Annotated in this window: 106 protein-coding genes, 1 pseudogene and 2 riboswitches (2 of these 109 cut by a window edge); of the genes and pseudogenes, 25 read left to right on the top strand and 82 right to left on the bottom strand. The window is 43.7% G+C overall.

The window, feature by feature from the left end:
- Together MKY54_RS29735 and MKY54_RS29740 are read right to left on the bottom strand one after the other, a co-directional pair.
- Positions 1-22, bottom strand: partial view of a class III extradiol ring-cleavage dioxygenase gene (locus tag MKY54_RS29735; protein ID WP_076181911.1) — the beginning only. The gene continues 749 nt to the left of window position 1, outside the view; 22 of the gene's 771 nt are visible here — the first part of the coding sequence; it begins with the start codon at positions 20-22; its stop codon lies beyond the left edge, outside the window.
- Positions 19-672: an esterase gene (locus MKY54_RS29740; RefSeq protein ID WP_339188890.1), complete on the bottom strand. Its 654-nt coding sequence runs from the start codon at positions 670-672 to the stop codon at positions 19-21. Before MKY54_RS29740 ends, MKY54_RS29735 begins: the two co-directional genes overlap by 4 nt.
- A 143-nt stretch (positions 673-815) precedes the next feature.
- Here MKY54_RS29740 and MKY54_RS29745 point away from each other — a divergent pair, with 143 nt between their 5' ends.
- Complete coding sequence (locus MKY54_RS29745; protein WP_076191653.1) at positions 816-1,367, top strand: helix-turn-helix transcriptional regulator; 552 nt, start codon at positions 816-818, stop codon at positions 1,365-1,367.
- A 6-nt stretch (positions 1,368-1,373) separates the two neighbouring features.
- Here the strand turns inward: MKY54_RS29745 and MKY54_RS29750 are convergent, their stop codons facing one another.
- From MKY54_RS29750 to MKY54_RS29845, 20 genes are all read right to left on the bottom strand, one after another.
- Positions 1,374-2,225 carry a diguanylate cyclase gene (locus tag MKY54_RS29750; protein WP_036682174.1) on the bottom strand — a complete coding sequence of 284 codons (852 nt, stop codon included), beginning with the start codon at positions 2,223-2,225 and terminating at the stop codon, positions 1,374-1,376.
- Positions 2,215-4,311, bottom strand: a complete 2,097-nt coding sequence (locus tag MKY54_RS29755) for a cellulose biosynthesis cyclic di-GMP-binding regulatory protein BcsB (RefSeq protein ID WP_339188892.1) — start codon at positions 4,309-4,311, stop codon at positions 2,215-2,217. Before MKY54_RS29755 ends, MKY54_RS29750 begins: the two co-directional genes overlap by 11 nt.
- Before the next feature lie 52 nt (positions 4,312-4,363).
- Complete coding sequence (locus tag MKY54_RS29760; protein WP_036682179.1) at positions 4,364-5,614, bottom strand: glycosyltransferase family 2 protein; 1,251 nt, start codon at positions 5,612-5,614, stop codon at positions 4,364-4,366.
- Between the two features lie 28 nt (positions 5,615-5,642).
- Positions 5,643-7,193 (bottom strand): hypothetical protein, encoded by a 1,551-nt coding sequence (locus MKY54_RS29765; protein WP_339188895.1) that lies wholly within the window; start codon positions 7,191-7,193, stop codon positions 5,643-5,645.
- Positions 7,190-8,743: a hypothetical protein gene (locus MKY54_RS29770; RefSeq protein WP_339188898.1), complete on the bottom strand. Its 1,554-nt coding sequence runs from the start codon at positions 8,741-8,743 to the stop codon at positions 7,190-7,192. The genes MKY54_RS29765 and MKY54_RS29770 overlap by 4 nt, the downstream gene beginning before the upstream one ends.
- 31 nt (positions 8,744-8,774) lie before the next feature.
- Entirely contained in the window at positions 8,775-9,929 is a 1,155-nt protein-coding gene (locus tag MKY54_RS29775) for a glycosyl hydrolase family 8 (RefSeq protein ID WP_256720957.1), read from the bottom strand.
- Positions 9,930-10,099: 170 nt separating this feature from the next.
- Positions 10,100-12,145 (bottom strand): catalase, encoded by a 2,046-nt coding sequence (locus MKY54_RS29780; RefSeq protein WP_076218254.1) that lies wholly within the window; start codon positions 12,143-12,145, stop codon positions 10,100-10,102.
- 137 nt (positions 12,146-12,282) lie between these two features.
- Positions 12,283-13,296, bottom strand: coding sequence for a potassium channel family protein (locus MKY54_RS29785; protein ID WP_076181897.1), 1,014 nt, complete (start codon positions 13,294-13,296; stop codon positions 12,283-12,285).
- Between the two features lie 87 nt (positions 13,297-13,383).
- Complete coding sequence (locus MKY54_RS29790) at positions 13,384-13,776, bottom strand: DUF350 domain-containing protein (protein ID WP_038573772.1); 393 nt, start codon at positions 13,774-13,776, stop codon at positions 13,384-13,386.
- Positions 13,773-14,366 (bottom strand): hypothetical protein, encoded by a 594-nt coding sequence (locus tag MKY54_RS29795; RefSeq protein ID WP_232061559.1) that lies wholly within the window; start codon positions 14,364-14,366, stop codon positions 13,773-13,775. Before MKY54_RS29795 ends, MKY54_RS29790 begins: the two co-directional genes overlap by 4 nt.
- Positions 14,367-14,435: 69 nt before the next feature.
- A complete protein-coding gene (locus MKY54_RS29800) occupies positions 14,436-15,638 on the bottom strand; it encodes a glutathionylspermidine synthase family protein (RefSeq protein WP_076181895.1) in 1,203 nt (400 codons plus the stop codon).
- The gene (locus MKY54_RS29805; RefSeq protein ID WP_076124098.1) at positions 15,635-16,324 is read right to left on the bottom strand and encodes a hypothetical protein; all 690 of its coding nucleotides are present in this window, start codon (positions 16,322-16,324) and stop codon (positions 15,635-15,637) included. The genes MKY54_RS29800 and MKY54_RS29805 overlap by 4 nt, the downstream gene beginning before the upstream one ends.
- 28 nt (positions 16,325-16,352) lie before the next feature.
- The gene (locus MKY54_RS29810; RefSeq protein WP_036682196.1) at positions 16,353-16,571 is read right to left on the bottom strand and encodes a hypothetical protein; all 219 of its coding nucleotides are present in this window, start codon (positions 16,569-16,571) and stop codon (positions 16,353-16,355) included.
- 67 nt (positions 16,572-16,638) lie between these two features.
- Positions 16,639-17,994 (bottom strand): MFS transporter, encoded by a 1,356-nt coding sequence (locus MKY54_RS29815; RefSeq protein ID WP_254848694.1) that lies wholly within the window; start codon positions 17,992-17,994, stop codon positions 16,639-16,641.
- Between the two features lie 92 nt (positions 17,995-18,086).
- Positions 18,087-19,121 carry a sugar diacid recognition domain-containing protein gene (locus MKY54_RS29820; protein WP_339188902.1) on the bottom strand — a complete coding sequence of 345 codons (1,035 nt, stop codon included), beginning with the start codon at positions 19,119-19,121 and terminating at the stop codon, positions 18,087-18,089.
- Between the two features lie 108 nt (positions 19,122-19,229).
- Complete coding sequence (locus MKY54_RS29825; protein WP_076222377.1) at positions 19,230-20,381, bottom strand: glycerate kinase; 1,152 nt, start codon at positions 20,379-20,381, stop codon at positions 19,230-19,232.
- Positions 20,382-20,414: 33 nt separating this feature from the next.
- Positions 20,415-21,713, bottom strand: coding sequence for an SLC13 family permease (locus MKY54_RS29830; RefSeq protein ID WP_339188904.1), 1,299 nt, complete (start codon positions 21,711-21,713; stop codon positions 20,415-20,417).
- A 211-nt stretch (positions 21,714-21,924) separates the two neighbouring features.
- Positions 21,925-23,244, bottom strand: a complete 1,320-nt coding sequence (locus MKY54_RS29835; RefSeq protein WP_036682206.1) for a nucleobase:cation symporter-2 family protein — start codon at positions 23,242-23,244, stop codon at positions 21,925-21,927.
- Complete coding sequence (locus MKY54_RS29840; protein ID WP_076181891.1) at positions 23,238-23,852, bottom strand: xanthine phosphoribosyltransferase; 615 nt, start codon at positions 23,850-23,852, stop codon at positions 23,238-23,240. Before MKY54_RS29840 ends, MKY54_RS29835 begins: the two co-directional genes overlap by 7 nt.
- A gap of 168 nt (positions 23,853-24,020) precedes the next feature.
- Positions 24,021-24,124: riboswitch (purine riboswitch) on the bottom strand.
- A 160-nt stretch (positions 24,125-24,284) separates the two neighbouring features.
- Complete coding sequence (locus MKY54_RS29845) at positions 24,285-25,232, bottom strand: sugar-binding transcriptional regulator (RefSeq protein WP_339188907.1); 948 nt, start codon at positions 25,230-25,232, stop codon at positions 24,285-24,287.
- 196 nt (positions 25,233-25,428) lie between these two features.
- Between MKY54_RS29845 and MKY54_RS29850 the strand changes: the two genes are divergently transcribed.
- From MKY54_RS29850 to MKY54_RS29865, 4 genes are all read left to right on the top strand, one after another.
- Entirely contained in the window at positions 25,429-26,397 is a 969-nt protein-coding gene (locus tag MKY54_RS29850; protein WP_339188909.1) for a Gfo/Idh/MocA family oxidoreductase, read from the top strand.
- Between the two features lie 159 nt (positions 26,398-26,556).
- On the top strand, positions 26,557-27,069 hold the full coding sequence (locus tag MKY54_RS29855) for a hypothetical protein (protein ID WP_254847727.1): 513 nt from the start codon (positions 26,557-26,559) through the stop codon (positions 27,067-27,069).
- A gap of 210 nt (positions 27,070-27,279) precedes the next feature.
- Positions 27,280-28,488, top strand: a complete 1,209-nt coding sequence (locus tag MKY54_RS29860; RefSeq protein ID WP_076105088.1) for an MFS transporter — start codon at positions 27,280-27,282, stop codon at positions 28,486-28,488.
- Positions 28,489-28,546: 58 nt separating this feature from the next.
- Positions 28,547-29,389 (top strand): aldo/keto reductase, encoded by an 843-nt coding sequence (locus MKY54_RS29865; RefSeq protein WP_339188910.1) that lies wholly within the window; start codon positions 28,547-28,549, stop codon positions 29,387-29,389.
- A gap of 4 nt (positions 29,390-29,393) precedes the next feature.
- On the opposite strand, the gene MKY54_RS29870 is transcribed toward MKY54_RS29865, so the two are convergent.
- The 4 genes from MKY54_RS29870 to rlmN form a co-directional block, all read right to left on the bottom strand.
- On the bottom strand, positions 29,394-30,323 hold the full coding sequence (locus tag MKY54_RS29870; RefSeq protein ID WP_339188912.1) for an AEC family transporter: 930 nt from the start codon (positions 30,321-30,323) through the stop codon (positions 29,394-29,396).
- 156 nt (positions 30,324-30,479) lie between these two features.
- On the bottom strand, positions 30,480-30,959 hold the full coding sequence (gene greA, locus MKY54_RS29875) for a transcription elongation factor GreA (protein WP_036682220.1): 480 nt from the start codon (positions 30,957-30,959) through the stop codon (positions 30,480-30,482).
- Positions 30,960-31,181: 222 nt separating this feature from the next.
- Positions 31,182-31,469, bottom strand: a complete 288-nt coding sequence (locus MKY54_RS29880; protein ID WP_036682221.1) for a DUF6509 family protein — start codon at positions 31,467-31,469, stop codon at positions 31,182-31,184.
- A gap of 79 nt (positions 31,470-31,548) precedes the next feature.
- Entirely contained in the window at positions 31,549-32,619 is a 1,071-nt protein-coding gene (gene rlmN, locus MKY54_RS29885) for a 23S rRNA (adenine(2503)-C(2))-methyltransferase RlmN (RefSeq protein WP_076181880.1), read from the bottom strand.
- Between the two features lie 155 nt (positions 32,620-32,774).
- Here rlmN and MKY54_RS29890 point away from each other — a divergent pair, with 155 nt between their 5' ends.
- On the top strand, positions 32,775-33,833 hold the full coding sequence (locus tag MKY54_RS29890) for an endonuclease/exonuclease/phosphatase family protein (protein ID WP_076191625.1): 1,059 nt from the start codon (positions 32,775-32,777) through the stop codon (positions 33,831-33,833).
- 16 nt (positions 33,834-33,849) lie between these two features.
- Here MKY54_RS29890 and MKY54_RS29895 read toward each other — a convergent pair whose 3' ends face one another.
- From MKY54_RS29895 to MKY54_RS29910, 4 genes are all read right to left on the bottom strand, one after another.
- The gene (locus MKY54_RS29895; RefSeq protein ID WP_339188916.1) at positions 33,850-35,103 is read right to left on the bottom strand and encodes a polysaccharide deacetylase family protein; all 1,254 of its coding nucleotides are present in this window, start codon (positions 35,101-35,103) and stop codon (positions 33,850-33,852) included.
- 5 nt (positions 35,104-35,108) lie between these two features.
- A complete protein-coding gene (locus tag MKY54_RS29900) occupies positions 35,109-35,831 on the bottom strand; it encodes a hypothetical protein (RefSeq protein WP_076181874.1) in 723 nt (240 codons plus the stop codon).
- A 175-nt stretch (positions 35,832-36,006) separates the two neighbouring features.
- On the bottom strand, positions 36,007-36,672 hold the full coding sequence (locus tag MKY54_RS29905; RefSeq protein ID WP_339188918.1) for a glycosyltransferase: 666 nt from the start codon (positions 36,670-36,672) through the stop codon (positions 36,007-36,009).
- Between the two features lie 134 nt (positions 36,673-36,806).
- The gene (locus MKY54_RS29910; protein WP_036682230.1) at positions 36,807-37,163 is read right to left on the bottom strand and encodes a nucleotide excision repair endonuclease; all 357 of its coding nucleotides are present in this window, start codon (positions 37,161-37,163) and stop codon (positions 36,807-36,809) included.
- Positions 37,164-37,418: 255 nt separating this feature from the next.
- Here MKY54_RS29910 and MKY54_RS29915 point away from each other — a divergent pair, with 255 nt between their 5' ends.
- Positions 37,419-38,909, top strand: a complete 1,491-nt coding sequence (locus MKY54_RS29915) for a peptide MFS transporter (protein ID WP_076124120.1) — start codon at positions 37,419-37,421, stop codon at positions 38,907-38,909.
- A 67-nt stretch (positions 38,910-38,976) separates the two neighbouring features.
- Here MKY54_RS29915 and MKY54_RS29920 read toward each other — a convergent pair whose 3' ends face one another.
- Both MKY54_RS29920 and MKY54_RS29925 read right to left on the bottom strand, forming a co-directional pair.
- Entirely contained in the window at positions 38,977-40,392 is a 1,416-nt protein-coding gene (locus tag MKY54_RS29920) for a hypothetical protein (protein ID WP_248548920.1), read from the bottom strand.
- A gap of 163 nt (positions 40,393-40,555) precedes the next feature.
- Complete coding sequence (locus MKY54_RS29925) at positions 40,556-41,308, bottom strand: SDR family NAD(P)-dependent oxidoreductase (protein ID WP_038573803.1); 753 nt, start codon at positions 41,306-41,308, stop codon at positions 40,556-40,558.
- 187 nt (positions 41,309-41,495) lie between these two features.
- Here MKY54_RS29925 and MKY54_RS29930 point away from each other — a divergent pair, with 187 nt between their 5' ends.
- Positions 41,496-42,137 (top strand): helix-turn-helix domain-containing protein, encoded by a 642-nt coding sequence (locus tag MKY54_RS29930; protein ID WP_076181870.1) that lies wholly within the window; start codon positions 41,496-41,498, stop codon positions 42,135-42,137.
- A 124-nt stretch (positions 42,138-42,261) separates the two neighbouring features.
- On the opposite strand, the gene MKY54_RS29935 is transcribed toward MKY54_RS29930, so the two are convergent.
- The 3 genes from MKY54_RS29935 to MKY54_RS29945 form a co-directional block, all read right to left on the bottom strand.
- On the bottom strand, positions 42,262-43,383 hold the full coding sequence (locus MKY54_RS29935; RefSeq protein ID WP_076307563.1) for a nitric oxide synthase oxygenase: 1,122 nt from the start codon (positions 43,381-43,383) through the stop codon (positions 42,262-42,264).
- Between the two features lie 139 nt (positions 43,384-43,522).
- Positions 43,523-43,801 carry a hypothetical protein gene (locus MKY54_RS29940; RefSeq protein WP_038573810.1) on the bottom strand — a complete coding sequence of 93 codons (279 nt, stop codon included), beginning with the start codon at positions 43,799-43,801 and terminating at the stop codon, positions 43,523-43,525.
- A gap of 80 nt (positions 43,802-43,881) precedes the next feature.
- Complete coding sequence (locus MKY54_RS29945) at positions 43,882-44,703, bottom strand: methyl-accepting chemotaxis protein (RefSeq protein WP_036682244.1); 822 nt, start codon at positions 44,701-44,703, stop codon at positions 43,882-43,884.
- A 108-nt stretch (positions 44,704-44,811) separates the two neighbouring features.
- Between MKY54_RS29945 and MKY54_RS29950 the strand changes: the two genes are divergently transcribed.
- On the top strand, positions 44,812-45,660 hold the full coding sequence (locus MKY54_RS29950; RefSeq protein WP_076301503.1) for a metallophosphoesterase: 849 nt from the start codon (positions 44,812-44,814) through the stop codon (positions 45,658-45,660).
- Between the two features lie 185 nt (positions 45,661-45,845).
- On the top strand, positions 45,846-46,952 hold the full coding sequence (locus MKY54_RS29955) for a DUF4163 domain-containing protein (protein WP_076181864.1): 1,107 nt from the start codon (positions 45,846-45,848) through the stop codon (positions 46,950-46,952).
- Positions 46,953-47,015: 63 nt separating this feature from the next.
- Here MKY54_RS29955 and hmpA read toward each other — a convergent pair whose 3' ends face one another.
- From hmpA to MKY54_RS30000, 9 genes are all read right to left on the bottom strand, one after another.
- Complete coding sequence (hmpA, locus tag MKY54_RS29960) at positions 47,016-48,221, bottom strand: NO-inducible flavohemoprotein (protein WP_339188921.1); 1,206 nt, start codon at positions 48,219-48,221, stop codon at positions 47,016-47,018.
- 208 nt (positions 48,222-48,429) lie between these two features.
- On the bottom strand, positions 48,430-49,266 hold the full coding sequence (locus tag MKY54_RS29965) for a YitT family protein (RefSeq protein ID WP_036682251.1): 837 nt from the start codon (positions 49,264-49,266) through the stop codon (positions 48,430-48,432).
- A gap of 38 nt (positions 49,267-49,304) precedes the next feature.
- On the bottom strand, positions 49,305-49,826 hold the full coding sequence (locus tag MKY54_RS29970) for a VanZ family protein (protein ID WP_076181860.1): 522 nt from the start codon (positions 49,824-49,826) through the stop codon (positions 49,305-49,307).
- Positions 49,826-50,677 carry a M15 family metallopeptidase gene (locus MKY54_RS29975; protein WP_339188923.1) on the bottom strand — a complete coding sequence of 284 codons (852 nt, stop codon included), beginning with the start codon at positions 50,675-50,677 and terminating at the stop codon, positions 49,826-49,828. Before MKY54_RS29975 ends, MKY54_RS29970 begins: the two co-directional genes overlap by 1 nt.
- Before the next feature lie 108 nt (positions 50,678-50,785).
- Complete coding sequence (locus MKY54_RS29980; protein WP_076124136.1) at positions 50,786-51,481, bottom strand: response regulator transcription factor; 696 nt, start codon at positions 51,479-51,481, stop codon at positions 50,786-50,788.
- 112 nt (positions 51,482-51,593) lie between these two features.
- Positions 51,594-52,601, bottom strand: coding sequence for a sigma-70 family RNA polymerase sigma factor (locus MKY54_RS29985; RefSeq protein WP_076124138.1), 1,008 nt, complete (start codon positions 52,599-52,601; stop codon positions 51,594-51,596).
- A gap of 141 nt (positions 52,602-52,742) precedes the next feature.
- Entirely contained in the window at positions 52,743-53,777 is a 1,035-nt protein-coding gene (locus MKY54_RS29990; RefSeq protein ID WP_339188926.1) for a stalk domain-containing protein, read from the bottom strand.
- A 176-nt stretch (positions 53,778-53,953) separates the two neighbouring features.
- A complete protein-coding gene (locus MKY54_RS29995; RefSeq protein ID WP_339188928.1) occupies positions 53,954-54,418 on the bottom strand; it encodes a RidA family protein in 465 nt (154 codons plus the stop codon).
- Between the two features lie 55 nt (positions 54,419-54,473).
- Entirely contained in the window at positions 54,474-55,532 is a 1,059-nt protein-coding gene (locus MKY54_RS30000; RefSeq protein WP_076278251.1) for an LLM class flavin-dependent oxidoreductase, read from the bottom strand.
- A 284-nt stretch (positions 55,533-55,816) separates the two neighbouring features.
- Between MKY54_RS30000 and MKY54_RS30005 the strand changes: the two genes are divergently transcribed.
- Positions 55,817-57,481 (top strand): diguanylate cyclase, encoded by a 1,665-nt coding sequence (locus MKY54_RS30005; RefSeq protein WP_076124145.1) that lies wholly within the window; start codon positions 55,817-55,819, stop codon positions 57,479-57,481.
- A 55-nt stretch (positions 57,482-57,536) separates the two neighbouring features.
- Here the strand turns inward: MKY54_RS30005 and MKY54_RS30010 are convergent, their stop codons facing one another.
- A complete protein-coding gene (locus tag MKY54_RS30010) occupies positions 57,537-57,878 on the bottom strand; it encodes a zinc ribbon domain-containing protein YjdM (protein ID WP_036682263.1) in 342 nt (113 codons plus the stop codon).
- A gap of 221 nt (positions 57,879-58,099) precedes the next feature.
- On the opposite strand from MKY54_RS30010, the gene MKY54_RS30015 reads away from it, so the two are divergent.
- Both MKY54_RS30015 and MKY54_RS30020 read left to right on the top strand, forming a co-directional pair.
- A complete protein-coding gene (locus MKY54_RS30015; protein WP_051491231.1) occupies positions 58,100-58,438 on the top strand; it encodes a DUF4234 domain-containing protein in 339 nt (112 codons plus the stop codon).
- Positions 58,419-58,829 carry a DUF2752 domain-containing protein gene (locus MKY54_RS30020; RefSeq protein WP_076124149.1) on the top strand — a complete coding sequence of 137 codons (411 nt, stop codon included), beginning with the start codon at positions 58,419-58,421 and terminating at the stop codon, positions 58,827-58,829. The genes MKY54_RS30015 and MKY54_RS30020 overlap by 20 nt, the downstream gene beginning before the upstream one ends.
- A 12-nt stretch (positions 58,830-58,841) precedes the next feature.
- Here the strand turns inward: MKY54_RS30020 and MKY54_RS30025 are convergent, their stop codons facing one another.
- The 10 genes from MKY54_RS30025 to MKY54_RS30070 form a co-directional block, all read right to left on the bottom strand.
- Positions 58,842-59,495, bottom strand: coding sequence for a response regulator transcription factor (locus tag MKY54_RS30025; protein ID WP_036682266.1), 654 nt, complete (start codon positions 59,493-59,495; stop codon positions 58,842-58,844).
- Positions 59,492-64,573, bottom strand: coding sequence for an AAA family ATPase (locus MKY54_RS30030; protein ID WP_339188932.1), 5,082 nt, complete (start codon positions 64,571-64,573; stop codon positions 59,492-59,494). Before MKY54_RS30030 ends, MKY54_RS30025 begins: the two co-directional genes overlap by 4 nt.
- An 84-nt stretch (positions 64,574-64,657) precedes the next feature.
- Positions 64,658-65,293, bottom strand: coding sequence for a response regulator transcription factor (locus tag MKY54_RS30035; RefSeq protein ID WP_076124152.1), 636 nt, complete (start codon positions 65,291-65,293; stop codon positions 64,658-64,660).
- Positions 65,294-65,537: 244 nt separating this feature from the next.
- On the bottom strand, positions 65,538-71,351 hold the full coding sequence (locus MKY54_RS30040) for an NPCBM/NEW2 domain-containing protein (protein WP_339188935.1): 5,814 nt from the start codon (positions 71,349-71,351) through the stop codon (positions 65,538-65,540).
- A 258-nt stretch (positions 71,352-71,609) separates the two neighbouring features.
- Positions 71,610-71,696, bottom strand: a riboswitch (cyclic di-GMP riboswitch).
- 157 nt (positions 71,697-71,853) lie between these two features.
- Positions 71,854-72,420 carry a hypothetical protein gene (locus MKY54_RS30045; protein WP_076282228.1) on the bottom strand — a complete coding sequence of 189 codons (567 nt, stop codon included), beginning with the start codon at positions 72,418-72,420 and terminating at the stop codon, positions 71,854-71,856.
- A 116-nt stretch (positions 72,421-72,536) separates the two neighbouring features.
- On the bottom strand, positions 72,537-73,385 hold the full coding sequence (locus MKY54_RS30050) for an EAL domain-containing protein (RefSeq protein WP_305953541.1): 849 nt from the start codon (positions 73,383-73,385) through the stop codon (positions 72,537-72,539).
- A gap of 190 nt (positions 73,386-73,575) precedes the next feature.
- Positions 73,576-73,971, bottom strand: a complete 396-nt coding sequence (locus MKY54_RS30055) for a helix-turn-helix domain-containing protein (RefSeq protein WP_339188939.1) — start codon at positions 73,969-73,971, stop codon at positions 73,576-73,578.
- A gap of 210 nt (positions 73,972-74,181) precedes the next feature.
- Positions 74,182-75,171 carry a sensor domain-containing diguanylate cyclase gene (locus MKY54_RS30060; RefSeq protein ID WP_076124160.1) on the bottom strand — a complete coding sequence of 330 codons (990 nt, stop codon included), beginning with the start codon at positions 75,169-75,171 and terminating at the stop codon, positions 74,182-74,184.
- Positions 75,172-75,209: 38 nt separating this feature from the next.
- Positions 75,210-76,004, bottom strand: coding sequence for an alpha/beta hydrolase (locus MKY54_RS30065; RefSeq protein WP_076181841.1), 795 nt, complete (start codon positions 76,002-76,004; stop codon positions 75,210-75,212).
- A gap of 427 nt (positions 76,005-76,431) precedes the next feature.
- The gene (locus tag MKY54_RS30070; RefSeq protein WP_076124164.1) at positions 76,432-77,193 is read right to left on the bottom strand and encodes an SDR family oxidoreductase; all 762 of its coding nucleotides are present in this window, start codon (positions 77,191-77,193) and stop codon (positions 76,432-76,434) included.
- Between the two features lie 269 nt (positions 77,194-77,462).
- Between MKY54_RS30070 and MKY54_RS30075 the strand changes: the two genes are divergently transcribed.
- The gene (locus tag MKY54_RS30075; protein WP_063829811.1) at positions 77,463-78,029 is read left to right on the top strand and encodes a TetR/AcrR family transcriptional regulator; all 567 of its coding nucleotides are present in this window, start codon (positions 77,463-77,465) and stop codon (positions 78,027-78,029) included.
- A 64-nt stretch (positions 78,030-78,093) separates the two neighbouring features.
- On the opposite strand, the gene MKY54_RS30080 is transcribed toward MKY54_RS30075, so the two are convergent.
- Genes MKY54_RS30080 through MKY54_RS30090 form a run of 3 tightly spaced genes read right to left on the bottom strand, consistent with a single transcriptional unit; the run spans position 78,094 to position 81,699 of the window.
- Complete coding sequence (locus tag MKY54_RS30080) at positions 78,094-80,259, bottom strand: carbohydrate-binding domain-containing protein (protein ID WP_339188943.1); 2,166 nt, start codon at positions 80,257-80,259, stop codon at positions 78,094-78,096.
- A 23-nt stretch (positions 80,260-80,282) separates the two neighbouring features.
- Positions 80,283-80,963 (bottom strand): DUF4956 domain-containing protein, encoded by a 681-nt coding sequence (locus tag MKY54_RS30085; protein ID WP_076132792.1) that lies wholly within the window; start codon positions 80,961-80,963, stop codon positions 80,283-80,285.
- A complete protein-coding gene (locus MKY54_RS30090) occupies positions 80,956-81,699 on the bottom strand; it encodes a polyphosphate polymerase domain-containing protein (protein WP_339188945.1) in 744 nt (247 codons plus the stop codon). Before MKY54_RS30090 ends, MKY54_RS30085 begins: the two co-directional genes overlap by 8 nt.
- A 333-nt stretch (positions 81,700-82,032) precedes the next feature.
- On the opposite strand from MKY54_RS30090, the gene MKY54_RS30095 reads away from it, so the two are divergent.
- Both MKY54_RS30095 and MKY54_RS30100 read left to right on the top strand, forming a co-directional pair.
- A complete protein-coding gene (locus MKY54_RS30095; RefSeq protein WP_076099753.1) occupies positions 82,033-82,710 on the top strand; it encodes a response regulator transcription factor in 678 nt (225 codons plus the stop codon).
- Entirely contained in the window at positions 82,710-83,984 is a 1,275-nt protein-coding gene (locus MKY54_RS30100; RefSeq protein ID WP_076124170.1) for a HAMP domain-containing sensor histidine kinase, read from the top strand. Before MKY54_RS30095 ends, MKY54_RS30100 begins: the two co-directional genes overlap by 1 nt.
- 59 nt (positions 83,985-84,043) lie before the next feature.
- Here the strand turns inward: MKY54_RS30100 and MKY54_RS30105 are convergent, their stop codons facing one another.
- Complete coding sequence (locus tag MKY54_RS30105) at positions 84,044-84,799, bottom strand: class I SAM-dependent methyltransferase (protein ID WP_339188947.1); 756 nt, start codon at positions 84,797-84,799, stop codon at positions 84,044-84,046.
- The gene (locus tag MKY54_RS30110; protein WP_036682293.1) at positions 84,796-85,356 is read right to left on the bottom strand and encodes a hypothetical protein; all 561 of its coding nucleotides are present in this window, start codon (positions 85,354-85,356) and stop codon (positions 84,796-84,798) included. The genes MKY54_RS30105 and MKY54_RS30110 overlap by 4 nt, the downstream gene beginning before the upstream one ends.
- A gap of 95 nt (positions 85,357-85,451) precedes the next feature.
- Between MKY54_RS30110 and MKY54_RS30115 the strand changes: the two genes are divergently transcribed.
- Positions 85,452-86,366, top strand: a complete 915-nt coding sequence (locus MKY54_RS30115; RefSeq protein ID WP_339191317.1) for a phosphatidate cytidylyltransferase — start codon at positions 85,452-85,454, stop codon at positions 86,364-86,366.
- A gap of 22 nt (positions 86,367-86,388) precedes the next feature.
- Here MKY54_RS30115 and MKY54_RS30120 read toward each other — a convergent pair whose 3' ends face one another.
- From MKY54_RS30120 to MKY54_RS30145, 6 genes are all read right to left on the bottom strand, one after another.
- Positions 86,389-87,048, bottom strand: coding sequence for a uracil-DNA glycosylase family protein (locus MKY54_RS30120; protein WP_339188950.1), 660 nt, complete (start codon positions 87,046-87,048; stop codon positions 86,389-86,391).
- Positions 87,049-87,145: 97 nt separating this feature from the next.
- Positions 87,146-88,384, bottom strand: coding sequence for an amidohydrolase (locus MKY54_RS30125; RefSeq protein WP_076191571.1), 1,239 nt, complete (start codon positions 88,382-88,384; stop codon positions 87,146-87,148).
- A gap of 104 nt (positions 88,385-88,488) precedes the next feature.
- Positions 88,489-89,253 (bottom strand): polysaccharide deacetylase family protein, encoded by a 765-nt coding sequence (locus MKY54_RS30130; protein ID WP_076220092.1) that lies wholly within the window; start codon positions 89,251-89,253, stop codon positions 88,489-88,491.
- A complete protein-coding gene (locus MKY54_RS30135) occupies positions 89,253-89,858 on the bottom strand; it encodes a polysaccharide deacetylase (RefSeq protein ID WP_254847726.1) in 606 nt (201 codons plus the stop codon). The genes MKY54_RS30130 and MKY54_RS30135 overlap by 1 nt, the downstream gene beginning before the upstream one ends.
- A gap of 22 nt (positions 89,859-89,880) precedes the next feature.
- Positions 89,881-90,477 (bottom strand): sensor domain-containing protein, encoded by a 597-nt coding sequence (locus tag MKY54_RS30140; RefSeq protein WP_076124185.1) that lies wholly within the window; start codon positions 90,475-90,477, stop codon positions 89,881-89,883.
- A 183-nt stretch (positions 90,478-90,660) separates the two neighbouring features.
- Positions 90,661-92,451, bottom strand: a complete 1,791-nt coding sequence (locus MKY54_RS30145; RefSeq protein WP_339188954.1) for a hybrid sensor histidine kinase/response regulator transcription factor — start codon at positions 92,449-92,451, stop codon at positions 90,661-90,663.
- A gap of 282 nt (positions 92,452-92,733) precedes the next feature.
- On the opposite strand from MKY54_RS30145, the gene MKY54_RS30150 reads away from it, so the two are divergent.
- The 3 genes from MKY54_RS30150 (at position 92,734) to MKY54_RS30160 (ending at position 95,518) form a co-directional block, all read left to right on the top strand.
- On the top strand, positions 92,734-93,342 hold the full coding sequence (locus tag MKY54_RS30150) for a LysE/ArgO family amino acid transporter (protein WP_076124191.1): 609 nt from the start codon (positions 92,734-92,736) through the stop codon (positions 93,340-93,342).
- A 166-nt stretch (positions 93,343-93,508) separates the two neighbouring features.
- The gene (gene guaC / locus MKY54_RS30155; protein WP_036682307.1) at positions 93,509-94,492 is read left to right on the top strand and encodes a GMP reductase; all 984 of its coding nucleotides are present in this window, start codon (positions 93,509-93,511) and stop codon (positions 94,490-94,492) included.
- 135 nt (positions 94,493-94,627) lie between these two features.
- Positions 94,628-95,518, top strand: coding sequence for a diacylglycerol kinase family protein (locus MKY54_RS30160; RefSeq protein WP_339188956.1), 891 nt, complete (start codon positions 94,628-94,630; stop codon positions 95,516-95,518).
- A gap of 100 nt (positions 95,519-95,618) precedes the next feature.
- Here the strand turns inward: MKY54_RS30160 and MKY54_RS30165 are convergent, their stop codons facing one another.
- The 3 genes from MKY54_RS30165 to MKY54_RS30175 all read right to left on the bottom strand — a co-directional run bounded on the left by MKY54_RS30165 (position 95,619) and on the right by MKY54_RS30175 (position 98,172).
- Positions 95,619-96,800, bottom strand: coding sequence for a multidrug effflux MFS transporter (locus MKY54_RS30165; RefSeq protein ID WP_326046186.1), 1,182 nt, complete (start codon positions 96,798-96,800; stop codon positions 95,619-95,621).
- A 272-nt stretch (positions 96,801-97,072) separates the two neighbouring features.
- On the bottom strand, positions 97,073-97,609 hold the full coding sequence (locus tag MKY54_RS30170) for a DUF2798 domain-containing protein (RefSeq protein WP_076124197.1): 537 nt from the start codon (positions 97,607-97,609) through the stop codon (positions 97,073-97,075).
- Positions 97,606-98,172: a TetR/AcrR family transcriptional regulator gene (locus tag MKY54_RS30175; RefSeq protein WP_076124199.1), complete on the bottom strand. Its 567-nt coding sequence runs from the start codon at positions 98,170-98,172 to the stop codon at positions 97,606-97,608. The genes MKY54_RS30170 and MKY54_RS30175 overlap by 4 nt, the downstream gene beginning before the upstream one ends.
- Positions 98,173-98,384: 212 nt before the next feature.
- On the opposite strand from MKY54_RS30175, the gene MKY54_RS30180 reads away from it, so the two are divergent.
- Positions 98,385-98,783, top strand: coding sequence for a hypothetical protein (locus tag MKY54_RS30180; RefSeq protein ID WP_076124201.1), 399 nt, complete (start codon positions 98,385-98,387; stop codon positions 98,781-98,783).
- 67 nt (positions 98,784-98,850) lie between these two features.
- Here MKY54_RS30180 and MKY54_RS30185 read toward each other — a convergent pair whose 3' ends face one another.
- The gene (locus MKY54_RS30185) at positions 98,851-100,263 is read right to left on the bottom strand and encodes an alanine/glycine:cation symporter family protein (protein WP_339188962.1); all 1,413 of its coding nucleotides are present in this window, start codon (positions 100,261-100,263) and stop codon (positions 98,851-98,853) included.
- Positions 100,264-100,493: 230 nt separating this feature from the next.
- Between MKY54_RS30185 and MKY54_RS30190 the strand changes: the two genes are divergently transcribed.
- A complete protein-coding gene (locus tag MKY54_RS30190) occupies positions 100,494-100,796 on the top strand; it encodes a hypothetical protein (protein ID WP_339188964.1) in 303 nt (100 codons plus the stop codon).
- Here the strand turns inward: MKY54_RS30190 and MKY54_RS30195 are convergent.
- Positions 100,793-101,380 (bottom strand): NAD(P)H-dependent oxidoreductase, encoded by a 588-nt coding sequence (locus tag MKY54_RS30195; protein ID WP_076124205.1) that lies wholly within the window; start codon positions 101,378-101,380, stop codon positions 100,793-100,795. The genes MKY54_RS30190 and MKY54_RS30195 overlap by 4 nt on opposite strands.
- 121 nt (positions 101,381-101,501) lie before the next feature.
- On the opposite strand from MKY54_RS30195, the gene MKY54_RS30200 reads away from it, so the two are divergent.
- A complete protein-coding gene (locus tag MKY54_RS30200) occupies positions 101,502-101,939 on the top strand; it encodes a MarR family transcriptional regulator (RefSeq protein WP_076124207.1) in 438 nt (145 codons plus the stop codon).
- Positions 101,940-102,391: 452 nt separating this feature from the next.
- Here the strand turns inward: MKY54_RS30200 and MKY54_RS30205 are convergent, their stop codons facing one another.
- The 7 genes and pseudogenes from MKY54_RS30205 to MKY54_RS30235 form a co-directional block, all read right to left on the bottom strand.
- Positions 102,392-103,273, bottom strand: coding sequence for an SMI1/KNR4 family protein (locus tag MKY54_RS30205; protein ID WP_076124209.1), 882 nt, complete (start codon positions 103,271-103,273; stop codon positions 102,392-102,394).
- 222 nt (positions 103,274-103,495) lie between these two features.
- The gene (gene hprK / locus MKY54_RS30210; RefSeq protein ID WP_076124211.1) at positions 103,496-104,413 is read right to left on the bottom strand and encodes an HPr(Ser) kinase/phosphatase; all 918 of its coding nucleotides are present in this window, start codon (positions 104,411-104,413) and stop codon (positions 103,496-103,498) included.
- Between the two features lie 118 nt (positions 104,414-104,531).
- Positions 104,532-105,608, bottom strand: a complete 1,077-nt coding sequence (locus MKY54_RS30215; RefSeq protein WP_076124213.1) for an ankyrin repeat domain-containing protein — start codon at positions 105,606-105,608, stop codon at positions 104,532-104,534.
- 248 nt (positions 105,609-105,856) lie between these two features.
- On the bottom strand, positions 105,857-106,093 hold the full coding sequence (locus MKY54_RS30220; protein ID WP_305953524.1) for a YiaA/YiaB family inner membrane protein: 237 nt from the start codon (positions 106,091-106,093) through the stop codon (positions 105,857-105,859).
- A gap of 27 nt (positions 106,094-106,120) precedes the next feature.
- Positions 106,121-106,333 (bottom strand): annotated as a pseudogene (locus tag MKY54_RS30225) (YiaA/YiaB family inner membrane protein); the annotation flags it as partial.
- A gap of 229 nt (positions 106,334-106,562) precedes the next feature.
- Positions 106,563-106,847: an alpha/beta-type small acid-soluble spore protein gene (locus MKY54_RS30230; RefSeq protein ID WP_036682328.1), complete on the bottom strand. Its 285-nt coding sequence runs from the start codon at positions 106,845-106,847 to the stop codon at positions 106,563-106,565.
- A 75-nt stretch (positions 106,848-106,922) separates the two neighbouring features.
- The gene (locus tag MKY54_RS30235) at positions 106,923-108,110 is read right to left on the bottom strand and encodes an MFS transporter (RefSeq protein ID WP_076278308.1); all 1,188 of its coding nucleotides are present in this window, start codon (positions 108,108-108,110) and stop codon (positions 106,923-106,925) included.
- A 294-nt stretch (positions 108,111-108,404) separates the two neighbouring features.
- Between MKY54_RS30235 and MKY54_RS30240 the strand changes: the two genes are divergently transcribed.
- Together MKY54_RS30240 and MKY54_RS30245 are read left to right on the top strand one after the other, a co-directional pair.
- Positions 108,405-108,986, top strand: a complete 582-nt coding sequence (locus tag MKY54_RS30240; RefSeq protein WP_076220826.1) for a TetR/AcrR family transcriptional regulator — start codon at positions 108,405-108,407, stop codon at positions 108,984-108,986.
- An 80-nt stretch (positions 108,987-109,066) separates the two neighbouring features.
- Positions 109,067-109,786 (top strand): DUF4386 domain-containing protein, encoded by a 720-nt coding sequence (locus MKY54_RS30245; protein WP_339188968.1) that lies wholly within the window; start codon positions 109,067-109,069, stop codon positions 109,784-109,786.
- Positions 109,787-109,794: 8 nt separating this feature from the next.
- Here MKY54_RS30245 and MKY54_RS30250 read toward each other — a convergent pair whose 3' ends face one another.
- The 4 genes from MKY54_RS30250 to MKY54_RS30265 form a co-directional block, all read right to left on the bottom strand.
- The gene (locus MKY54_RS30250; RefSeq protein ID WP_076179254.1) at positions 109,795-110,379 is read right to left on the bottom strand and encodes a Crp/Fnr family transcriptional regulator; all 585 of its coding nucleotides are present in this window, start codon (positions 110,377-110,379) and stop codon (positions 109,795-109,797) included.
- A gap of 14 nt (positions 110,380-110,393) precedes the next feature.
- Entirely contained in the window at positions 110,394-112,820 is a 2,427-nt protein-coding gene (helD, locus tag MKY54_RS30255; RefSeq protein ID WP_339188971.1) for an RNA polymerase recycling motor HelD, read from the bottom strand.
- 571 nt (positions 112,821-113,391) lie between these two features.
- Positions 113,392-114,978, bottom strand: coding sequence for an ABC transporter substrate-binding protein (locus MKY54_RS30260; protein ID WP_076132834.1), 1,587 nt, complete (start codon positions 114,976-114,978; stop codon positions 113,392-113,394).
- A gap of 54 nt (positions 114,979-115,032) precedes the next feature.
- Positions 115,033-115,343, bottom strand: the final stretch of a protein-coding gene (locus MKY54_RS30265) for a carbohydrate ABC transporter permease (RefSeq protein ID WP_076124225.1). It continues 571 nt past the right edge of the window; the window shows 311 of its 882 coding nt (coding positions 572-882); its start codon lies off the right edge, out of view — the gene reads right to left on this strand; its stop codon occupies positions 115,033-115,035.

Genomic DNA, 115,343 nt, shown 5'->3' on the forward strand with positions numbered 1-115,343 from the left:
CAATAAAGTAAGAAGGTATCATAGTTTATCACTCCCTAAGTTCTGCCGTAACCAAGCGATCAAGTCCTGCTGATTCTGCGGTAATACACCATGATCCGAAGGATAAGTTTTAAAGGTTAATAATGGGGTTAGACCTTCGAAATAAGCGGCTGTTTCTGTCCCCACTGAAATTGGAAATACAGAATCATATTCACCATGCGAGATGAAGACCGATACCTCCTGCACACTCTTCAGCTCATAATCCGTCTTCACAAACCCCGGAACATAACCGTTCAGCGCCACAATTCCCCGAAGCGAATTCCCCATTGTAAGAGCGAGTGTCATGGACAAAATGGCTCCTTGACTGAAGCCAAGCAGATAACGATGTTTAGCATCTATAGGGTATTTGTCGGTGGCGTATTCGATAAACTGCTGCAATTGCGATACAGCCTGATCAAACTGCTCGCGGATGGGATGACCTAGACTTTTGAGATCATAATATTGAAATCCTGCCCCTAAAATCATATTTCCCCGAATCCCGATAATAATAAACTCTTCAGACAAGGACTCAACAAGCCCGAACATATTCTTCTCATTGGAACCTTTGCCATGCAAGGTGAAGATAACCGGATAAACCCGATTCTCATCGTAACCGGAAGGTAGACTGACATCATATATATAAGGTGCCTTCATACTAAACACTCCTTCAAAATATTTGTAATACAAAAATAATATTTGTAAAGATAATATTATAAACCTCTAGCTAGTATGTCAATTAATAATTTGTTAATATAAAAATATATTTGCTATTACTAATATTAAAAGGGGCTTTACTAATGAATATAGGTTCAAACATTCGTACAATCCGTAAAAGAAAACATATTACGATTGCCCAAATCTGTGAAACTACTGGCCTGTCACAAGGTTTTATGAGCCAGGTTGAGACTAATAAGACCTCTCCTTCGATTGCAACCCTTAGCCTGATTGCGGATGCGCTGAACGTTCCGTTGGCTTATTTGCTGTTAAAAAAGGAAGAGCGGATGCAGGTGGTACGCTCCAAGGAGCGGCAAATCACCAGTAGCGGAAGTGATAAACTGCAAGTTGAGCATTTAAGCTCGGCAGGTGGTGTACGAATGGTGCTTGTCCATTTCCCTCCGGGTACTTCTACGGGTGAAACTCCGCAGGCGCACGAAGGCAAAGAGGTCCATTTAGTAATAAAAGGTGAGGTTTATGCGGAGCAAGGTGAAGATTTCGGGATGTTCCAAGCGGGGGATTCCTTTAGCTGGAATGCCTGTGTGCCACATCTGGTCATAAATAAAGGCGATGAGCCGGCAAGCGTGCTCATCGCCATCCATACAGAGGCTGATAGTGAAACCGTTGATTTTTAAGCTGGCCTACACGTCGTACTCCAGCTGTTTTTTGGCCTGAACAATGAAATCCAGCGGATTCTCAATCGTGCCGGCTTGGTATTCGACCGCCCCAATCTTAAGACCCAGGCTGACCTTATATTTTCTGGAGAAATTATTGTCATTCAACTCCTGAAGCTTGAGCTTAATCCGCTCGATCACAATCTTCGCCCCATCGCTGTCCGTGAACAGCAGCAGGCCCCATGTTGCTTCATCCTTATCTAGCAGATAGAGTGCATCATTGGTACGAATACTCGCCTGACTAAGCTGAGACACGTCATAGATAGCTTCTGCCAGCTGATCTTCAGGAATGATCCGTCTGATCTCTTTCCAATACTTCACCTTCACCACTAGCAGGGTGAGCGGAATCTGATAGCGGGTCGAAATGCTTGTAAATAATGTAGCATCCGTCTGAAAAGAAATACTATTCCGCAAATTTGTGTTTTCATCGACGATAGCCATATTGGCAGTCTTTTTGCGTAGCTGCTCATTCTCCACCTGCAAATCACGACTGCTTAAAGTGAATACCCATAGAACGACCGTTAATAGCGGAGTCATAATTAGCCAGAAATAAGTATTCAGGCTAATCGTTTCCCCCAGCGTTATCGTCTGGTACATCGTGTAGAATCCGTAAGCAAAGATAAATACCAGATTCAAGACCAGACCGGCAGTGACCGTTGTAAAATACGTAACAATGGCCAGAATAAAAGCCACCGTTAAAATGATAATATTCTGGAGGTAATCATCCGGTGCCCCGGCAATGAAGACGATACAGAGGAACGATAACACCAAGAATGATAAGAGAGCGATGTCTGACACTAAGCTACGATTACGTCTCACGCTTATCACCACGTTTCTTCATGTGTTTGCGAAGCAGCAGGATCAGCGATAGAACCACCAGCGTCAGCACCAGTAAAATCACGATGATAAAACTGAGTACATCCGACCGTTCCATTATTTTCTGGGCCACAGAGTCCTCGGCTGCTCCAGTGATCGTTTTGAAGCGGTGTGCGCTGACATTACCGTCTTTATCAACGATTGCACCATCGCCAAACACCTTCCACTTGTCCCGTTCTGTAGCGAGCAGTTTAGATCCTAAGTAATACTCTTCCGAGCTGACCCCTGTAACCGCGAGCAATGCACGTCCCGCCTCAAATGGCGAATCAATCAGCTGCAGTGTTCCGATTCGTGCGCCGTATTGCTCTTCAATACTCATTTTCTCGTTGGAGCGAATTGTGGTTCCATCTCCGTTATATTGAAAATAAAGCTTAGCATTCTGATCACGGATCACCTTATTATTCTTATAAGCACCAATAGCGATGATATTATTATTTTTCAAATGATCGGCGTTGACGGTATCGGTATAGAACTGGATATTCCCTATATTTCCGCTGGCATATTTACCAAGCAGATTAAAGATATTCGATACACTTAAATAGGCGTAATCATCCATTTGTTCGGGCAGTACAACCGCCACATGATTATAGATCCCATCGCGGATGAACGGATATGGATAGTTATTAAATAAGAGATCCGTGCGATCCTTCGTATTCAGCTGCATTACAGAATCTTTACTGATATAAGCCCATGGCATTTGATCCCGATCGATAATACATCTGGCTCCTTCGATCTCCAAATCAAAAGCCACTGTCACCGAGAAATTTCCGGAGATATTCAAGTTCTGAGGCACCGAGAGATTAAGAATATCGCCATTCGCCAGTTCCTTAGTCAGCTTCTTACTGCCAATCGGAGTATTGTTGATGCTCACGGTAACCAATGAACGAGTAAAATCCAAATTCTGTGCATAACGGAAATCCAGGCTGATTTTACCGGAATCGGCAATCGAGCGGTTCGCTGGCAATGAAATAAAATACGTCTGCTCCTGATGATGTGCCCCGGTCAGTTTATCACCTGTCTCAGTGAACGTGATGTTAGAGCTAATCGAAAGCGCAGGTGCTGATACTTCTGTAGCATCCGTTACTGTTTTCAGATCACTAGTGATCTGCCCGATCAGCTCTGGATTAGCAATCAAACGACCCGCTTTAATCAGCAAGTTCTCATCCTTCGAGGTTACAACCAAGGTGGGCTGGGTATCCTTATTCACTAGCTGGAGCAGCGCGTGCGTACCCAAATCTTCAGTGGAGCTTAGCTGAGCTTTCAGCCCGCTTGGTACTCTGTCATACATAGCTACCAGTACAACTGCGGCCTTATTCTGCACAGTGTCTGCCCGGTAGGGAAGCAAGGGAATAGTCTTATCATTTAACGTAATCCCCTTAACAAACCCGGAGAGAGCATAAGTGGCTGCTTCCATTTCTGCCGCTGTGCTTTTGTCCGGTACAGTCAGAATACTCTGATTCTTCGTTAAGGTATCTATCCCGGCGAATCGCTCGCTGAAGTCACTGATCCCTCCACTCAAGGGCTTTGCGGTATAAATCACGTTAATACTGGACGTATTGAACAGATGCAGCCAATTATCCGACGTTTCATCGACCGAACAAAAGAGGTCCTCTTGACGATCTGTCTTTAAATAGCCCTGAATGCCCAGCGTATTCGTCCCTTTTTTCAGAAACCCCTTGGGCGCCACAAGGGTCAACAGCTGTTCGCCGTTGTCTTGTAGTGACGGACGAAACGTATAGAACGGGCTGCCGTTTAGCGTTAAGGTAACACTAGAAATCTGCTCTTCGGTAATTTGTGAAATTTGAAAATGCAGTTTGATCTTTACTTGATCCACATTCCAATAATCCAGAACCTCAAAATATTGCTGCTGGGCACTCGAACCTGTTAAGGACGAGTCCGTTCCCGTAAATGAGGTTGTGTAAGTGGACTTATGATCCTGCGGCAACGTCTCTGCGGCAGCAGGATGGATTGGAATTAACAAAAGGGAGAGGCAGGTTAACAGTATAACCAGCTGTTTTTTTATCTTCATGTTCTGTTTCTCCTGTGATTACATTTTTCTCATATGACTTTTTGGTGCCTCGTTAGTAGCGCTCCGTCTTATACCATTTGGCTTCTCTTTTGAAGATGAGGTCTTTCAGATATAGATATAATCCGTTAGCCGCGACAACCATCCACAGCTGGCAATAAGACACATACATCAACATTACAATCCCTAGATTGGACAAGCTCATCTCGCCCTTTTCTGTCGTTAGCGTGATGAAGGTCCCCACAACGAAAAGAATAATAGCGAGCAGCCATAAGAAATTACTAAGACCTGCAATAGTAGTATGCACATAACCCAAAGCATGCAGGATCAGCAGCACATCCGAGGTGATTAACGACAGCAGCAGCAAGAAGTAAATGGATAGAAAATAAAGAATATCGAACCGCACCTTTGCGGCCGATTTATTGAACAGCAGCGGAATATTTTTGACAATGACATAAATATTACCCTTCGCCCAGCGGGTTCGCTGCTTGAACCAGACCTTCAAGGTCTGTGGTTCCTGCTCCCACGTGACGGATTTCGGCTGGAACTTGATTTGGTAACCCATCATATAAATCCGGAAGCTGATTTCTGTATCCTCGGCTATCGCTTTAACATCCCAACCACCGATGCTTTCCACAATTGACCTGCGCATAATGAAATTGGTTCCCGGAATAGTGCAAAGCTTGAACAGCTTCCAGCGTCCCGCTTGAGCCATCCATTGAAAGGATAAGGTCTCAATATTAATGAACCGGGTCAGTAAACTTGCATCACGATTACGGGTCCGGAACTTCCCAATCACCGCACCGAGGCTGGAATCATGCATGATCTCAGCAACCAGATAACGCAAAGCTGTTTTCTCCGGAGTATTGTCGGCATCATAAATGGCGATTAGCTCCCCTTTACAGCTGGTAAAGCCTATATTCAATGCATTGGATTTGCCTTTGCCTCCTGTAACTGCATCCGTATTAATGACTACCAGCTGACGCCCCGGATTTCGGGATTGTATGCCCGCAAGCAGCTCGGCACTGTTATCAGAGGAGTTATCATTAATCACAATAATCTCATACCGATCTTGCGGATAATCCAGCGCCAGCAGAGATTCAACCGTCTTACAAATCACTACCCCCTCATTGTGAGCGGGAACCATAATTGAAACAAAAGGATATTCGCCCTCTATCTCTGGTATATCCTCATTTTCGGATTTAATGTAATATAGATAGCCCGCGATAATGAGGGTCACATTCACCAGCAGCAGAGACCAAATACAGATCACCGCAATCACCATCAGCACGTCTGAAATCGTCATAGGGCCCTCCAAATCACGATTAGTTGTCTCATTTCAAAAACTTTCTGCGATATAACCGGTATCCGATCATTAACAATCCGCCAAACAGCAGCAGAGAAATCATGATCACAACAATAAAAAATTGATTCTGAATATTAAAAAGTCGGGTGAAGCTCTTTTGCTGCTCCTCTGTGTAGCGATAATCGCTATCCACTGTTTCCGGTGTATAGTCCAGGCTTAGAGGTTGTCCATTAATAGAAATCATTCCATCTAATGAGGAGATTGTGTTCTGATCAGTAACGACCTGATGCTCTTCTTGCTTATAATCGGCAAAAGAAACCCAATTCCGTTCCAGACTTTGCAGCATTTCTTCAAGCTGACGCTCATCCTCGGGCATGTCGACGGTGATTACAGTATCCATCGGCAAATGCGGTATCACTTTATTGGATGTATGCAAAGCTTGAAGAAATTCCAGCGGAACGCTATATAAAGAGGATGGAAAGGATTTAGAGGTGTCGCTCTGCTCCATATAATCAATCTGTTCATCCGGATATAACACCACAGAATCAAAAAAGCTCATCCCCGCTTCTGAATACTCTTTGTCATACGACCAATGCATTTCCGCTCCGACTCCAAGCGGCCCAAGCCCGTTTTCGGCCAACAGATTGATGAAATCATTCATCTTTCCTTTAAGCGTATGGTCACTGGAGCTTATCGTTGGCATCACCACTGGGGCATTGACCAGAATGCTTCCATTGTTGGATTGCACACTTTTCATGGCCACTAAATAACGCTGCATGGCCGGATAATCGGTATTGCTGAACACAGGCCGCACACTTGCAAGAAACGGAATCCCCAGTTGATACAGCCGCTCACCCGTTTCTGCCAGCAGTCGCAGATCGGAGAAAGGATAGATTTCTTTGATCGCAAGGTACATTTTAGGAGCAGCAGTGATATGGAGCCAATCCTTCAGAACATACGCCATCCCCAGCGTACTGACATTCCCTTGTTCAAAATATGGGGCATATGTATCATTCCCCTTACTCACAGCGTACGGTGCTTGCAGACCCTCCTCCGCAAAAGAGAGTTGCCCGAAGGATTTGACCGCCTGACTCGCTACAATATAAGGCATATCCTGCACCTTAGCTTGAATTCCGGAGAACTGTCCGATTTCGAGCTCAGCACTCCCGTCATAGATCACATCAGTGGTTAGCTGTAACGCCTTCGTTAGACTAGCGGGTGGGTTGTACCCGATATGCAAATACTGCCCCTGATAATGCTCCCAATCCTCTATGTAGGATTTATTCGTGATCGAAATATCCGCTTCGTTACGGACCATGATCACTCTGGAGTAATTTTTCAGCATCCCCTGCTCGTATTGATCTAGGCTTCGAAGTGTAACCTTTGTCGAGTAAGCTGCCAGCAGACGTTGAAGTTCAGTCACATTTCCATCCTTAGAGGTCCCCTTGGCAAGGCTGTCATAGAGCAGTAAGACTTGTTGTGGCGATGCAGCAGATTGAACAGGAGTGGCGGGAAGCAATAGGATGGTTAAACTCAGCGTCAGCAGCAATATACAGTATAAGATCCCTCTGCGCTTCAAACACTCACATCCTTTTGAGGCTTTGTAAATGGACTAGACATGGTGGGGCTCTCGTTAACCGGCTTTTTGCGATTTTTGGAGAATCTGCGTCCGATCACACTAGATACTGTCAAAAAGGTCACCAAATCAAAAGATAAAGTGAACAAGAATTCATGCTTGGAAATGTCGGCATCACCGGCACCGATAATCGATACAAAAATGCCTGAAAGACCAATGCCTATCGTAGCGACAATCAATACCATCCGCTGCAATCCTCTAAAATTGCGTGCCTTAATGGCTGTTACAAAGGAAGGCATATACAGACCGATGACAAGCACTGTCCAAAGGAAGATAAAACCTATCGTTCGTGGTGCTAAAGCTTTTTTCAGCTGACTATATCCAGTAAAAAAATGACTCTGTGCTCGAAATTCCTTCCCAACGGATTGCTCGTAATTGCCCATCGCCGCTGGTTTGATCGAGAATGCACTTTGAGCAGCTACATTAAGAATCGAGTTAAGCTGATCCGGATTCGATATATAGTATTTAAGGATCGAAACAAATCCGTAACGACTGTAAAAGTTCTCTTGGAGGATCGGTGAATTCACATCAATAGTTCCGTATTTCTCGTAGTAAATGCTATTTTTCAAGATGGCATATTGTTCATCAATATCGAATGACTTCAATGCCTTCTCCGGATCGGAGGAATCCTTCAGCACCCCTCGGGTCATGGCATGGAACTGGTTAATATTCACGAACTCATCCGAGATATTCAAATAAGTGAACACACCTGCGAACAGGATCAAGGCAAGGGAAACCAGGGTCAGAATACGAAAGATCTTATCCCTGCGAATCCAAAGGATTGAACACCCCAGAACCGCAATGATTATACCCACTGGCGCATTTTGCTGTTTGGAAGTAGTCAGGATGATCGTACTGATCAAGAACAGGGCCAGCAGCACATAGTCATTGTATCTTTTTTGATATAACAACAACCAAGCTGCGAACATAGTAATCATCGTGATCATCACGACGCTCTCGCCGTAAAAGGAGTTGAAATAAGCGGTATACCCGGTATCTCCAAATATAAAAATAGCAATACCTGCAGTGAGCCATCCCTGCTTGCGGGTCATCCCCCATGTAATAGCCTCTATTAATAAGTAGATCGCCGCAGCATATAAAATCGTGTAAATGACTGCTTGAAACCGGATATCGAAAACCTCGCTGCTAAAAAACAGCTTATTAAGTCCAATGGACAGCTGGATAAATAGGGACTGTGAAGAAAATAATGTCGCGCCATTCTCATTAAAATACTGAAAGATTCCATATTGCTTTACAAAATAACCAAAGTATTGCTCGTCATAATCCGGCAGATTGAAATAAATTCCGTTACTATAGATGCTGCGAAAAAAATCACCATTATCCGCCATTCCGACATACGGGGCGGTAAATAAGGCGATGATGGTTATAAGCAACACTCCAAAAGCAGTGATAAAAGCCGGGGACAATGGCAACGGTAGGTTAGCGAGTGTCATCCCCTGCCTCAGAGGTGATTTCACCATGTTGTTTATCATGCAGATTCACCTTCGTTACTATAGGTTTAAATTAATAGACATAGGCCAATGATGCCATCAGATTGTCAAAGGAATAGGCTTGGCCACTAGCTACATCGCCGAAGCCTCCATACAGTGAGCTGCCGGCATCGGTTATTCTGAACTCGTTCATTCTTTCAATGCTTTTGCGATAGAGTGCATCGTCTCCGATCTCGGCACCAATCATAGCCGTAATGGCGTAAATGGCTGTTGAGCGAATATCGTTAAGCGGCTTTCCCTCACGCGAATATTGTCCATATAATGTGCCAGCCTCGACCTGCTGCTTGATAAAATTAATGCTGGAGGATTTCTGCTGGTCTACCTCTGCCAAAGCCAGAATAGACAGTAGCGATTCTACTGTATTGATATTCTCCGAACTATAGGTTCCACTCTCATAATTAAACCTTGTTTCATAGAAGGGAAACTCATCTGATAAATATCCATCTTTCAGAATAACGCTCATATTATTCAACAAAAAGTCACGAGATTCTCCAGAAACCGACAATTTTCGCATTGTACCTAAATCAATATAACATAAAGTAACGAATGTGTTGGTTTTTTTGTAATTTTCATCATAGAAGTCATACATATATCCATTTTTTACATTATAGTTATAAAACCTCTCACCATACTTAGCCGCTTCTTCTGTATATTGTTTATCTCTAAACGTATCCCCCGCTTCATAAAGCGCACGAATGATACGTAAGTCATCAACTGCAGCATTCACAGGATATAATTTCTGCTGTTTAGGGCTATACCGGTAGCTAAAACCACCCTTCATATCAAAGGTTTGCTTAGCCAGCGCCCATTCTTCTGCAAATCGCTCTTTCTCACCACTCCGTACGGCTGCCAGCATCCTCAGAGAGGCAGACTCACTTAGAATCTCATGGCCGCTTGCTGCTTCCCCGGATTGCTCTGTTTCAATTAAATTCGTATAAACACCGGACGAGCCGGTAAGCTTCGTAACAATAAATTGCTCTAAAGCATCCAATTCCTGTGAAGGGTCCCCCATATCATTATTAGCCGAACCCGTAGGATTCGGTGGCTCTGTTGTATGAACATTCGCGGAGGGCGAGGGTGTTGATGCCGGCATTGCTGTTTGCTCGCATGCTGTTAATGCTGTAAAACCTGTAAGTACCACTATAGCAACAGCTATCTCTTTCCTCAAAAAATCACCTCTCTAAGCATCTGCTTATATTGCCTAGTATTATCTATAACGGTAATATACATCACATCCTTAATCCAAATGTTAAATTTATGAAACCATTAGATGAAAAAAAGGAGGCATCCACACGCCTTCTGACGAGCAGATCCTCCTTTTTCTGTCATCTACTTACTTTATTCCATACGTTCCCAAAAACGATGGGCAGTAATGGCCGCAACGAAGCTAGCCGCAAAAACTTCCCCACCATCGCCTATTATGACTCCCGGACTGCTTCTATGTTCATCTGTTGCAAGCAGCTCAGCAAGTATTGTCGTCATCGCGATAGGTTTAAAATGTGCATAGGCTTGGTTGAGGAATAACGCTGCATCTTTATGGAATTTCTTGCGTTCCGCATTTCCACCCGCCGCATAAATCGCATCGAAGAGCACCGAATCTGTAGTGGACAAGGTATGGATGACTTCAAGCTCTGTGCCGCTTGAGCCTTTAATAAATCCAAGCTTATCACTGATTAGCTCCGGTTGTATCCCAGCTCCCATAAGCGTGTCCAACACAGGCATTACCGCAGCTTCATCAAAACCATCTCCGATAATCACGCCTACTTTCCGCGTGTTGGGATGTTTTTTCGTATTAGCCTGACTTAAGGCAGGGGAAGCTTGAGTAACCTCGGAACCGCCAACTTCTGGAGCCGCTACTCCAATGGCTTCTGCCACAGGTACAGCAAGCTCGGAGGTAATGTTAGCAAGCATATTTACGACCTGCTGTCGGACCGACTTACTCTTAACCTTTCCAAGCTCAAAAGAATAAGCTTCGATAATATGCAATTGTTCCGGAGGGCTCATACTATTCCAGAATAACTTGGCTTGTGAAAAATGATCCTCAAAGCTTTTACTCCGGCTCCGTACCTTACGGCCCTCAACCTTTTCTTGATAATGCACATAACCGCCTTCTGCCTCTGGGACAGGTCTCGGCGTATTTTGGGCCAGAGAATTATTATGATAACTCACAGTGCCCTGATTAATCGTCTGCCGCCCATATCCGTCACGCTGGTTGTTGTGGAAAGGACACACCGGTCTATTAATCGGCAGTTCATGAAAGTTAGGACCCCCAAGCCGAATCAGCTGGGTATCCGTATAAGAGAACAATCTGCCCTGAAGTAACGGGTCATTGGTGAAATCAATCCCTGGCACTACATGTCCAGGGTGGAAAGCCACCTGCTCCGTTTCGGCAAAAACATTATCCACGTTGCGGTTCAAGGTCATTTTCCCAACGATCTGCACGGGCACGTCTTCCTCTGGCCATAGCTTTGTAGGGTCCAGCACATCGAAATCAAACTTGAATTCGTCTTCTTCACTAAGAAGCTGAATGCCCAGCTCGTATTCCGGAAAGTTGCCGGCTTCAATCGATTCCCATAGATCACGGCGGTGAAAGTCAGGGTCCGCTCCAGATATTTTCTGTGCTTCGTCCCACACCAAAGAATGTACACCAAGTACTGGTTTCCAATGGAATTTAACAAAATGCGCTTTCCCCTGTTCATTGATCAGACGGAAGGTGTGAACTCCAAACCCTTCCATCATCCGGAAGCTTCGCGGAATGGCGCGGTCAGACATCAGCCACATCGCCATATGGGCCGATTCCTGATTATTGGCGATGAAATCCCAGAAGGTATCATGGGCTGATGCTGCCTGAGGCATTTCATTATGCGGCTCCGGCTTAAGCGCATGCACTAAATCAGGGAACTTAATCGCATCCTGTATAAAAAAGACCGGCATATTATTGCCTACCAAATCATAATTGCCTTCTTCGGTATAAAATTTGGTCGAGAAGCCCCGGGCATCCCGCACAGTTTCGGCTGAACCCCGTGATCCTGCTACCGTTGAGAACCGGACAAACACCGGGGTCTTCACGGACGGATCTTGAAGGAATTTCGCCTTCGTATATTCTTTCAACGATTTATATACTTCAAACTCCCCGTGGGCGGCAAATCCGCGTGCATGCACGATCCGCTCAGGAATCCGCTCGTGATCGAAATGGGTCATTTTTTCCCGAAAATGAAAATCCTCCAGCAAGGTTGGCCCCCGGTCACCGGCTTTTAGGGAGAACTCATCCTCGGACACTTTCAATCCCTGATTGGTTGTTAAAGCGTGACCTTCGTCCTTACTGCGAAACTGTTCCAGTTGCTCATTTTTGCTATTTCCGTTCACTTTTTGCTGTTCACTCATTAACAATGGCTCCTTCCGAAAGGTAGAGTAACGATAATATTCATCTCTTACCCTTAAGGAAGGAACGGCAAACAAAAAGAAGCGGAATTCCGAGAAGCCATTCTCCCGAAAATCCGCTTTACTCGCTTATCACTGACCTAACCTTTAATTCTCCGATACGTCTCTTCATCCGAAACAATATATAATCTAGCCTCTTTAGGAATAGGCTGGTCCAGCTTGCGATTGATGCTAAGGTCACTACGATCCGAGAGTAAAGTTGCACCTTGAAGGAGCAATTCCTGAAACGCCTGCCCATAGGTCTTCCATGCACTATTCACTGGAATCTCATAAATATCATCCCCATACTGGCGGCTCAGCAGCTGCGTAATCACCTCTGAATTCCCCTCTTGCAGAGCGGATCGGACAGCCAATCTAGAAATGGCATCATGCGACAGAACGAATTCATTGACCTGAACATGCCTGAAATTCTGTATATTCTTCTCCTGCATAATTTCTACGGTAGTATGTACTTGTGGCGCTATGCGCTCAATGCTGGAGGCGATAAGCAGAGATTTCCCGTCAATTAGCGATGCTTCATCAATCCGTGTGTCTCCGAACACAATGGCTGCCCTAGCTTCGTGTATGTTAGCTTTAAGGAGAATCTCATCGCTGGAAGCATCACCGCTTACAAAGTGGACCTGTTCCATATGCTCCAGCGGATGCCGTCCTATCTCATCAATGATGACGATATGACATTTAGGTGAATAGCATAACACCTCATCTACCGCAGCTTGCGCTTTTTTACTCCAATTGATTAATATCACATGATCCTTTCCCCGGAAGCTCAATGTTCCTGCTCCTCTCCTTCTCTGCACCTCTGCAATAGAGTCAATGACCTTGCCAATAACCAAGCTGAGAAGACCAATCCCAAAAATATATAGAAACATGGTGAATAGCTTACCAACTACCGTCTCGGCAAAATAATCCCCATACCCAACGGTGGCCATCGTTGTCATAACCCAATAGAAGGCATTAAACCAGTTGTGGAAAGTACTCGGTTCAAGCAGGTAAGCTATCGATGCGCTAAGAATTATAAAGATCAAAATAATCAGACCGATCGACCGTTTGCGTAAACGCATCATCCTGGTGGATATTCTCAGAAAAAAATGCATCTGCCATCCCTTCCTCACATTAATAAAGCTGCCTCTCGAGGTTATTACTGAGGGCAGCCTTATCCATGTCCATCTGCAATTTTTGAACTAAACAATCAAACTGCTGACTGCAAATGCTGTGCCGATAAACACCAAGCAGAGCATAGTGCCTACTGCCACATTGCCTTTTTCCAGATGTTCTGAAATTTTAAAGCTTGGGGTCGCCAATTCAAAAATCCAGTAAGCAGCGATGAGGCACACATAACCGACAGCAAACCAAATGATCATATGCAGAATAGAGGTATTCGTATACGCCGCTACTCCAATGATAATTGCTGTAGCGAGAAATTTGCCGCCAAGCGCTAGAGCTACAGCCACATTCCCTTTTTTCAGCTCTTCCATATCCTTGAACGGGGTCATCAAGCCAAAGATAACCATACCCAACAATTGCAGAAGAATAATCACAAATATACTGACTATTAAATTAACAACAATCGTCACTTTGCCCACCCCCGAAATTTCGCATATGCCGAGTCATAATCGGCGAAATCATGTACTTCCTCAAGGACTACGGAAGCGGTCTTTTCTTTCTCTAATGCTGCATAACGCTCATCGTCTATCGGCTGCTTGATCCGGTTGCCGGAAGGCAGCTCGAGGACGGCAAAGTTTCTTGTCTTCTCATTATATTTTGTCTTGTATACTCCTACAAGATCAACATCTGTAGTTACCGATACCTTAAGGTTGGTAAGATCCTCGACTGCTGTTTTTTCATCGGGATACGATTTAATGGTCGTCCAGGAAGAGAGGCGGACTTCATTGCGTTGGTCGGCATCTGTGATCAGCTCAGCGTCCATGAACTGCAGTGTCCATATTTTATCGCCAGTAGCATAATTCTCATCATTCGGCAGCAGCTCATTATCCGGCAACACCGTCATATCGCTACCAATTAGATCACCTACAGTACTCTCCACAACCCGGTAATCCCAAGGTACCCGTGCAACACTGTCAGAAGTTTCAGCAGTGCCTGAATCAAACACACTCCCCTGATTACTGGAACATGCACTAAGCAGCAATACCGTTAGAAGCATCATACATAAAGCCCCGATCCGGGCCTTTACTAATCTAGTAGACGACTTGTTTATAGCCTTACTTTTATCCAACTATCTCACTCCCAACGCGATAAAATGACTGGCATTGCCCGTAATCAGTCCGCCAGCCCGGCCGAGCAGCCCACACGGCTTCCCATTAATGACGAACATGCCTGTCAGTAGGTGGAATTCACCTTCGGCGGTGTGTATTCGGGCTAGTTCAGCTCTTTTTTGATATACAGAGGGAAAAAGCTGACTGCTATCATAACCCTCTTCGTCCTCAATTTCTAGAGTTCCACTATCGTCAAAGAGACGTACAGAACCGCCTTCGCGGCCAAATACAGATTTGGACACAAAGCTGCCAGAGAACACAGGCTTATTATAAGTCGGCAAAATATAACGTGAGATCGCCTCACGCTCTTCATTGTCAAATAATAAGCCAAGCTCATACATTCCCCACACAGCTGCAATCAATCCCTTAGACTGCAACAGGATACTGTGCGGTCCATTAAAAAGCTGAAGATTTCCCTGCTCAACAGCATAGGCAAGTGCATCTCCACCTTCATCGACGGCCATCCACTCTTTAGGATATAGGGCGAACATCCGCTTTATCACCCGGTCCTCCCCGTCCTTCAGAATGCCCTCATCGACCCACAGGTCGAGACAGTCCACACACTGAATAGTAAGCCCGCTATGTCTGGCCAAGGCTTCAATCGTACCCGAATCTTCAAGATGAGACCCATAAGCAACACAAGCTGCGGTATCTGGACGTTCTATCTGCCAGGCTGCGGCAAGTTGTTCCTTCATCGCATGATTTGGACTAGTCACACCCGCCTGTTCACAGATCCAAGGTGTTGCTATGGAAGCCTCCACATAACCTGTAGGTGTATCGGCATTCAGTTCCAGAAGCTTGATGGTTCCATCATTAGCTATCGCAAAATCGAACCTTGCATACCGACTGATTAGACCTTCTTCCGGAATAGGAAACCCATCAAGCATCTCCCAAAGAACAGGAGGAATGCCCAGCAGCTCATACAAATCGCGTTTTAGATGTATATACCGAACCGCTTTATCGAGGATAGCCCACAGCTTTGCGGAGGCTTCCTCAAGCTCTTTATAAATGTCGCTGCGCATCACAGCTATTGCATCCATCCAGTACTCTTCTTCCTCTAGATCTGCCCAAGTGAACCCAAGCTCATGCAGCGCTTGTACCCGTGGGCCCCGCTCCAGATCAGACAAATCCAGAATCTCAAACACGCTCTGCTGATCACTCATCCGCCGAAACCACTCTTACTGGAACCAGATCTCGATGAAGATTTCGAGCCTGAGCTTGATTTAGAGTTCTTCGAAGAGTTTAAGCCACTGGAAGTGCCACCGATTCCGTTCTTTGAAGAGGAACCTCTTCTCGTGATGGAACCCGTGGATGAGGTTGAGGTTTTAGGTTTCACTACAGAACCGGGCACCTTTTTATTCTGGAACTTTTCGCTGCTATAAGTAGGTGGTTTATAAGTGGTTCTCGTGCCTCCATAATAGGTAGGACGGTCCTTAGCCCATCCTCTGGAGGAGTAATTGGCACCGCTGTTAAACAACATGTGATACAGAAGCAAATCCGTCCAGCCAAAACCTGAATGATAACCGCCATAGTTATTCACTACCGTTGTTCCGTTTGAAGTTACTACGCCTTGGCCTTGCTCCTCTACCTCTTTCGTACCTTCTTCGGGGTAGGGAATATTCCAATCCACATTTTTATCAAAATAAGCTTTAACCTCTTCATTAGACCAAGAGACTAGCTGTGGTTCGCCCGCAGAAGTATTCGCGCTAGCCCCCGCTCCGCCAGGAATAAACATAGCATTCGCTAATAAGGCTATGCCTAGCGATGTTGATAATACACGGATGGGTTTGCCATCTGCGGTAAATAATTTTGATGCAGGCAATTCCTTATCCCTTTCTTCTTTAGCCATCGTAAGGTTCTCCTTCCCTGATGATCTTCTATCCCTCAGTGTGCATCGGAACAAGCAAAAGCTCCAGCTTGCCTTCATCCACATTCAGTCGTCCTTCAACCGCCTCATATTCCTTACTGCCCACCACTATATAATTGACATGTTCAAGTGCAGTTATCATATTCATGCTCCACGTACGCTCTTCAATCACTCGTAGATCACCTTCTGGCATTTTTTCGATTAAAACTACACTCATCCCGTTATCCATTATTACCATTCCTTCCTTATATCTGCTATAGCATCTGATACGTTTTTATCACCTTTTCGTTTCAGTTCTAAGCTTGTATAGATTGCCCAGCATTACTTTTGGAATAAGAACGTCTATATAAAAGGAGAACTCCTAACGAACACAAGCTGACAAGGAGCAACAGTCCGTATACATGCTCATATGCTTTTGCCGGCGCAAGATCACGCTGAGCATGCAGCAACAGCCCACAGACCGCAACAGATACAGAACCTCCAAAGAACTGAATCAGTTGTAAAAGCCCCATACCTGAACCAATCCAAGTTCGCGGAAGAACCCGAGAAGCTTCATTATTTAAGGATGCCATTGTCGCCGAGAAGGCCGGAGAGAAGCAAAGATAACCAAGCAGAAGAACTACAGGAGATACAGAAAGGTTCAGCGCAAATGCAGCCATAACAGCGGCAAGAATACAATGCCCTATGATTAAGAAGCGCAAGTTGCCATACCGGTCAATAAAACGTCCAACAAAACGGGTAAGAAATGCAGATAATAACGCACCTGGTGCGATAAACAAACCAATCATCAACGCAGATTTACCAAACAGATTAGCGAGCACAAGCGGCATCAGGAACAAATTCCCCAAGTTCAGCACCAGAATACAAAAGCCTATGGTAACTAGCTTCAAGTATCCCGGCATTTTTAGCAGCTGCGGGTTAATAAAGGATTCCTTCGCCTTCTTCAAATACCAAGCGTGCACGATAATAGACACTACGCCCACTGCCAACCATACCAGAGATTGGGTGGTTACGGCTACCAGCAGACTTGCTGCATTTACAACGGTCAGCGCCGCCCCAATAACGTCAAAGCTTGCAGGCTTCGGCTGTTCCTTAGGTAATAACCGCAGCAGTACTGGCAATACAACAAGCACAAGGCAAGTAATTCCGAATAACCCGTTCCAGCCAAAATACTGACTGATGACACCACCAAAAATCGGGCCCAAACCAAAGGCCATTGCACTCCCTGCGGAGATCATGGCGATAGCCGCACCACGTCTTTCAATAGGCACATAACGGCTAGCCAGTACGAGACCCAATCCAGCCATCGCACCCGCGCCAGCAGATTGTACTATTCTCGTTATCAATAATGTATTAAAGTCATGCGCAAATAATCCAAACACTGAGGCCAACCCGAGAGTAATTAAGCCAACGGTCAAAAGTCTCCGAATCGGCACCACGTCTGATAAGCGGCTATAAATAACCGTCGATAAAGCATATCCAATCGAATAGCTCGAAATTACCCATGAACCTAGATCAGCAGAAATTTGGAGATCCTGAATAATGGTTGGAAGTGATACATTAAACATCGTTGTGTTCATCACTACGATAAAAAGGCACATGGTCCATAATGGCATGACTACTTTATCATTCATTACTACTTTCTCATTCATTCCTATCCATCCCTGTCCTAATTTATCTATACAAGCTTATCTAAGTTTATGCCTATAAAATCAGGATGGCAATTGGAATAGGGGGATTTAGACTACTTACGCCACATCAATCCGCACAACAATTCAAACAACTCCATGTAGTTGCGTGGATTTTCGCCCGTTAATGTATGAATGCGATTAAGCCGGTAGTTCAGTGTATTTCGGTGAATATTCAGCTTCTGTACAGTACGATTATGGTCCCCATTCTCAGCAATAAATACTTGCAGTGTTTCAATCAGGCCTGTCTTATCGCCCGACTGATCCAGTAGAGCATAAATCGTCCCGGGCCGTTCTGCCCCGTCATAGGAGAGATGAATTAAGAATCTTAGTTCTTCATAAGTGTACAGTATCTTGAGCGGGTCGACTCTACTACCAACACTAATCGCCGCCTGGGCCTGTTCAAGTGAATAAGCAGCTAACTCCTCTGCTTCGCCAGAACCTATTCGCCCCACATTCGCACATGAATTTAGTTTTCCTATGAGCTCTTTATAAAGAAAAACATCCGTTATAAAAAAAACCGCCTTATCATTCTCCAAATTCCAGTAATGTGGATAGGACCTAAATACATTTTTGAATTCTTTTCCGTTCACATCGCCTTCCACTAGGATCGCCCAGCATTTTTTCTTAAGATCAAGCCCATAGCTGCCCGCCCGTTCCAGAAACTCAAGATCATATGCTTCTTTACGATAAGACAATTCATGATAAAATTTCACACGTTTTACTCGCTCATCCTGTTCCAGCTTGTTCCTTGCTTCCTGCTCAATAAGTAATATAGTAGTGACTCTGACCAGCTTACTAAACGGCCTAACCTCATCTGGATGTCCCGTAATACCTACCACACCCAAAACTTTATGATCTATAATAATGGGTTCATTCACCCCCGGCTTCATGCCGCTGCCATCCTCGTACACTTCAAAGACATGCCCACTTTGAATGGCTATTCTCGCTCCCTCATGTAAGGTTCCGACCCGTTTCAGATCTCCGCTCCCCACAATAAAGCCGCTCTCATCCATAACATTAATGTTATAAGGAACTACGCTCATCATTTCTTGTGCTATTTGTCCTGCAAGTGATTTCGATATCTTCATGTCTGTACCTCCTGTCCCTTTATATTCTACTCAGAAAGCTTCTACCTTAAAAAAGAAAAAGGGGCTGACTCCGTTCAGTCAGCCCCTCTATCACTTTGTATAATTCAATCAGCTTCCTTGGTTCAACATGACTAACCTAGCCACATTCTCAGCCGTTCTTTCCAGATTCTCTTGCCCTTTATTCAAGGCATCCTCCAATGAAGCTGCACCTGGCATGATCCCAAAAATAGCATCAATCCCTTTATCATACAGCACTTCCGTCTGATCGCCGATCCGTCCCGCAAAAGCCAGCACAGGTTTATTATATTTCTTAGCTACCTCAGCAACGCCAAGCGGAGTCTTGCCATATTGGGTCTGGAAATCGATGCTTCCTTCCCCGGTCCACACCATGTCCGCCTGCTGCACTTTTTCTTCAAGTCCAGTATAGTCGATCACAAGCTCAATGCCTTTTTTTAATATTCCGTTTAAGAACACCACCAGTCCTGCCCCAAGGCCACCCGCTGCACCAGCACCAGGCATATCTATAATATCGAAACCCAATTGCTCTTTGATGACACTCGCATAATGATGCAGATTGCTGTCCAGCTGTTTGATCATATCCGAAGTAGCCCCTTTTTGCGGACCAAATACATTGGAGGCCCCGGTCGGACCACATAATGGATTCGTAACGTCGCAAGCCACTTCAACCTGTACTTCCTTAAGGCGAGGGTCAAATCCACTCAGATCAATACGGGCTAATCTGCCGAGCTCACCACCACCAAACAACAGCTCATTGCCTTCGGCATCCAGCAGCCTGCCGCCTAATGCCTGCACCATCCCGGCGCCTCCGTCATTGGTGGCACTGCCACCGATACCGATCAGCAGCTTGCTGACCCCACGATCCAGACATGCTTTGATTAATTGTCCTGTCCCGTAGGTGGTTGTAATCAACGGGTTACGTGTCTCAGGGGATACCAGCTGAATACCACTCGCACTAGCCATTTCCAGCACCCCTGTCAGCCCGTCTCCTGTGATTCCGTAGGATGCGCTAACTTCATTGCCCAGTGGCCCTTTAACTTTTGTTATATATACTGTACCTTCCGTTGCATCGACCAAGGACTGCATCGTTCCTTCGCCGCCATCTGCCATGGGTACATGAATACAAGTAATATTAGAATTTACTTTGTGAATGCCTTTTTCCATGGCTTCACAAGCTTCTTTGGCTGTCATGCTTTCCTTGAAAGAATCCGGTGCCAATACGATGACAAAGTCTTTATTCATAGAATATCCGTCCCTTCTAGTTGCAAATATAAATTATAGGATGAAGCCGTATAATATAGTGGCGACGATAGCCATCGTCAGACCCACGAGACTTTCATAAGGAATCAGTGACATCCGGTCCTTAATGTTCATCTTAACGGAATCAGCGGTCACGTGGAAGAAGTTACCGTGTGGCAGATGGTCAATAACTGTAGCCCCGGTGTGCACCATAATTGCTGCATTTAGCGGCGCTGTGCCCATCGAAAGAATAGCGGGACCAAATGATCCGGCAGCCACGATAGAAGCCGTAGAGGTTGATGCTGTAGCAGCCGCCATCAGGATCCCTGCAATTGGCGCAAGGAACGTTCCGGAAATCCCCATAGCCGTTATTGCATCTACAACAGTAGCACTCAAATCCGATTTCGAGATAATACCAGCGATAGCACCAGCACCAATCAGGATAATGGCTGTACCTGTCATTTTATTTAACCCTGAGGTTGTAAAAGAAATGATGTTCTTCGTTTGTTTCATAGCAATCAATCCAATAATGCCGGCAAGAGGCAAGATGATCATAGAATCGACTTTAAATGATTTCAGCAATTCAATATTTAGAATATTTCCGATTGGGTTAATGGCTAGAAGTAAAATAGCGAAAACTGGAGCGACGATGGCACGGCCAAAGCTAGGTTTAACCTTAGTACTGTCTTCCTCTTTAGTTACAACGTCGCCCTCTGCAATTTTCACACCTTTGTTGACCAGCAGATTAGCAATAATAACAGTGACAATCAGACCCGCAATGGCTGGGATGAATCCATGAATCATGACCTGAGCCAAATCTACATCAAAGCCTTTAGCTACGGCAATGGTGTTCGGGTTCGGTGAAATAATGTTACCGGCTTTACCGCCACCGACCAGTGCGAGCAGCAAAGCGGTTTTGGAAATGCCGATCTTCTTACCTACGGACAAAGCGATTGGAGCGACAATAATGATAGCGACTGTGATGAATACGCCTACCGCTGTAATAATCATAGTTGCCAGCGCTATAGATAATAACGCTTTCTTTTCGCCAAGCTTATCTACTATGGTCTCGGCCATTCGTTCGGCTGCCCCTGATTCAATCAATACCCCGGCCAGCACACCAGCTGCGAGAACACGTACAACTGCACCCATAACACTATTCGTTCCGTCGATGACATATTGTACTGTCTCTGCAATGGATGCCCCGCCTAATATTCCTCCGGCAATCGCGCCTAAAAAAAGTGCGTAGACCGGGTTAACCTTTTTGAAAATCAATACGACGGCCAGAATCAATCCCGCAATCGCGCCCATCCAGTTAATTACTGTGCCTTCCATCTCTAGTTGCCCCCTAGTATAAGAATTTGACACTATACAGTGTGTAATTTGATAACGCTTTCTAAACTGAGTATACTGCGCTTACAAACCCAATAATATTGACGGGACAACCTATTTTTTTGTGCATATGCACAAGCTCTGAGCATGAGAAAAAGACCAAGCTTAGGTTTCAGCACACCAGAGCTTGGTCTTTTAACATGAATTAGACGTATTAAGAAACTTGAGTTTCTTTCGTTAGAACAGGGGCAGCAGGATCTTCTGCCAGAACATTATCCTTTGTCTTGGAGAGGAAGATATTCAGCACAATCGCTGTAAGGGAACCGGATACGATACCGTTTTGCAGCAGCATCCGAGCGAATTCAGGCAATTGATCGAACATTGCAGGTACTGTTGCCGAACCCAATCCAACAGCGATACTACAAGCGGCAATCAGCAGATTACCATCCTTGCGCAGATCTACCTCTGACAGAATCGACATCCCGGAAACAGCAACCGATCCGAACATCACGATCATCGCTCCGCCCAGTACGGCATTGGGAATAACTGTTGTCAGAGCCGCCAATTTAGGCAGTAGTCCAAGCACAACCATAATCCCGCCGGCTGCAAAAATAACATTCCGAGTTTTGACCCGAGTCAGCGAGACCAGACCTACATTTTGCGAAAATGCTGTGTACGGAAATGCATTAAAGATCCCGCCCAGCATAATCGCCAAACCTTCCGAACGCAGCCCGTTTACGATCTGCTTTTGTTCCACTTTCTGATCCGTCACTTTACCAATCGCAAAGTAAACACCTGTGGACTCCACCATACTAACAATATTAACAATGATCATAGTGAAAATAGCCGTAAGATTGAACTGAGGCCATCCGAAGTAGAAAGGCTGTGCAACACTTACCCAAGAGGCTTCACCTACTGTAGAGAAACTAACAATGCCCATTCCATAAGCAATAATTGTACCCACTAAAAGACCTATCAAGACAGAGACCGAGCGAAGAAATCCTGTAGTAAAACGGTTAACCGCTAAAATGACCAGCAGCGTGATCAGTGCAAGCAACAAATTGCGGGGATTCCCAAAATCAGCGCTGCCTTCTCCGCCAGCTACGCTATTCATAGCTACAGGAATAAGAGATAACCCAATAATGGTCACGACTGAGCCCGTTACTATCGTTGGGAAAAACCTCAGTAGCTTCCCATAAAGGGGGGCCGCCAGTACCACGAATAAACCAGATAAAATAATTGCTCCGTACACCGTCGCCAAATTGTTGGCACTGCCGATAGCGATAATCGGCCCTACTGCCGTAAAGGTACATCCAAGAATAACCGGCAGCCTGCTGCCAAAATACTTAGTGCCCATAATCTGCAGCAAAGTAGCTAACCCGCAAGTAAACAAATCAGCTGCGATAAGATAGGCCATTTGGGTGGCATTCAGGTTCAGCGCGTTCCCTACGATCAGCGGAACAACAACTGCTCCGGCATACATCGCCAGTACATGCTGAAATCCTAACGCAAATACTTTTTTCTTGCTTAACATCTCGCACTCTCCTTGATTGGCTCTTTTGAACTTTCATTATCAATGAAGTGAATTTCACCTGGTGACATAGATGTAATCCGGGCTAAAGCATGGACTTCTATCCCTCTATCCTCGAGTAGACTCCGGCCTTCTTGGAAGCATTTTTCAATCACACAACCAACGCCAAGGAGTTCAGCGCCAGCCTCTTTCACGATATCAACCAGTCCAACAAGAGCAGCACCAGTAGCCAAAAAGTCATCTACAATAAGCACCTTATCACTTGGTCCGATATATTTTTGCGAGACACTAACCATATAATCCTCTTTGCGTGTAAAAGAATGTACCGGCGCGGAATAGACCGCTTCAGATAAGGTCACTGCTTTCTTTTTCTTCGCATATACAAACGGTACGCCTAAGGCGATGGCCGTAGCCATGGCAAATTGAATGCCACTCGCTTCAATAGTGATGATTTTAGTGATAGGCAAATGTCCGAACAACCGCTTGAACTCCTGTCCAATTTGTAAGGCAAGCTCCGTATCCACCTGATGATTCAGAAATGAATCTACCTTTAGTACCGTATCTGATAAAATAAGACCCTCTTGTCTGATGCGCTCTTGAAGTACCTTCATAGTAAACTTGATCTCTCCTTCTGAATTAAAAACAAAAAAAGGACAAATCCCTTGAGTCGTTTCTCTCAAGTGAATTTGTCCTTCTGGGTTTTTGTCCCTTAGTGGTGTAACACTGCATAGTGTCCGCATCGCTCGGTCCAGTCCTTCCATAGTCAGGAAGCGGAACCCTAGATGCGCTATTTCACTCATAGTCGGATAATTACATTGGTTATCCGGTAGAAACTTATGGGCCATATTCCCAAGATTATATGAGTTGACAAGCAAATATAAGGATAATGTATAATGTGAAACTTATATTTTTATAAATGTTCAATATGAATACCTTGTATATCTTACACGCTCTGTCTGGTGCTTACAAGCAAAATTTTAAGCAATTTGCATGCCATTTTCAGGTTATTTTCACGAAATTCAATTGTTTACATTTAGTAGTTACTACTCCAATATCTTCTGCGCTGTTTCTTGGGTCGTTACAAGTACATTCATATAACCCCCATTTAGTGCCCCAAGGATCCCCGTTACCTTCTCAAGTGACTCCGCTACACCAATTGAATACCGTGCTTGCTTAATTTGCTCCAGCTCAATGGTCAGTGTTCGATCCGATATTCCGGTATGCACGGGAATCCCGTTGCCATCATAGAATCGTGAACAGATATCACCAGCGACCTTTCCATTCTCCAGCTCAGCAATCACTGCATCACCATAAAAACCGCGCCACGCCTCTTCCCCTTTCATTTCCGGCGATCCGATGCCGAACACAGCGATATCCAGATGGTCCCACGCCTTGGCAATGGTCTGATAATACTGCGAATTCATCAGTTGATCTCTAGTTTCCTTTTGCTCCGTGATCGCTGGAACATCAATCATTAACGAGCGCGCACCCCATTTTAGAGCAGCTTGATAACAGATGTTATTTACATGGTACCCGCTCTCCATCTTTCCTGATGGGCCGCCGACCGTAGGTACACAGGTTACAAATGGTCTCTGGGCTTGTGTTAGGCTATCTACGACGGCAGCTAAGCTGCTTCCCCAAGAAAATCCAATCGTATCTTTCGGGAGAAGCACTTGCTCGAGCCATCTCGCACAGGCTTGTCCTATAGCTTTGCGTTTAATCGTGCTGGACTGTGCAGGATCTACCTCCACAACAACGGCTTCCCGTAGCCCGAACCGCTCCTTCAGCTCCTGCTCCAATGTAAAATGATCGCCAGTATCGTAATTAATAGTTATTGTAACGATCCCTTCTTCACGTACCCTCTTTAGCATCCTGCTGATGGTGGTACGATATATACCAAGTTGGCTGGAGATTTCACTCTGCGTTAAATTCTGTTCATAATACATTTGTGCTATTTTAATAAGCAGCTTCTTATCTTCTTTTCGATCCATGTTACAACGCCCCCGCGTATTCAACAGTTTGACGGATTTAGACCCCCCCGCTATACTGTAGACGATTGTTTTGCACATTTATTATTATATTGCACAAATGTGCTTAATATCAAAACTTTTATGAAGATGAATGGTTCAGATGGAATCAAGGTATCTCTAAATAAAAACAAAAAATCAAACAAGTGAGGTGCTGGAAATGAACCCTTTAAAGTGGGCAATTGTCGGTCCAGGAAGTATAGCTGCCGAATTTGCGACTGCGCTGAATGAAACGGGAGGAACGTTGTATGCGGTTGGGTCGCGAAGCTTGGAGAAAGCACAACAATTCGCTAATCAATATGGAGCCACGAAAGCTTATGGCAGTTACAGTGAAATGCTGCAAGATCCTGCAATTGATGTAGTGTACATCTCTACGCCACATAGCAATCATTATGAATACATCATTGAAAGCTTACAGAATAACAAACATGTTCTCTGCGAAAAAGCAATCACGGTGAACAGCAAACAACTTCAAGAAGTCACCCGACTTGCCGCTGAAAAGGATCTGGTTGTGGCCGAAGCTATGACCATCTACCATATGCCACTGTATAAGAAACTGCGGCAGCTCATTGATGACGGCATCATCGGGCGCCTCAAAATGGTGCAGGTCTCCTTTGGCAGCCATAAAGAATATGATGTGAACAACCGTTTCTTCAGCAAAGATCTGGCGGGCGGAGCACTGCTGGATATTGGGACATATGCGCTGTCCTTCACAAGATTCTTCCTGTCCAAACAGCCCCATGAGATTCTTACTACGGTAAAACAATTCGAGACAGGAGTGGACGAGCAATCCGGTATTATTCTTAACAATGCGGCAGATGAAATGGCGGTAATCTCCCTTACAATGCGCTCCAAAATGCCTAAACGGGGGGTGGTTGCAGGAGAGCTCGGATTTATTACCGTAGACAATTTCCCGCGGGCCAGCAAAGCCACCATTCAATATTTGGATGGCACAGTAGAGACGATTGAAGCTGGAGATACAGCCAAAGCTTTGCAATACGAGATTGAAGATATGCAGCGGTATATTGCAGATAAAAGCCATAAAGAGACCCTCAACCTCTCCTTGGATGTCATGGACATTATGAGCAATGTCCGGGAGCAATGGGGGATCAAATATAGCTTTGAATAAATAAACCGTTTAGTAGGCAGCTAACTTAGGCAAATGATTGTTTTTCGAGGTAGATCGCCCGTATTCATCACTTATTCCCCCCATCTGCATTAATGTTAATGAAGTCAAAGTATGGGAGAGTGAATATGGGTGGCCTATAAAAGAGACCGGATCGTTGTCATTATTCAAAAAGGAAAACGGCGCATAATTACAAGGACCCCACTCCACGGAGTGGACAGATTAGTCTTTGTCATCAACAATCAATATACGAACGCCCCCAACACTACACAAATTGCAAGCGGTGCAGGGCGCAGCAGCGCAAGCGGCAATAATGCCGCCATTGCTTCTCCCTATACACGCCAACAACAAAGTGTCGGCGCAGGCGGCGATGCGACTAACCTAGGCAGTGGGGGCAACAAACGCGGCAAAGCTAAACCCCTCTTATTATATCCGTATCGCAAAGAAGTTGTGGTCGTTATCAATACCCAGACGGTTAAACTGCCTAAACGGAGCCAGAATGCCTCCGCAACTCAGGTAGCAAGCGGAGGCGGAACGTTCAGCACCGGTGGAACAAACTCCGCTATTGAAAGCCCAGGAACAAGACAGCAGCAGGCGGTTGGTGGAGGATCGGGTGGGCACGCCACTAACAAAGGCACAACTAAACGGCGCCACCTTAAACAACGGTCTCGTTAACCCTATTGGGACTATATAACAAGCATAGCAAAAAAGCATGGACAAACCTGACGAGATCAGGGTGCCCATGCTTTTTGCGGTTTGGCGAGTTGCGCTATAGGTACTTTTTAGTACCTATAGCACTTTAAAGTACGTACTATACTAAATGGACAGATCTCTTCATAATAGCACTTACCGGCCGGTGATTAACACAGCGTAGGAGTGAAAGAAATGTCCTTAGATAAAAAAAGAAGCACCTTGGCGCTCTTAGCTCTAGCCATTAGTGCCTTTGCGATTGGTACCACTGAGTTTATCAGTGTGGGGCTGCTGCCTTTAATCGCCACGGATCTGCATATACCGGTAACCACAGCCGGGTTGACCGTTACTTTATACGCTTTAGGAGTAACTTTTGGCGCACCCATCTTAACGTCGCTAACCACGTCGATATCGCGCAAAACCTTACTGCTAAGCATTATGATCGTCTTTATTATCGGCAATAGTCTTGCGGCGGCTGCGGACGGAATTACATTGCTGTTAATCGCGAGAGTAATTTCCGCTCTGGCCCATGGCTTGTTCATGTCGATTGCTTCGACTATTGCCGCCGACCTCGTGCCTGAGGATCGTAAGGCCAGTGCCATTGCCATCATGTTCACTGGACTTACAGTAGCTACTGTTACTGGCGTTCCGCTAGGTACGTTCCTTGGCCAACAACTCGGCTGGCGTGCTGCATTTGTTGCTATTATTGCTATCGGGCTTATAGCACTCATCGGCAATCTGATCCTTGTTCCTTCATCCGGGCTGCGCAAAGGTACCCATACACCCCTTCGTGAGCAAGTTAAGCTGGTCACCAATGGGCGTTTACTGCTTGCCTTCGCGATTACGGCTTTGGGCTATGGGGGCACATTTGTAGTCTTTACTTATTTATCGCCCCTTCTGCATGAGATCAGCGGCTTCAAAGAGAATACAGTCGCCGTAATCTTGCTTGTATACGGCATTGCGATTGCCATCGGGAACGTGATTGGAGGTAAAGCCGCCAACCGCAAACCGATGAATGCTCTATTCTATATGTTTGCAGTCCAAGCTGTCGTCTTATTTGTCTTAGCTTTTACCGCACCTTACAAGGTTGCCGCACTGATTACGATCTTCTTTATGGGACTGTTAGCTTTCATGAACGTGCCCGGCTTGCAAGTACATGTCGTTACGCTTGCAGATCGATATGCGCCAAGTGCACGAGATGTAGCTTCTGCATTAAATATTGCTGCTTTTAACGCTGGTATTGCCATTGGTGCGTACCTTGGCGGCATCGTCACAGATCATATGGGACTGATTCATACCACTTGGGTAGGTGCCATCATGGTTCTGTCCGCTGTATTACTAACGGCATGGAGCCGTGCTCTGGAGAAGAAAGATGAGGCTCCTCTCCAGACTAAAGCTGCTTAAAGAGCAGTCCATTAACAACCCAAACAAACTTTTAAATATCTTAGGAGGTTACTTTATTATGGCTCAACATCTACAGGATACAACTACATTACACAACGGTATAAATATTCCTTGGCTAGGGCTTGGCGTATTTAAAGTGGAAGAAGGCGCAGAACTGATACAAGCGATCAAATCCGCTATTAGACACGGTTACCGCAGCATTGACACTGCCGCAATTTATGAGAATGAAACAGGCGTGGGACAAGCCATCCAAGAGGCTCTGCAAGAGAACAGCTTGTCCAGAGAAGAGCTTTTCGTAACCTCAAAGGTCTGGACCGCAGATATGGGCTACGAAGAAACCATTGCCGCCTACGAGACTAGCTTAGCTAAACTCGGACTTGAATACCTGGATCTGTACCTTATTCACTGGCCTGTAAAAGGAAAATATAAAGAGTCTTGGAGAGCGCTTGAAATGTTGTATAAAGAGGGCCGGGTAAAAGCCATTGGGGTCAGCAACTTCCAGATTCACCATCTTGAAGATGTACTGAAGGATGCTGAAATTAAGCCGATGGTCAATCAAGTTGAATTACATCCTTATTTGAATCAGCAAGAGCTGCTCGACTTCTGCAAAGAGCAAGGAATCCAATTAGAAGCTTGGTCTCCGTTAATGCAAGGTCAATTGTTCGATCAGCCTGTACTGAAACAAATTGCCGTCAAACATGACAAATCCGTCGCTCAGGTTATTGTCCGTTGGGACCTGCAACGGGGGATTATCACCATTCCTAAGTCTACTAAAGAACACCGGATCATCGAAAATGTAGACGTGTTTGATTTCAAATTATCTGACGAGGATATGACTCTAATTAACTCTCTCAACCAAGATCAGCGGGTAGGTCCAGACCCAGATCATTTTGATTTCTAAGGGATTACGCACCTTGCACTAACACTATAAGCACCGGCAACACGAGAAACGAAGCAAGCGTCGTCCACAAAATACATTTGGATACCAGCTCCGGTGAGGCATTAAAACGCTCGGCTAGCACGACGGCGTTGACGGCAACTGGCATAGAAGCCAAAATCAGCAGCACAGAGAACAAGGTTCCGGTAATTTGCAGGATCGATAATCCGAGGTAAGCCACTAGCGGCGCTAAGATTAATCGAATCCACAGCCCAGTCCAAAAAGTAGACTGACCCTTGCGTGCGGATGGCATGTTTCTCACTTTAACCATCTGTGCGCCAAGGATCGCCAGTACCACCGGTGAATATCCTCCAGCTACCAAGGCAACCCCTGTAGCCACCTCTGCAGGCAAATGCAGGCCAAAGATACGGAGAAGAAGGGCCAACAGAGCTGCGTAAATGGCAGGAAGTGAAAAGACCGATTTTACTGCATTTTTTACCGAGAACTGAGATCTTGCTGCAAAATAAACACCTATCGTATTCACGATAATCATCTGTCCGATCACATATACAGAGGCCTTATCGAGACCAAGCTGTCCGAAAGCTAGCAACACCAGCGGAAGTCCATAATTCACGCTATTCGTAAACGTTGAAATCAAGGTCAGACCGGATACTTCGGATGGATCTAGCTTCAATAATTTGCCGACTATATTCGCAATCGCCCATAAGAAGATTAGATTTAGAAGCGAAAAGGCGAGCGTCTTATAAATATCATTCATGGATATCTCGGCAGTAGCCAATGTATTTAAAATAATTGCCGGCGTTAAAAAGTATAGATAAAGCGTCAATAACGGCTTCGTATCCAGATTCTTAAACCGCCCAAGTAGCGCACCCACGATCACAGGAATGGACAAAGGCACGATGACTTGGTATAACGTCGATAACACACTTTGGATCATGAATAGAACTCCTCTGCTGTAGGTTACTTCAAACTATAAGCGCAACAGCACAGAACGTCTAAGATATGAAATCAATATACCTCATAGCCAAAACCTATCATACCAGCAAAAAAGCTCCCAACCCTTACAAAGGGTTGGGAGCTTTTCGGTATATTGTTACATCATTTTGATCTCAAGCAACTCATATTTAATGATGCCCATCGGTGCATTTACACTAACAATATCGCCGACCTTTTTACCCAGCAATTCCTTGCCTAGCGGGCTTTCATAGGAAATCTTGTTATTAAGAACATCTGCCTCAGCAGCTCCAACAATTCTATATTCGATCTTCTCCGAATATTCGATGTCATTCAGAATAACAATACAACCCATACTAACCTTTGACAGATCCATTTGGCTCTCATCCACGATCTTGGCTTTGGTCAACATTTTCTCCAGAATCATAATACGAGTCTCCATGAACGATTGATCGTCCTTGGCCGAATGGTACTCACTATTTTCCTTCAAGTCTCCATAGCTGATCGCCAATTTAAGCCGTGCGGCCAATTCCTTACGCCCTGCGCCTTTCAATTCCTTCAGCTCTTCCTCTAATTGAGCCAACCCTTCTTTGGTCAAGAACACTTCTTCATTAGACATGTATACAACTCCTATTTTGGATGCTTTATAATATTTTAACCGATATATCCCAAACTTGCGAAAGATCTTACAAGAAGAAACAACATTGTCGTCCTTAAAGGACGACAACCGTTTCTCATAGAAATATAAAGATACTTTAAAGTACAAAACATATAAATGCTTATATTTTAAAAAAATCCCTGCCACAATTGGACATTGGGCAAGGAGGTCAATGCTGCTTAATTATTCTGGCAAATGCTCTTTACAAAAAAGGAGTAACGCTTCTTCCTCGTCCTCTTCCATATCGAAATCGAGCAGTTGACCTGAAGTTGTCTCCTGTAGATCATAACTTACGATGCTGACTTGATCTTCATCCACCTTAATAATCGCTCTAGCGGATACTCCGTTCTCTACATACAGCTCATCATCCTCTGGAACGTCCAGTTGAACGACAAATTCATACCGTTTACCGGTTAGTATACCGAAAGGATCTTTTACATTCTCCACATTGTAGCCCGTAAATGTCAACATAACTCAATCAACCTCTTTTCCTAATACCTGCCACGTCATTGTATCACAAAAAGTAACATATTGTTGTCGAGGTAGTCCGTCAAGCCATGGCTTTGGATTTCTTGATTTGTTTGCTTCGCAGCTGTCCGCAGGCAGCATCAATATCCACACCATGCTCCAGACGAGTGCTTACGCTGACACCCTGCTTCTTCAAGGTATCAAAAAAGGCCCGCACCGTCTCCCGCTCGCTTCTTTGATATTGGCTGTGTTCATCCACCGGGTTATAAGGAATCAAATTCACATTGACGAGCGGGCGTCGATCGCCAATCAGCTCGGCCAGTTCAAGCGCATGCTCTCTGCCGTCGTTTACATCCTTCATCAGAATGTATTCCAGAGTAATTCTCCGCTTGGTTTTCTCCAAATAATAATCTATAGACTCCATTAGCTTCTCTATTGGAATGGCCTTGTTAATCTTCATGATCTGTGTCCGCAGTTCATTATTAGGGGCATGCAAAGAAACCGCCAGGTTCACCTGCGTATTCGCATCCGCAAATTCAACGATTTTGTTAGCCAATCCGCTCGTTGATACGGTAATCCCTCTACCCGCAATTGCTAGTCCCTTGTGATCTTTGACAATCGCCAGGAAATCGAGCAGGTTCTTGAAGTTATCGAATGGCTCGCCAATGCCCATCACTACGACGTGACTGACCTTTTGATCCAGGTTCGCCGTATCCAGATGCTGCTGGACCTTCATAATCTGCTCCACAATCTCTCCGCTGGAGAGATCCCGGCTCTTCGCCAATAGCCCACTTGCACAGAAGCTGCAGCCGATATTGCAGCCCACTTGCGTGGTTACACATACAGACAAGCCGTATTTCTGTCTCATAAGCACGGTCTCGATCAGGTTGCCATCCTTTAGGCGGAACAGGAACTTAATCGTCCCATCCGCAGATTCCTGCTTCACATGTTCTTCCAAGGTATGAATGACAAAATTCTGCTCTAATAATTCTACACAATCTTTATTTACATCGAGCATTTCCGAAAAGTCTGTAATCCGCTTCCGATAAAGCCAATCCCAGACCTGCGTAGCCCGAAACTTTTTATGTCCACGTTCTAACAGCCATGCCGCCAGTTGATCAAAAGTTAATCCATAAATGGATTCTATATTCATTCGTTATCCTCTTTTCAAAACGTTAAAGTTCAGAACATCACTACCCATTGTCTCAAATTTTTTTTATTAAAACAAGGGGAGTTATTGGGTTGTGTCGAAGTTTACACCATTAAAGTCTGTTCTATGAACATGTATCTAAGGAGCGATGGAATCATATGGGTTCAACAAGAATAAAAGCAATCAGCCTCACCCTTCTAGCTGCCGTTCTAATCCTTGGCGGTTTTTTAGTGTATATTACTCTCACTGACTATAAACCACAGGAGATTACTACACTTACTGTAAACAATAATCCGCAGCAAGTAATGAAGCAGGGAGAGTCCTTTTCTGTAACTACCTTTAATATTGGCTACGCCGGGTTGGATAAAGGCCAAGATTTCTTTATGGATGGCGGAACAAAGTCACGCTCAAGCAGTAGGGAACAAACGAAGATAAACCTTGAGGCCGTAGCGTCCCTTATGACAGTTACAGACTCGGACCTGTTCATGCTGCAGGAGGTCGACATCGATTCTTCCCGTAGCAACGGTATAGATGAAGTCTCTTACTTGTCGAATAAGTTCGCTGATTACAGCAATGTTTTCGCGACCAACTACAAGGTACCTTGGGTACCGCTTCCTGTTCTTGATCCGATGGGCTCGGTGAACAGCGGTTTATTAACTTTATCCCGTTTTAACAGCACAAGTAATATTAGATATGATCTCCCGGGCAAAGAAACCTGGCCTCGCCAACAGTTTGATCTCGACCGTGCTTTTGTGGAGAGCAGATTCCCCGTTGATAATGGAAAAGAACTGATTCTAGTCAATCTTCATTTATCAGCCTTTGACCAAGGCGGAACGATTCGCAAACAGCAATTGGAGTATTTATCGGCTTATATCAAGAAGGAGAATGACAAAGGGAACTACCTCATCTTAGGGGGAGATTGGAACCATTCCCTTCCGGGTACAGCTCCTGATGCTTTCGAGACAACGCAGGATTGGCCGCAATGGCTGCAAGAATTCCCTGAACATTTTCAACAGGGCTTTCAGTGGGCTGTAGATGCCAAGGTACCCTCCGTCCGGACGCTCGATGTTGCCTATTCAGAAGGTGTGAATTTCCGCGCAGTGATTGATGGCTTTCTAGTCTCACCAAACGTCAGCATAAGCGGCGTACAGGGTCATGAGTTATCCTTCGAACACAGTGATCACAACCCTGTAACAGCCACTTTTATTCTGCAATAACATGGATTCTCTGATTCTATTTAAAAACAACAAATTTTAGGTTTTTCTCTTGGAAATACTTAATGATAGCGGGCAAAGCTTCTACAGTAATCTTCTTTTCGTGAAATAGATAGACTCCGCCGGACGGATCGGCATGATGAACATATTGAAGAATATCCTCTGGGTTCTTGACGTTCCAATCCTCGGGATCACGATTCCACAATAATACCTTCATCTGCTGTTCCGTCACCTTGGCGGTTAACTTGTCATTGATCGCCCCATATGGCGGCCGAAAAATAGTAATCGGTGATTGTGTAATTTCCTCCAGCGCCTGATTAGTCTTCGCCAAGTTATTCCGGTTCTCCTCAACGCCATTAGCAGTCATTTTGCTATGATCCCACGAATGACTCCCAACCGACATCTTATGCTCATTAGCATACCTAACGGCTTCCGCATTATGAGCTACCTTATTCCCAATGAATAAAAAGGTGGCAGCCACCTTATGTTCTACTAGAATATCTACGATCTCTTTCGTATACTTTGACGGTCCATCATCAAATGACAAGGCAACATAACCCTTTGGCAAACTATACAAAAATTCATTCTCGGTTAATTCATACTTTTCGTACGGTAATGTCTGTTCTTGAGGAGGGACTGAAGGTTCTGGTGTAGGCTCGGCTTGCTGATTATGAACCGATATCGTCTGCGCAAGGGTAACGAACGGTACCGAAAGTAATGGCTCAGAGTCGGCCCCTAATACGGGTTCCTCCAGCGCTTCAGCACTATCTACGAGTTGTCCATCCATTCGCAGAGGTAACACAAATATCAAACAAGCGAACATAAGACACAGCAGTGCAACCAGTCCAATTCGTTTGGTCTTCTTTCTGCTTATCCTATGCCCTGGTTCTGTAGAGGGAAGCATGGTCTGAACTACCCTCTCCTCTTCTGCTTGAGGATAGTCCTGCTGCTTTAATTGAAGAAGTTGGGTTACATAATTTTCAGAACAGGCAAAATACAATGTTTCGCTGTAAGCTCTGTTCATTATAATCAGCGTGCTGTAGTAACTATTCCGAAACGGATCCCACTTCGGATACAGCGACAATCTCATTCTCCCTCCGGAAAAGGGACCTAGCGCCTTCAATTGTTCGTATGTAAATTCATCTATGGTGAGCTTGCTTCTTGTGTACCCAACATTACGGGTTAGACCTACCTCAATCTGATAACCGGCCTGTTCATGCTCAAGCGACAGTAACTCAATCATTAGAATGGTGTCCGGTTCCTTAAATGCCATGAATCCTATGTATCTCCGTTTCCATCGTTTCGATCCGTCAGACTACTGCCACTCCCAAAAGGAACCGTCATCCGATTGGTGAAATCGCTGATCATACCCGAGAGATACGCCTTTTCTTGGCGAATCGTATCGTACTTTTGTTTTAGATGTGCATTCTCAATCTCAACCCGTCCGATTTTCTCTTCCAGATCATTCATCTTTTTGAGTTTCTCTGCATGGGCTTCGTTATGTTTTTGAATCAGATTTACATATTTTTGCTGCTCCAGCTCAATGGTACTCTTCAATTCCTCAATCTCAGCTGTGAGCGTAGTTTGAAGCTCCCGGTAATCCTCCAGCACTTGATCGACCTTCAAATTTCTCTCAATCAACTTATGCTCAAGCTCGCGGACATTCTTTTCTCTTTCCTCAATAACCTTATTGAGGTTCTTCATATCCCGGTTTAAGCGCTCCACATGACTGCTGGAATGGGTTAACCGATCCTGAAGCTCATTAATATTGGTCTCCGCATGTTGTCTGGCCTGAATAATCTGCTCCACGGAGAAGATCAAATCGAGTGATTTTTTATCAAGCTGAGCTTTGCCTGTAGTAACCAATCCAGCTATAGTCTCGTCTGAGGTCTTTTCTTCTATTTCTTCGACCTGTTCATCTAATAATTGTACCTTTTGAACCATATCCGACTTGGATTGCTTATCCACTGAATCTTTCTTTTTAAAAAAGGGGGAAATCATCGATTTTATCACCTCAATTATAAAAAAATGTCAAAAAATGTCGAGTGCCCACGAGTCTATTATAGTTTACTTATCTTGTATGTAAGTGAGCCTTTATATCTAACTTTCTGAAATGCACCTAAAGACCTATTCTCTTCTGCAAAATAAAAAAAGCACCCCTTCGGGTGCTTTGATTTCAATTGAATTTATCGGGAAATTGTTTGATCAATCCCTCGGTTAAGATATCTGCGAACATGATCATATGCTCCAGCCCTTTATCAAATGCGGCAATTTCGGCATCCCAATCCTTTTTAACTCTAGCTGTCACGTCATCAGTAATCAATTCCAGATGTTCATGAAGCATTTCCTTTAATTGTTCATAAGAATATTTGGGGTTCTGGCTACTAAGAAACTTGGCAATGTCATCAGCGTTGGCATACCACTCTTTATTGTATTTTTCCACATCGGCCTGATTTTCAGCCTTTACAGCACCTAGAACTTTTCCGGCAATAAGAATATGCTCCCGCAATAATTGAGCCAGCTTATCTCCAACTGCCTCACCGTAATACGGTTTAAAGACATCCCCTATGTCCTGCTGATTCTGTAACAGCCTTGCCAGTACCTTATCCTTGTCCTCAGAATCTGCAAAGGCGCTAACAATGTAGTTCTTTGTCCATACCACATGATCGATCCATAACTTCCTAAGATTATCCTTAAGCTCAATTACGGAGGGGGTTAAGCATTGCTTGTGGGAGCTCTTTTTCTCTTTAGCTGCTGCAGCATCGGCAATTGTAGGTGTAACACTTACAACCAGAAACATACACAATAAGGTTAGCTTCAACATCAAATACTTATTTTTCAATATGACCTATCTCCTTGTGAACAGTGATGGATTTGAATATCTTGTATATTGTGCACCTTTACTTCCATTTCATTCGCAACTATTCTCAGAACACAAAAAAGCACCATCACGTGGACGGTGCCTGGGTCTTACTTTTATCTAAACATCACTTTATCTACGTTGTATTTAGATTTCAGTTCATTAATGATATAGGTTTCATAGATCTCTCTATGAACTGGACTTTCGATCAAACACACATCAATTCTGGTGACCTCGTCCCGATGTTGCTTGATGTCAGATACGGTGTCTTCAAAATGTTTTTTAATTCTTGGTCTTAGCTTTCTCGCTTTACCTACAAACAACAACTCATCCTGATCATTGTAGAACATAAAGATACCGCCGTAATCTCTCGGAATCAGGTGAAAGTCCGTAAATCCGTAAATATTGCTTAACTGCGGGTTAATTTGTTTAGTAATACTAACATCCGCTTTTGGAATCGTTATGTTGATCATTAGCTCACGTCCTCTTTCTATATAGGAGTAAATAGTATCATAAATCGCTAAGTAAGACCATTCAATCTGGCGCAGTCAAATAAATACAATAAAAGCAAGTTCGATTGATCTAATGGAAATATCACTAAAAATTATGGCATTATTCAAAACCTTCCTGCCCAAGGGTTGCGGTCTTAGACAGTAGAGGATTATAAATAAAATAGAGGCGTTTGCATCATGATATATAGATATTTGTCATCTAGGAGGATTTGATTCATGGCAGTAACAGACCGGCAAAAAATAGTAGATAGCGTCCCGCAAAAGGGTTTCTTCGGACATCCTAAGGGACTTTTCACCCTTTTCTTCACAGAATTTTGGGAGCGTTTCTCTTATTATGGCATGCGAGCTATCCTTGTCTACTACATGTATTATGAAGTGAGCCAAGGCGGTCTCGGATTACCTGAAGATATGGCACTTTCTATTATGTCTATCTATGGATCGCTTGTATATATGTCAGGGATCATCGGAGGCTGGCTTGCGGATCGGCTCCTCGGGACTTCGAGGGCTGTTTTCTACGGCGGCGTTTTAATCATGTTCGGGCATATACTACTGGCTATTCCAGGCAATACCACATTGTTTTTTGCTTCGATGGTTTTAATCGTACTCGGAACGGGTCTACTGAAACCCAATGTTTCAAGTATTGTCGGCGAAATTTATAGCGAGCAGGATAACCGCCGTGACGCTGCCTTCAGCATTTTTTATATGGGCATCAACCTGGGAGGATTTCTCTCCCCACTAATTGTTGGCGCAGTAGGCATGAATAATTTCCATCTAGGTTTCTCGATTGCCGCAGTCGGAATGTTTGTTGGACTAGTCGTTTATATTATGACTCGCACAAAAAATCTGGGTTTGGCCGGTACGATTGTACACAACCCTATTCCTGCAGATCAGAAGAAAAAAATCTTTACTTGGATTGGTGTAGGATTAGTTGTACTTGCGATTTTGATTACGATCGGCATTCTTACCGGAGTGCTTACCTTTGAAACATTAATAAAAATAGTAGGGGTATTAGGCTTACTTATTCCTACGATGTATTTCATTATGATGTACCGCAGTCCCAAAACAACAGCCGTTGAACGGTCAAGAATTCTCGCATACATTCCTTTATTTATCGCATCGATTATGTTCTGGGCGATTCAAGAGCAGACTTCCACAGTTCTAGCTAGTTTTGCTGATAAACGGACCCAATTGGATTTTGCAGGCTTACACATTTCTCCTGCTTGGTTCCAATCGCTTAACCCGCTGTTTATTATCACTCTTGCACCTATATTTGCCTGGTTGTGGTTAAAGCTTGGTAACCGTCAACCCTCGATTCCGCAAAAGTTCTCGCTTGGTTTATTGTTTGCCGGTTTATCCTTCCTGGTGATTCTAGTACCTGCTTATTTCGGTGGAGCTAATTCACTTGTGAATCCATTATGGCTGGTACTCAGCTATTTTATCATTGTAATCGGGGAGTTATGCTTGTCCCCTGTGGGCTTATCAGCAACGACCAAACTGGCACCGGCGGCTTTTACCGCTCAAATGATGAGTATGTGGTTCTTATCGAATGCCGCTGCCCAAGCAATTAATGCTCAGATTGTGAAGTTCTATACCCCGGATACCGAAATGATGTACTTTGGAGTAATTGGTGGAGTGGCCCTTATCCTTGCGCTTATCCTCTTCCTATTCTCTTCCAAAATTCAGAATTTCATGAAAGGGATACATTAAACACATCCAAAGGCTGCCCGAGATCTTCTCGGCAGCCTTTTTTTGGTTTCCTATAGTTATCCAGCCTCTACACCAGAAACATGGCGACAATCGTCGTGACTACCAGCCCAATGAGTACAGGCTTAACATTCCGTCTCGCCAGCTCAAAGGGGCTTACTCCGCAAATAGCGGCCGCCGGAATCAATGCCCACGGAATCAGCGTGCCTCCACCTACCCAAATTGCAGCTACCTGACCCAGCGCAGTTAAAGTCGCCGCATCGGAATGTGTGGCCACCGCAAACAATTTCCCAATAGACCCGGCAAGTGAAATGCCCGAGAACCCTGAACCATCTAGGCCTGTAATGGCTCCGGTTATAGTTGCGGTCACAGCACCCACTGCGCCGTTCAGAGGAACGTTATGAGCTAGAGCGACCCCTAGATCATTTACAATCCCCTGAGATGCGGCAGGCAGCACTTTGCCGAATAATTCGGCAAACGCCGAATCCCCCAGATAAAAAAAAGCGGCAATCGGTATCACAGGACCAAATACTTTGAAGCCAAACGTAAGTCCATCAATCAGATAAGAGGTTACTTGCTCCAATCCTTTATTACGATGTGCCAACAAGGTTACTACAACCAGAATGAATACCGCAGTACCACCAACTAAGGCAGTTGCGTCTCCACCCTGCAAATCGAGCAGGAACATGCCTGCTACATCGGCTAAAAACAGGATGGGAATGGCGATTGCCAGCAATTTTTTCAATGCTGGATGAATCACCGCTGGATCTTCTGCCGTATCATTCTCTGCAGATAACGCACTCACGGCACTTTTCCCGGCAATAAGCCCGTCTCGCCAAGTTCCCTTCTTCTGATCTCTGCGCATCATCCAGTACGCCGTTATCGTAGTCACCACGCCCATAACAATTACAAGCGGAACACTCGCCTCCATGACACTGGTCACTGGAAGTCCGGCCGCATCTGCTGTTAGTTTAGGTGCACCTTGGATAATGTAATCACCTGAGAGCGCAATCCCGTGGCCAAATAAATTCATTGCCATCGCCGCTCCAAGAGCCGGCAGTCCCACTCGAATGGCAACCGGCAGCAGCACAACCCCGATCAAGGCCACTGCGGGTGAAGGCCAGAAGAACCATGAGGTGACCATCATAATCAGACCGATTCCCCAAAAGGCTATGAACGGTGTGCGCAAAAAGCGGGTAAGTGGAGCAACCATGATCTCGTTAATCCCCGTGCGTGTTAATACCCGGCTCATGGCTACTATGATCGAAATAATCATGATTGTACCCATTAGCTCCTTGGTTGCATATACAAAAGAGTTGAATACACCTGTGACTGAACCACTGACGGTTTCCGTGGCTAACCACCCAAGTACAAAGATGCCCGCAATACAGATCATCGTTGTGTCCCGTCTCTTGATCAGAAGTGCCATTATAAATACGATAAATGCCAGATATACATAATGGAGCGCTGTTAACTGGATGCCCATCTCTGCACCACACCCTTCTCCTACTATCCGAGTGCTATATGGTATGCAGGGGTGTAGGCTAATGTTCAGTAGAAATGGGCCTAAAACAGCAAAAGAAGCCGTCCCGCGCGTAGAGAAAATCTACGTATGGGACGGCTTCTTAATGTTTCTTAATTAGAGATTATTATTTAGCTACAACTCCGCCATCAACCGGCAGCTCAACACCTGTAATGTAAGAAGCTTCATCAGAAGCCAAGAACAATACAGCTTCAGCTACTTCAGAAGCACGTCCAACACGTGGCAGCGCAGTCTGAGACATAAAGAAGCTATGCATTTTTTCGTTATTTACAAATTCAGCACTCATTGGGGTTTCGATAAATCCTGGGTGAACAGAGTTCACACGAATGTTATCTTTACCAAAGTCTACAGCCGCTGCTTTACTAAGCATACGAACTGCACCTTTTGAAGCTGTATAAGCACCAGCACCGCTGCTGCCAGTCAAACCTGCGATGGATGAAATATTAACGATGGAACCACCTTTATTATTCTTCATTTGAGGAACAACATGCTTCATGCCAAGGAATACGCTGCTCACGTTGATGTTCATTACTTTGTTCCATTGATCAACAGTGGATTCGAGCAATTGAACCGGGAATGAGATCCCTGCATTGTTTACCAAAATGTCGATTTTCCCGAACTTGCTAATCACATCTTCTACAACCTTGATCCAGTCTTCTTCGGAAGCCACATTATGTGCATAAGCTGCTGCTTGACCACCATTTGCTTCAATTTCCTTCACAACTGCTTGTACGGCAGCCTCGTTAATATCAGTGGCTACAACTGTAGCACCTTCTTTGGACAATAAAAGGGCTTCTTCACGGCCCATGCCGCTGCCTGCACCTGTAATAATTGCTACTTTATTAGTTAGACGATTCATAATTAGGTCTCCTCTATAATCGTATTGTGATATAATATTTGAGTGATGATAGTCACACTATCACTGTGATATACATCATATCATTTTTACAAAAGAACTACAACCACTCCTTGCTTAATCCAATAAACGGTGGATATAATACTAATAATTGAAAACCCCAATCAAAAAATGGAAGGGTCTAGCCCTCATGAATCCTAAAACACGATACGAAAAAGAAAGATCCGATGGTAAGCAGCAACGATTAATTACGATCCTCGAATCCGCAGAACGAGTATTATCACAAAAAGGAATCGAAAAGTCGACGATGCAAGATGTCGCAAGCGAAGCCAATATCGGGATTGCGACGTTATTTCGCTATTTTCCCAGAAAAGAAAAACTCGTAGTGGCTGTAGCCACCCGAATGCTGGAGCCTATGCTCGATCATTTTAAATACGTAGCGGACTTGCCCCTTACTTGTCTTGAACAAATCGAGAAATTATTTGATTTCTTTATTCAGGATCAAAATCATCTAAGTATTATTTTTATGGTCAATTTCGAAAGCTACGCCTCACACTCAAGTGAACCTATTGAGGATGTTCTGAGCTTCAATGCACTCAACCGCAAAATTTGGCATGAATACTCCAGGATCATTCAAAATGGGGTAGAAGACGGCTCTATTCGTGCGGGTCTCCCCGTAAAAGAAACCTTAATTACGCTCATGAATAGCTTTGCCCTCTTTTCCAGAAAACTAACGATGAAAAAAAACATTCTCCTGCTGGAATCGGATCTAGACTCCGACGATCAGCTTGAGCTGCTTAAACAAATTTTTCTGGATCATTTAAAAGCCTAAAAAGCGCCAGTTTCCTTAGGAGGGGAACTTGGCGCTTTTTCTATAGTCAAAACAAAAAGAGACATTTCCAAGGAAATTGCCTCTATCCAGATTCAAGTTGCGACCTATATACTGCCTTCGTTAGCTAGTGAAATGGGCAGGTTGCGACGGGTGATTGTTGATAAAGAAAACGAGGGCTGAAATCATATTCTTTTAACGTACGATCATGCCAAATCGGTGTAGACGAGGGTGACATAGGCGGAATCAACCAGGACCAGCGCCCTGAGACTTGGCGCCCCTGCTCGTTCTCCTGTTGCTGGAATCGAACAAATTGATCTGCTGCTGTATGGTGATCCACGATGCTGACACCTGCTTGCTTGAAGGAATGCAGCACTGCGCGATTCAGCTCAAGAAGCGCCCTATCCTTCCAAAGCGTTGTGTTGCTGGAGCGATCCAGTCCCATCACATCAGCTATAGCTGGCAAAGTGTTGTATCGTCCGGTATCCCCCAAGTTACGCGAGCCGATTTCAGTCTCCATGTACCAACCGTTAAAAGGAGCAGCCGTGTACAGAATACCGCCAATTTCCAACTGCATGTCCGCGATGATGGGTACAGAATACCAACGAAGCTGAAGTTCAGCAAAACGTTCAATTTCAGGATGTGTTAACGGTACCTCCTGAATGAAGTGATCAGGAATAGGGAAAACGTAGGGATGCCCGTTGCCAATACTTATCACTAACGGCAACACATCATAATCGCCACCCGTTCCTTGCCAACCTAGTTGCTGGCACATTTTTGTGAATTCATCCGATGCCGGATCGCCTGCACGTCCGTGTTCTTCATCGCCAGGATAACCGGCATAACGAATCAATTGGTGGTTCCAGATCCGAATCCGCTGATTCGGATCTTCTCCGCTGCGGAAGACCGTGATGAGTGAACGAATACGTCCTCCGTTGTTCGCCTTTTCCAGATGTCGCAGCAACGCTTCAGCAACTTGTTCCTCAGTCTCTGCTTGGCGTTCATCGATTAGCTCAATGGATTGCCAAAAAAGACGCCCAATGCAGCGGCTATTATGGCGCCAGGCCATTCTTGCACCATGCGCTAATTCTTCCGTTGTATGTGTGTAACTGCCTGATTGGTTAATTTCCTCATGTACGGCTAGGATGCGATGATCCGTCTCGGCTTCAGACTTGTCTAGTTCAGCGTAACATTGTCGAATGAAAGCTTCCGCCTGCCGGGTTAATTCTTCGATGTGCTTGCCATTCATATCCCTTATCCCCCATCTAAACCCTTGCTTAAACTCTCAATCCAGTATAACATCCCTCTTCCTATGCCACATCTTTCAGGGAAAAGCGCATAAGAACAACCCGTGAAGCTTGGAGCTTCACAGGTTGTGGCAGGAACATTTAGCGCTCTGAACGTTTCCCTTGCTTATTCAATGAGGCAAGTCTGCTCTTATCCTCGGTCAACAGTTCTTCAGCCAACTCCACACCTTGAGGACCTAGCCAGTCCTGAGCTTGCTGAATCGCCTGCTCAGTATGTGCCAGGCGGTTCTCAGCCTGTGCCAAAGTCTGTTCTGTTGGATGACTAAGTGCCTGAGAGACAGAGAAATGAAGCTTGCCCAAAGAATTTTTGGCTTGAGTTACATTGTCATTCGCTTGCAGACTGGAATCGGGTTGTTTCATAAATGAAATACGCTCCCTTCTGAAATGCGCCTGTTCTCTTCTAGCATGGTTTGGGTGAAGTCATCTTATGCATTCACTATCTACTGGATAATGGATTGCATAAAGGACGTCATTTCATTACTCGCTTTATTCAGGCGCTCAATGACTCCGCTGAATTCAGTGACCAATTCTGCTTGTGAGTGTGAAGAAGCAGAGATCGCTTCAATTTCTTGCTCCATTTGCTTAATGGACTTTTGAACATCACTCAGTGATTTTTCAATATTATGGGTTGCTTCTTTAGTGTTAACGGACAGTTTGCGTACTTCCGTAGCAACCACCCCAAAACCAGCCCCTTGCTCTCCTACACGAGCGGCTTCAATTGCCGCATTCAGCCCAAGCAGGTTCGTCTGCTCAGAAATCTCACGAATGAAGCCGGCAACCTTATTCACTTCTTGTGATTCCGTTACGGCTCTACGCGTATTATCTAATATTTGCTGCGAAGTAGCTGATAACTCCTGAGATTGGGCAGCTACGCTCTGCACCATCTCCATTAGATGACTGCTTATCTCATTAATCTCATCTGTGAATCCTTCAAGCTTATTCTCGTTCTCTAGTGTATAGGCAATGGCAAAAACCCCGATTACATCATCATCCGTTCCGTAGATAGGTACACATGTTGAGATTACAGGAGCTCCATAAATTTCTGCTGGGATTCGGTTAGAGCTTGCTATACCTTTCAGTCCATTTGAAAGCGACAGATCTTCAGGCGGGATAGGGTTACCCTTAACCAATCCGAGATCAATAACTTTACTTGGTGCGTAATAATGGAAGATCTCCCTGTCCGTGATTCCAATCATAATATCCTGCGAGTGAATCTTTTTGAAATAAGGTGCTGCGAGGACTAAGGCATCGATAATACTCATCTCTTCATCTCCCATATAAAAAAAATGTATATGTAGTTTTATCGTCACAATGGGTTATTAAATGAATATTGTCATAGTAGAGTAACAATCCCCGCGTATGATTTGTTTATGAATACTATTAGCAGACGACAATTTCTACAGAAAAGCGCTCAAGTAACTCTAGGCCTTCTTGGAACAGCTGGTGCATCCGGTATCTATTCACATTGGATCGAACCCTACTGGCTGGAAATCAAATACGTAGATATTACACTCCCTAGACTTTCTCCAGCCTTCGATAAATTTCGTATCGTTCATTTTAGTGATTTACATCAGGGGGTATATTCCAAGCCGCAAGCTTTAACGGAGCTAGCGCAGCAAATTCAACATGTAAAGCCAGATCTGATCTGCTTCACCGGCGATTTATTAGATCATTCAGCCGATTATATTGCAGAAGCCGTAGCCTTGTGCTCTCAGTTGCGGGCTCCTTTTGGACAATTTGCAGTATTAGGCAATCATGATGCTTTTGGGACCAGAAAGGTTGTAACGAAAGGGCTAACACAATCGGGCTTCCACGTGCTCCATAATGAACATATCGTCCTAACCCAAGGTACGGACAAGCTCTATATTGCCGGAATAGATGATCCTTGGGTCGGAAAAGCAGACATCGCCCAAGCGCTGCTTCATATCCCGGAAGAGGCTTGCACAATTCTCCTGGCCCATGAACCTGATTTCGCCGATGACTTTTGTAAGCTGCCTATAGATCTGCAATTGTCTGGCCATAGCCACGGAGGCCAAGTGCGGTTTCCATTTGTCGGAGCTTTATATACCCCGCCTCACGGAAGTAAATATTCAAGTGGGTTATATCAACTGCCCAACAGCCAACTTCAGGTCTATACCACTCGCGGGATAGGAGTAACTCGTATGCCTGTTCGTTTTAATTGTCGTCCCGAGCTCACCGTAATTACTTTACATTCTTAATGCTAGTGTCTTAATCGTACAAAATGGTTAAAAAGTATATACCTTTTGCATATCTATGCAACAACACTGTAACCGTCTTTGTAATCAAATCTATTTGGGACCTAGGTATAATTGTAGGAGTGATAGAGGAAAAAATATCATATTGCAACTACATAAGCCCATCCTTGGGAAGGAGAGATTAAGTTATGAATAAAAGTATGAAATGGACCTCAGCCATCTTGGCTGCTGGAGTATTGCTTGGAGGGTCGGGACTAGTAGGAGGAACTTCAGTTCAAGCCGCAACTACCGGAGGAAATACGGTAAAACAAGCCGCACAGCAACCCTCTGTAGTGCTTAAATATAAAGGCCAGACCTTATCGCAGCAAGCGAAAATAGTAAACGGCAACACCATGATCCCTTTAACTGTACTACGGGATGCTTTTGGCCTCTCCATTAACTATAATGCAAGCACCAAAACTTATAGTGTAGGCAGCGATTCCATGAAGCTGGACATGGAGGTCTCAGATTACGGTGTTATTACAACCCTGAATGGCTATTACATTTATAGCATGACCGGCAGTCATGATGTGAAGGTCATCAACGACCGGATTTATGTTCCGTTCAAACTGTTGTCTGACTATTTAGGAGTGCAAGGCGTTTATAATCCTTCATTGAAATCACTTGATCTAAGTAAAAAAGTAATGAATAACATCAAAATTACCTCTGAAACCTTAGATAAGAGCAATAAAAATGCCAGTATCAAAGTGCAATATCCCAAAATCAGTGGCTTAACGGATGAAGTGCAGACTAAGATTAATGCAATCTTCAAAAAACAAGCTGAACAATTCGTCGCAGAGAGTGAAGAACAGGCTAGCCGTAGAGATGGTACTATAGAGAATAAATATGACTTCTCTCAAACTTTTGTCGTCTCCTTTAACCGTGAAGGGGTTCTGAGCATCGTGACTGATCAATATGGCTATACTGGTGGAGCTCATGGTGGAGCCCTTCGTGAAGGATTTACCTTCTCGCTGAAAGACGGCAAACCAATTGAACTTAAGGACCTGCTGAAGGCAGAGCCAAACTACAAACAAAAATTAGATAAAATGTTGAAGGAAAGCACCAAGGAGCTAGCTTTTCCAGATACACCTGGCGGACTAACAGAAAAACCAAACTTCTACGTTTCCGAGAGTGGCCTTGCAATCTTCTACCAACAGTATGAAATTGCCCCTTATGCGGCTGGAATTCCTACGTACACCTTTAATTTCAGTTCAATATTACCAAAGGGAACTAACCCATTCGCTGCCTTCAAATAAACTTCTATTGTAAAAAAGAGCGTCCCAGTCATTAGGACTGGGACGCTCTTTTGGTTTTACAGCTTAGGCTTCCAAACTTCCCGCCGGGCCGAAGAATTCATAATGAATTCTGTCTTCAGCCACCTTCCATTCCTTAAGAGCCTTATATATCGCCTTCATAAAAGGAGTCGGTCCGCAGAAATAGAATTCAGAGTTTACGTCTGTTACTTCTTGCAGCCAAGCTAGATCAATATAACCTGTTTTATGGAACGTATCTCCTTCACTTGGAGTTTCATAACATGCATAGGATCGTAGGGTAGGATGGGACTGCTCCAAATCCGCCACCATTTCTTTCATAGCATGCAAGCTTCCATTGATGGCTGCATGAATGTACGTTACCTCTCGTTCTGGCTGCGTAGCAATTAATGTCTCCAGCATACTTACCATAGGGGTTAGTCCAACCCCACCACTGATAAGAACCACTGGACGATCACTATCTTTATTTAGTACGAAATCACCTGCTGGCGAGCTTACTTCCAATATAGCTCCCACTTGTACGACATCATGAAGGAAAGTAGATACGACTCCAGCCGGTTTATCCGGCCCTTCACCTTCCCGTTTAACTGTGATGCGGTAATACGACTGTCCCGGCGCACTGGACAAACTATAGTGGCGAACATGGGTGTATTCCTCTCCCTCAGGCTGAACACGAACCGTGATGTATTGACCCGGCAAGTAAGAAGCTATAGCCCCTCCATCCTCAGGAGAAAGGTAGAAGGAAGTAATAAGTTCACTTTCTTTAACCTTCTTAGTAACCACAAAGTTTCTAAATCCACTCCAACCCCCGGGAATTTCGGCAGCTTCACGATACTTCTCTGCTTCGACACCAATAAAGGCATCTGCAATCACGCCATACGCCTTTGCCCAAGCATCAATAATTTCCGGCGTCGCCGCATCGCCAAGTACTTGCCCAATAGCAGCTAACAAAGTCTCACCTACGATGGGATAATGTTCAGGTAATACTCCCAATGCCCGATGTTTCTCCGCAATCTGTTTTACCACAGGCAAAATATTTCCCAGCTGATCAATATTCATTGCCGCCGCGAGTACGGCGTTAGCAAGTGCAGTCTGCTGTTTACCTTCCCGTTGGTTGGCATGATTAAATATATTTAGTAACTCCGGATGATTTTCAAATAACATGCCATAGAAAGTAGTTGTGATGGTCTTCCCATGAACCTGCAATACGGGCACCGTTGATTTTATGATTTCAATGGTTTGTTGATCTAACATCTAAATACCCTCTTTCCTGCAATAAATTAATTCCTCTATAAAAAGCATATAGAAGCTGAACATCCCATAGTGTGCGTTCAATCACACGGGAAATTGAAAAAATGTGAACGATTCAATAATTGCAATGATATCCATCACAATAACGTACCCGAAATCAAAAAAACTATCCAAGCAGCCATTATAGCTTCCGGGATAGCTTTTTATCTTATTATTTTGACAGCTCCACAAAACCTTCTCCGAATACATCTCGTACATCGTGGATGGTAATAAACGCCTCTTTATCAATGGATTTGACGATTTTCTTAAGCATAGTCACTTCCTGCTTGCTAATCACAATATACAGCAGCTCTTTAGGTGTCTTGGTATAGTACCCACGGCCATATATTACTGTGACGCCTCTATCCATAATTCCATTAACCTGTTCAGCAATTTTGTCCTGCTCTTGGGATACAATCGTAACAGCCTTCTTAGGGTTCACTCCCTCAATAATGAAGTCCATTATCTTAGTGGCTACATAGAGCATCACGATCGTAAACATCAGACTTTGTACTCCAATGATGAAATACGAAGCGAACACCACAATTAAATCAACGAGCAGTAGCGCGTAACTAACATTCCAGTCCAAATATTTATGTAGGATTCTGGCGATGATGGTTGACCCTGCAGTCGTTCCACCCACTCGTATAATTAGCCCGATACCCACACCTGAGAAGATACCCCCGAATATTGCATTAATTATCAACTCATCGCTGCCAATATTCCAATTTTTCGTAAGAATCAGGAATAACGAATTGAAAAACACCGCAATAATCGTGTATACCGTCGTAGTTTTGTCTAGAAATTTGTACCCCACAATTAATAATAAAGCGTTAAGAATCAAGCTAACAATACCGGGTGACCACTGATACAAATAGTAAGTAATCATAGTCAGTCCCGTGACCCCGCCTTCACCGAACTCGTTCGGAATCACAAACAAATTAACGGCCAAGGAGAATAACAAAGCTCCTACAATGATGGAAACAATATCCGAAATACGCTTTTTCATACCATGCCCCTTCTACCCTAGATCTATATCCACAAATACTAACACCGCTTTGATATAGATGCAATCCATCCGAAAGAAGTCAACAGTCTATAGATACAGTAACCAGCCACCCCGCCGCCAGTGTTCAAAATAAGATCATCCACATCAAAGGTGCCGATATACAATACTAATTGTGTGAATTCAAAACAGAAGCTCAGCGCCAGCGAGAGGAAGAAAACTCTTCGAAACAGCCTTACTTTTTGCGATAACAGCATGGGCACCAAGATCCCAAACGGAATAAAGGCTAACAAATTCCCTACTAAATTAATCGATGAAAAAGGATCTGAAAGCGACAGCTCGTCCATCCCCCGGGAGATCTCCTTAAAAGGGATATAGTTGCCTCGCCGATTAAAAATCCGGTCTGGATGTTCAAACATACGTCCCGCTTGCTCCCAAAGCGATAATAAGTTCACCGGTGCACCTTTAAATAAAATAATTCGGATTAAAAAATACATATAGACGATAAATATCGCTGCCAGCAAAAGGTTTATAGCAGACTTTTTTTTCGGCTCTTTAGTCATTAATATGTAGTAACAATTATGCCATCCATGTTATCGCCTGACGTCATATATTGCCCTTCCTGTGGAATTTTGATCGTAGTGTATTTGGATACCGGAAAATAACTTACTGTATAAGCTTTGCCGTCTACTGTTGTTGAAATCTCTTTGTTCTCTTTCAAGAAATCCAAATATTGTTCTAGCACAAGCCCCTTCTCATGAATAATGGCGCTGTGCGGCAACCCTACATAACGGAAATGCCAGGGTTCATATTTTATCCCCGTAATCTCGGTTTTGTCTTTCGGATAGCGGAGAATAAAGCCGTATTTCCAGGCATTTTTTTGCAGCCATTTTCCTTCAGGCGCTTTACTCATTTCTGATTGGGACGACCCGATATCCAGAGATAATCCTAAATTATGTTCACTATATTGCGCCGGTAAAGCATAGTCCGAACCTTTTTCCTGATATAATTTCTCTTGCTCTTCAAAGTCCCTGTACCCGCTGCTAATTAAAAAATGATTCACACCCTCTTTTTCGGCAGCTTTGACCATCTTATTGAATTTATGCGCTACACTTTCAGACAAACGAATCGAGGTATCCAGCAGCCCATAACCCTGCACCAGATCCGCCTGCTCATATAAGGTCACGATATCAGACTTCACACTATCCTCATGTACCGGGTATTGTTTGTTCACCAGCAACAAATCCCCTTGATACACTTGATCTTGTGTTACTACCTCTAAGCTATTGTTATTTCTAATAGATTCTTTGCGAATCTTATCATCGTATCCTAAATTACCCGTATTCGGTAAATAACGAACCGCTGCATACCCAAGCAACAACACAACCAACGCCAAAAAGCCCCACTTCTTCATCAGCAATGTCCTCCCATTTCCTTGATAGGAATAGAATAACGAAGACACTTTAAAGAAAAAGCAGGACAAATATAAAGTTTTTCTTAAAATAAATAAATCTCACTGGCTTTACCCATTAAAAGTATATCCAACGCCCCAGATCGTCTTAATGAATTTATTCTTATTGATGTCTTCACCGAGCTTTTTGCGCAAGGTACGGATATGCACCATGACCGTGTTCCCACTCTCATAATAAGCATCGCCCCACACCTGTTGAAAAATGTTCTCCGCACTAAACACCTGCTTAGGATGGCTGACCAATAAGTGCAAAATATCAAACTCTTTTGGAGTTAGCTCAATAACCTCACCATAAAGAGTAACCGTATGCTCATCCGGTGAAATCATCAATCCCCGAACCTCTAGCACCGATTTAGGTATGGCTGCGGGCTGACTGAATTGTATGGAGCGCCGCAACTGGGAATTGACCCGGGCGACCAGCTCCATTGGGTTAAACGGTTTGGTCATATAATCATCTGCGCCCATAACCAGTCCGGTGATTTTATCAAGATCGGAAGTTTTAGCACTCAGAAAAATAATCGGCAGATGATGATGCTCCCGAATATGGCGGGTGACCTCGTAACCATCCAGCCCCGGCATCATTATATCCAGAATCGCCAAATCTATCGTTTGCGACTCAATGGCTTGTACCGCTGCCCTTCCATCGGACACTTTGAGGATATGATACCCCTCTTTTTGCAAATGCAAGGCCACCAAGTCGGCAATTTCCGCCTCATCATCCGCAATTAAAATGGTGATGCGCTTCATCTATTTTTCACTCCTATAGGTTGTGCTGTACACTCTTCATCCATTATACCCTAAACTCAAAAACCACTCCTAGAAAGAAGTGGTTTCCGATTAAATCTATGATTTATATAGTCTATTTCCTTTTATTATAGCTGTCTAACAATAGCTCTAATGAAATCCCATTTACTGTGACGCCTGAAAGATTGCAGTCTCTTATATCCACATTCGAAAGATCACAATCTACAAAGGATGTCCCGTTCAGCTGGCATCGCTCAAACTTATTGCCTTTACCGTACAAATGAATATCGTGGAAATAAGCCTCCCCTAGTTCACTATTACTAACCTCTATTTCCCACAACCCCACTTCATTAAACTTAACAGAATGCATATTGATGTCATTAAAGGTAGTACTGCTCATATTAATATTATCGAATCCGGTCCCCTCCATATTTACATTGGAGAAGTTTGTTTTATGCATATCAATATCATCAAATTCACTCTGGCCCATAGCCACACGACGAAAATTCGTTTCAGTCATTCTTTCATCCTGAAAGACTCTCTTCTTAAATTCGTCCTGTAATTTGTTTTCACTAAGATTATTATTCACTGTACTCAACATCTCCCTTTTTAAGATCGCTCTTGATCTGCGGAGTCTACTCTCAACAGCTTCGCTGGATAAATCAAGGAAATCGGCGATTTCCCTAACCTTGTAATTGTCGATATAGTAGAGAATTGTGACTATACGGTTAGCTTCTGATAGGGTGTTTAAGGCTTTCCACACATCTTGCTGGAGTTCTTTTCTGAGCAGCTGATCTTCGGTAGATTCTGGCTGCGGAACCTCCATTTTTTGCATGAATTCGTAAGCAGTTTTCTTTTTATTTGACCTAAACCAATCCATGCATTCCCGTGCAGTAACCGCATATAACCAACTGGCGAGTTTCTCAGGCTCCTTTAAGTTAGGTAATTTGCGATAGGTTTTAACAAAAACCTCTTGGGCAATGTCTTGTGCGGTATGAAAATCACCCAATTTACCATAAGCAACCCCGTATACTGCATTGGAATATTTGCCGATAAGTACACTGAATGCATCCATGTCACCTTTACACACCTTATCTACCAATTCTGCGTCCGTACAAGTCACTATTTTCCTCCTTAACATCAAGCTCATAACATAGACGGAAAAGAGACTCAAAAACCGTCTTTATGCCTGCAAATAATTTTTAATGGAGAGGGGATTTCAACTTTTCTTCACCGTGATAATTATAGCCTAATTATTACCTAGCTAAAACAATCTGCGAGCCGTGACCAAACGTTTCTTCCACTTGTCACTTAAGGCTTCATAATGAACGCCAAGCTCCTTGGAGTACGTATGTAGGATCTGATTATTTCCCGCGTAAATCGCCACATGCCCAATATCGAGTCCTCGTGCACTGAAGAATAACAGGTCCCCCTTGCGCAGCTCGTTAATTCCAACCTCTTTGCCCTCTTTGGCCTGATTGTAAGAGACACGTGGCAGGTCAATTGCCAACACATCCTTAAATACATGTCCTACAAAAGAAGAACAGTCAAAGGTAGACGTCTGGTCAGTAGCAGCACCAAATTCATAAGGTGTTCCCAGATATTTTTCTCCGTAAGCAAGCAGCTCGCTTCCCTGCCGCTCTACAAGAGCCGTACTAGTATAATTGCTATATTTGGGTTTAGCAGATATATAGCCACTCTTGTTATCTTGTGTTCGCACTTCTAACCATAAAGCATCTACTTCTCTAACCACATGCACCTTATCTCCTGCTGACAACATTTGCTGCACTGTTGATTGGGCTGACGAGTCTGGCAAACTTCGCAGGTTAACCCCATATAGAATTGTCGTATCGTAATCCACTGCCGAGTAGATACGAACGGCACGAGTAGTGGTATCCCACTTCACAGTGCTGCCCAAAGCTTCGCTGACAAAACGCAGTGGCATCATCGTATAACCGCCGGCAATCTGGCCGGGAACCGTTACACTTAAGGACTGGCCATTTTTATTCGCTGCCTGATCACCAATATGATAGGTCAGCACCAGGTCTCCCTTGGTTGCCTTAACGGTCTTGGTATCATTATTCCAAGTAATCTTTGCCCCCTGAGCTTCAAATAACTTGCGCATAGGGACTAGTACTGTATCGTTTACTAACAAGGGCTGAGCCCCCAATTGTAGCTGTTGATCATCCAGATAGACGGCTGTAACCGGAGTCTGAGGCGTTGTCGCCGCATAGGCCGGAGCAGTATAGAGCATAGATGTAAGTAGTAAAAGTAACATAGCTTTCTTTTGAAATTTCATGATGTCATCACCTCGTTGATTGATATGTACACCTATTGTTACTAAAAAAAGGGTGATTAGTTTTGTTACAAATTTTGGGGTAAGCATCTACCTACGGCATAAGCACCTAAAAAAAGAGGACTACGATCACATTTCGGTATCATAGTCCTCTTTTTAAATATGCCTCATGGAGCCGGCTAGACAGGTTCCTCAACTTCAAAAATGGAATCAATAATGATCGGAAGATTATCCCTTACAGAAACAGCACCCAATACAGAACGAGCATGAGCACCCTTGTCTCCGAACACCTCAAGCATTAAATCTGAACAACCATTAAGCACTTTATGATGTTCTTCAAAAAGGGGATCTGCATTAACGAAGCCTTGAATTTTGACTACTCTTTTCAATTTGTCCAAAGAACCTAAAGCTGTCTTCAGGACGGCAAGGATTTCTATACCCGTTAAACGTGCAAAATGGTAGCCTTCCTCGGTAGTGTAATCTTGTCCCAGCTTCCCTTTGGGATGGCCCGCTGGTCCTTTTCCCGACACAAAACATAAACCATTAACAATTACGTAGTTAGCGTATTTTGCCGCCGGTTCACTAGCCTCGGGCAGGACAACTCCTAATGCTTCGAGTCTGCTCGCTATAGTGTGCTCTGTCATATCCATCTCCCCCTCCATTATCAACAGCTTCAATAATTAAGTAAGATCATAGTTACTACTTAGCTTCAACCTCTGCTTCCCATCTCGATATCTCAGAGCGAACAATGGGTGCTACTTGGGTACCCAATAGCTCAATGGCTCTCATTACATCCTTATGAGGCATTGTGCCAAGCGGCACATGCAGCATAAAACGTGTGATGCCTACTTGCTTGCGCAGGTGAATGATTTTCTCAGCAACGGTCTCTGGGTCACCTACATACAAGGCACCTTCAAATCTACGCGCCGCATCATAGCTTGCACGGGTGTATTGACCCCATCCGCGTTCCCGGCCAATAACATTCATACTAGCTTGTGTAGAAGGGAAGAACATATCGGCAGCCTGCTGATTGTCCTCTGCAATGAAGCCGTGCGAGTGCGAAGCAACGGGCAGCTTCGATACATCATGTCCCGCTTGCGCTGCAGCCTTCTTATAGAGCTTCACGAGCGGAGCAAACTGTAGCGGACTGCCGCCAATGATAGCCAGCACAAGCGGTAATCCTAGTAGACCTGCACGAATTACGGATTCTGTATTTCCTCCGCTGCCAATCCATACTGGCAATGGATTCTGCACGGGACGCGGATAAATCCCCAGATTATTAATGGCAGGACGGTGCACGCCGCTCCAGGTTATTTTTTCGGATTCCCGTATTTTGAGCAGCAAGTCCAGCTTCTCATCGAACAGCTCATCATAATGATTCAAATCATACCCAAACAGCGGGAACGATTCAATAAAAGAACCCCGGCCTGCCATGATCTCTGCACGTCCATTCGAGATTCCATCCAGGGTAGCGAAATCCTGAAACACACGTACGGGGTCATCAGAGGAAAGTACTGTAACCGCACTGGTTAGCCGAATCCGTGTCGTCTGTGAGGCCGCCGCAGCCAGTAAAACTGCTGGAGAAGACGCCGCATAATCTTTGCGATGATGTTCGCCCACGCCAAATATATCTAAACCCACCTGATCTGCAAGCACAATCTCCTCTACAACCTCGCGCAATCGCTGCGCATGACTTATCACTTCACCCGTCTGAACATCCGGTGTTGTTTCTACGAACGTGCTTATTCCTATTTCCACTTACAAATCCCCCTTAACTATAATTTCCTCTTTAAATTGTTTGTTTGATTATAACACAAGTTAAGGTTAAAAAAGCTAGTCATTCTGTCCAACCCCAGTTTCCCGGGAAACTCATCCTTAAAATTTGCAAAACCACGCTTACAAATAGAGGATTTTGAAGGAATATGTTGAAAGACTCTTAAACAAATAGCGGTTGTCGTAGAACAAATAATCATATGGCAAACGAATAAAATTCAAGGTAACATGAAAGAACTGTTAACCGGGTGGGAGAAGGTGTCACTGAAATGAATATCATGACATGGATTGATTTGTTATTATTTTTTGTTTTGTTCGCTTTGTTCATCTACATATTTGCGTCTGTAACTATCACTAACCTACATAAAGCATACTTAGTTTTTCATTTTACTATGATGTTATGGCCCTTCTGCCAATTCGCTATCAAAACGACCGACGATCCCAAGTTTCAATTGTTTTATGTAAAGCTCGCTTTTATCGACTCGGTTCTGTTAACGATTGGCTGGCTTCTGTTCACGGTACTACTCACCGGGAATTCACATCTTCTTCGAAAAAAGAACACATTGATCCTATACATTCTCGCAGCTTTGATCTTAGTAGGGGTGATCGCCAATCCAAACGGAAGTTTTGTTCTCCCTATGAACGGCGGATATATCGAAAGATATTATGGTCCGATTTTTTGGCTGCTTATTATCTTCTTAACCACCAGCGTAATGATTTCTCTGTATATCATCTATTCAGCGCTAGTCTCAAACACTACACAGCGGATCAAAAAACAGGTTGCTCATGTGCTCAAAGGGGTGCTGGTGCTAACGGTATTTATTTTATTGGATGTTTTTCTTAATGTGGTATTGCTTAAATCTGATCCAGTTATTCCAGGGCTGACCTCTCTGGGGATCTTAATCTCGGCAATCTTTTTCGTAATTGCTATCCATCGGGATAAAATATTTGATCTCGTAACCATCGCCCATCAGGATATCATTGACACCATTACAGAAGGAATTCTTGTACTGGATGATAGTGAGACTGTTGTAGAAATCAATCGCTCGCTTTTTCCAAAAATCCATCTGCAAATCGGTGCTCACTTTGACGTGTCGACCATCGCACCCATAGAGCAAACTTCCGGAGCTTTCGATTTATTCCTTCATACATACTTGAACCAGCCCATGGAGAGGACTGAGGTTGAACTATTCTACACCTCACTCGATGCATACATTAACATTACTGCGGCGCCGATTGTGGTAGGTGGAATCAGGGTTGGACGCATTCTCACTTTTCAGGACAGAAGCGAGCTGCATCGCCTCATAGCCGAGACCAATCACCAGAACGAGACCCTGCAAGAGCGTAATGCTGCATTAACTGAAATCCAGGATGAATTATCGCAGACTAACCAAAAACTTAAGCAGATGGCCATAACGGACAGCCTAACCGGTTGTTATAATCGTCATTACTTAACGCTGCACTTAGAGCATGAGATCATAGAAAATATGAAACTCAAGCAGCCTTTTGCTATCATCCTTCTGGATATCGACTTTTTCAAAACAGTGAATGATAATTACGGCCATTTAATCGGTGATGTCGTCATTTGCAGCACGGTAGAAGTAATTAAGAAAACGTTGAGGGAGACGGATGTTCTGGCGCGTTATGGCGGAGAAGAATTTATCATTTACTTACCAAATACAGATCAAACACAAGCAAACCACTTAGCAAAACATATCAAATCTATAATAGAAGCTAATAAAGTACATGTAGAGGATGTTGCTCATTCCCTCTCGATTACTGTTAGTATGGGACTGCTGTCCATTAGTAATTTTGCAGCACAATATACAGAAAGCCTGACCAATCAACTAAATGATTTATTCGAATCAGTGGACAAAGCCTTATATCAAGCAAAAAATGCCGGACGAAATCAGATTGTTGAGATTAATAGATAACGTTTAAAATAAAGAATCAGCCTACTTCTGTTGAAGTTAAGCTGATTTTTATTTTTTAGATCTTTTTAACAAACTCGGACTTTAATTTCATAGCTCCAAAACCATCGATTTTGCAATCAATATCATGATCTCCGTCCACTAAACGGATGTTTTTCACCTTTGTTCCTATCTTCAGAACGGATGAGCTTCCTTTTACTTTAAGGTCTTTAATAATAGTTATAGCATCTCCATCATTTAAAATATTTCCGTTGGCATCTCTGACAACCTTGTTCTCTTCACTGCTTTCAGCCTCTGTGTCGAGGCTCCACTCATGCGCACATTCCGGGCAGACGAGCAAACTACCATCTTCATAAGTGTATTCTGAATTACATTTCGGGCAATTTGGCAAAGTTGACATCAAAGTGTCCTCCATTCGTTAATGTAAATCTAGTTGTGGTTCCAGTGCATAGCCTCAAAAGTATATTTCATATTTGGTAAGGTTTCCACTAGATATCAGCAGTAAGTTTGTCTAGATTTCGACAGCGGACAGTAATTCTCAAATATTGTCTTGTATATTTTTTCCTAATTCAATAAGATGGAAATGTCGAATTTTTATGTAAATACATAGGAGAGTGAGTAATGATAAGTCGCAGAAGTGTTGCATTCGCCATTATTTTGTCATTAATTACATGTGGGCTCTATACAATCTATTGGTTTATTGTTCTAACCAATGAGGTAGGCGAACTGAGTGGAGACTATACATTTACAGGAGGAAAACATTTCCTTCTAACGTTGGTTACGTGCGGGATCTGGAGCTTCATTTGGGCCTATCAGGTAGGTAAACATATTGCTGAAGCTCAAAGACAGCGCGGCCAATACCCGTCAGATAATTCAGTGCTTTATGTGATCCTGACACTCTTTGGCCTGGGTATTGTCACGTATGCCTTGGTACAATCCGATGTTAATAAACTGGTATAAGTTTACGATTTATAAAAGGACACACCCTAAACTATTTTGGGGTGTGTCCTTAAGTCTCGTCGGCGTAGTATATCTCAAAGCATGGATACCCTTAACCAATATTAGTATCCCTTGTCCATTTCATGAATGGACTGGATTGTATTGCCCCGGATGTGGAGTCACAAGAGTTATTCTTTCCTTGCTGAAGTTCGACGTTATTCAAGCGTTTAGATTTAACCCGTTGCTGTTTATTTTAGCACCTCTGTATATGTTGTATTGGATTACTAATAAGAAGCAAATCCGGCCTCTTAGCCAGGCAATTATGGCTATAATGTTGATTCTGACCGTTACATTTGGAATACTGAGGAATCTCCCGCTGTTTGAATATTTGGCCCCGACAGTAATTCGTTAACAGCAACAATTATTACAAAATAGCCTGCAGTCGCACAATTGCTTGGGCCCGATCAACCACTTCTAATTTGCTGTAAAGATTGCTAATATAATTGCGCGCCGTACCTTCCGCAATATGTAATGTATCGGCGATTTCACGGTTGTTCAGTCCCCGGATAATGAGCTGTGCCAGCTCCTCTTCCCGTTCTGTCAGACTGATACGATCCAGACCCGATCTTTGCCAGTGTTCATAGTCCTCTGTTAACCTGTTCATCCTCGATGCCAGTTTGGCTGCTACCGGAGCTGGCAGAATAAATTGCCCGGATAACGTATCATGAATCGAAGCGATCATTTTATCTGCATCCATGTCCTTCAGCATATAACCGCTTGCTCCGTAGGCCATTCCCTCTACAATATAATCAGTCTCTATAAAAGTAGTCAGAATCAGAATGAAGATGTTCGGCCGAATCTGCTTTATTCGTTTCAAGGCGCTAAGGCCATCCATAACTGGCATTTGAATATCGAGCAGCACCAGATCAGGCTGGAGTGCCTCAACCATCTCGCAAGCTTCTTCTCCATTCTTGGCAGCACCAACCACTTCCATATCATCTTCCAGATCCAAAATGGTGCGAAGTCCTTCCCGCGTCAACAATTGATCATCGGCAATTACAATTTTTATTTTACTCATGTTCTATCCACAACCCTTCGCATGGGCAGATCAATCTCCAGTAAACAGCCTTCATCCATTTCTGAATCGATGGATAAGCTGCCTCCCAGCTGCTCAACCCGTTCCTTCATCGTCCTAAGTCCAAATCCCATCACGATTGGACTCATCCCTAGCCCACAATCCTTGAGTCTAAACTGCAAGTTCGCTCCAACAGACTCCAGACTAAAATGGAACTCCACACTCTTCCCATGTCTGATCCCATTAGTTAAGCCCTCCTGCAAAGCATGATAGATTGCCTTTTTATAGGCTGTTGACATGGCTTCCGGCAGATCATAAATAACTGCATGAACAACAACGCCTGCATTGCGTTCTGTATCTCGAATCAACTGCTTCAGCATCACGGTTAGATCAGAATACCTGTCCTCTTTCAGCATATGGACAGAGCCGCGGATTTCATTCAAGCTATGCCGCACAAGATCCTGGGCCTCAGCCAGACGCTGAAAGCCGCTGTCTATCTCCTTCTTCTGAAGCAGCCGCTTGCCAGCTTCAATCTGCAGAATCGTCGATGTCAGGGTATGCCCGACAATATCATGAATCTCTTGGGCAATACGATTGCGTTCCTCAAAAACAGTAGCTTCGGCCAAAGCCGCAGATGTTTCACGCATCGAACGCTCCAGGCTACGAGTTCTTTCTACCACCTGATCCTCCAGATTTTTTTTGAGATATTGGATTCCCGAATACAGCTTGGCATTAGCGATTGAGATTGCGCATTGTGAACCAAGCAGCTTGAGCACATCGAGTCTGCTTGGAGTAAATACACCCGGCGATAGATTATTCTCCAAATAGAGCAGGCAAACCAATTTATTCTGATTCATGATGGGGAGACATAAAACCGATTTCAGTCTATTATTCCTAACGTAAGTATTACGTGTAAATATTCCTTCACTGAGTGCATCATGTAATACAACCTGTTCTTGTGTTCTTGCCGCGTAAGCTATAATCGCTGCCGGGACCAACCCCGATTCTTCCCCAAGTGGAACAGATTCGATATGCTGGGCTTCTGAGGTCCCATAAGCTTCCACCATCCATTTGCCGTCATGATCAAAAATAACAGCCCCATATTCTGCCCCAGCATTGTGGAGCATGATTCGCATCAGCGTGGCCAATAATCGGCTCATCTCCATTTCGCCGGATAATGCTTGGGCAGACATTACCACAGAAAGGGAATCCACACGATCGAGCCCGGGCTCTCGTTTAATATGCAGCAAATGGCGATGCTGCTGCTCCAGGTCAGCCGCTTTAGCCTTTGCGCCCCATTGCAGATAAGCCTCATAGGCCTCAGTCATATAGATTCTTGCCAGATGCATTTTGCCATGACGAAGCCCGTATTTGCCATAACATTCCGCTGCCATCGCTAAATCGTGAATATGACCGTGGATCCGAGCGTTCTCAATGGATTGCTCATACAATGCTTCAGCTTGGCGGAGATCTCGCGATAGACGAGTTAACTCAGCCTTCATTAACAGATATTTATGCTGATAATTCCCCGGACAACGCCTGGCAAGCTTTTTCATTTTCTTCAAGCATTTACGCATTTTTGCCCGATATGTACGTTGCTCTTCAGCGTTATATTCCTCATACAACTGAGCCCAGACTAAACATTCATACATGATCTGCATGGGACTGTCTAGGCCATCTTCGCGTGATTTTATAATGGCGGCTGATTTGGCTAATGCCTCACTGGCTTCTCGGTATTCCCCAAATACATAGCCCGTCAAATATTGATAGATCCAGACCATTTCTTGTATAAAATCAAAGGTGTCCCCATGAACCGACTGTGCAAAAGCAGGCTCGCTAATCTCCGCAATGGGAAAGGGATCATCTATAGAGCGATAACCTGTCAAGCGAACAAGAATGGCCGCTGCTACAATAGCCTGCTTACAATGAAGACTGTTGTTATGGCGCAGCAAATCACCGGAATGAGTAATTAATCGCTCATAGATATCGCCTAGAGGATGGCCAAATTGCAAAAGGGAAGCACAGTTGATCAGCACATTCTGGTTGCCCTTCCATAAGTCACCTGACTCCAGTCCTACTTTACCAGCTTTCTCGGTAAACGTATGGAGCATAGCAGGATCATAATGCCGCCAGCTATCGTAGCACATGGCGAACGCGGCTAAGGTTGTCATGTGCTGTTTCGGATAGGGTTCGGATAAGCTGAACGCCAGCATGGCCCATTTGAATGTCTCTTCATCATTACGGAAGTAATAATATTGAAACATTGCATAACCTATGAATCCAATGGAAGCCTCCGGAGTCATCCCATAATCAAGCGTTAATTCAATCATGGTGAAGGAAGAAGCAAGCCACCCTTCTCGATTGACGTAAAAGCAAGCATTGCTTGAATGATCTAAAGTAGACATTGCGATTCTACGTGCTTCATCAGTCATTGGAGGTAAAAGAGTAAGCGATTCGAGTGAGACCTTCTTGAGTCTATGCCGCAATCGTAACCATTGAAGCGTCAATTGAGCATAACTAGGATCAAATTGATGCTTCACTTTCAGTAACGATAAGGTATGCTGGCCTAAGGAGATCACCTCTTCATGGTTATCATTACTTGCTTCCAACTGCACCTTCATTACGTAGACGTAAGCCTTATCCATATTTGTCGTAGCTTTATCAATTAACAGATGGAATAATTCATTAGCCGTATCAAAATGGGAACATAAATATTCGAGCTCCGCCCTCTCACGAAATACCCGGAAGGTCAGCCCATAATGCGCCTCCCAGCTCTGCTCCTCTAATAATGACGTTGCCTGAAGCATATATTGCAAGGCTGTCTCATGTGCGGTTGTTTGCTTCGCTTTTATCCCTGCCTGTAAGTTCAGCTCTACTAGTTGAAGCCTCTCTTCAGGGCGGTCTAACCATGTAAGTGCCTGATTCAAATGATGGACAGCTTCGAATAGAGTCGTTCCTTCACTAAGCGGGCCTCGGCCTAGCAATAACAGACCAATCCTCCAATGCAGCTCGGAACGCTCCTCTTCGGAAATAAAAGTATATGCTGCCTGATGAATGCGGTTGTGCTGGAACTTATAATGCGGATATTCCTCCCCGTTAACGGGCTGCAACAAGCGCCCATGTACAGCAACCGCCAACGCATCGTTCAATGTCTCTATCGGTGTCTCCGTAATATCAGCAAGTGTACGTAAATCAAATAGGCTGCCTATAAATGCGGCTCTGCTAAGTGCATATACCGTCTGTTCAGGAAATTGCTGCAATTTACTTGAAAGGTATGAAGCTACGTTATCGGGTACATTCAATTCAGTAATACGCTGGAGATCCCATTTCCAGCTTCGAATATTCTCATCAAATTCCACTCGCTGATCATCTATCAAATCTTGAAGGAATTGCTTAATAAATAACGGGTTTCCATCTGTCTTATGAAGCAGCACGCGCGCCAGCTCGTCCAAGTCAGCTGCCTCGTAACGCATAACATCAAGTAGCAGTTGTTTTAAATCGGTGAGTTCAAGTGCTTGTAAAGAAATTCTGCTCATCGCTACGTTGCGGTCAATCAGATGTTTTTCCAGCCTACTGAGCGGGTGCAGCCTTGTAATCTCCCGATTGCGATAGGAAAGCACGATTAGCAGATGAGTCGTTGCTGTATCCTCTATAAGCGAAGTGAGATATTGCAGCGACGTATCATCAGCCCATTGCAAATTATCCAATACCAAGATCAAAGGATGATCCTCATGAGGAAAGAGTTGAATAAATCGGCTCATGATTAATTGAAAGCGATGCTGAGCTTCCAGCGGTGGCAGTGGAGGCACGGAGGGTTGAGGGCCAATCAAGAGTTCAAGCTTAGGAACAAAATCGATCAGCAACTGACCGTAATTGTCCACTGCTTGTAGAATACGCAGCCTCCAAACCTCCACCTGCAACTTTGTTTCCATCAGCAGCTGACTAACCAACTCTTCTATGACTTGATGCCAGATGCCATAAGGGAGTGAGGTATGTCGGGATTCGAATTTGCCTCTGGCGAAGAAACCATCCAAAGAGACTGTATTTGTAAGGGTCTCCTTCAGAAAGGTTGTTTTGCCGATACCACTCTCCCCGCTAATCCAAACCGTCTCTACGGCACCTTGTGATGCTCGTTGCAGTGCTTCTCTTAAGCTTTGTTGCTCAAGATGTCTTCCATAGAAGCGTCCTGATACCATCCAGCGCTCTGGGATATCCCAGCTTCCTAGTGGAAAAGGCTCAATATGTCCGGATTCTTCTAGACGGGATAGACATTCCTCAAGATCCGATTTAATGCCAAACGCGCTGGCATACCTCGCTTCAGGCATTTTCTCCATGCATTTACCAACAATATCAGAGACCGATAGAGGGATAGTGGGGAACCTGCGGTGCAGAGGCTCAGGTGTATCTGCAAGATGACGATATACAATATCAACAACATCATGCAGCTCAAAGGGGCGGCTGCCCGAGAGACATTCATACAGGATGATCCCCAGCGAATAAAAGTCAGAACGGTAATCCGGTTTGACTCCGGTTCGTCCCGTTTGTTCTGGAGCTATATAAGGAAGCAGAACATCGGGCCGGCCGCCTAACGGTGACAAAGGACTCGTGGTGTTTTCGGTAGAACAGATTCTTATATCAATAAATTTCACTTCAAAAGTAATGGGATTGACGATTAGATGAGCGGGGGTTAGTTCATTTAGTGTTATTTTTTCACGATGAATTTGCATAAGACAATCAGCAATAGCTGTAGCGATTCGAATTAGCGCTGGAAGACCCAGTGAATTAACAGGCATACGCAGGATCTGCCCAAGGGTACTCCCCTCTATATCTTTTAAGAGAAGGACTGGTCGGTCCGCCATAATTTCCAAACTGTACGGCTCTATTGCACCACGACCGCAAAGTCGCTTAAGCATGTCATACTCATGACGAAAAGCATCGACCATGGCAGCTCCCGGGTATTCTCCTATTGTTGTCTTAGCGATAACCCTTAGGCCGTCCTCTTGACGTAGGAGTCTGTATAACCTGATATCTGCGGTATTATCTATCAGATCTAAGGTTTGGTATCCTGGCAATTCAAACATCAACAGCACTCCCTAATTACAATTAGACAGAATACTCAATCTCACAAAGTAGTTAAAGCCATTATAACATCTGATCTTGCCGTTCTACTCATAAGACATTTCATATTTCGTTAATCCTATCGCGTTTGCGCACAATGCCGCCTGTGTCCGGTCAGTAACCTGCAGCTTCGCTAAAATCTGACTGACATGCTTCTTCACCGTAAATTCACTGATAAAAAGACGTGTGGCAATCACTCTATTGCAAGCACCTTGTCCAAGCTGAATCAGGACTTCCTTCTCTTTTGGTGTCAATTCATCTGTTGGACTGCTGGCGCTCATTCGCATCTTTTCTTCCATTAGACCAGGATCATAGTATTTTCTCCCTTTGTACACCAACTGGATAGCAAACAGTAATTCCTCCGGCAGTGCCTCTTTCAGAACATATCCGTCTACCAATACTTCTTCAGCCCTCAAAAAATCCTCTCTGCTCGCAGAGGAAGTCAACAGTATGAATTTACTAACAATGCCGCGGGTACGTGCTATCTTAATGACATCCAGTCCTGATTCATCAGCAAGTTTAAGATCAATGAGGACAATGTCTGGCTTTGTCTCTTCAATCACATCAAGTGCTTCCGGACCATTCGTAGCTTCACCGGCAAATTGCATATCCGATTGCATTGCAATGACAGATGCCAGCCCTCTTCTAACTAAAGGATGATCATCTACAATGATGATTTTCACAGAAACACCTCCCTCTAAACCGCATACATTATTTACTTCTTTGTATAAAAAGCTTCAATTGGAGTATTCATTTAAATTTGGCGCATTTCTGATTAAGTATAGTTAAAAGACTACACCGCTTATAGTGAGCGTTGTCATTTCTTTTGTCATATGACAAAATGGATATTTTTACATAAAACCCCCTCATTTAAAAACTGGCGAACCATGGTTATAGAGACCACAATCCGCCTGCTTTCTTGGGAATTTAATTATTATCAATAAAAGAAATGATTTGCACGAGATTACCTGCGACTTGGTAAGTTAACCCCAGCATGTAAGTTCCTTTCTCCTCGTTCGATAGGTCAATAGTGAACACATCCGGATTAGCAGCCCATTCCTTCATATCAAACACAATTTCTTTAGATGTTCTAGTGTTTCTTACCCCAGCGGAATTAGGGATCACTTTGCTGCCATCGAGCCCTTTCACCAGATTGGCCACTTCAACCACAGGTCCCTTAAATTCTCCTACCTCTACCATTTGTGGGTCGGCCAATAAGCTCGTTAGTTTAGTTAATCCTTGTAATGGGGAGAAATCTGTAATTTCATTTCCAGTAATATCAAGTGTCTCTAGGTTCTTCGCGTACTGCAAACCTTCCAAGGATCTGGCTCTTCTGGTTTCGCTAGTTAACGTTGTAAGGTTATACATATCACCTAATGTTAATTCTCCAGTTACGCCCAATGTAGTCTTGATCGAAGCACTTAAATACGGGTCCGCCACAGTAATCAGTTGCGTAAGATCTATTTGGACCAAACCTTCGATTGCTTGTTGCAACGCTGCTACAGCTTCGTCTACTTCACTTTGCGTAACAGAAGAGTTAGCCAACACTGTCTCTGCTATCGAGAGGCTGGACGTAAATGCCGCGATGCTCTCAGGTGTGAAGCCTTCTAGAGAAATTGCTTTAGCCGCTGCAATCGCCTGTTCGAGATCTCTAGTGAATAAGTGATCTCCATTCGCGAAATGTAGTTTGGCTCCACCCCATGTAGCATGGTCAGATCCGTTGCCATTTCCCCCGTCTGTGACGACTAATTTCAGTTCTTTTGCTTCATTAATATCCAATTCGATGAATTTCTGCGGATCTCTCGAACCCATGACCCCACTATCGAATTTCTTCTCTCCATCGACAAACACCTCAAAGCTCACCGAACCAACAGAACCGTACATTTGTCTATCTACACCTACATAGGAAGTGAAATAGTCCGCGTTTTTGTCGCTTAGATTGTATACAATCGTCGAGTTAGAGTGCGCTCCAATTCCTCTTTCATAGGACACTACCTGATTGTTCTCATCTGTTAATCTCAGCGTATTTGCACTAATAGATTTATCCTTCAAAGGTGCAGTATAGCTGTTCTGAGTAGAATTCCAGTCGTAATCCGTCAGGTACGTAAAGTCCGTCATGTCTACTACGGCTATAGTTCTAATCTTCGTGGTCGTATTTCCATCACTATCTGTTACTGTGTAAGTGATTGGATACTTTCCGGCCCGGTTGAATTTAACTTGCTCTTGGCCTGTGACCTTCACTTGAGCCGTCAAGTCACCGTCTTCCGAATCCATTGCCGAATAGCTTTCACTGATATCATTCGCTTGGCCCACTTTGGTTGAGACAGATTTAGGTATGGTAAGCTCTGGTGTATTGTTCAAGATCATAAACTTCGCATCAGCAAAATCACCGTGATCTGAAGCATTTCCGTTACCTGCATTATCTAACACCAGCTTCAATTCACTTACATCCTTAACAGGTATCCGCGCAAGCTTGGCTTCTGTACCAAATTTCATCAGTCCGCTGTTATAAACCTCTGCCCCGTCGGCAAAGATTTTGAAAATTACACTGGAGTTACTTTGCTCAGGGATATTTCTATCAACCCCTACATACGTTTCAAAATATTCATAGTTTGCACCCGCCAGATTATACACGATTTCAGAGCTGGCATGGGTTCCTAAGCCCTTAGCGAACTCTTTGACCTCGCCATTTACCAGCAGCTTAATCGGATTGTTAGAGCTAGCCTTATCTTTTCGAACCACATTATAATCCGTTTTTGCCGATTGCCAATCTATATCACTCAGGTATTTACTAGCGCTGTATACAACAATCTTTCTGGCCTGCACAGCGGAGTTCCCATCTGAGTCTGTAACTGAAAACTCGACGTTGTAAGTCCCTGTTTTGCTTGATGTGAATCCATTTGAATGCACTTCAACGGCTCCAATTAAGTTACCATCTTCCGTATCAAAAGCTGTTACATCGCTCAACACATCAAATTCGCTGTTCAGCTTAACGAAGGTTGTCTCTTCCGGTACTGTAATGGTAGGTTTGCTTGAATTATTCGAGAACTTCGCATCCGCCCATACCGTATGGTCTGAAGCATTGCCATCCTTAGCATCTGTTGTAACCAGCTTCACCTCTCTTGCGCCAGTCACAGGGATTTTCACAAATTGATGTTCTGTTCCTGCCCGGAAAACATCACTCTCAAATTTCCGTTCTCCATCCACATACACTGCAAAAGTAGCCGAGGAAGGTTTCCCTTTCATGGCTTGATCAATCCCAATGTAGCTTTCAAAAAAGTCGTAACCCTTACCTTCAATATCGTAAACTACCTCAGAGTTGGCATGAACACCAATCCCTTTCGCGTACGTCGCAGCCAATCCTTGGCGAACAAGGGTTATGATTCCCCCGGAAACGGCTTTATCTTTCTTTAATTCACCCCAGCCTACAACGACTGACTTGGCATTGAGATCGGAAATATAGGCGTAGTCGCTCGTTACCGTAACCTGTGTGGTTTTCGTTTCCGTAACCCCTTCGCTTTTCACTTCATATACAATTTCGTAGTTGCCTTTTTGCGTTACATCAACGTTATTGGCTTTCAGAGAGACATCTGCAGTAATATCGTTTCCTAGATAGTTAGCCGCTTTTACATAGCTCATCGGATCAAAGGTTTGATTAAGCTTTAAAGTGAGCTGATCTTCAACAGACAAGGCTGGCTTAAAGGCTTTAACCTGTACGGGCTTCAGTGGGTTCAGCTTTTTATCATAACCGACGATCTTGTACGTATAGTTGATACTCGCATCTACATTCTGATCCACAAATTGGTCAGTTCCTGTAAAACCAACTAACACATCATTTCTATACACTTCATATCCTAAAAAGTCTTGCTTAAGCTCTTTATCTATACTGAAACTTAACGTGTTCGTTCTAGCCGTGGTGTTAGGTGTGATATTAACCTTAATGGCCAGATTTTTATCCGCTATTCCAGTTCCCTCATAATTAATCACCGAGTTATTTAAATACCATAACTTTTGCGGTGCCGGATACTTGGCTACTTTCGCTTTTGTCTCAGGATTCACAGTGAAGCCATGTCTGGCAAAATAGCTGCTTAAGTCTAAACTCAGCACTTCGGAAGAGAACTCCACCAAATACTGCTGCTTGGAATTGTCACCGTTGGTAAGGGTGACCTTCCGCTCCCGATATAGCTTGGTCAGCTCTGTCCAGTATCCCGGATGTGCCAGCTCCAGCTGCCAATAGGCTCCGAGTTGTGCAAATAAGCCCTGCTGATTCATAACCACTTTATTTTCTTCGAGGACATATTTATAGATATCTGATTCATACGGTATACGATTATCTATCGAATTCGCTGCGACAGACATAAACATAGACACCATATTATTAGTTACTTCGCCATATTCCCGTTCACCCATAGCCAAGCGATGCCCAATTTCGTGATTCAGTCCCCAGCCCGGATAGGCTTTATTAAAATCACCTAACATGGTTCCTACTGTTCCAAGTTGGATCCCTGTATGATCTCCCGCTGCATACATCGCACCATAAGGCTGCATCAAGCGAATATTCTCACGAATTAGCTTGGCATCATGAATCTCGCTACTGCCATCCAAGCCATAGAAGGCAAAAATGCTCTTCATCCAGGTGTCATACCCAGTTACGGTGTCCAGCGGGTTATTTCCTTGCGTAATATATTTGTTGTACGCCTCCGTCGCCGTTCCTGTGAAAATAACATGATCGCTGGCCATTTCTACCACATCTATGAGTTTACGATCTTGAACATTTGGATGAGCCGCTTTATCTTCGTCCAGTCTTTGTTTGTATGTGATTAAGAAGGTTTTGAATTGTTCTGGATCCGTGGTCTTGGTCATAAAAGGAATCTTTTCTAAACCTTCGAAGCGGATCAATGGCGCTTTCCCTTGTTCCTCAGCTGTATATGGATTGACGATATACACTGTACCGCCCTTAGTCACTTCATGTGCATAATAACTATTCGTAGCAAATTCAGGAACGGTTATAATGTTCTTACCTGGACGCAATTGCACACCTCTAGCCCAAACATTCCAAGCGGCCTCTTGTTGAGAAAAGACTAAAGAAGGTAGCTTATCGTTAGAAGCTGCGTCCACATAAACGTTGATCGTATCTCCAGGCATTGCAACGAGACCTGTAGGCTGGTTGTTCGTACCAAAACCAATTCTCAGGTTTTCCTGCGCATGCTTTTTCATATCTCCACGTTGTTCCGCCTCAATGATGGTGCCTTCGGTTTGAACTTCACCATTCACTAGCTTCTTAGCTAAATCCAAAGAATCTTTCAGGATTGGATAGAGCGGATGTACTTTTGCCGCTTCTTCTAATTCGTTGATTGCTTCGACGCTATTATAAGCAGGCACAACCGCACTCATCGTTCCATCTGTGAAAATGCCATTTACTGCTTCGCTTACTTTATCTTCTGTATAAAATCTAAATTCAGCCGCAAAAGGTCTGTTGATATTAGCTTTTGTGAACTTAAATTTTAATCTTTTAAACTTCGTCGGTTCGAATTTAAATTCCAGAAAGTCATTGGTACTAATCGCGGTTCCGCTAGATACAAGTTGGAAGGTCTCTCCTTTACTCGTCTCTGATGCATAGATTTCAAAAGCCTCTGGGAATCCTTTGCGGTTATCTCTAGCTAAAAAAGCTACTCTGTCCAGCACCTCCGCTTGCGCTAGTTCAAACACAACTTCATTCGTGAAGCTTGCATCATTGTTTTTGTTCGTTTCCCAATGCGTAGTGGGCTGGTCATCCAGCATATATTCAGGCTTCGTACCTGAGTAGCTTCCACCGTTCACCGTTACTTTTGATACGTTTGCATTCGGCATTCTATAAGCTTGGCTATAGGCATTTTCATAGGCTGTTCCATACCCTTTTAGCTTCGAAACCTTGGCTACCGTTGCCTCTACCTGATGGTTCTCCAAAAGGATCTTTGCATTCTCTATCTCTTCTTTAAACTGCGCATACAGTGGATGTGCCTGCACTTCATTCTCTAAAGCTGTTAATTTCTCTGTCGTATTAAAGGCAGCACTAACTTGGCTCAAGGTATCATCTGTAAATAATTTTTTCATTTTAGCAGAGACACTATCCTCTTTATAAAAAGAAAACTCAGCCGCACTCGCCCAATCTTGGTTCGCTTTTTTGAAGACAAATTTAAGTCTCTTAAAAGTCGTAGGTGCGAACTGAATCTCCACTACATCACCGGTTGAGCCTGTATATTCTCCAGAAGACACGAGCGTAAAATCACCCGCATCGGTAGTGGAGCCGTAGATATCAAATTCTTGAGCAAAACCTTTACCTTTCGCACCGGATTGCCTAGCCGCGTATACCATTCTATTTAATTCAGTGGACTCATTGAAAACAAACACAACCTCATTCGTAAACGTTGAACTATTCGGTTTGCCAGTCTCCCAATGCGTGCTCATATCCCCATCCATAGCCTTAGCTATAGGCGAGCCTGAGTAGTTGCCACCGTTATTTGTGATGGATTTAATATTTGCTGGATTCATTCTAAAAACCTCATTATAGGCATTTAGAGCATCCTTGCCGTACAGCTCAAACGGAATAACCGAGGCGTTGCTTAATAAGTTAACCTTACTTTGCGCCACTGTTTTTGTTACATTTACCTTGCTTGCCTCACTTGCTAAAGCATAACCTGCCTCACTCGAAAAACTGGCCAACATGGCCGCCGATGTAGCGATCGCAATCATTTTCTTCATCTCTTCTTACCCCCAGATGTCATATGAATCTCTCCAGTGCCCAAAAATGGGCACAAAAAAAACTACCCCAAAAGAGTAGCTTGATTGCGTATAAAGTCGCCTAAAAATTAAGACTTAATTTTTATTAAACCTTAACAAGCATAAACGCCTTCGGCGTCCTTATAAGGACGGTAAGCGTTTAAGCGAGAAATATAAGATATTAAGTATAGTTTTATAACTTATACTTTCTTATATTTTAACAAAAAGCGTTACGCACTCTTTGGCAGCTGGCTGACAATAGTTATGATAACCTTAGTCCCTATAGCTTTGCGTCCCTACATTTCCATAGGTTTGCCTATGAAGTTTCGAATACATTCAAAGAGTAACATAAGCCTAGATCTGATCGCATGATTAATTGGTATGAAATGAGTATAGGTAATTGCAATTAGTTTTTCTTATGTGATAGATATTATTTATCGACTATCCCGGAAGAGAAGGACATCCTTTAGGACTGTAGGTCTACTTAACTCTCCGATCCAAACAAACCCCGGAACCAATTCCACACATCGCCCGTGACGGGAATTAATCCGAAACCATGTTCGCCAACTGCGATTACACCATATGCCCATTGTCCGATAGCTATGGCACCCCCAGCGATCCTGCCTATCGCTATCGCACCAAACGCCGTATCCCCTATGGCGATGGCCCCCAACGCTTTTTCCGCGATTGCGATCGCTCCTACAGCCACGCCTGCAATCGCAATCGCTCCCACTGCGAAGCCAAGCCAGCTAAGTGCTATTGCTCCGATCGCTAACCACATTCCCAGTGATATTGCTCCTAAGGATAATACGCCCACGCTTATCGCACCTATGGAAATCAAGCCAACAGCTACATCTCCAATAGCGATTAATCCAACGGCTGTCTTCACACGGGGTTTACCTCCACGGCCATACGCTTGACCTGAGTATCGCCCTAGATTACTGCGAATACTGATGACCGGAAATGAGGGAGAAGGCCATTGATAATCAATCTCTCGTCCATCAAAGCCCCTAGAATCCGCCCAGCGCGTTACAAATTGATGCCATTTCATATCTATCCCGTCCCCCTTTTCAAATTACCTAAATTATACAACCCCGGGGGTTGGCTGTACTCAGACTCTGACCTGAAATTCATCTCATCCTCTGGACGGATATATACTCATTAGGATTACTGTTTGGGAATAGGATCAGGCTTTCCAAATAAATAGCCCTGAAACAACTGATAACCACTCTGCTTAAGCCATTCAAAGTCCTCTCTAAACTCCACACCTTCTGCTAAAGGAACGGATTGGATTTCTAAAGCTTTTTCTAAAAATTGCTTTGCTATTTTCTGTTTGTTCAGATCGCTGGACACACCCTGAACATATTTCATATCCAGCTTCATGTAATGGGGTTTAAGCTCCAATAACATCTCGATCGTGCTGAAGCCCTCACCAACATCATCTAAAGCGTATTCAAATCCCCGATCCTTGTAATATGTCAAAATAGCTTTCAAATGAGCGAGATCATCCACTTTCTCCGTCTCAACAACTTCAAAGACAAAAAGAGAAGGATCGACGCCTAATTGATTGGCCAGTTCAACGGTTGATCTTAAGCAGAACTCTGGAGCGTAGATCGACGTTGGGATAAAATTAATAAACGTTTTTTTATTTAAGGGTGCAGCATATTTTACAGCCGTCATTCTACATAACCGGTCTAAAGCATATAAACGCCCACGATTCCGTGCCGCCGCAAAAATCTCATTAGGATAGATAAGAGATCCGTCTTCTTTTTTAAATCTGGATAGGAGCTCGTATGCAAAAATCTCTTCCCTTACGTTCACAATCGGTTGGAAGTAGCAAGTAACAAGACCCTTAGTGATAACCTCATCAATCCACTCCATATCAAGTACAGTGGGTAATTCGGATAGAGGTCTCCATGTTTGGTCATCTATACGGAATTCAACCTGCTCCGACTCCATATGGTCATTACAGAAATCCAGAAAATCCCGCACCCCAGCCTCCTTAATTGTAATCACATTTTCTTCCACCTTATGTATCGTATTACTTCTACTCAAGTGATGAATAACCTCAGGTAAAACCCTAAGATTAAGCTCACCATGAGCCTTGATTTGAAAATTCAGCTCTCTTACTACACAATGATTACAAGCCACATTCATAACCCCTTTAATAATCGATTCTCTGAAAAAGATCCCGGAACGGCTCTTCTCAATCGAAATCCGTATACTCCAGTAAATACGCCGGGTCTAACACGGTGATCTGCTGATGTTGAATCTCAATAATCTTTTGTTCTTGCAGATCTTTAAGCACAAGGGTAGCCGTCTCCCTTAACGTTCCGATCATATCACGCGCTCTCGCATCATGAAATTTCATTTCATATAATAACCCATTCGATAAAAATAAACGCTCCATTTGCAGCAGCATCAATTGATCCTTAATCAACGGGTAATCGGCAACCATCTGCTTAAAAGGCTCATGTTTAATCTCAAATAATACAGTATCATTCATAGCCACCGTAGACAGCACTCTTATATTGGAGGGATGGATCACTTCCAGATCGCCATAATCCCCGAATAGATAATGTAGGTATGATCCACATTCCATAGTTTTGTATGCCAACATACTGATAATAAATCATCATCCTGTTATATTCTATCGTAACGTTGTCACATAGGCTTGATGCCAATACGAATTACAAAGGAGATCCATTCATGAAATTCCGAATTCCCTTTTACAGCTTGAAGGGAACAGACATTTTAGAGCAATTAGAGCAAAGAGGATGTATCGTTTATAAATAACAAAAAAAGCCTCCAATTAAAGAAGCTTTTCACTCAAATCCATAATATGCGTAACGCGATTTCTCCCCTGTTCTTTAGAAACGTAAAGCGCTTGATCAGCTTTTTCCAGAAGAGTGATGTCTGTATCGGTTGCTTCAAAGGTAGCTATGCCAATGCTTACCGTAATGCTGCCAATCTCCCAAGTGGAGCTGGCTATGAATTGTCGTAGACTCTCAGCTATAGCCGTGGCATCCGATGAATCTGTATTAGGCAGCAGAAGGATAAACTCCTCACCACCATACCTAGCTACGATATCTTCTTTACGAGATTGGGACTTCAGGATACTCGCCAATTTCTCCAGGACATAATCACCCATCTGATGACCGTAGGTGTCATTCACATTTTTAAAGTGATCAATATCTAGAATACATAACGAAAAAGGCGCCTGATCACGGTGATACGCTGCAATCTGTTCTTCCAGCTTTTCTTGCAGGAACCTTCTATTCTTTAATCCAGTAAGCTTGTCTGTAGTAGATAGCTCTACTAAAACGGCATTCATCTCCAGTAATTCAGCTTGCTTTTGCTCGATTTCCAGGTGGATTTGTTTGAGCTTTGCCAGCGCCTGATCTTTTTCCCAATATGCCTCTTCTATTTGCTTCTTCGCAGATCGTAACTCTAGCTCATAATCAATACGTTTGCCCATCTGTACGAGAATACAATCAATGACCTCTACACCTTCACATTCAAGGCGTCTACCATTTAACAAGTAAGGCACGGCTTGCCCCTTGCTGTCCTTCAAATTGATAAATAGCTCTTCTACATGTCCATTCAGATTGATAAAAGGATAGAAGTATGAATGAAAAATAAGCTTGTTGGCTGTAGACATGATAGATTCAAAGTGTTTATTTACCAAATCAACCTGTTGATATCCCATCCCATCCAAAAAGGTTTGATTCACATCGAGGATCATTCCTTCATGGGTAATGGAAACATATCCGCATGGCGCATATTTTAACCGGTCATCCATTGTCTAAATATCCTTTCAACACCATAATCTTCTCCATCTCACCCAAGATACTCATTAATCAAAGTAATGGTCTCCTGGGGATGGCTAATATGTGGATAATGGCCCTTGGCCTCCATTAACCGGAACGTACTATTATTCATATGTCTATGTAAATATTCTCCTACTTCTATAGGAACGATACTATCATCCGAGCATTGCAATATGAGTGTAGGCACTGTCGCTTTAGGCAGATCTTCTCGATGATCCGAAAAAAATGTAACTTCCGCAAATTCTCTAGCGATAATAGGGTCGGCCGAAATAAAGCTTCGTTCCAGCTGTTTAGTCAACATTGGGTCAGGATTATTCATCGCAAGTGGAGCCATAAAGCTAGCCCAGCCCGCGAAATTCATCTCCATCATATCCAGAAGCTCAGTAATATCACTTTTTTCGAAGCCCCCGAAATAAGCATCTCCCTCATTTAAATAACGTGGGGAAGGTCCGATCATAATCATTTTATTAAAATAATCCGGCCGCTCGATTGAAGCAAGCAAACCGATCATAGAGCTAATAGAATGGCCTATAAAAATAAGATCCTTGAGTTCAAATGTTTCGATAACATCTAGTACATCCTGTACATAACCATGGAGAGTATGATATTTATCCGATGTATATGCGCTTAAATCTGAATGGCCTGAGCCTACATAATCAAATAGAACGATTCGATACTTTTTCTCAAATGATGGCGTGATAAACTGCCACATGCTTTGATCACACCCAAATCCATGCGCAAAAAGGATAGTTTTTTCTCCTGCTCCAATGACTTTTACATGATTCCGCACCATAACATCGTTCATTTCATATAACTCCTCTATAGTTAGCATTCTCTCTATTTTGCAGGGTTCCCCTGGAAATATCAAGCGTAGAAAAAACTCCGCTAGATTAATCTCTAGCGGAGTTTTATGTAGCCTCCCGTTTGGGTCATCATTTGGCAAAATGGTAGCGTGCTGGGGCACCCCTGCGTTCAATCCGATAACATTTTGCCCCAAAAGATTGGTTAGCGGACCCAGAAGACCTTAAATGCGCCATTATTCCACATTTGAATTGCTATCGGACTCCACTGCAGCTATTGGCGCGAAAACACAAAATATGGGCCGATTTATATGAAATAGCGTCTCTGGAGTCCGAATCCCTTCTCAAAAGGCTGAAAATTTGCGAATAACGTCATCTGGGTCCGTAAGACTCCTTGGATAAACTGTTGAGGCAGAGGTAGACAACCAACATTTAGAATGCAGAAGTCCAACCCGCATCAGCAGCGATGATAGCTCCGTTTACAAAACTGGAATCATCCGAAGCCAGGAATAACGCAACTTGTGCGATTTCTTCAGGTGTACCTACACGAGGGATCACAGCCTGTGTTAATTGCGTACGGCTCACGCCGAATTCATTTATATTTTTCATTGAAGCACTGATGTTTGTGGCAGTAGCTCCTGGTGCGATAGCATTACAACGAATCCCTTTGTTGGCATACATAAAAGCTGTGTTTTTCGTCAAGCCTACTACAGCATGTTTAGAGGCAGTATAAGTTGCTCCCGCATGGGCACCACTTACGCCACCTGTAGAAGCGGTATTAACGATAACCCCTTTTCCTTTTTCCAGAAAAATAGGCAGTGCTTTACGAGTAGACCGCATTACACTTTTGGTATTGATATCAAAGATAAGATCCCATCGTTCATCTGTAATATCACCAACTGGCTCAAAGCCATCCATAATCCCTGCGTTATTCACTAAAATATCTAGCGTGCCATATTCTTTTACAGCGGTATCAATCATGCTATCAATATCTCCAACCAGGGCAACATTTACTTTCAGTGCCTTAGCTACTCCACCGTTACTATTGATCCCTGCGGCTACTTGTTCAGCACCTTCTAGGTTCAGATCGGCTACAATCACTTTTGCCCCTTCTTTAGCATACAACTCTGCGATAGATTTCCCCATACCCGATGCCGCCCCAGTAACCACTGCAACTCTGTCTTGAAGTTTCATGTTGGAAGTCTCCTTTACGTTTATCTATAATGTAAATATCAATATATAAAATCTCTTTAACACTTAAAATTTATACTACTCAAGTTTAATCCTCTAAAATTTAACTATCAATATACAAATGGGACATCAAATGTTCATAAATATATATAACGTGGGATTCTGTTCAAATAGGATTAGAAAATAGACAGTTAGGTGGTCTTCTGTTGCTTAAAAATAATCGGAGAACTAGCAAATCGCGTAAAGAGCTTAAAAACGCATTGATATTACTCATGGAAAAAAAGAATTTCCGCACCATTACGATAACCGATATCGTTACCCTTGCCGATTTAAACCGCGGAACCTTCTATAAACATTATCAAACCAAAGAAGAACTTCTAAATGAGCTAATTGATGATGTGTTGGAGGATTTAATTAAGGCTTATAAAGAACCCTATCTTCATACCGATAAATTTATAGTTAGTGAGCTGACCACCTCGAGCATCAAGATTTTTGAACATGTGGTCTCTTACTCTAATTTTTATACCATCATTATAAATTCCAATGTTCTGCCAGGGTTCCAAAATAGGATTTGCGACCTCTTAAAGGAGCTCACCAAGCGGGACTTAGTCGCAGTTAATAACACTAATACCAATGTAAATATCGAATTGTTTTCCAGTTATACCGCCTATGCTCTATTTGGATTAATCATAGAGTGGGTAAAAGGCGGATTTAAATATACAGCTAACCATATGGCAGAGCAGCTGATTGAAATTCTGTCTTTTAATTCACATAATGTGATCATCAACACTTCAAATCAACCGATTAAACAGAATTCCATCCCTGTTAACGGCGACTAATTTATCTCAAACTAAAAAAAGCCACTCCAAAATGCTGGAGTGGCTTTTGAATGCAATTTATAACCTAAGGTCTTCTGTTTCCACCACCACCGCCACCTGGACCTTGATTAGTGTTTGCGGTTGTTACTCCGGATTCATTTAGCCAAGTTACGCTGCTTGTAATTTCGAACGCTACTACTTTTGTTCCTCCTGTGTATTCACCATCTGTATACAGTCCGTTCGCTTCACTACCGGTCGAGGTACCTCCCGAGTAGAGGGTGTAAGAACCGCCGTCCTTCAGATCCGGTGAACTAATCACCACCGTTTGATAGCTCTTCGAAGGAGCAAAGGTCAGGATCGAGTTGCCTTCGCTGTCCTCTAGATGAACCAATGTTCCAGCCTCCTGGGTCTGAGGGAAGGTCATGCTGACTGCATGTTGGCTAGAGGTGTCAGACGGTGCTTGTGCCATGCCCGAACTTCCCGCAGCCACCAAAGTTCCTCCACTCTGTTCAAAGCTACCGTCGAAATCAAGTGCACCGTTACCGCTATTGGTAGGTCCATTGACAATAACCGTGCCACCCGACATTGTGATGGAGCCGTTCGAATCCAGCCCGTCACCTGAAGCATCGACCGTTAGTGTTCCTCCACTAATCGTTAGCATATTGCTAGCAGAATCGCTGAATTGATCCTGCTCCTGAGGGCCGCCGCCTACAGTCGCCTCATCGTTACCTCCTGCTACATTCACTCCATCATCAGAAGCAACCACATGAGCTTCGCCACCGGAAATCTCGATGTTTGCTCCTTCAATCCCTTCGTAGCTCTTCGTAATATCAATTTTACCACCAGATATCGCCACCAAAGCATCCGCATGGATTCCATCGTCGCCAGTTTTAATGTTGAATTCTCCATCAGCTATAGCAATGTTACTGTTGCTGTGCACTGCATCATCAGCAGAATCGATGGTAAAGGTTCCGTTATTTAAGCTTATATCTCCTCCAGCCTTCAAGCCTTTAGTACTTGGTGTTTCAGATTCTGTAGTTGTTGCCGTTGTTGCCGTTGTTGCCGTTGTTGCCGTTGTTGCCGTTGTTGCCGTTGTTGATGCTTCCGTTGTTGGTATCTCCGGTTTTGTTTCTGGCATCGTCTCTGGTTTGGTTTCAGATGTTGAGGTTCCTGTGGTTCCTGTGGTTCCTGTGGTTCCTGTGGTTCCTGTGGCTCCTGTGGCTCCTGTGGCTCCTGGTGCTTGATCCCCTGTTCCCTGACCTCGGCCACCTCTCATGCCCATACCTTGCCCTTGATCACCTGTTTTCACTTCACCCTTCTCGTTGCCCCCACCCGTAACTAAGGTGTATGTTCCGCCCTCTATTACAAGTGAAGTCTCAGCTTGAATTCCATCATTACCAGCCGTAATATCAAATGTTCCTGCTGCTATTGCTATGAAGCCTTTGTCCGTCTCAGTATCGTTGGTTGATTTCATTCCATCGCCTTCTGCCGTTATGCTGATATTTCCGTCTTGTACACCGACAAGATCTTTACCTACAATCCCGTCATCAGCAGCCTTAATTTCAATAGTGCCACCCATAATTTTCAGATCGTCCTTGCTCGTAATTCCGTCATTATAGTTAGCGGAAACAGACAGCTTCCCGGTCCCATTAATCGTTAAATCCGCTTTACTGAAGATAGCCGCACTCGGTTCATCTGTAGTTTCATCGGCATACACGTAAGTTGCTCCATCAGATACGGAGTTCTCCGTCCCGTCTTCCAAGGTAATGATCACTTTCCCCGCTTCTTTAATATCAATTGCTGCACTATCGCTGTTCGTGATGTTCACACCGTTCAGTACCAAGTGCACAGTACCTTCATCCTGATTATTAACTACAATCTGTCCATCACTCAACTTACCAGACAGCACATAAGTTCCTGCTGCAGTAATTGTCACTGAGCCATCCTTGGACTCAGCCCCGGTGCCGTCAACAAGCGCACTTGTTCCAGCCAAAGCAATTTCCGTCGATTGGTCAGCCGTCCAAGTTGTATTAGAATCCTCTTCATCGAACGTCACCAGATCGGACAATTTGGCGCTTGCCAGTTGTACTCCCGTGGCAGCCCCGTTCTGAGTTATCGTTGTTCCCGAGGCTGCTACTGTACCCGCCGCCGCTTCAGACTGTGTTGTTGTGGCATTGGTACTGCAAGCCGACATAAGTAATGCACACAATAGCAAGATTCCTACTTTACTTCCGGTTATATATTTATCCATTTTTCATCCATCCTTTCGTTATCTTAATAGTCATTAGCAGTTGGAGTCATGGTCAGAGACAGGTCTAAATTACCGTTCCGGGTACGAATCGCATCCAAAAATTCCTTCTGGTTCACAGCCTCACCCAGCGTTACAGCGTAGACCAGTTCATATAAACTGCCAAGCTCAGTCGTTCTAATCTTTTTAAGCTCATACCCAACGTTATATTTATTGAATACTTCAGCGAAGGCTTCCTCATATCCCAGACTCTCCGGGATGGTTACCTTTAATGTTTTTTGCGACGTTGTTCTTACACCAAAGTTAGTCCGGTTAAGGATAAACATAAGGGCGCATAGGATAAGGGTGAACAAGACTGCATATCCAAAGGAACCCACTCCACAGGCAAGTCCAGAAGCCATGGTGAACAGAACAAATGTGATATCCTTCGGATCGCCCGGCGCACTTCTAAAGCGAATGATGGAGAACGCCCCGGCAAGACTGAAAGCTCTGGCAACATTACTTCCGATAAGCAAAATGATGATGGCCACAATTACGGGCAGCAGTACCATAGTTAGTGTGAAGCTTTGCGAATAGCCGCTTGCATTGGTCTTCATATAGGTGTAGCTAATGATCCCGCCAAGAGCAATAGCTATAAAAATAGTTAGCAGTGCGTTGGTAAACGTTAACTCTGTACTAGTTGCTACGGTAAATAATGAATCAAGCATAGAGGGCACTCTCCCGTTCTGTTTTACTGTTCTTCAGCATTTTTTTATATTCGTTGCCGTACTTGGAGAAGCTTGTACGGTACATTTGATGCTCTGAAAGCATTTTGACCAGCCAAACCGGAATCGTGTTCTCAGCCTTTACTTCCATAAGCCACTGCCCCGGCTCCAGCAAGGGTTCGCCATGAACACCGTGCTCCATCTTCAGATCGTACCGGCGGCTGCGAATATTTGTATCGAATGTTATTCTTAGATCGCGATTGTTTTTACAGAACAACGCTTTTCGGTCATAAGACAGATACACCTTGGGCTGCAAATCATAGCGTGTCAGAAAATATTTGATCTCTTCAATCACCTGTTTATTCATGTAATCCTTGAATTCCGGTTCCATACCGGTGGCGACAAAATCATAAGCCTCGTTTAATTTGAGCGACGTTCTTCTTTTATTAACAAGACCAAATACCTTCTTCTTGATTTCCAGATACACCTTCGTATCTTGATTTGGAACACCGTAAGCTCTTAAACGAAGCTTCTCTTTGTACTTGGGCTTCGCAAGACTGTTACGAATCAGGGTGTTGTGCTCCGTGTCATAATATAAGTTGGTTATGGAGTAAAACTCATGTTGCTTGTTGAAATCGTCTAGTTCCATGTATTCAAGCAATTGGTTATAAAATTTATAGTAGGCTTCGTTGTCCAACAAATATTTGTTCTCATAACGGTTGAATACCTCAATCGCCATATGTGATCAATCCTTTCTGTTTATCGTTGTCTCGTGTGCTTATGAATGTATCTTAGATCCCAAACCTTTAATGAATCTTAAATGGTTTTACAAATTATTGATTATCTTTTACATTCCCTTAATAGTTGGAGAAGACCGCTGACGACTTTAACAGGTGTACATCGTAACTGCGGTGATGTTGGACTTCCGGCCGCTGTTGTCTGCAGATTTCTTGATTTCAAACTGCTGTTCGCAGTCACTTCTATCTCAACCTTCATTAAGGTTCAATAAAGGTAATCCTGATATAATGACCTCAATAACAAATACTGGTTCTATGTAGGGGATGGCAAAACCATGAGAATATTAATAGTAGAAGACGAGCTTCATCTCGCTGAAGCCTTAACTCAAATATTAAAAAAACATAATTATTCGGTGGATGCAGTCCATGACGGCAGGTCGGGTCTGGATTACGCACTGAGTGGAATCTATGATTTGCTGCTGCTCGACATCATGCTGCCTGAGATGGATGGGGTCAGCGTCCTCAAGACGCTGCGGAAAAAGGGGATACCCACTCCCGTTATCCTGCTTACCGCAAAGGGTGAAATTACAGATATGGTCACTGGGCTGGACTATGGAGCTGACGATTATATCGCCAAACCTTTTTCCTCGGAGATCTTATTGGCAAGAATAAGGGCTGTACTAAGACGTAAAGGCGAGGTGATACCAGATGATGCTTTAAAGTTCGGGGATATTGAACTGAATACATCCAATCTGAAACTTACCGTGGGTGGCAAAGAGATCAAGCTCAATCTAAAGGAATGCGAGCTATTGGAGCTTCTGATCTTGAGGAAACAAGCTGTAACCTCCAAAGAACAAATTATTGAGAAGCTGTGGGGCTTTGATTCAGATGCTGAGCACAATAATGTAGAGGTGTATATTTCTTTTTTGAGAAAAAAACTGACCTTCTTAAATTCGACCGTACGCATTAGTACGATCAGAAACGTAGGGTATGTATTAGAGGTGACGACCTGATGTTCACAAAGCTCAGAAATCGGTTTCTTATTGTTAACTTAGTCACCATCTCGGTGATCATGCTTGTGGCCTTCATCTCCATATATGTAATTACGTACCGGGATGTCCAAAACGATATTCAGATGGATCTTCACAGAATCATGGAAAACTACAAGTCTCCCGGTGGTGACACAGGACGATTAGGCAATACCAAAGGGGGAGCCACGTTACCACGTGTGGATAATAAACGTACGGATAACGGAACACCTCCTCCAGAACGCTCAATCTCATTTATGCTGAAAATAGATACAGCGTCCAACCTTACGGGGAAAGATTCCAAATTTACTATGGACGATGAATTTTATAATACGGCTCTGCAAGAAGCACTAAGCGCCGGTAAAGATACCGGAAGGTTCACCTTGGATAGCAGCAAATGGATCTTCAACATCCAGCATACGAATGATGGGGCGATGCTTGTATTTCTGGACATCACTGCAGAGCAAAAAATCCTCACCAATCTAATCTATACCTTCTCTGTAGTTGGCTCAGTGATGCTGATTATCTTGTACTTCGCTAGCCGCTTTTTTGCTAATCGTTCAATTGCGCCGGTAAAGGAGGCTTTTGAGAAACAGAAACAATTTATTGCGGATGCTTCCCATGAGTTAAAGACGCCGTTGACTATTATTAACACCAATGCGGATGTTCTCCTGTCCAACAGTGATGACACCATTCACAATCAGTCCAAGTGGCTGCACTATATCAAGTCGGAAACAGAAAGAATGACCAGCCTGACCAATGATCTGTTGTACCTGACCGAGATGGACGATTCCAGATCGAGAATGATTTATTCGAAATTCAATCTGAGCGACGTGGTTGAAAATATCATTTTAACGATGGAAGCTGTAATCTTTGAGAAGCATATCTCCCTTGAATATGACATCGAGCCTGATCTGACAGTGCTAGGCAATAGTGAACAGATCAAACAAGTGATTATGATCCTCTTGGACAATGCTGTAAAATATTCGAACCCTAAAGGTTCAGTCACCTTATCCCTTAAAAAACAACATAATGACATGGTGTTAGCGGTCACCAATACGGGGGAGGGCATTGCGCCGGAGCACTTAGCGAGCATCTTTGACCGATTCTACCGTACAAATGCTTCCCGGGCGCGTAAACAAGGGGGATATGGCCTAGGGCTGGCGATTGCCAAATCGATTATTGAACAGCATAAGGGAAAAATTTATGCCAAAAGTTTTGTCGGCGAGTCCACCACGTTTTACGTACATCTTTCATAACTACAAGTAAAAAAGACTCAAACCCTGTTATCTCTAAGGTTTGAGTCTTTTTATTTACTTTACACTTCGCCCCAATAAATTTCGGTCTTATAATCAAAAAACACTTGCCCACCCTGGTTATTTCGTTCAAAAATATTCCGCAGCTCGGCCATCATATTCTCATAGCTTGGATCTCCGGGGACCGGAGTGTAGGAAGACGATCGAAGCCGCCCGCTTAAGCCCTCCAAATCAAATACCTGCTGATTGCTAAAATGCGCTACTTGCATCTGTCCTTTCTTGAAAAAGGAACTAAGGATCTCAGGGGTAATGTTCTTATGATTAACTTGAGTGTAGTTCGTCCCGAAGGTCTGCAGCAGCTGCTCATATTCCTCCAGAAATGGGGTACCGTAAGTAAGCCGGGAGTTCCATATCAGAATAACTTTTCCACCCGGTTTTAGAATCCGCTTGAATTCCAATTGCGTTGCGTCCCTATCAAACCAATGAAACGCTTGGGCGCATACGATAAAGTCCATGGACTGATCGGATAATTCTGTATGTTCAGCAGACCCCGGCGATACAGAGAAATGGTTATCCTTTGCGAAATTCTCTTCCGCAGCTCTACGCATTTCCGGATTGGGTTCAACGGCAGTCACACGACTCCCGCGCTCCAGAAGTAATGCTGAGAAGATTCCTGTTCCTGCACCAATATCAGCAATATCACAATTGGGTTGGAGCCCAATAGTATTGTACAAATAATCAATGGCTTCTCCAGGATAGCTCGGCCGATATTTTACATACGAATCCACCCGATTAGAAAATATTTCTTTGCTATTCATCCTTCGTCTCCTCCTAGGCGCTCAGGTTCATATTCACTTAATTTACCTTGGTAAACCAAACGCAGCCGATCACTTTGGCGAAAATCATCCGGAGTAACGAGTGCGGGCAGCTTATTCCATAACTTAATGCCCGACCGCTCTAGAATTTCCGCTACAAATTGCGAACAAAAATAAGAGTTGCTGAATTCGACAGGCTCCTTCAGGGCAATGCCAATTACGCCGAGAATATTATAGAGATACTTTTGACGGCTTCGGATAAAGACTTGCAAGACCCGCTCCATTTTCTCCACTTCGCGGGCTGTAACTTGAAGTTCATATAGGACACATGTTGTATTAGGGTATTTGCTGAACGTACCTGTCTTAATATCCTCCTTCACAAACCCTCCATTCAGGGGGTTGCTCGGATGCTTTCTGCCAAAGCTATACAGCTCGGAAAGCTCCCGATTAAAGGAGATCGAGGCATGATTATAGGGTGCTTTTGTATAGCCTTGAATGAGCTTCGTAAAAAGCGTCCCGGTATTCGTCAGTAATATAAAGACCGATGGATCTGCTGCCATTTACAATTTTCCCCTTATCAAGTTTGAGCGTTTCCTTCATAATAACATATGAACCCATTAATGGAATCTACTCTAGGACAAGTTGGTGATCAATTATCGACCGCTCTTTATTAACTATAATTCTTATCTTTGCGGCCTTATCGGCCATTCACTTGATGTATGTAGTTATAGGGAAGCTACAGCCAAATAAGGATTATACGGGCATTGGCTTTCGTATCAAGACGTGGTGGGGAATGCTTTTTATCTTTTGCCTAGCTACCCTATTTAATCCCGTCGTCTCTCTGCTGTCTCTCATGGTGCTCTGCTTCTTTGCACTGAAAGAGTATTTCTCTATGATGAAATCACGAAAATCCGACCGCAGGCTATTTCTGTGGGCGTACTTATCCATTCCGTTGCAGTTCTACTGGATTTATATCGAGTGGTACGGAATGTTTATTGTCTTCATCCCGGTATATGTATTCTTGCTCCTACCGCTGCCCAGAATGATTAATAAAGGCACGGTTGGTTTTATGCGTAGTGTCAGCTCCACCCAATGGGGGCTTATGCTGATGGTATTCGGACTTAGTCACTTGGCCTACTTTCAATTTGCTACACCGGAGTATGGAGCGGGGCTTGTACTTTTTCTAGTAGTGCTAACGCAGCTCAATGATGTGGTCCACTATCTGGCGTCACTTTATGTAGGAAAGCGGAAAATAGTTCCCACCGCCAATCCGTATTTAACTTGGGACGGTTTCGCTTTCGCATTTGTCATCACGACAGGAGTTTCCTATCTAATCTATCCCTACCTGACGCCGCTCAACCCAATCTTCGGGTTACTGTCAGGCATGTTGATCAGCTTGAGCGGCTTCTTTGGCAGTTTAACGGTTTCCGTGTTAAAGCGGGATCTGCTAATCGGCGATGGCGATAAATTCGTGGCATTGAAGCAAAGCCATTTAAGCCGGATCGATAGCTTAACCTACACTTCACCGGTCTTTTTTCATGTCATTCGTTATTTTTTCGACTTCATGTAGATCATCTGATGGGGAGCTTGAATCAGCCCTTCCATGAATGATTATGCAGTATCTTCACCATTTGTTCTTGCTGGCTGGCGAACTGCTTATATCGATGTCCGTTGGCGCCCGAGGGGTGGGGAAATCCCCATAAGCAGCGTTGTTTATCAAGCTCACCTGCGGACACAAGGAGTTGAAGTATACTTTCCACTGTTTTTCCTAAGGGAATAATTAAGGCCCGGCTCAGGATGTTCAGCTCCTCACGCAAGGAAGATAATGCCTGCGCCCTGAGGAATGAATTTGAAAGTAGCTTGGGCTGGGCCCCACTATAATTTTTCTTATCCACGAACACGGGAAAATGTAATAAAGAGCTGGTGTGCAGGATCGTCTGCTGCTGCTGAAATAGTTCTTCACAAGAGGTTAGGTTCAAGTGTTGATGCAGTTTAAGTGTATCTAACATATGAATTAACGTGTTCCGCATGGAGCCTGCGAATCTGGCCGCTTCCTTCGCTGTCCTACATACCTCTTCATCTGACAAACCAGCCTCCAGACCTATGATCGCTTCTTGTATCGCTATGCCCATTTGTGTGAACCCGGGCGTTAACCCTATAATGATCACCTTAGCAGAAGGATTAATGTACTCATTATGGGGGGCATAATACATTTCCACCTTGCCATTACGCTCCATTAGAAGCTTTTCCACCTGCAGATCCTCTTTAGTTAGCACTGTACCCTTCGGGAGTGAGAGGATCGCCGATTTATACTGTTGCAGATAGGTAGAGAGGAGCATATCATCTGCCTCACAGGTCTCTATTTGTTATCGAACCACTCACCAGTCGGCCTTCGTACCAGACCGCTTGGCGCTGCGCTCTTCGGGCAACTGCTTCAGCCGAACAGCTGGCATGCAGCAGCACAAAGCTAGCAGTGTCGCCAACCTTTGGCCATACCTGCTCGCCTTTTGGATCAAGGGGTGTTAATCCTCCTGTTATAAATCTGAGGGATTGAGATAATGCCAATTCATCATTGCAGCCGTACAACTCCGCGTAACGCCCTGCCTTCTCCAGTTGATCTCCATTTCCAAAAGGGGACCAGTGATCGGTAAGGCTATCTGTTGCCAGCTTCACTTTTACCCCTTGGCTGTGCAGCATCGGAAGTGGCATCATCATTCTTCCAATAGGCACTGTGGATGCAATAGTCATACCCAGTGATGCCATCCGTTTAGCTACCTCTTCTGCCTCTTGCTGCTGAGCTCCTGCGAACCAGAACGCATGACTGACCGTGACCTTTCCTTGCAAGCCAGCTTCTTCCGTCAGATCAGCTAACCGCGTCAGTGTTTTCTTTCCCGCTTCTTTTCCATCATGTAAATGAATATCAATGCCGGCATTACTCATCACTGCTAATTCCACCATCGTCTGAAGTGACTTCTCGATATCTCCATCCACCGTATAAGGATCTACTCCGCCTACAAAGGTTGCTCCCTCTGCCAGAGATTGTTTTACCAGCTGCACAGAATCCGAGCGCAGCAGGCCATGTTGCGGAAACGCCACAATTTCAGATGAAATTTTACCCGCGAATGCATTTAATGCTTGTACAGTCGCTTCTAATCGTTGCAAGCCGCTGACAGGCTCAATATTGCAATGGCTGCGCACATGTGTGGCACCAAACCCCTGAATAAGCGTCAGGATGCTCTCTGCTTGTTGTCTCGCCATGGGCAGCAGCTTAGGCAATAATACCTTCTCTTCCTCAATCCGTTCGAAAACACTGGACGCAGGCTTTACCGCTCTCCAAGGTCCATCGAAATATGTTTTATCTAAATGGATATGTGCTTCTTCGAAAGAAGGCAGCATCAACAACTCTTTACAGTCATATTTCGGGAGCTGGCTCTGAAGCTCGATGTCTGCTCCAACAACTTCTGAAATCTTATCCCCGTCAATGCGGAGATGACAAACCTTCGTATTCGTACCCGCTACTTGCCCATCCTCAATAACATAACCTTGTTCTAATCTTATATTGGTTAACCAGTAAGAAGCATTCAACATGCTACCCCATCCTTTTCTCAACAATTTATATAGGTACGGACCGCTTTACTCTAAATGTTACCATAGCCCTTGCCATATAAAAAATGATTGAGAAATTTCAATAGCTACAGATCAATCTGACCCCGATGTTTGACTCTGGATCTAGCTTCTCTACTATAATTAACTTCCTTGTTCAGCAGTTCATCTATCCGCAGACACTTCAGACCCTTTTTATCCATTTCTTTTAAGACTTCTTCTAATCCAGTGATCATATTCAAGGGCGCTTCTTCATCTGCCCACGGTGTATCTCCGCTGTCGTGTAGAACAATGATTGAGCCTGGTTTTATTTTTTTTATTAAGGCATCCTTTAATTGCTCTGCACTCAGTGACGCTTTCCAATCTCCGACCATGACAGACCACAATACGATTCGATAAGATTCTCTCAGCAAAAAGAAATCCCCTAGATTAAGAAGCCCCCAAGGTGGGCGGTAAAAGATAGGCCGCTCTCCTGTAATTCGCTCAACAATGTCTGCGGTGCGATCTACTTGCTTCCGTCTATTGGTCCAGGGGAACTGGATCCAGTTGGGTGTATGAGTATAATTATGAATGCCGATTTGGTGCCCTTCTCTGTGCATACGCTCGATCAGTTCCGGATATTGCTGCGCCTTTTTGCCCAATACGAAGAAGGTCGCTTTTATGCCATGCTCTTTTAATAGATCTAGAAGTTCAGGTGTATAACAAGGATCCGGACCGTCATCGAACGTAAACGCAATTTCTTTCTCTGCACCTACCTCCGAGTGAACCCCCCATCCCAATATTCGGGTAAGCGCAAAAGGAACGATCATATAAAGAACAATCACATCCACTGCTAAAATTATGAAGGCCCACATTAGGAAGCCGCCTCTGTCTTACGCGGGGCAAACCGCGCTTTCAAGGACTGCTTGCTAAGCACAAGCATCATGGGAGATAACTTCTCTGTGCTGTCCTCTACACGATGTTTCCCTTCCGGATGCAGCATGCGAAGTAAAAAACGAAGGTATATCCCGAACCAGTGCCGCTGCCATTTGGACTTGATAGGACGCTGCTCAAACCCTATTCCATGAATAATCCCCCGGTGAAGCAGTGTAATCCCGGTTAGCGCGTTTACTTTGCTTAGTTCCGGATTGCTGTCTAGATCGCGACTGATCTCCTTCATAGCCTCGCGAAGCATGCGTGCCGTACGAATTCCGGCCCGATCTGCGCCAAGCGTACGTGTCAGCTGCACAATCTGGCGATTGTCCAAATGAAGCTCACCCACCCAATCTCCCGGAAGTATCCGTTGCCCATCTTGGCAGACCAAACTTTCTCCGTGATATTTCAACACTACCAACTTACATATCCCATATCTACGCACGGACTGACTACGAAATTTGGTGATGACAGCAAATATGTTCTCCCACATCATCCAAAGGGATTGTGAGAATAATTTTATAAATGGAACTGAGGTTACCATCATTTTTCCTTCTTCCTGTTTAAGTTTATCTTCTAGCAAAATCCTTCACTAAACGCCGCGTATACCTGCCGATCATCTTTACCAGACTGTTTCCGAGATAAGCACCTATCCATAGAGACACTGCACCTAACAACATGAAGAAAAGTGAGATGTTAAATGTTTTATTTTCAATCCCAAATAGCGATATAGAGGACACATCTAATAAATACAGGACAGGTGACAACAAGAGAATAATAGGGGTCAAGTAAAAAAGAGTGGCACAAATGAGACTGACCATGCCGATTCCAAACTGCAACATCAACCCTAAAATCGCTCTCCAGTTATGTTCATCCAGAAACTCTGCCTTAACCCTTTCCCACAAGCTGCCTTCTTCTTGAGATCGGGTTGGGAGCGTGCGAACCGAGATATCCGTATAGACTTTAGTTCGAATTCGCTCATGCTGTAAAAAAGTCTCGGTAGAACGCAAAACATAATAAAGGATCGGGATCCCCACTAAGGTGAAGGACATCGAAACTCCAAAGGTAATGCCCACCAAATAAAAACAAAAGTAAAATAGCCCTGTGGCAAAAGTAATTAATAAGAAACAAAAATTTCTCACATGTTTCCGGATTATTTGATTCATGCTTTTCTCTCCCTCTCTGCAATAAAAAATTGTTCATAACTAAGCAACTCCTATGCTAGTGCTTTTGGTGTAAAATCGACCAGTGCCATAATGTCATATGACAAAAAAAACACCCTACTGCCTACTCCCACAAGGGAAAGCAAACAATAAGGTGCTTATCAATTTCAAATACTTCGGTCAGGATTAATCCGAAATGCTAAAAGCCTTCTCGACTGCCTCCTCACGGTTTCGTACCCCGAGCTTGGCATAGATGGTGGACGCGTAATTTCTCACCGTTCCATCGGACAGATATAGTTTAGCGGCAATAGATTTATAACGCATTCCCTTCGAGAGGCATTCTAGAATCTCCAGCTCACGCGGGGTCAGTCCATATTCATTACTCTTCTCTGTCGGTGGTGCCTCTGAAGCTGGATGCATCTCATAGTGATCAATTAATACATTCGTAATATCGGGTGTAATCATCTTTACGCCCCGATGTACAAGACGTATTCCTTCGAACAGCTCCTGCGGCTCGGTAGACTTTAACAAGTAGCCATCTGCCCCGTTTTGCAGTGCTTCGACTGCCATATCTGCTTCTTGAAAAGTAGTCAGGATCAACACTCGTACCCCTGGCCACTTTTTCTTAATAAGCTTGGTCGCTTCCGCACCGTCCATGCCCGGCATATTTAAGTCCATCAGCACCACGTGAGGTTGTTCCTGCTCGCAGAAGCTTATCGCTTGTTCACCATTCTCAGCTAACCCATTGATCACAAAATCCGGCTCCTGCTCTAGAATAATTCGCAGACTATCCCGGATATAGGGTTGATCATCTACCAGCAATAAACGAATCGTTTCCTCCTGTATCTCTTCAAGCCTTGGTAAACTGCAGGTCACTAAGGTCCCTTCCCCTGGCTTAGAGTAGAAATACACTTGTCCTTGCAAGTTGGAGGCACGCTCCTTCATCGCATTCACACCAAATCCTGCTTTTAAATCTCCAGTGCCTAATCCATTATCCTGCACATCCAGCCGAATCAGCTTCTCTTCATAATGTAAGCTGATGACAATTTCACTGGCCTGACCATGACGTACAGCGTTGGTTATCGACTCCTGCAAACATCTGTATAATGTCATTTGGGCCTGCTTAGATACTGTATACGGCTCTCCGAATGTTCTTAAGCGAATCTTAACCTTGGAGAAGGTCTGGAAATCATCCACTAATTTCTGCAGGGACTGCATTAGCGTCAATGAATCCTCCGAAGCGCCCACATGGTGCAAATATCGCCGAACATCATCCAAGCCATTGCGGGTTAACTTTAACAAGGCATCTATTTTGTGCTCCCCTTCAGAAGTATTCACCTCCGAACGTAAAGTCTCTAGCCCCATAATAATTGAAGTATAAGAATGCCCCACCGTATCATGCAGATCTTTGGATAAACGATCTCGTTCTTCCAGAAGTGTCATACGTTCAACTTGCGAGATGTACTGCTCTAAAACAGCATTTTGCTCCTTAATAATTCTGCCCTGCTTGTGATTCACCACCAGTAAATGAAAAGCGAACCCAAGCGTATACACCAAACCCATGTTAACAATCATCGATACAGCATCCATTTGTTGTGACAATCTAGATAACATAATTGGAATCAAAATGACCGTGATCGGAGCTGTCCAACGATAGGACTTCTGTGCACTATTGCTGGCGATCATAAAAGCGATAGGCAGAAAAGTTACGTACGATTCAGGAAACAAAGCAGCCAAATATAAACAAAGCCCACCCGAAAAAAGGATCTCCGCGATCAGATAATACTTGTAATGCAGCTGCAAACAAAACCAAGGCACAGAAAAAGAGACCACGCCCCAAACAAACGCGATCCAGAAAGGAATCGTAAAATCCTCCGAAAGATAACACATGGTGACCAAAAAAGAAGTAGAAAAACAAATCCGAAACAGGAGGACGAGCCAATCGTACCAGAACCACTGTTTGACCAGATTAAACAAGGCATTTCCCCCTATATACTCTGCTGACTTAATCTTTATTATAGTGTAACCCCTTAAGGGCTCACTAGTTACAAAAAGTCATGAGTTGAGATGACATTTTTACTAATGGTGTAATTAGTGTAATTAATCATTCAATGTCCCTCTGAATAAGCAGCTTTTTAAATCAAAACACAGACTGTATGATAGTACATATTATTTGTCCATAAAATTGTAGTAGACCAATTAAACCAATAGGACAGCAAATTCTATAAAGTATGAACACTATCGGAGGAATAATAAACTATGTTAGCCGCACTACTTCATGGCATTGCACTGGCCTTTGGATTAATTCTTCCACTTGGCGCACAAAATGTCTTTGTATTTAACCAAGGGGCCTCGCAGCCACATTTTAAAAAAGCCATTCCCGTTATTGTTACAGCCGCTTTATGCGATACCCTGCTTATTTTATTAGCCGTATTAGGTGTTTCAGTCCTTGTGTTTGCCATTCCCGTTCTGCAGACCGCTTTATTTGCTGTAGGACTTTTATTTCTTTTGTATATGGGGTGGTCTATCTGGAAAAGTACACCTACATCGTCAGCGCAAGACGCAACGCCTCTATCCTCCAAAAAACAAATCCTGTTCGCGCTGTCCGTTTCTTTATTAAATCCACATGCGATTTTGGATACTATTGGCGTCATCGGCACTAGCTCACTTAGTTACACAGGCGTAGACAAAGTTGTATTTGCTGGCGCGACTATCCTAGTGTCATGGATTTGGTTCTTTGGGCTGGCTGTAGCCGGAAAAACCGTAGGACAAATCGACTCCAGCGGCAAAATCATGCGGATCATTAATAAGATTTCGGCGATCATTATTTGGATCGTTGCTGCTTATATTGCCTTCAAGCTTTTTTAAATGGAGGAAAAAGAATGCTGTACACCAATTTGCCGTATAATTATGTCCAATTCACACCATAATGTACTAGAATTTTGACTTACGGCGCAGAATGAGGTACATTACAATTTGGACGAACAATTAACAAACCAAAATACTATAATGTTCGCATTTAGAGGTGTAAATTATGAAAGAAGTATTCGATTATGAAGATATTCAATTAATTCCTGCAAAATGTATCGTAAACAGCCGTTCGGAGTGTGATACATCAGTCACCCTCGGTGGGCATAAATTTAGATTGCCGGTGGTACCTGCCAACATGCAAACCATCATTGATGAGAAGATCGCTATCTCCTTGGCGCAAAATGGCTATTTCTACATTATGCATCGTTTTGAACCGGAGAAACGTACGTCTTTCATCAAAGACATGCACTCCCGTGAATTAATCGCATCCATCAGCGTCGGAGTTAAAGAAGAAGAGTATGATTTCGTCGAACAATTATCCAAAGAACAGCTGGTTCCGGAATTCATTACAATTGATATTGCACACGGCCATTCCGAAGCAGTTATTCGGATGATCAAACATATTAAACAATACCTGCCTGCCAGTTTTGTTATTGCAGGAAATGTAGGAACACCTGAAGGCGTTAGAGAATTAGAAAACGCTGGAGCTGATGCTACTAAAGTTGGGATTGGACCAGGGAAAGTATGTATCACTAAGATCAAAACTGGATTCGGTACAGGCGGCTGGCAGTTAGCTGCACTACGCTTGTGTGCCAAGGCTGCAAGCAAGCCAATTATTGCCGATGGAGGCATTCGCACACACGGTGATATTGCTAAATCCGTACGATTCGGCGCTTCTATGGTCATGATTGGTTCACTATTTGCCGGTCATGAAGAATCTCCGGGTGAAACCATTGAAATCGCTGGGAAGCTCTATAAAGAATACTTTGGCTCCGCTTCAGAATACCAAAAAGGTGAAAAGAAGAACGTCGAAGGTAAAAAAATTGCGGTTGAGCATAAAGGGGCTTTAGCAGAAACCCTAAGAGAAATGGAGCAGGATCTTCAATCCTCCATCTCTTATGCAGGTGGCAATAAATTAGAGGCTATCCGTAATGTGGATTACGTTATCGTTAAGAACTCCATTTTTAATGGAGATAAAGTCTATTAATTGAACAAACAGGTGAGCAGGATGACTTAGGTCAATCTTGCTCATCTTTTTTTATGAGAACGAGTTCTGCCGGTCTACTTTGGGGTAATGGTAAGAATAAACTCCTACTAGATCACAATAGAGAGGATTATCCTTATGCGGCAAGCTATGATTATTATTAACCCCTCCTCCGGCAAAGAAGAAGCCAGCCAATATGTCAGATATGCAACAAGAGTTCTAAGTGATAAAGACTACTCCGTTACGATCAAGGAGACGGCAAAAGAACTAGACGCCACTCGTTATTCCATCGCTGCTTGTGAGGAAGGTTATGATCTGGTGGTCTCCATCGGCGGGGATGGCACGCTTCACGAGACCATTAATGGTCTTATCGATCAGGAACACCACCCAAAGTTAGGTGTGGTTCCTTTAGGAACGGCTAATGATTTCGCCCGTGCATTACAAATTCCACTGAATCCCGAAATAGCCATTCAAACCCTTGCCTCCTCAAATTTAAAAACAGTAGATATCGGTCGCTTAAATGACCGCCTATTCGGCAACGTGGTTGCTGTAGGTTCAATTGCCGGAGCATTATCCTCTGTATCCTCCGAAGATAAAACCAAACTCGGCTCATTGGCATACTTAAAAGAAGGTCTTAAACAACTTACAAGCCCTACAGCCCACCCCCTTATCATTCACCATGATGGACAAATGTGGCAAGGAGACTCCTTACTCTTTCTCGCCGTATTAACCAACTCAGTCGGCGGGTTCGAGAATCTAATACCGGATGCTGCGGTTGACGACGGTCTGCTTCATTGTTTTATTATTTTGGACCTCAGTATATTCAATACCATTACAGCCAGTATATCTTTACTGCTGGGTACCCTCAAGGATCATAAAGATGTTGTCTATTTCACAGCCCACAATGTAAGTGTAAGCTCTCCAGAAACCGTAAGAACCAATGTAGATGGCGAAGAAGGTCCAACTTTGCCTATTACGCTAAGTGTTCTCCCTCGTCATATCCAAGTCATTGTGCCAGAAGTGGACTAACAAACAAAAAGCAGTCCGGAACTCAAAAAGTTCCAGACTGCCCTTAATTTATGGACGCCCCGATCCATATCTTACTAATCCAATGACTAAGAAGTTATTTCTATTCCACTACAATAAATTTTTTGCCTAATAACCACATTCCGCCGCTAATCCCTAAGAAATAAATAGGCATCGTCAGTAATGAACCATTATGGAGAGCGCTCATTCCCCACGTCGCCAAGCTAACAAGCAAATAATAACCCAAGCTGAATATCGCACCTGCTGTTCCTACAACATCCTGAAATTGAACAAGAGCAAGACTTAGACAATTAGGTAAAGCAATCCCTGCACCCATTAATAGGACAAACAGTGTTATTAGAATACATACGATCACTATCATATCCGGCAGCGAGTCAAGACTGCTTGCGATTGTTAATAGCAAGGCTCCGCTCGCCATTACTAGACAGCCGATATGGATTATTTTTTCTGGGGCATAGAGGGTTAATAATCTTTTGGAGATCATTGCGCCTACAATCGACGCCAAAGCCACAATAATGCCGAGAAAACCATAGACTCCTGGTGAAATCTGAAAGTGTTCAATAAATATAAAAGGAGCTTCAGCATAATAGCTGAACAAGATTCCGTTAATGCCTCCAATTAGTAATCCAAACACCAATACACGTGGCAATGCGAGCATTTTTTTGACTATAGGCAGAATAGCCACCTTTTTTCTCATGGAAACATCAGTGGTTTCTGGCAGCTTCCAAAAAGCATACATAAATAACAACACACTCATCATTACTAATGTAAAGAAAACCGCTCGAAAACCAAAAGCTTGATCCACCCATCCGCCAATTAACGGACCTACTGCGGGAGTAAAAGCAATGACCGCCGAGATTTGGGCAAACATAACATGCCGTTTATTCCCGGAGACACTCTCACGAAGAATGGTTTGGGTAATAATCGAACCTGTTGCTGCTCCAAACGCTTGTATAAACCGGCTGACTAACAGCAGATGAATGGATTCTGAGTAAAAACACATCAAGCTTCCCATACCGTATACAAGAAGTCCAGCCAGCATGGAAGATCTCCGCCCGATGAAGTCAGACAACCAACCCCAGCTAAAAACTCCTAAAGCAAATCCAATAAAATATATACTTAACGTTAACTGTACAGAACTATTGGCGGCCCCAAGTGCTACTGCGATATCCGGTAACGATGGAGTGTAAATCGTCTCACTAATTTGCGGAAAAGCCACAAGAACAATCATTAAAAGTAACGATGGTGCTGCATATTTTTTCATCTTATTTTCGCCCTCCTACAAGCTTATATCCTCGAACAACTACAAGAATATGAGCCTAGCTAGGGAAATGGGGGCATCATTATGGCAAGACGACTATAGATCATCATGTTAGAAAATCACCTTTCATTGTTATGCTTTCATTTTTTTATAGGAGGGCTTACCCGAAAGATATCGGGCAAAGATTTGAGTTTCAATTATTCAACCAAAACATCATTATACACGGTAATAGAAAAGCTCTCAAACGAATCGCTTCGCCTGAGAGCTTATTTAGGTTAGGAATTTTGTTCTGATAATCCATGTATAGTTACGCCAACAGCGCTGGATTTCTTTTTGTCCTGAGAAGCATGTAGCTTTACCATCACAAATCTTGCAAACGGCTGTATCAATATACTTTCAGCGAACAGTGCAATTAGGAAATTTCTTGGCCAATTGGCTAAGAAGTGATTAAACGTTTGAGAACTCAACCCGTTTCCGATAATGTCTCCAATAAACGTCATACAAAATGACATTCCTAGTACGGTGAATAAGATACGGAATAGGATTTTGGCGTTGAAGCTATCTGTAGGTTGTGTGAATATAGCTGTCAGCTTTTCGGCAATACGGCCAATAACAACAGGCTCAATAATCATGACAATTACCCAAATGATCGGAAACACCTTAAGAATCGTTAAGGCAACCTCACCATTAAATTCTCCAACCCCTAAAATGATATTTATTGAGGACATAAACAGTACCGTCAGTGTAGAAATGATTGCACCATATAATGCCCCCTCCTTAGCGTTTCTTGGTAATCTTGCTTCTTGATTCATGATGTTCTTCCTTTCAATATTGTCGGTAATAGTTTGGCGATAGTTTTTAAGGGAGTTGTAGATTTTTGCGTTAGGCACAACATCATCGCGCCTTCGATCGAAGCCGTCATCCACAATGCCATCTCGGAGGCTGATTCCTGCGAATAACCTTCAGTTACAAGCTTATCGCAGTAAATTCGTTCCATGTTCTCATAGAGCAAGCTACATGCCTGGCGAACAGGTTCACTCACCGTAGCCATTTCACTGACAATACTGCTAAAGGTATATCCGGTAATCGTGCCCTCGGTTTCTAAGTTGTGAATCAACTTGTCGATCATGGATTGTATAGCTTCTAACGTCGATGGATGCTTTTTAAAAATATCCTCAATATCTATCGTAATTGCTTCATTTAAGCCCTTTAAACAAGCAATTAATAGTTCTTCTTTTCCATTTGGAAAATGATGATAAAGCGCTCCTTTGGTCACATTACAGGCTTTTAAAATTTCATTCACGCCTACATTTTTATATCCTTTTTGCTGAAAAAGAAGTGTCGCCGTCTCAATCATTAGCGATTTTGTATCCACAGTAACGTACTCCCCCTAACATACCAACCGGTCTGTTTGTTATTATAGCAATATAAAAATGATTAATGTAAGTCTTTTTTTGCTTTTTTTCAAAAAATATTTCATTATTTTCATTTATAACTGAAAACAGGATATGATCTAGTAAGTCTAGAAGTTAATGTGGAGTTCAAAACATAATTGTCGTTATGAATACAAAAGAATAGGGTGTATATATGAAAAAAAACGCCTTAGTAATTATGCTGATAAGCTTGATTACTTTAATCTTTATCGCAGCTTGTAATGGTAATCAGAAAAAAGATGACTTTTTGACGCCATACCTTACTCAAGAAAATAAATCTTTTTCAATCCTAATTTTATCGGAGAACGATCGTTTTTTTGAGCAAACTAAAGAGCTTGAGGATATTTACAAGGAAAATATGACTTGTATCAGCAAAGCAGGTGTTATCAAAAAAGATTCGAAAGAGGGCGACCGCTTAAAAGAGGATTTGAAGATCAACACTTACCCTTCATATATCCTATTGGACAATAAAAAAGTGCTGCTTATAAGCGAAAATATTGAGCAGTTTAAAACAGAGTCAAAACAAATCATAGAAGAAATTCTCAACAAATAATGCATAGATATTTAAGTGCCTACAGCAAAAAGGGCTCAGTTTCCTGAGCCCGCAAATACTTACCCTACTATGTTTTTATGTCTGAAGAATTGTCCCAACACTCCACGTTCTCCAAACCCTCTATGCTATCTTTATAAAAGACAGGGTCCTTCCCTGCGCGCTTCTGGCGCTTATAATCCTGCAGGGCGGCAAAGGCCACTTTAGATAACAAAAGGATAGCGATCAAATTCACGATGACCATGAAGCCCATAAATAAATCAGCCAAGTCCCATACCAATTGAACCTTAGCTACGGAGCCAAAAATAATCATCGCCAAGACGCTGTATCTATAGAATAGTAATACTTTTTTATTGGAGTTCAAGAATTCTATATTGGTCTCACCATAATAATAATTTCCGATTAACGTACTGAAAGCAAACAACAAAATCATGATCGCTAGGGATCCAGAAGCCCACGAACCAATATGTTCGCTTAATGCCGCTTGTGTCAGCTTAATTCCATCCAGCCCTGGCTGTTTATACGCATCGGATAACAAGATAATAAAAGCAGTACTCGAACAAATAAGTAACGTGTCTGTAAGTACACCCAGCGCTTGCATCAGCCCTTGTTTCACCGGATGACTAGTTGTTGCAGTTGCCGCAGCATTCGGAGCACTACCCATTCCCGCTTCATTGGAGAATAGTCCCCGTTTCACCCCTTGCAGAATAACTGCCCCAAAAGATCCCCCCGCGATTTGTTCAAATCCGAAAGCACTTTTCACAATAAGCGCCAGAATCGCCGGTATTTCCGTAATATTAATTAACATAATAATAACAGCAGCCCCAATATAGATCCCTGCCATAACCACTACAATATATTCGGACATTCTAGCTATACGTTTAACCCCACCAAAGATAACAGCCGCAAAAGCAGCAGCGACTACAAGTCCAAGAATCACCCGATTAGTGCCAAATGAATTCTCAAAGGCCACTGTAATCGTATTGGATTGAACTGCATTAAATACAAGACCAAAGGATAACGTGATCAGAACCGCAAATACCGCGCCCATCCAACGTTTTTTCAGGCCTTGCTCCATATAATAGGCGGGCCCCCCACGAAATCCAGTCTTGTCCTTCACTTTATACACCTGTGCCAGAGTACTTTCAATAAATCCGGACGCTGATCCAATAATAGCTATGACCCACATCCAAAAAACAGCCCCTGGTCCACCTATTGCGATAGCAATTGCGATCCCTGTAATATTCCCTGTCCCAACCCTTGCTGCCATACTGATACAGAAAGCCTGAAACGACGAAATGGAATCTTTTGACCTTTCATTGGACTCTTTAAGAACCCTAAACATTTCTTTAAACATGCCAAACTGAACAAACTTTGATCGAATGGTGAAATAAATTCCACAAACAATAAGCAGAACCACCAAAATTTTCGACCAAAGAAAGTCATTTGTTGTACTAATCATACTGTCTAACATTTGTTGCATGTGAATCCGCCTCTCCATTGTGTCGATACCCAGTTGCTGAACCTTAAGTTACATAGTATTTTCAAATATAACAGCCCTTATTTCAAAAGCCAACAAAAAAAATTAGCCAGCAACACCATACCTTACACCGGTGTGAGAGCTATTTCCCCATCTTCATCTGAGCTCACAAGCTCCTTTAGATTAATCTAGGTATTATAAAAAAATGAAAAAGCATCCGGTGGAAGAAATGTATGACAACAATGTATGCGCGTATTTATATCGTGGAGAACATTTGGTTTGATTTGATTTCAAGACGAACGAGGAACGAAGCTATAACATCAGCAGCACAACTAGTGCCCTTATTAGCCGCAAAAGATATTAAAGAAATGGCTGTCCTCTATCATGAGCTAGCCAGCAAAAATAAAATCGTTCTGGCTAGTCAAAAAGATAAAGATCCCACCATTGTTTTGGACCATCCAACTATGGGATCGCTTGAGACATCCATTCCCGGGGTTATCTCGAATAATCATAGGCAGATATTTTCGAGGTATTAATTAGCCACAGCTTTAAAATATTGGTAAACCTGATTTAACTTCTTATCATGTTTCCCTTTCGGACTCTCCATATTCCCAAACTCGAAAAACTTCACTTTCTTGATGCCACAAAATTGAAATAATGCTTTTCTCATCAGCACTTTATGGGAATTATTCAGCCAATATAAAGGATAAAGGGTCGGCCCCTTCATGCTGGAAATGCAAACCACAGACTTTCCTTTCAGCAGCCCTTCGGGGATGAGGCCACCCTTTTCTCTGTAAGCGAAATTAGAAGCAAACATTTGGTCAATATAACCGAGCAACATCGCGGGAGGACGTCCCCACCAGATTGGATACACAAACACAATTTTATCGGCCTGACGAATCTGCTCCCGATACTTCTCGAGCTTGGGATCGATATGCATGTCTCTTCTACGTTTATTCTCATTAAAGACCAGCACAGGATCAAATTGCTCTTCGTAAAGATCAAGGACCTCTATCTTCGTGATCTTTTGATTCTCATTACTTCCCTGAATGACTTTATTGAAAAAAGCATAACTTAAACTTTTATGATTCGGATGTGTATAGATGACTAAAACGTTCATTGCTCCACCTCTTTAATTATCATTTGATAACAAAATGGTATCACAACCCTCATTTAGTTGTCAAATGATAATTGTATTATGATAATTATTTTGTTAAGGTTTACAATAAGAGGTGATCCTTATGGACAAACAAGCGTTTTTTCAGAAAATTGTTACCTTTACGACAGCAGTCCATGAAGTAACATTTGACTTTACCAAAGATGTAAGACCGGAAGGCATTACGCCCGTTCAATATAGTATTCTGGAATATATTGCGGTTAGCCAGCCTGTTACCCTCAGCCAAATCAGCGATTGTAAAAATATCTCTATGCCGAATACCAGCCGTGAGCTCAAGAAATTAACAGAAAAAAACCTGTGTGAGAAGCTTGATGTCGCCGAGGACCGGCGTAAGCAAATGATCCGGTTGTCTGATGCTGGACAAGCGATGATGAACGAGGCTTTTGAGCGGATCGGTGAACGTTTTCTGAACCGGATTAAAGAGGTTCCCCCAGAGGAATTAGCCGAGATTAACCATGCCCTCGATATCCTGCAATCTAAGGTGTTTAACACCCAGCAATGATCCGAGAAAAAGACAGCAGAGCAGCAGCGGTTCCCCCATTAATGGGAGCACCGCTGCTCTGTGTTTTGGGTCGTTGGTTAGCTGACTCAAGACCGATTATTGGCTAGTTAAAGCCTGACGACTTCGAATCAGCCTCACCTTCAGCTAAATCGCCGAATCGTATTCGTCCACTGAGGCTTTCGGACCCAGATGACGTTATAGGCATGTTTTTAGCCTTTTGTGCGTAGTTTCGGACTCCAGCGACGCTATTCCTATGAATCGGGTTCATATTGGGTGTTTTTTATGCCAATAGCTGCTATGCGGTCCGTTGGCATTCCAAATATGCGAAAAAGCTACATTTAAGGTCAGCTGAGTCCGAAAGACGCTTCCCTAATAATCACCTAATAGAAATAGGCACTCCTCTTAAGGAATGCCTTGATTGGATTATAAGTATTCTTAGCCAGCGAAATAGACTATTTCACCAGTCCGCTGATAAAAGTCTCAAAATTGTCAGCCAAACGTGTGATTTTGTATTTGTTATCCCGATCTACATGAATAACCTCAGGTTCGCCATCATTCCCGAATTCACGGTAATCCAGCATCACCACTTCATTCTCAGAAGGACAATCACAGATCACCACACCAACTTCAGGATAACGTCCATTTTCAATCACAGTCCGGCTTCCTGAAGCTCCACACAGCGACTTATTCTTATCTCGTCCAATTCCGAGGATACCAGAAATCGTAATAAATTCTCCTGTTCCCGGAATCGGATAACGATTGTTATGAGGAATTCCCCCATTATGTAACTTCATCATATCCACATAGGAAGCAGGCAGCTTAAAGACCAGCTCTTCTTGTACTGAAGTAATCAATGCATCTGAAGGCGGGTCAGAAATATATTCTGAGAACGCATACTCGCTGTCATCCCAGAAATTAGTGGTATCCAACGCTATTACAGGCTTCTTAGCAGGTTTGTTTACAGGCTTTTTCGCAGCTTTTTTAGCCAATTTACGTTTGATCCAGCCCAGAAACTCCAATGTGTCTTCATCATCAGGTTCCAGCTGATCGGCAATCGTAAACGCTTTTAAAGCTTCGTCATATCTTTTCAGATAATAATAAGAAACCCCGATACGGTAATGCCAGAGCGGGTCACCTTCACCCTCATCTTCAATGCTCAAATACTGCTCTAAAGCCTCTTCATATTGCCCGAGATTATTAAGCGCCCTGCCCAAATGACTAGTTAGAACATAATCTCTTTCCTCTTCAGGAATTTCCGTGATTGCATCCACGATTTCTTGAAATTCATCTTCCTCATGCCATTCATCCAATTTTGCCAATAACTCATCACTCATCATTAATACCTCCTATTAACGATCAATCAAAATACCTATTAGAAATTATACCATTTCTAACCTATGCCCAGCCAATAACGCATGTCCTAGCCCTATCAATCAAAAAGCAACTTCCCTTTTTGCTGTGAAAAACAGACCGCAGCGTTTATCTGCGGTCTGTTTTTCGTATACAGAAAACCATTTTAATTATGGTAACTATAATTGCTGCTTTCTATCCTGCCTTTACGACTGCATCCCGTTTTCGATCCTCTGCAGGAACTCTTCAACGGCACTATAGCCAAGCTGTTTAAGGTACCAATTGTTCGCAGCTGCCTCGATCAGGCCAGCCACGTCGCGGCCAGGCTGAAGCTGAATTTCAATATGCGGAATTTGCACGCCAAGATATTCTGTGAACTGGGGTTCGATTTCGAGCTCATTATTCAAGGAATTCTCCCGCCATGGTGACAACTCGATGTCGAGTACAATTCGTGTCTCTTCCTGAAAAGCTCTACGCCCGTACTGCCGTACAACATTGATCAGACCAATACTGCGCAGCGCTAGGAATTCACGGGTCGTTTCATTATGCGTGCCGAGAAGCGTCGCCGGTCCCAGCTTCTTAAGCACAACTACATCATCGGCCACAAACCGATGGCCTCTTCTAATGAGCGTGTGAGCGGTTTCGCTTTTTCCGATCCCGGACTTGCCTCTCAATAGGACACCTATACCAGACACGTTCACACACACTCCATGAATTGAAAGTTCTGGCGCCAGCGCCTTCACCAGATAAGTATCAATCTTTGCGATGAACTCTGACGTCGTCTCTTCCGTCCGAAGTAGTGGTATACCTTCTTGGTCGCAGAATAAAGTCAAATAGGGAATCTCCTGCTGACCCGTCGTCACAATAAAGCATGGGGGATGATACTTAACGATATTGCCAATATGTAACTTGCGTTGCTCAACGCTTAGCTTTAGCAGATAATTGATTTCTTTACGACCCAACACTTGTACTCGCTTCATGGGGAAAAAGTCGAAGTAACCCACGAACTCCAGACCAGGTCTATGTGTCTTAGAGCGAGTGATCTCGCGGTCCATGCAGCTAGCACCCGCAAGTACTTCCAGCTTAAACGTTTCCGTAAGGCTTTGAACGGTAATCGATTTCAATGTTGTTCTCCTCCTGTGGCTACGTATTTTGAATACGTAATACGGTTACCGGGATATATTCAACGACGAATAGAATGATTCCTGCAAAAGAAATAGACAGATCATGAGATATTAACAACTATGTTCCTTCAAGAAAATTAATGAGGTATATCTCCGGTTGCGTGAGAAAATCTGCAAAACTACATAAATCCGCGTACGTCTGATGTTCCACGTCGTAACAGCCTATCAGGCCTTTTTTCTTCGGATTCCACATAAGCAGCAGATCAGAGTAATTATCTATGTCGGCTGACAGACGGAGCAGCTTTTGCCGGCCGATTTTTATTTCAATGGTATCAGTTAATGTGAAAAAGTCGATATATCTAATTTCATATTCATTTTGTGTTAGCTCAAGACGCAGTTTTGTTCCAGTAAGAAAGCTAACCAATTCATCAGACAATTTATATTTTCTCAGCTCAAACTTCTTATTCTCGATATCATGAAATTCAGCCGGCTCTAACGATTTCAAAAAGTCAGCCAAAGCTGTATTCTTATTGCTCACAGCAATGGTGTAAGGGCGATCGCCATCTTTTTCCGCCAAGGTAACGTCTGCGCCACGTTCAATCAAATATTGTACCATCGCTTGATTACCCATTCTTGTGGCAACTGTTAACGGAGTGGCTTGATAAGGATAGACCATATCAGAATTGTTGTAATTAATGTCCACCCCATGATCCAGTAAATAAGCAACGGTCTTAAGGTCGTGATCTGACACCGCTTTGCGTAATACAGCCCCACCATGCTGCTTAATATCTAATCCTAGCTCATGTATGAGCGGGATATTGTTTTTGTTGCCGTAGTAGGCCTGCGAATATGCACCTGACTTGACCTGATTAAGCTTGTCCAGTTTGGCCCCTTGTGCTGCAATATAGCGGACGATATCTTCTTTGCAATAGCGGACCGCGAGCAAAAAAGCCGGATTATTCTTCACATTCAGATTTACCCCGTGTTGTACCAGCAGCTTTATGACATCCATTCTCTCTGATATAAGCGCCAAATCTAACGGGGTTAACGTGGTATATTTGCTAAGTACGATGCCCTCTTCAATATCCCAGCCTGCTCTAATGGCAGCCTCTAATTCCGGAATATTTCCTTTGTAAATATGCATGGCCATTTGCGGCAGTTCCTCGAACTTCCCTATATCCTTCAGACGGATCATCTATTATCCACTCCTACTTCAAGTATTATGAAGAGTATAGAGAACCGTATAGTAAAAAACAATCCAAACTAAGGATGTTGTTCTAACAAATAGTCCTCATAATGTTCAGATCGGTGAGATTATTGCTGCTATTTCAAAAAATAAAAAGAAGCTCCGTAAATTCACGAAGCTCCTGTTTACAATTTATGATGGTAAGTAAAGTTGAAGCAGCCTGCTGTTGCCAGCGAGAAAGCTGGCTATATTCCTCTTTACCCTTGGATGTCCCGTCTCGCCTCTTGCTCGGCAAGAATCTCGTTATCTTCCGCGTTATCCCGCGTCACTTTCTGAACGCCAATAGCGCTATAAGAAATCAAGAGAATAACAGCTATGTAATACCCCTTTACATTTAATTCAAATGGAGCATTGTAAAGGCCAATAAAAAACATCGCATACCCGATAATCAAACCCACAAAAGCCATAATTGTGAAGGCCCCTGTGTTTCTCATCCTGTGTTTAGGGTTATCCAAACGAAATTCTTTATCCTCTGTATTGTCCCTAACCACCTTTTGCACAACGATACAGGAAATCGTAATTAACACCATACAGAGCAAATAATACCCTTTTACGTTTAGCTCCCAAGTGTCGTTGTACACTCCCAAACAGAATAGAAAAAGTCCTGCCCCCAATGCAAAATACGATGCCCCCGTAAAAGCAGCCGTGTTGCGTTTGCGATATCTCTGATTCATCTGATAATTCCTCTCCCACTACAGACTTGAATGATGATATATCCTTCTCCACTATACCGTGGAACATCGGTAAAATTCTACCATGAATCAGGTTGTTTTAGGGAATTCCAGGAATTTTTTTACTATACAAATATAAAATAACGCAAACACCGAAAGGACGGTCTCAGTCCCATACAATATAGGACGAAAACCGCCTCCCGCGATCTCTGCAACATATATGAGAAAAATGCTACTGCCTTTCCTGATCCACTAATTGTTGCTGTGCGAGACGAATCATTTCGCGGACCATCGATCCACCAATTTTACCGCCGATCTGGCCCACCGATTCTGTGCTCAAATGACCATTTTGACCGTGCTCCAAAGGGACACCCAGTTCTTTTGCAACTTCGTATTTCACATCATCAGGCCGCTCTGGATCTACATCATACCCCTCGCGCCGCATCACTTCCGCTTTAAAAATTTGCATTCCGCGGCTGGCTCCCGGCACTGCATATTTCCTGTTTCTTCTAGACATCCTTATCCCCTCCCAAACCTGTTTTAAATAACATGCCCGGAAAACGGAACCTCCACCCTTATGGACTTGCCCCGATTATTTCCAAGCAGGGCGTCGTTGCAACGCGGCATTCGTAGCACGCAAGGTTAAAGCCCAAAATAAAAAAGCCACAGCACTAACAGAAGCTCCAAGCCAACATACCCCGTTCCAGCCATAGTGAGAATATATTTGAGTGGAAGCAATCGATCCGGTAGCACTTCCAATGGAGTAAAAAACCATATACCCTGCGGTGAGCCGACTACGTGCCTCCATGCGCAAGGTAAGTATTATACTTTGATTGGTGACATGCACCGCCTGCACTGCCAAATCAAGCAGAACAATACCAATGACCAATGCCAACAGCGACTGCTCCGTAAAACTGATAAACCACCATGAAATCAACAATAGAAGTAAAGCTATGCCTGTCGTTCTCTGTCCATGACCCTGATCCGCTAGCTTTCCCGCCCGTGCAGCAGCTAATGCTCCCACAATTCCCGCCAGACCAAATGCCCCAATTGCAGTATGTGAAAGTGATAACGGCGGAGCACTAAGAGGCAAGACCACAGAAGTCCACAGAATACTGAAAGCAGTAAAAATCAACAAAGCCAGAATAGCGCGGATACGCAATACTCTCTCTTGTACAAACAACATAAACACTGAGCTAAGCAGCTGAGCGTATGACAGTGTTTTTACCTCACGTTTCACATTTGGCAAGACCCTAAATAATGTACACACCATACAAAGCATTAAAGCAGCAGAAAAAAGGTATACGGAACGCCAACCTGCAAGATCTGTAAGTATTCCTGAAATGGATCGCGCAAGAAGTATTCCAATCACAATTCCACTTGTGACCATGCCTACGACTCGCCCGCGTTCGGCAGGGGCAGCCATTGTCGCCGCGAACGCAACAAGCGTCTGCGTTACAACAGCGAGTAGTCCCACTGAGGCCATACCTACGAATAGTACCGCGCTGGAAGAGGCAGTACCCACGATAATCAAAGCCAGCACAGATAATAACATCTGGCCGATAATCAGGCGGCGCTGATTCAGTAAATCTCCTAGTGGCACGAGCAGTAACAGCCCCACTGCATAAAAAATCTGCGTGATAGTAATAAGAATACCAATGGTTGAATAATCAATACCAAATTCTTTCGACAAATGATCAAGCAACGGTTGAGCAAAGTAGATGTTTGCAACCGACATCCCGCAGACAACGGCAAACAAAAGTGTCATATACCGAGGCATCGAGGAAGCATGAATAGAATCAGATGGCGTATGCGTCTCTTGTGACGAAAGCTTCTCTTTAGTCCCCTGCATTTTGGACACACCCTTTCTCTGTTAAATTTAAATCGCAAACAAATTTCATACTGATCAGTATGTTATTATGCTCAGTAAATTTATCTTACAAAATGGTGTGTGTCAACATAAATATTTGATTCTACCGACTTTGATTTGACAATATAGACGACTAGTTCTAGTATTATAAAATACTGTTCGGTAATAAATTATTGAAATCAAATATAACGAGGGGTGTTAATAATGGCTCGAACCCGCGAATTTGACGAGGAAAAAGTATTAGAATCAGCTATGGAGCTATTTTGGGAGAAGGGATATGAGGCTACCTCATTAAGCGATTTAACTTCCAGAATGGGCATTCAACGCCCCAGTATATACTCAGCTTTTGGAGACAAAAAAGAATTATTCGAAGCTGCGCTACGTAAATACACGATGTCCCATGCTTCCCGTGTCCGAGCCCAACTTCAAAGCAATCCATCCGCGAAAAAAGCCTTTCGTAGTTTTTTTGAAGATGTGGTGGCGGAGGAGTATGCAGGCAGTGTGAACCGAGGATGTTTTTGCATCAATACAATGGTCGAGCTGGCACCTCATGATGAGAAGTTCGAGATTCTTACAAGAGAACACCAAATGTATCTATCGGTTATATTTCAAGAAACTATTGAACGCGGTATACAATCAGGTGAGCTTAAGGGTGGTGTAAATGCGAAGGCCTTGGCACAAGCACTAATCGTATCGCTAATTGGGCTTACTGTACTCTTGAAATCTCGCCCGGAGCGATCCTTTGTTGATAACGCGATAACAATGATACTTACTTCGCTTGATTGATTCAGAGTCTTGATTTAAGTCAATGCCCGACATAGTACTCCTAATTACAATGAAATAAAAGTCCTTTAGGAGGCTATCTTATGGCTATCTCAGAAAAAGACCTATCGAACCAGCGTAAGTCCGCTTTAACAGCTGGAATATCACTGATCATCATGACCCTCGCTTCATTTTTTTCATATGGCTTTGTCCATGGGACTCTTGTTGTGCAAGGCGATGCCAGTGCCACATTTATTAACATCGTATCTTCCAACAATCTTTTCAAAGGGGAAATCTTGGGCTGGATCATCATTATGATTACTGACATTCTGGTCGCCTGGGCGTTTTATGTGTTTCTAGAACCCATCAACCAAAATCTTTCATTACTTGGCGCATGGCTCCGTCTAACCTATTCCGCTATATTGGCAATCTCTATATTAACTTTGATATTTGTGCTGCTGCTCACGGGAAACACAAATGGCTTTTCCTCATTAACAATCGAACAAACTCAAGCACATATGATGTTATTACTGGATGCATTTCAATTCATTTGGTCTATGGGGCTGGTCGTTTTTGGCGGGCATTTGTTAATAGTGGGCTATGTGGCTTTAAAATCCGATGTCATTCCTAAAGTAATCAGCATCTTGCTGCTGCTTGCTTCAATAGGCTATATTATCATTCATCTAAGCAAAATGTTTCTCCCACAATATGAGGCAGTCATTACAACACTTAATTTTATTTTTACTATTCCTATGATTGTAGGAGAACTAGGCTTTGGGATATGGCTACTGCTTAGAGGTGGAAAAATCCCCAAAAGTGTATAACGATTTTGCTATTCATCACCGGAATGAACCCGCTTCTTAATTCTACTTAATGACTCTGGCGTAATCCCCAAATAACTGGCTAATTGATGTTGGGGGACACGGGTAAGTAAATGAGGTCTTTTTTGTAACAAGGCTTTGTAACGTTCTTCAGGATTGGAAGCAATAAAGGAAGTCAACTCATCCTGAACCTCACCCAAGTTTTCCTCTACCATTTTGCGTATCATGGTTTCCAGCTGAGCGTGTTTATGGAGCATATCCTGTTCCGCAATAAGATCACCAACCACCAATATGCTGTCTTCTAGGCAGGTTAAGGTGTACGCTGAGGGTCTACTCTCCTGATGCCGATTAAAAATCGAAACCGCTTGCTCTTCCGTATAAAAATTAGATGTGACTTCTTTGCCCGATTCATCTATCGAGGACTGCCTCACACATCCCTTTAACACAAAAAAACATTTTGAGGGAACGTCTCCTTGTCTAAGGAGTACCGTTCCCTTCTTGTATTCCTCAATAGGAATACCTTCAACAATATCCTGCTGTTCCACTTCGTTAAGAGATGTAAATTTACTCATAAACTTATACAATATGCTTTTCATTTATCTCTCCAATCTCATTGCACAACCTCATATAAAGATACCTCTAACGGCTGAATAAAGTGTGACCACTCACCTGTTGTGTACAGCAGAAGCCGATGCATCGCACGCGTACAGGCTGTATAAAAAAGCTTGCGTTCGCTTTCCCGATCATACGTCTGTGTGGAAGCATCATAAATCAGTACGGCGTCGAATTCAACCCCTTTTGCGAGATAAGCGGGAATTACTAAAATGCCCTTCTCAAAAGTGAGCGTCTCCTTCGTAATAAGCCGCAGAGCTTCGCATCCTTGTGACTTTAATTCTTCATAGGCCGCACGGCTTTCAGCTGCAGTCTTGGTAATCACGGCAATAGAGTCAAGCCCTTCAGCCATCAACGCCGCGAGATCTTCTTTAATTCTTATCGCCCGCTCTACATCGCTACTAGCGTTCACTAGGAACGGCTTCTTACCCTCTCTTTCAAAAGGTACGATCTCCTCATTAGGCAGCAACGCCTTCGTAAACTCCACAATCTGACGAGTTGAACGATAACTTCGAATTAGACGGATCAGGCTCGTTTCATCTTCACCATAAAGCCGGATCAAAGGTGAATCCACCTCGTGCAAATTCGTTGCTTGAGGGAAAATTGCTTGGCCGAAATCGCCGAGCACAGTCATGCGCGCGCGGGGAAACAGCTGTTTGAGAAACGCGTATTGGAACGGCGAATAATCCTGGCCTTCATCGATAAACAGATGCCGAACTTCTGTGTTCATACGAGTACCCTCGACAAGTTCTTTTAAATACAGGAATGGAGTGGCATCCTCGCAAAAGAGTTCATCGCGGCTCAGTTTTTCCTTTGTTTGCTTACAAATTTCCTGCCACTGAGCAGGTACCTCAGTCTCGTTCGTCATATGCCGATAACTGGCGTCGGCACTAAACAACTGATCGTATAACCCAATCGTATCTATGAACTTGAACCGTTTGACATCGCGTCTCAGCGGTGTAAAGTGCTCCTTCACAATCATGCGGCGCAGCAGTTCTTCTTCCTGCAGACCAAAGTCAAAAACATTCTCTTCCCCTTGGTCCTGATTAGGAAAATCCCCATAGTTCTCAAGATACTGAGTCGTAAAATCAAAGACGGCTTCCTCCCGCCGATACTTCTTAAGTATCTCACTGTAGGCTTCGGCATACTGATCGGTATCGAGGTAATCGAGTTCATCTTGAACCCAGAATGCCTCCTGTTCCTGACGCTCCAGCGAAGCCAACTGACGCAGTAGCCATTCACGCAATAAAACGATGCGGTTAGCCAAACGGATGGAGCTATCATAGCTGTAAAATTGCGATTTCATCTGCTCCGCAGTAATCAACTCGCGGTCCCGAAAACGGATACTATGAAACAACATCCCTTCCTGCCCTAACCACAACGCATAGTTTTGCAAAGCATGCAGAAAAGCTTCTGAAGCTTTATACTGCATTCCAGTTAGCCGTGCTTCATACTCTGGAGAAGCTTTGGACGTCAGTACATATTCAATCTGCTCGAACGGGTCCTCTAGACGAAGCGTAGATCCAAGCCAATAATCAATATACTCCTGAAAGGTTGTTTGCTGCATATTCTCCTCGCCAAGCTCGGGAAGCACCGTAGATACATAACTGTTAAACATCGGATTAGGCGAAAAAAGAACAATCTGATCCGCTTTGAGCCTATCGCGGTGTTTATATAGCAAATAGGCTACCCGTTGCAGCGCTGCGGATGTTTTTCCGCTGCCCGCCGCCCCCTGCACAATGAGCATACGGCTACTATCGTTGCGGATAATAGCGTTCTGTTCCTTCTGAATAGTCGCCACGATGCTCTTCATTTGTGAATCCGCACCCTTACCAAGCACCTGCTGAAGTAATTCATCACCGATCGTTAAGCTCGTATCGAACACGTTCTGAAGCTGACCCTGACGGATCTGGTATTGCCGCTTCAGCATCATCGTTCCTGAGATTTGTCCTCCCGGTGTATCGTAAGTGGCGGGGCCTGGCGAATGGTCATAATACATACTTGCAATAGGTGTCCGCCAGTCATATACCAGAAAGTTTACACCTGCTGCATCGATGAAAGACGCCACCCCGATATAGATTTGCTCACTGGAGTTCAACCCATCTTCTTGAAAGTCCATTCGTCCAAAATAGGGTGACGGCAGCAGCCGTTTCATGTTCTTATAACGCAGCAGCCGTTGGTGGTGGCTACGTTCCCGCTCAGACAACAACGCTTCTTGCTGTTTTATACTGTAAAAGGTCTCCTCGAAATCCTCATGTGTGCTCGTATTAACCGTAACTTCCTCCCAAAACCGCTTGCGGATGTCCGTCACCTGTTCACGTAATCCTGTCACTTCCGGTTCCAGCTCGCCAATCTTTGATTGCAATTCTTCCGTGACCGAATCTAGCCATTTCTGTTCTCCCTGCCAATCTTTTTCGCTTAACATTTTTACTAACACGCTCCTTTTCAAGGTTGTTATCAAGAAGCAAAAATACAAATTTGACAAACTGCCAATCCGCGTGGTATTATTAATGTATAAATAAGATGTAATAAATCTGTCTGAAATACGCAGATTAACAGTGGTCTTCTCATAATATCACGTTATTTCATTGCGCGCAAATTATATATTAAGAAGAACCGGCAGCTCATGCCGGTTCTTCTTTTTTATTCCTTTTCACAAAGAGTAGCCGTTCTCCCTAAGTATCCATTTCCCTAGCAAAAGGGTTGCTGCCTTTTGTTTCTGGTCTGCCTAACGGACCGAGGTGACTTTATTTACTGATTTTCAGCCTTTAAAGCAGACTTTCGGACTCCAGTGCAGCTATTCTTTATCCTGAACTTCATTCTAGGCGTGTTTTAGGCTAATAGCGACTATGAGGTCCGTTAGTATTCCAAAAGTGCGATAATGCTGCTATTAGGGTCAACTGTGTCCGATAGCGGCTTCACCCGCGGATGAGCCCAATTAAACAGGGAGACCTAACAGCCATTTGATGACTGTTAGGTCTCCCTTATTCTGTAGCTTATTTGTTTGCCAAGAAAGCATCGATTTGAGTTTGCAGTTCGGTTTGGATTTTATCAATGCCCGCGGATTTCAGTTGCTTGTTCAGATCTTCAAGACCTTTGTCGATATCTTTGATTACGCCGTATTCGAGCGGAATCGCATAACGGAGCATTACGTTACCAACATTGGCAATTTCCGTTTTCACTTTGCTGTTATCAAATACAAAGGTTTCCAGCGCGTAGTGATAGACATTTGCTTCCCAGCCTTTAGCCAGATCGTTTGCTTCTTGCGGGAATGCTTCATTGTCACGGTTAAGTGGCGAGTTGAAGTTCCAGTTAGAGAAGCCAGTATAGTTCGGATTCTTTTCAAGGGCTTTATATTTGTCATCGCCAACCGCTTCGTAATGTACACCGCTAAGGCCGTACATCATCAGGTCGTGCAGTTCTTTATCATTTTGCATCAGATCGAGGAACATCAAGGAACGTTCCACATTTCTGGAAGTAGCGTGGATCGAAGTACCGTTTTGGGTGGAAATCGCCACTGATTTCTTCTTGCCTTGGTTGATGTCAGCCAATGCTACTTCATAAGGGGAATTCTCTTGGCGCATCAAAGCCATAAGTGCTCCAAGTGTTCCGTTGTTGTGCGTAATTGATGCTGTTTTGCCTGCTTTAAAATCGGCCTGATGATCATTTTTACTGTTTAGAACGTTTTTCGACCATGCATTGTTATCAGCGAGATCTTTGTAATATACGAGTAGATCTTTAAACTCTTGCGTTTCATATACGTTAAATACTTGCCCTTTTTCATCCGTCAATTTGAAAGCAAACGGAAGGTCGAGATCAAACATATTCCATTCGTTTTGTTGCTTCAGCAATACACGGTCCAAATTATGATATTTCCAGTCTCCTGTTTCCGGGGTGAACGGTGTAATTCCTTTTTCGTTTTGTGCTATGGTTTTCAAGTAAGTGGCATACGCTTCTGGGCTGTTGATCTCCGGAAGATTGTATTTCTTACGCAAATCCTCGCGGTACAAAATCAGTTTTTCAACGGATTCCCCTCTGTTTTGCGGAACCATATACAGTTTGCCGTTTACCTTAGCTTGATCCCAGCTCACATCAGACATAGCTGCTAAAGTCTGCGGCATATATTTGGTAAGCAGCTCATCGGTCAATTCCAGAAATCCGCCTTTCAGCGCCTGGTCATTGTAACCAGCCCAGTTTGCCGAATAGATGAGGTCAAAATCCTCATTAGCTGCCAGCTTCAGCGGATATTTTTGTGCCCAGTCCGACCAATCCAGAAACTCGCCCTCTACAGTAGCATTGATTTTTTCTTTCAGCTTTTTATTAATCTCAGCAAAAACGCTATCATAGTCTATCGGTTTAGGGCCAACAAAAATCATTTTCAGCTTCACTTCTTTAGAGGTATCAAGGGTGTCTGAGGTAGTTGCAGGTTCTGAGGTGTTCGTAGTGTCGCTTCCTCCCTCTGACGCATTATTTGTAGCCTGTGCAGACGTATTAGCATTGTTATTGCCACCACCACATGCACTTAGAATCATTACGAAGGTTAAAACGAGCGCTAGCATCATCAATCTATTTCTCTTCAGCATCTCAAGCCTTCCCCCTTGTGTTTAATTATATTGATAAACCGAGTTTTCCCGGGTTCATCCTTTCACAGCACCAATCGTCAAACCTTGTACAAAATACCTCTGCACGAATGGATAAGCCAGCAAAATCGGGCCAGTGGCCACAACTGTCATCGCCATTTTCAAGCTCTCGGTTGGGATCGATGTCGTTACGACTGCCCCTGCACCCATCATCGCTTTGCGCATGCCATCCATATTGCCTAGCATTTTATACAAATAATATTGGAGCGGCATCAAGTTTTCATTCGATACAAACAGCAATGCATTGTACCAGTCATTCCAGTAGGCCAGCGCTAGAAACAAGCCAATGGTAGCTAACGCCGGCTTGG

It is taken from the genome of Paenibacillus sp. FSL P2-0121 (assembly GCF_037975345.1).
Taxonomy (GTDB): Bacteria; Bacillota; Bacilli; order Paenibacillales; family Paenibacillaceae; genus Paenibacillus_AQ; species Paenibacillus_AQ odorifer.

Coding starts and splice junctions, on each gene's coding strand:
- MKY54_RS29740 (WP_339188890.1), bottom strand. CDS start 672: ATGAAGGCACCTTATATATATGATGTCAGTCTACCTTCCGGTTACGAT.
- MKY54_RS29745 (WP_076191653.1), top strand. CDS start 816: ATGAATATAGGTTCAAACATTCGTACAATCCGTAAAAGAAAACATATT.
- MKY54_RS29755 (WP_339188892.1), bottom strand. CDS start 4,311: ATGAAGATAAAAAAACAGCTGGTTATACTGTTAACCTGCCTCTCCCTT.
- MKY54_RS29760 (WP_036682179.1), bottom strand. CDS start 5,614: ATGACGATTTCAGACGTGCTGATGGTGATTGCGGTGATCTGTATTTGG.
- MKY54_RS29770 (WP_339188898.1), bottom strand. CDS start 8,743: ATGATAAACAACATGGTGAAATCACCTCTGAGGCAGGGGATGACACTC.
- MKY54_RS29780 (WP_076218254.1), bottom strand. CDS start 12,145: ATGAGTGAACAGCAAAAAGTGAACGGAAATAGCAAAAATGAGCAACTG.
- MKY54_RS29785 (WP_076181897.1), bottom strand. CDS start 13,296: ATGCATTTTTTTCTGAGAATATCCACCAGGATGATGCGTTTACGCAAA.
- MKY54_RS29795 (WP_232061559.1), bottom strand. CDS start 14,366: ATGATGCTTCTAACGGTATTGCTGCTTAGTGCATGTTCCAGTAATCAG.
- MKY54_RS29800 (WP_076181895.1), bottom strand. CDS start 15,638: ATGAGTGATCAGCAGAGCGTGTTTGAGATTCTGGATTTGTCTGATCTG.
- MKY54_RS29805 (WP_076124098.1), bottom strand. CDS start 16,324: ATGGCTAAAGAAGAAAGGGATAAGGAATTGCCTGCATCAAAATTATTT.
- MKY54_RS29810 (WP_036682196.1), bottom strand. CDS start 16,571: ATGGATAACGGGATGAGTGTAGTTTTAATCGAAAAAATGCCAGAAGGT.
- MKY54_RS29815 (WP_254848694.1), bottom strand. CDS start 17,994: ATGAATGAGAAAGTAGTAATGAATGATAAAGTAGTCATGCCATTATGG.
- MKY54_RS29820 (WP_339188902.1), bottom strand. CDS start 19,121: ATGAAGATATCGAAATCACTTGCAGGACAAATAGCACAAGAAATGATG.
- MKY54_RS29825 (WP_076222377.1), bottom strand. CDS start 20,381: ATGAATAAAGACTTTGTCATCGTATTGGCACCGGATTCTTTCAAGGAA.
- MKY54_RS29830 (WP_339188904.1), bottom strand. CDS start 21,713: ATGGAAGGCACAGTAATTAACTGGATGGGCGCGATTGCGGGATTGATT.
- MKY54_RS29835 (WP_036682206.1), bottom strand. CDS start 23,244: ATGTTAAGCAAGAAAAAAGTATTTGCGTTAGGATTTCAGCATGTACTG.
- MKY54_RS29840 (WP_076181891.1), bottom strand. CDS start 23,852: ATGAAGGTACTTCAAGAGCGCATCAGACAAGAGGGTCTTATTTTATCA.
- MKY54_RS29845 (WP_339188907.1), bottom strand. CDS start 25,232: ATGGATCGAAAAGAAGATAAGAAGCTGCTTATTAAAATAGCACAAATG.
- MKY54_RS29850 (WP_339188909.1), top strand. CDS start 25,429: ATGAACCCTTTAAAGTGGGCAATTGTCGGTCCAGGAAGTATAGCTGCC.
- MKY54_RS29860 (WP_076105088.1), top strand. CDS start 27,280: ATGTCCTTAGATAAAAAAAGAAGCACCTTGGCGCTCTTAGCTCTAGCC.
- MKY54_RS29865 (WP_339188910.1), top strand. CDS start 28,547: ATGGCTCAACATCTACAGGATACAACTACATTACACAACGGTATAAAT.
- MKY54_RS29870 (WP_339188912.1), bottom strand. CDS start 30,323: ATGATCCAAAGTGTGTTATCGACGTTATACCAAGTCATCGTGCCTTTG.
- greA (WP_036682220.1), bottom strand. CDS start 30,959: ATGTCTAATGAAGAAGTGTTCTTGACCAAAGAAGGGTTGGCTCAATTA.
- MKY54_RS29880 (WP_036682221.1), bottom strand. CDS start 31,469: ATGTTGACATTTACGGGCTACAATGTGGAGAATGTAAAAGATCCTTTC.
- rlmN (WP_076181880.1), bottom strand. CDS start 32,619: ATGAATATAGAATCCATTTATGGATTAACTTTTGATCAACTGGCGGCA.
- MKY54_RS29890 (WP_076191625.1), top strand. CDS start 32,775: ATGGGTTCAACAAGAATAAAAGCAATCAGCCTCACCCTTCTAGCTGCC.
- MKY54_RS29895 (WP_339188916.1), bottom strand. CDS start 35,103: ATGGCATTTAAGGAACCGGACACCATTCTAATGATTGAGTTACTGTCG.
- MKY54_RS29900 (WP_076181874.1), bottom strand. CDS start 35,831: ATGATTTCCCCCTTTTTTAAAAAGAAAGATTCAGTGGATAAGCAATCC.
- MKY54_RS29910 (WP_036682230.1), bottom strand. CDS start 37,163: ATGATCAACATAACGATTCCAAAAGCGGATGTTAGTATTACTAAACAA.
- MKY54_RS29915 (WP_076124120.1), top strand. CDS start 37,419: ATGGCAGTAACAGACCGGCAAAAAATAGTAGATAGCGTCCCGCAAAAG.
- MKY54_RS29920 (WP_248548920.1), bottom strand. CDS start 40,392: ATGGGCATCCAGTTAACAGCGCTCCATTATGTATATCTGGCATTTATC.
- MKY54_RS29925 (WP_038573803.1), bottom strand. CDS start 41,308: ATGAATCGTCTAACTAATAAAGTAGCAATTATTACAGGTGCAGGCAGC.
- MKY54_RS29930 (WP_076181870.1), top strand. CDS start 41,496: ATGAATCCTAAAACACGATACGAAAAAGAAAGATCCGATGGTAAGCAG.
- MKY54_RS29935 (WP_076307563.1), bottom strand. CDS start 43,383: ATGAATGGCAAGCACATCGAAGAATTAACCCGGCAGGCGGAAGCTTTC.
- MKY54_RS29940 (WP_038573810.1), bottom strand. CDS start 43,801: ATGAAACAACCCGATTCCAGTCTGCAAGCGAATGACAATGTAACTCAA.
- MKY54_RS29945 (WP_036682244.1), bottom strand. CDS start 44,703: ATGAGTATTATCGATGCCTTAGTCCTCGCAGCACCTTATTTCAAAAAG.
- MKY54_RS29950 (WP_076301503.1), top strand. CDS start 44,812: ATGAATACTATTAGCAGACGACAATTTCTACAGAAAAGCGCTCAAGTA.
- MKY54_RS29955 (WP_076181864.1), top strand. CDS start 45,846: ATGAATAAAAGTATGAAATGGACCTCAGCCATCTTGGCTGCTGGAGTA.
- hmpA (WP_339188921.1), bottom strand. CDS start 48,221: ATGTTAGATCAACAAACCATTGAAATCATAAAATCAACGGTGCCCGTA.
- MKY54_RS29965 (WP_036682251.1), bottom strand. CDS start 49,266: ATGAAAAAGCGTATTTCGGATATTGTTTCCATCATTGTAGGAGCTTTG.
- MKY54_RS29970 (WP_076181860.1), bottom strand. CDS start 49,826: ATGACTAAAGAGCCGAAAAAAAAGTCTGCTATAAACCTTTTGCTGGCA.
- MKY54_RS29975 (WP_339188923.1), bottom strand. CDS start 50,677: ATGAAGAAGTGGGGCTTTTTGGCGTTGGTTGTGTTGTTGCTTGGGTAT.
- MKY54_RS29980 (WP_076124136.1), bottom strand. CDS start 51,481: ATGAAGCGCATCACCATTTTAATTGCGGATGATGAGGCGGAAATTGCC.
- MKY54_RS29990 (WP_339188926.1), bottom strand. CDS start 53,777: ATGAAATTTCAAAAGAAAGCTATGTTACTTTTACTACTTACATCTATG.
- MKY54_RS29995 (WP_339188928.1), bottom strand. CDS start 54,418: ATGACAGAGCACACTATAGCGAGCAGACTCGAAGCATTAGGAGTTGTC.
- MKY54_RS30005 (WP_076124145.1), top strand. CDS start 55,817: ATGAATATCATGACATGGATTGATTTGTTATTATTTTTTGTTTTGTTC.
- MKY54_RS30010 (WP_036682263.1), bottom strand. CDS start 57,878: ATGTCAACTTTGCCAAATTGCCCGAAATGTAATTCAGAATACACTTAT.
- MKY54_RS30015 (WP_051491231.1), top strand. CDS start 58,100: ATGATAAGTCGCAGAAGTGTTGCATTCGCCATTATTTTGTCATTAATT.
- MKY54_RS30020 (WP_076124149.1), top strand. CDS start 58,419: ATGTTAATAAACTGGTATAAGTTTACGATTTATAAAAGGACACACCCT.
- MKY54_RS30025 (WP_036682266.1), bottom strand. CDS start 59,495: ATGAGTAAAATAAAAATTGTAATTGCCGATGATCAATTGTTGACGCGG.
- MKY54_RS30030 (WP_339188932.1), bottom strand. CDS start 64,573: ATGTTTGAATTGCCAGGATACCAAACCTTAGATCTGATAGATAATACC.
- MKY54_RS30040 (WP_339188935.1), bottom strand. CDS start 71,351: ATGAAGAAAATGATTGCGATCGCTACATCGGCGGCCATGTTGGCCAGT.
- MKY54_RS30045 (WP_076282228.1), bottom strand. CDS start 72,420: ATGAAATGGCATCAATTTGTAACGCGCTGGGCGGATTCTAGGGGCTTT.
- MKY54_RS30055 (WP_339188939.1), bottom strand. CDS start 73,971: ATGGAATGTGGATCATACCTACATTATCTATTCGGGGATTATGGCGAT.
- MKY54_RS30060 (WP_076124160.1), bottom strand. CDS start 75,171: ATGGATGACCGGTTAAAATATGCGCCATGCGGATATGTTTCCATTACC.
- MKY54_RS30065 (WP_076181841.1), bottom strand. CDS start 76,004: ATGAACGATGTTATGGTGCGGAATCATGTAAAAGTCATTGGAGCAGGA.
- MKY54_RS30070 (WP_076124164.1), bottom strand. CDS start 77,193: ATGAAACTTCAAGACAGAGTTGCAGTGGTTACTGGGGCGGCATCGGGT.
- MKY54_RS30075 (WP_063829811.1), top strand. CDS start 77,463: ATGGAAAAAAAGAATTTCCGCACCATTACGATAACCGATATCGTTACC.
- MKY54_RS30080 (WP_339188943.1), bottom strand. CDS start 80,259: ATGGATAAATATATAACCGGAAGTAAAGTAGGAATCTTGCTATTGTGT.
- MKY54_RS30085 (WP_076132792.1), bottom strand. CDS start 80,963: ATGCTTGATTCATTATTTACCGTAGCAACTAGTACAGAGTTAACGTTT.
- MKY54_RS30090 (WP_339188945.1), bottom strand. CDS start 81,699: ATGGCGATTGAGGTATTCAACCGTTATGAGAACAAATATTTGTTGGAC.
- MKY54_RS30095 (WP_076099753.1), top strand. CDS start 82,033: ATGAGAATATTAATAGTAGAAGACGAGCTTCATCTCGCTGAAGCCTTA.
- MKY54_RS30100 (WP_076124170.1), top strand. CDS start 82,710: ATGTTCACAAAGCTCAGAAATCGGTTTCTTATTGTTAACTTAGTCACC.
- MKY54_RS30105 (WP_339188947.1), bottom strand. CDS start 84,799: ATGAATAGCAAAGAAATATTTTCTAATCGGGTGGATTCGTATGTAAAA.
- MKY54_RS30110 (WP_036682293.1), bottom strand. CDS start 85,356: ATGGCAGCAGATCCATCGGTCTTTATATTACTGACGAATACCGGGACG.
- MKY54_RS30125 (WP_076191571.1), bottom strand. CDS start 88,384: ATGTTGAATGCTTCTTACTGGTTAACCAATATAAGATTAGAACAAGGT.
- MKY54_RS30130 (WP_076220092.1), bottom strand. CDS start 89,253: ATGTGGGCCTTCATAATTTTAGCAGTGGATGTGATTGTTCTTTATATG.
- MKY54_RS30135 (WP_254847726.1), bottom strand. CDS start 89,858: ATGATGGTAACCTCAGTTCCATTTATAAAATTATTCTCACAATCCCTT.
- MKY54_RS30140 (WP_076124185.1), bottom strand. CDS start 90,477: ATGAATCAAATAATCCGGAAACATGTGAGAAATTTTTGTTTCTTATTA.
- MKY54_RS30150 (WP_076124191.1), top strand. CDS start 92,734: ATGTTAGCCGCACTACTTCATGGCATTGCACTGGCCTTTGGATTAATT.
- guaC (WP_036682307.1), top strand. CDS start 93,509: ATGAAAGAAGTATTCGATTATGAAGATATTCAATTAATTCCTGCAAAA.
- MKY54_RS30160 (WP_339188956.1), top strand. CDS start 94,628: ATGCGGCAAGCTATGATTATTATTAACCCCTCCTCCGGCAAAGAAGAA.
- MKY54_RS30165 (WP_326046186.1), bottom strand. CDS start 96,800: ATGAAAAAATATGCAGCACCATCGTTACTTTTAATGATTGTTCTTGTG.
- MKY54_RS30170 (WP_076124197.1), bottom strand. CDS start 97,609: ATGAATCAAGAAGCAAGATTACCAAGAAACGCTAAGGAGGGGGCATTA.
- MKY54_RS30180 (WP_076124201.1), top strand. CDS start 98,385: ATGAAAAAAAACGCCTTAGTAATTATGCTGATAAGCTTGATTACTTTA.
- MKY54_RS30185 (WP_339188962.1), bottom strand. CDS start 100,263: ATGCAACAAATGTTAGACAGTATGATTAGTACAACAAATGACTTTCTT.
- MKY54_RS30190 (WP_339188964.1), top strand. CDS start 100,494: ATGACAACAATGTATGCGCGTATTTATATCGTGGAGAACATTTGGTTT.
- MKY54_RS30195 (WP_076124205.1), bottom strand. CDS start 101,380: ATGAACGTTTTAGTCATCTATACACATCCGAATCATAAAAGTTTAAGT.
- MKY54_RS30200 (WP_076124207.1), top strand. CDS start 101,502: ATGGACAAACAAGCGTTTTTTCAGAAAATTGTTACCTTTACGACAGCA.
- MKY54_RS30205 (WP_076124209.1), bottom strand. CDS start 103,273: ATGAGTGATGAGTTATTGGCAAAATTGGATGAATGGCATGAGGAAGAT.
- MKY54_RS30215 (WP_076124213.1), bottom strand. CDS start 105,608: ATGATCCGTCTGAAGGATATAGGGAAGTTCGAGGAACTGCCGCAAATG.
- MKY54_RS30220 (WP_305953524.1), bottom strand. CDS start 106,093: ATGAGAAACACAGGGGCCTTCACAATTATGGCTTTTGTGGGTTTGATT.
- MKY54_RS30230 (WP_036682328.1), bottom strand. CDS start 106,847: ATGTCTAGAAGAAACAGGAAATATGCAGTGCCGGGAGCCAGCCGCGGA.
- MKY54_RS30235 (WP_076278308.1), bottom strand. CDS start 108,110: ATGCCTCGGTATATGACACTTTTGTTTGCCGTTGTCTGCGGGATGTCG.
- MKY54_RS30240 (WP_076220826.1), top strand. CDS start 108,405: ATGGCTCGAACCCGCGAATTTGACGAGGAAAAAGTATTAGAATCAGCT.
- MKY54_RS30245 (WP_339188968.1), top strand. CDS start 109,067: ATGGCTATCTCAGAAAAAGACCTATCGAACCAGCGTAAGTCCGCTTTA.
- MKY54_RS30250 (WP_076179254.1), bottom strand. CDS start 110,379: ATGAAAAGCATATTGTATAAGTTTATGAGTAAATTTACATCTCTTAAC.
- helD (WP_339188971.1), bottom strand. CDS start 112,820: ATGTTAAGCGAAAAAGATTGGCAGGGAGAACAGAAATGGCTAGATTCG.
- MKY54_RS30260 (WP_076132834.1), bottom strand. CDS start 114,978: ATGCTGAAGAGAAATAGATTGATGATGCTAGCGCTCGTTTTAACCTTC.